This window comes from uncultured Slackia sp., assembly GCF_934630525.1.
Lineage (GTDB): Bacteria > Actinomycetota > Coriobacteriia > Coriobacteriales > Eggerthellaceae > Slackia.
In genome coordinates this window covers 1-115,343 of record NZ_CAKTVX010000004.1, presented here as the reverse complement: position 1 = coordinate 115,343, position 115,343 = coordinate 1, and the positions used below count along the sequence as shown (strand labels likewise).

Here is a 115,343-nt window from a genome sequence, read left to right as displayed (position 1 = left end):
TCAGGCGCGCTCTCGGCCAAAGAGGAATCGTCGCCCGCGAGCGAACGAGCCGACGAAGGCGCATCCATCGACGCGTCCGAAGAGCCGCTTTCGCCATTCGTGTTAAGAAGAGGTTCCGGCACCAGCTCTGCAACGGGCACGACAGGTACGCGCACATGCGCGCTTTCGGGACCCACGGCAACCGACGAAGCATAGCCGACGGCAGGCTCGCCGCCCTGAATGCAAGGATCATGCTCGAGGCTGTTGCGCGCAGCGAACAGCGTGCGCAGCTCTTCGTCGCTCATCGCGTTCAGCGCGATTTGGCGCTCAAGGCTGTCTTTCATATGCTCAACGATGATAAGGAACGCGACGACGGCAATGAGCCACAGCAGCCACACTGTGAGCACCACGACCTTCTTGCCCGGGCTCCACAAAGCCATCGAGGCCGTGAACAAAACGGGGACGACCACGCCCAGCGCATATGCGCCATGCTTCAATTTCGGGTAAAGCTTCATGAATCGCGTGGAATGCTCTAGCAGGTAGGCGCGGAATTCTTCGTGGTTGCTCATGGCGCGCACAATTTGAGCCGCCCTGTAACGGCGTTCGGGCAATTGCACTTCCTCGCAGTTCACGATGTCGCTTTCTGCGAGCTGCTTGGCGAACATGCGATTGAGGTTCGTGAGGAAGGGGCGCGCAAATGTGCCGATGAGCAGGAAAACTGCGAAGAACAGCGCAAGCACGCCCATGAAGCCAAGCCACATGTTTCCGTAGAAGCCGCAAATGCATTCGCGCATGGCGTTGATGCCATACGTGAACGGGAAGATCGGATACACCGCCTGGAAGAAGCTCGTGGTGAGTTCGACCGGATACAAGCCCGTAGCGCCCGGGATTTGCACAAACACCAAAATGACGCACAGGCCCTTGCCCACATGCTGCAGCGTGGTCGAAAGCGTGTATTGAATCGCCAGGTAGGTAAGCGAGCACGCGACCGCTGTTATATAGAGCGCGGCGACGTTTTCGGCCTGCACGCCAAGGAGCAGGCAGCCCGTCACGCACACGATGGCCTGCAGCGAAACCATGACGGCGAACAGAATGCCGCGACCCAAGAAACGCTGCGCGATGGTGAGATTGCGAATCTCCTCATCGTCGACCTCGATATGCATAATGACCATGAGCATGAACACACCGATCCACAGCGTGAGGTTGATAAACAGCGGGGACATGGCCGAGCCATATGCGTTAAGCGGATAGAGCTGCTCGGTTTCGAGCTGCGTGGGCGACTGCATGAAGTCGGCGATTTTGTTTACGTCAAGCGTGCCGTCTTCGCCGAACAGCTCCGCAAGGGCGCCCGACGTGCCGAGCGCCACCACGTCGGTTCGCACGGTGTCGATATCGCCTTGCACATCGGCAAGCAGCGCGTCGGTTTGGCCAAGCGCATCAACCGTTGTGTTAAGCGTTGAGATGAGCTGGTCGAGCACGAGCGACGTTTGGTCAATGAGCGACGTCTGACGGGCGACCGTGCCCGAAAGCGAACCCGCGGTGCTCGCAAGGCCCGAGAGACCCTGGCTTACAGCGGGAATAGTATTTTTCGACAGGTCGTCATTGTATGCGCGACCGTTGTCGACCGATTTCTGCACCGCATCATTCACCGTGCTCGACGCATTGGCAATGGACCCAGCCGTGCTCGAGGCGCTTGCGGAAAGCGCGTTCAGCGATTTGAGATTGGCTTCGGCGTTGGCATTGCCCTGCGACAGCGTGACGATGGCCGCGTTAACGGCATCGCGCTGGTCTTGAGTAAGATGGGCGTCGTCGGCCACAGTTTGCAAATAGGAAATGATTTCCTTGTTGCCGTCGACGACATTCTGGGCAACGCTCGTCGCATATTCCACGTCGCCCTGCGCCGACTGGATGCCCGTTGCGGCATCGCCCACCACGGCATTCGCCTGCGTAGAAGCGACCGAAACAAGGGAAAGGCCGCCGCTGATCGCGGTCGACATGCTGCCCGAGAAGCTCACGAGCTCGGTATTCAACGTGCCCGCAAGAGCCGAAGCTTGCGAGAGCGCCAGCGCCATATCGCCAATTTCGCGGCGGGCGTCGGAAAGCGAGGCCTTCGCGCTATTCGCCTGGGCAATGGCGTCGCTCGACGCGGTCGAAAGGCCGCTTACGCTCTCACGCGCATCGGATAGATTTGCGTCCACTTTGTCGATTTGAGCCGAGACCTTCGCCTTCGATGCGTCGAACGACTCCTGTGATTCGGCGATTTTATCGTTGAGCGTTCCGGCGACAACCGACGAAACAGTGGAAACAAACGTGTCGTTGATCGTGTTGTCGAGGGTCGAAGCGCCCGTGTCGGTGATTTTCGGCGCCACGGGATTGAGCTTTTCGTTCACGTAGTATTCCAGATGAGGCCGCTGGAACTCGCCCGTAAGCAGCGTGGTCATGTCTTCGCTGAAATCGCTGGGAATAACGAACGCCGCATACGCCTCGCCCGACGATATTTTCGCCATGGCGTCATCGTAATCGGTAAACTCCCAGCCCAGCTGCGTATTTTCGTGCAGCTGGTCCACGATTTGGTCGCCCAGCTGCAAGTCGCCGAGCAAATCGTTGTGCGCGCCCGCATCTTCGTTGACGACGCACACCTTCAGCGCGCCGGTGTTGTTGTACGGATTCCAGAAACCCACCACGTTGAACCACGTATACAACGACGGCAAGGTAATGAGCACGAGGATGACAACCCAGCTTGCCGGGGCTTTCGCGATTCGTTTCAAATCGCGCATAAGCACGCGGAATACGTTGTGCACGCGCATCTCCTTTAAGTCATTCAGTCGGTCTATGGCGATCGCGCGGCGCCTTTGCCGGCGGCGCTCGCCCACGTTCCGCGACAAGTCGCAGAACCCCAATTTTCAGTCTGTCGATTTTATCGAAGCACCATGTTAGGACCTCGCTCGACAGGCGTTGTTACACGTTTGTTGCTTAACTGAACTATTTTACGATGCACGGAAAAACAAAGCGAGGGAATCGTTCAAGATTCCCTCGATGATTCATGGAGATAGAAATGCTACGCGGCCGGCGCTATTCCGGCAGGCCTTCGATTGCGGCAACCACGGCATCGACTTCAGCGTCGGTCGTGCTCCAGCTCGTGCAGAAGCGAACCATGTTGCGATTGTCGGCCGCCTTGCCTTCGAATTCGACAATGCACGCCTCGCAAAGCGATGCGAGCTGAGCGTCGGAGACAAGGGCGAACTGCTGATTCGTGGGACTGTCAGGCTCGGCCAGCAAACCGCGCTTGGCAAGCGCCGCCTTAATGCGCATAGCTTGGGCCACCGCGACTTTGCCGATTTCAAAATAACGGCCGCCCTCGAAAAGCTTCGTGAACTGCAGGCCCAAAAGCCAGCCCTTAGCGAGCATCGTGCCCGCCTGCTTCATGGAATTGCGGAAATACGGCTGGAGCGCCGGGTTCACCACAACCATGGCCTCCCCAAACAGCGCGCCGCATTTCGTGCCACCAATATAGAAGGCGTCGGAAAGACGCGCGATATCAGGCAGCGTCACGTCGTTGCCCGACGCGGCGAGGCCATAGGCCAAACGCGCGCCGTCGACGAACAGGTACATGCCGAATTCGTCGCACACCGCCCGCAGCGCTTCGAGTTCTGCGAGCGAATAGACCGTGCCCGATTCAGAGGGGAACGAGATGTATGCCATGCGCGGTACCGTGACGTGCTCGGGCACGGGGCTTTCCGCATAGCCCTGGGCAACGGCGCGCAAATCGGCAGCGGCAAGCTTGCCGTCGCGCGCGGGAACCGTTTCGCATTTGTGGCCGATATGCTCGGTTGCGCCCGTCTCGTGAACATTGATATGCCCGCAATCGGCGCACACGACGCTCTCCCACGGGCGAAGCGCATGCGCGATGATCGCGACGTTGGCCTGCGTTCCGCCTACGATGTAGTGCACCGCGGCATCGGGGCACGCAGCCGCCTCCTTGATGAGCGCGCCAGCCCGCTCGCACCATTCGTCGAGCTCGTAGCCCGCATACGCTTCCGAATTCGTCGCCTGCAACGCCTCGAGAATTTCGGGGATCGCGCCATGGCAGTAGTCGTTATTCAGTCGAATCATGAGTGCTCGTCCTTTCTTCAAACGCCGCCATCATATAAGAAAGCGGCGCTGACGGGAAACCCCGCACGCCCTCTCGCGTCCACGGCGCCCTTATCAATCCCCGATTGGTCCCTTGCGTCCCGATTGCCTCTAGAACAGCGACCCGATAAAGTCAGTCGCTTTTTCCGCAGCGGTCTCGCCCGCCGATTTCACGGCCTCGCCCGCGGCGTCGAGCACGCCTCCGGCTGTTTCAGTCGCCCCGTTTTCCAAGGCGCCCGACACGGCGTCTGCCACAGCCGAACCCGAGTCATGCACTAAATGGGCCGTGAGCGCCCCATCTTCAACCGCAATAGACTCGACCGTCCAATTCGACGCATCCCACACATCTTTGCCATCGTCGGTCAGCACTACGATGGACGAAACATCGGCACCGCGCACTTCAAGAATCTTCTTCGCGTTCGACCACTTCTCGCCCGCCAAATCGGACGTATCAACCGTGAGCGTCGCAGCATTCTGCTGCACGCCTGGCGTTTTGAAGGACGACTCGCCCGATTCCGCCTCGCTGCGCTCCGTCTGGGCGACACCTCCGCCGGGCGTTACGGCCGAACCCGTCGAGTCGCTTGCATGGAAGAGCACAAACGCACAGCCGGCCAACGCCACCAAAGCGCCGGCGAAAATCACGGCAAGGGGCGGCTTTTTCTTTACGCGGGAACTTTCCGAATAGCGCGTCGCGACCGGGGCGGTCGAGCCCGGGGCGTACGACTGCTGCGGGAAGGTCGCAGAATCCGGCGTGCTTGGCTCGAAGGGATCGCGCACGTATTCGCCGCAAGTTACGGGCTGAGCGCTCATGCGCGCCGTTTTCTCGGACTGCACAACGGGACACGAGGCAACCGTTGGCTGCGAGGAAAACGACCGGTCGGAGGAATACGAAGCAGCCTGGCGCACGGGGATGGCGCGCGTCGCCTCAAGCGACGCATCGGCCGAGCGCGTCGAAGGCTGGGCACTTCCGCTCCCGTTTCCGCCACCGTTCGCCATGCGCTCCGTCGGCTGTTCATTCATTGAATTCATCTATCTCCCCAGAATGCGGTCAAACAGTTTGATTTTGCCCATCCTAGCAGCGCCCGTTCCGCCGCTGCTCCGTTGAAATCGACCCGTTATCCTCCCTTCACGCCTTCCCCACACCAAATTGCCACTCGCGCGGTAACATTCCAAGAAAAGCAATCGAAAGGGGTGCCCATGGGTCTTTTGGATGGAAAGGTCGCCATTGTCACTGGCGGCGGCAAGGGAATCGGTTTCGGCATTGCGAGCGCATTCGCCGAACAGGGCGCAAGCCTGTTCATTACCGGCCGCACCGAGGGGCGCCTGGCCGAAGCGGCTGAAAAGCTCAAGGGCGAATACGGCGTCGATGTCGCCTATACCGTCGCCGAGGGTTCCGACGAAGCCCAGGTCGAGGCTGCCATTGCGAAGTGCGTCGAACATTTTGGCAAGCTCGATGTCATGGTGAACAACGCTCAGGCTTCCAAGAGCGGCACCAACCTTATCGACCACACGAAAGAAGATTTCGACCTGGCCATCAATACGGGCCTGTACGGCGCCTTTTTCTATATGAAGCACGCCTTCCCCGAGCTTAAAAAGACCAAGGGTTGCGTCATCAACCTGGCAAGCGGCGCCGGCTTGTTCGGCAAGCCCGGCCAGTCGAGCTATGCGGCGGCCAAGGAAGGCATTCGCGGCATGACGCGCGTTGCGGCCACCGAGTGGGGCCCCGACGGCGTGCGCGCGAATTGCATTTGCCCGCTGGCGATGACCGAACAGCTCGCAGCGTGGAAGGAAGCCTACCCCGACACGTTTGCCGCCACAATCAAGGGCATTCCGCTGGGACGTTTCGGCGACCCGAAAACCGACATCGGCGGCGTGGCCGTATTCCTCGCGAGCGATTTGTCGGCCTACGTTTCCGGCGAAACCATCACCGTCCAGGGCGGCAGCGGCCTGCGCCCGTAGGTTTTGGCCGAAGGCACGGTGCGCAGCGGCAACCGCGCTTATGACGGCAGGGGCATGCAATCGACCCCGTCGCTCGCATGCACAACAGGCAACGTGCCCAAGCCCCGCCACTCAAGCAGACATACGCCCCGAATTTCAGAGAGGCAAGCGTCTCTCATTCATTAAGGCGAAGCATGCATGTGCTTCGCCTTTTTCTTTTTCGAAAATGTTCAAAACCGGCCTCGAATGTGGCTTTTTTCGAGCGCTTCAGCTGCCGGCGCGACATCGCCTTCATCGCAGCTCAGCATAACCCCAGGTAGATTCCTTGAAGAGATACGCGCGCTTTCTTCCCCGTCTAAAGGGCAGCACATTCGAGGCCCATTTTGAACAAACCGGGAAGACTGCGAGGAAAAGACCATGAAGAGAAGCGCCAACCCGAACAGCAGCAATGCGAGCAGCAAGACGCGCCACACAACAGTGGCTCGAATGGGCGCAGCACAAACGATCCCAACCCCAACGGCGGCAGCGCGCGTAGCATCGATGCAAACAGCAGAGACCAGCGGTGAGAACGACTGCAGCCACGCGATCAATACCCGAGCGAGCAGCCGCGGCATGATCAGCAAAACACAGTCGCGAACAAGAGGTTCGCTAGGATATCGCTACCGCAAGCACCAGCTGTGCAGCGAGAAACGCGCAGTTCAATCCCGTGAACAGGCGGAAGTAATAGCCCTTGAGCTCCGGGTACGCCACGGCGAGCTGCTTGTACGAAATGAGGCTTGCCATAGAAGCGATCAGCGTTCCCAAGCCGCCGATATTCACGCCCACGAGCAGCGCCGGCCAATCGGTCGTGAATCCTGAAATGAGAATTGCGGCCGGAACGTTCGAGATAGCCTGGCTTGCGACAGCGCCCACGAGCAGGGCGCGACCATCAACCAGCGCCGCCACCGCTTCACGCACCGCGTCAATGCGCGCGACGTTGCCCACGAATATAAAGAAAGCGACGAAGGTGAGCAGCAACGCATAGTCGACATGGCCAAGAGCGCGCATGTCGAAAACGAGCGCGAGGGCAATCGCCGCCGCAACGATCAACCACACCGGTGCGACACGAGCCACGCACAGCAGACATGCCGCGATGAGCGCAATCCACGGCAGCACATCGCGCAACGCGAACGATTCCTGTGGCACCTTCGGATTCACGCCCGCCATCTGCGACGGAACGTGTTTGAATCGCTTGCGATCGCACAACTCGGCAATACCGATAGCCGCCGCAAGCAGCGCGAACGCTGCAGCAGAATACGGAGTCATGATGCCCACGAGCTCCGCCGCGCTCATGCCGGATACGCTTAAGAGATAAATGTTCTGCGGATTGCCGATGGGCGTGAGCATGCTGCCTACGTTCGCCGCGACGGTCATACATGCAATAGCGAACGCGAGTCGGCGCACGAGACCCGCCTCGCGCAAGGCGGCAAGGGCGAGCGGCACGAACGCCACGAGGGCGACGTCGTTAGTAACCACCATGCTCACGAAAAACGTAAGCCCCACGAGCGCCGCGATAAGCACGCCGCCGCTTTTGCATGCGCGAACCAATGCGCGGCACACCCGCGCCAACACGCCAGCACGCGCCAAGCCCGACGTGGCGACCATGAGGGAAAACAGCAGGCCAATCGTGCGCCAATCAATATAGTCGGCATAACTCGCATCGGGCGGCACCGCAACGCACGACCCCACGGCGAGCACGCACGCAATCGCCAACACGGCATCGCGCCGAAAGAAGCCGCGCACGCGCCATGCCGCATTCCTAAGCCTTCCCATGCGCGCCTTCCCCTCTTTCCCTAATAATCAGTGCGCCCGAGCCTAGCAAAAACCAAGCATCAAGCCAAACGAGCAGGCTGCTTGTTATTCCTAGCTATCATGTTTATTATATTTTGCATGATGTTTTGGAATTCTGCAAAGGATACACCCCATGTACGACATCCAGCACCTTGAAGCATTTTGTCTCGTCGCAGACGAACGCAGCTTTACGAAAGCCGCTGCTCGAATGGGCTATTCCCAATCGGCGGTCAGCAGAATGATCATCGATTTAGAGCGCGAATGCGGCGCCACCTTGTTTGAACGGTCGCGTTCGGGAGTCCAAATTACCGCCGAAGGCCTCACCTTGCTTCCAGTGGCGCGCGAAATCATCGCTGCGCAGCAATCATTCGAGGCGCGCGTAGCCGAAATCCACAACCTCGATTCAGGCCTCATTCGAATAGGAACCATATCGAGCATCGCAACCCATTGGCTGCCGAAAATCATCGCGGCGTTTCAAGCCGACTACCCCGGCATTCGCTACGAACTGTTCTTGGGCGATTACGACGAGCTCGAAAGCGCGCTGGCAAGCGGGCGCATCGACTGCGCATTCTCCCGACTGCCGGCCCGCTACCCCTTACACGAAATGCCCCTTGAGCAAGACGAACTGCTCGCCGTGCTTCCCGCCAACCATGAGCTTGCAGGGCTGGAAGAAATACCCGTTGAAGCATTCGCCGACGAAGCATTCATCCAACTTAAGCGTGACGAAAACGATGAGGTCGCTGAGATTTTCGCAGGGCTCGAACGCATGCCGAACGCAAGCTTCACAACCTGGGACGACTACGCCGTGATGTCCATGGTCGAAAACGGCCTCGCCGTAAGCATTCTTCCGAGCCTCGTTTTGCGACGCGTGCCGTACCGTATCGCCACGCGGCCCCTCGCTCCTCGGGCGTTTCGAACGCTTGGTTTCCTGACGAGCAAAACGAGCTCGCCATCGCTTGCCGTAGAGCGCTTTCGGGAATACCTCGATTGCCGCAACGAAGCATAAGACAAAAGCGACCCCGCCGAAAAACGACGAGGCCGCATAAGAAAGAAGAAGAGCAAGAACGAGATATATGACGCGCCTTAAGCGGGGCCGCCTTGACCCTCGGGGCGGTTGCCCGTCGCAGGGCCACCGCCCATGCCGCCTGGGCCGCCCGCGCCGCCGCCCATGGCAATGCCGCTCGTACCCGTCGTGGATGCCGTAGCTGTAGTTGCAGCACCATCCACCGACACCGTTATCGTATCGCCATCGGAAACGCCCGCACCGCTCACGAGCACGCAACCGAAGGCCTTCGTCGCCGTAAGCGTCGCGATCACGTTGCCGTTTGCATCGGTCACTTCAATCACGCTGCCAGCCGTACCGCTCGCCTGTACGAGCGCAAACGCCTGCGTGCCGCTCGTGAAGCTTTGCGCCATGCCTACAGCGCCCGCCATGAGCACGGTACCGCCAGAGATCGTCGCTTCACCGTCGTAGTCGAATGCGCCATCGCCATCGCTCGAGGGACCGTTCACCAGAAGCGTTCCGCCGGTAATTTCAACATTGCCGTTGGAGTCGACGCCATCGCCCTGGGAGTCAAGCGCGACCGTGCCGCCATTGATTTGAATGAGGCAATTCGAATCGCTTGCACCAGGTGCCCCACCCTGTCCGTCGGGAGCTTGGCCACCGCGTTCCATGCCGCCTTGGGCATCGGGGGCTTGACCGAGGTCGCTGGGAGCTTCGCCCGCCTGGCCACCCTGGGTGCTATCGTCGCTCGGAGGCTCGGGCGGCGTCGCGCCATCTTGTTGGCTTGCGCCCTGCGGCGCCGCATTCTGCTGCTCGCTCGCATCGGGTGCGCCAATTGAGCCATCGGGCTGGGCGGCATTGGCGCCTGGCTCGCCCGACGGAGTACTCGCCGTCGCATCCGAATCGGACGATTCGGAATCGTCGCTCAAGTCGGCCGCAGAAGCATTCAAGGCATCGTCGAGTGCATAAATATCGGTATCGCCGCCATTGATGATAACCTGCTCAGCCTCATAGCCCTCGCTGCACGTTTCGGCAACAAACGACCCGTCGTTCACTTCAAGCTTCGTTTCGCAATGGAATGCGTCATCGCCGCTGCGTACCGTAGTCGATCCGCCGTTGAGCGCACCCTCCAAATCGGAGTGCAACGCGTCATCGGCAGCATCGATTTCAATCGACCCGCCAGCTATGCAGAGATACGTCCTCGCTTGAATGCCGTCGTCTTCGGCGTCAATCGAAAGAGACCCATCGCTCACGTACACGAAGCCTTTTTCTGGATTGGTCGATTTGCTCGATTTCACGCCATCGGCACCCGCGGCAATCGAAATATCCCCCGCACCGATTTTCACGGAATCTTTGCCGTTCAGACCATCCTCGACGGCGCTCACATTGATTGAACCACCATAGACAACCAAATCGTCTTTCGAGTAGACCCCATGGCGATAATTTCCCGAGATATCGAGCGAGCCCGAACCGTTAATCGTTAAATCACACGTCGAATACACGCACGCGTTTGCACCTTCATTCGCATAAGAGGTTCCGTCGGAAAGTACATTCTGCGTACCGTCGGCCAATGTGATAAAGCATTTATCTGCCGACTGAATATTAATGGCAGGCCCGCCGGAGCACACTATCTTTACACCGTTAAGAACAATCTGGACCTTATCGTTTTCGCTGGTCGCTACGATAATCGAACCATCGGTCAAATTTCCTGACACAATATAGGTTCCCGCAGTGGAAATCGTTACTGTGGAGCCCTCCGCCACAGCGCCCGACCCCGATACGCTCGCCGAATCCCCCGAGAGCGTTATCTTGGTTGCAGACGATTCGTCAAAGGAAGCATCCATGTCGCGCTTGGAATATTCAAGATTGAGAGCGGAGGCATCAAACGCAGCAGCAACTTCCTCGAAGCTCGCGTATTCAACGCTCTTCTCAGACGCGTTTTCCTCAAGAACTTCCGCAGTCGATGCGACCGAAGATTCATCGGCGCCGGTCGCCGAACATCCCGCCACAGAAAAAAGCAGAACCGCAGCGGCGCAACCCGCAAGCAGCAATCCCGCCCCGCGCAGCATGCCCACAAAATCGGTGCGGCCGGATTCTTCCGTGCATCGAGAATCAGTCGTTTTCCGCGTCATTACAAGACCTCCTTCGCCATAGGTGCGCGGCCAAGCGTGATTTTCAGATTGCCGTTCATGGTGCGCATTTCGTCGATCATGCGCTTCTCAAGGCCGGGCTCGCGCATACGAATTTCGTACTCGAGTTGATACAGGCTGCCCATATTCGTCGTGCGAATTTCCACGAGCTCATGGCTTGAGGTAAAGCGCCCGAGAATGCCATCGAACATGCCATCGAATTCGAGGTCTTCGGGCACCGATACGCACAGGCGCTTGCCCGGCTCGGCGGGCTTGCCAAACGGCGCGCACACATACACGATGTTCACGATGGCAACGATAATGGTGAAAAGCACCGCGAGCCCAATGAAGCCCATGCCCGTCGCCAAACCAATGGCCATAGCCAAGAACACGCTTCCAATATCTTTCGCCGAGCCGGGGATGCTGCGGAAGCGCACGAGGTTGAACACGCCCATAACCGCGATGCCGGCGCCCAGATTGCCGTTTACAAGGGTGATGACCATTTGCACGATGAGCGGCAAAAGCGCGAGCGTGACCACGAAGTTCTTCGAATAGTTGTGCCGGAACATATAAATGGCCGCACATGCCGCGCCGAGCACGATCGAAGCCGCACAGCACATCAAAAATTCGGGCGTCGAAACGCTCGCCATCGCCGAATCAGCCGTGCCGAACAGCGATGTGGATACCAGGTCGAACATGAGAAAGCTCCTCTAGAAAAAATTGAACGTACGGGGCTTATGCGCCTATAACGACATTGGGAAGCTGCAGCGAATTCGAATGCGCAGCGGCAGGTTCGGCCGCATACAGGCGCGAATCCGCATTAAGCGATTGGCCACCTTGGGAGCGGCCCCGCTCGCCGCGCATGGCCTCATCGAAAGCGACTTGTTCGCGATATGCCTTCGGGGCAGACTTGCCCTCGCATGACAAATACGCTTCACCGTATTTGGAAAACGACGTCGGGTAGGCCTTGCAATCATCGAGCATGCGCACGAGCCACAAGGGATAGGCGCCCGGAACCTTCACTTCCATAATCGCCTCGCCCGCAGCGAGCAACGGCACCGAAGCGCGCTTTCCTTCCGGCGTGAACAAATCTCGATAGCGAATGCGCTCGTCAAACGTGATGCGCACGCCTTCCGCCTGGGCCCCACGAGCATCGGGCAGCGGAGCCCACGCTACGCGTTCCACCAGAATTGCCATAGAGGGAAACACGGGGCCATTACGGCGGACGCACGCCGCAATCTCTTCTGCGATTTGCAGGCTTTTCGCAGAATGCGACTCGGCTTCAAGCGCCTCGTCGGCCAACGGATGACGGCCAATCGCCCTTCCATACGGCACGCCCACCATGAAAAGCTGGGCCGCCGATTCGCTTACCGCGATGCGCCGCTTATATACGATGCCCTTGTGCTTCTTTTTCAGCTCAACAAACACCGGCGCCTGCGCGCTTCGGGGGCCATAGGTGCGCAAACGGAGCTTTTCCTTATACGCGGGCTTTTCGAGCGACCGGGAAATCATGTCGCGGTTCCGCGTGTCGTAATACACGCTCGTGATGGACGTTTGCCCGTATTCGTCGGGCGCCATATACGCGCCAAGCGCCTGCTTTATCGTGCGAACCTGCACAGGATTCAGGCGGTACTTCACTTCCTTGCGCTCAAACGTCCCCGTATACTCAGCCATAGCTGCTCCAATCTCGTAAAATCGAGGTCAATTCGATGACGGCCATGCTAAAACGCACGCCTGAAAGGGCGCTGAAAAGCCACGGGAGCTTTCAGGTTTCTTTCAGTAGCGCAGGTAAAATAGGGATTGTTGAAAAGAGCACTTCGGTTTCGGAGGCTGGCGCGCTTTCCCGAAACCTTCTGCAAGCAATCTGACTTTATTTCAATGCATGCAGAGCAAGGCGCATAGCGAGCGGTAGCCGCAGCGCGGTTTTGGGAAAGCGCGCCAGCCTCCGAAACCCTCAGCGCGTCCATTGAAGAAAAATGCGTCGTGCCAAACGCGCCTGAAAGCGATCTCCCACAGGGCACGACGCCAAGATTAAGAAAAGGCACCGACCATGAACCTGCTTATCGTTGAAGACGACGTGCGACTGGCAAGCGCACTCGCCCACATCCTAGAAGAGGCCGGCCACGCGGTTGACACGGCGAATGACGGCGAAACTGGCTACGCCTACGCGTCTCAGGGAAAATACGACGTCGCGATTCTCGACGTGATGCTGCCCAAGAAAAACGGGTTCGACATCGTCTCCGACCTGCGCCGCGCGGGAATCGCCACCCCGGTGCTCATGCTCACCGCGCGCGATGCGGTGCCCGATAAAATCCGCGGGCTCGATTCGGGCGCCGACGACTACATGACCAAGCCGTTCTCGCCCGCAGAGCTCATGGCCCACCTGCGCGCGCTCACCCGCCGCCAAGGCGAAGTTGAATTCGAGACCCTTCGCGCATTCAACCTGACCCTCGATTTGACCGAACGCGAATTCGCGTCGGAATCATCCTCCATCCACCTTTCCGCAAAAGAATTCGCACTCGCCCGCGTGCTTATGTCGAACGCCGGCAAAACAGTGCCGAAAGCAACCATCATCGATCGCGTATGGGGCACCACGGGCGTAACCGAGGACAACAACGTCGAAGCATACGTCTCGTTCTTGCGCAAGAAACTGCGCTTCCTCGAAGCCAACGCGCACATAGAAACGATTCGCGGCGTGGGCTACCGCCTAGCGGAGGGCCGCGATGCGTAAAGGCACGAAAGGCAGCCCCGTGCTCTTCAAGCTGCGAAAGAAATTCATCGCGCTGAATATGGCGTGCGTTATGGCCGTAATCGCGGTCTCGTTCACCGCGATTTGCATTTTCGATTGGAAGCAGGACGTCGCAGAGGTTCAGCAAGCCATCGCCAATTCCCTCGACAACGCAATCGAACAGCACGAGCACAGGGAAATGCGCGACGATAGGCCGCCCAGGCATGAATTTGACAGAAACTGGGCAAGCGCGACCGACCCCAACGATCAGAACAACGAAAGCGAACCGCAGAATGGGTCAGATGCCGGCGATGACAACGATGCCTCATCGAGCGACGATGCCGGCAGCTATAACGCAACCCAAAGCGGAGCCCTCGCCCCCAAAATCGGCGGAGGCCAGGGCCAAACGATTCCCGTTGCGGTATACGCGCTGAACGCCGAAGGCAGCGCGATGAGCGCCTCGCCCGCCGGCACCGCCAACATCAACGACGAGGTACTCGAAACCGCGCTCTCGCGCCTTGCCCCCGCAGAAGACGGCACGGGTTCTTTCTCTGACTTGGGGCTCTTCTTCGAAAAGCGAACGATCGGCGACACCACGTATCTCGCGTTCGCCGACGCCAATTCCGCCGCCGGCTGGAAGTCGCTCGCACTCACCCTCGCTGGCGCGGCAATCGCTGCGCTCGCCGCGTTTTTCGTGATATCGCTGTTCTTCTCGCGCTGGGCACTGCGCCCCGTCGAGCAAACGTGGCGATCTCAGCGCCAATTCATCGCCGACGCCTCGCACGAGCTGAAAACCCCGCTTACCGTGATTCTGGCCGATGCTTCCATCGCGCTCGAACATCCCGAGCGCACCGTCGAAAGCCAGCGCCAGTGGATCGAAGGCATTCAGGTCGAAGGGCAGCGCATGCAGGGCCTCGTTGAAGACATGCTCGCCCTGGCCAAGCACGACACCGCCGAAGTCGACGCGCAGGCGACCATGGGCAAGCAGCAAGAGAAGCTCGATTTAGCCGACATGGCACAGCGCGCGGTACTTCAATTCGAGGCCGTCGCCTTCGAGCGTGGTGTGGAAATCGATGTGGCGGAAAGTTCCTCGGCCCCCGTGTTCATTGGCGGCGTGCGAGGCGACATCGAGCGCGTGCTTGGCATTCTCGTCGACAATGCATGCAAGTACGCCGAAGCAGGCGGACGCGTCGTCGTAGGTACGAAGCGCGAAGGCAAGCATGCCGTCATCCAGGTGAACAACACCGGCACGCCCATTCCATCTTCTGACCTGCCTCATATTTTCGACCGCTTCTGGCGCGCCGACGAAGCGCGCACAAGTGGAGCTGGCGGCTACGGTCTGGGCCTTTCCATTGCACGCAGCATCGTCGAAGAACACGGCGGCACGCTTTCCGCGCAAAGCTCCACCGAGCGCGGAACCACGTTCACCGCGAAATTCCCGATTAAGAAAGATTAGGGCCAGAGAAGCGATACGGCGGCAACCAGCCCAGCAAACCATTCAAAATGAAAAGAGGCCTGCCTCCCTGGTTTTCCAGAGAAGCAGGCCTCAACGCTTTCGAAATACAATCGAGCCGCTTTTTCAGACACGAGACGAGTCGCTTTTCCTCAGCACTCGCTAATGGCGAGACCGCTTCGGACCATTGTTGGCAGCCTCGGAGCGTTGCGTGCTGGCATGTTCTCCCCGGCCATTCGATAAGCCACCTTTGCCGCCGCGCTTCGTCGCGCCCGCATTAAAGCCGCGGCCCGACGGCGCACCCTTGCCGCCACCGAAGCCCCGGGCGCCATGCGTGCCCTTGGCTCCCTTGCCGCTTCGAGCGCTATTGCCGCCGCTGGCAGCGGCCCCCTTGCCGCCTTTTCCACCAGAGCCGCCGCTTCTGCCATCAGCCGGGCGCACCAAGCATTTCGGCCCAAAGCCAATCAAATCTTCGCGATGGGCTTTTCGCAGCGCCTCACGCACAAGGTCGCGATTGGCGGGGTTGCGGTATTGAATAAGCGCGCGTTGCAGCGCCTTCTCGTGCGAGCTTTTCGGCGTGTACACGGGCTCCATGGTGCGCGGGTCGACGCCTGTGTAATACATCGCGGTCGACATCGTGGATGGCGTCGGGTAGAAATCTTGCACCTGCTCGGGGTTGAATCCCATATCGCAACAGAATTCAGCCAGCTCAATGGCCTCCTTCAGCGTAGAACCCGGATGCGAGCTCATCAAATACGGCACCACGAACTGCTTCAAGCCGAGCTTGTCGTTTATGGCTTCGAACTTCTTGCAAAACGCCTGGTACACTTCGTTTTTCGGCTTGCCCATCACGGAAAGCACCGCATCGCTCACATGTTCGGGCGCCACGCGCAGCTGGCCGCTCACGTGGTATTGCGAAAGCTCGCGCAAAAACGTGTCGTCGGAATCGGCCATCACGTAATCGAAGCGCACACCGCTGCGCACGAAGACCTTTTTCACGCCGGGCAGCGCGCGCAGGGCGCGCAACACATCGAGATACGGCTTATGGTTCACCTCGAGCTTCTTGCAGGGCTCAGGGAACAGGCATGCCTTGTGCGCGCATGCGCCGCGACGCAGCTGCGCTTTACACGCCGGCGCCGTGAAATTCGCCGTAGGGCCGCCCACGTCGTGGATGTACCCTTTGAATTCAGGATCGCGCGTAAGCTGTTTCGCTTCTTCAACGAGCGACGCCTTGCTTCGCGCCGTCACGATGCGCCCCTGATGGAACGTGAGCGCGCAGAAGCTGCATTCGCCAAAGCATCCGCGATTGCTCGACAGGCTGAATTTCACTTCTTTAATTGCCGGCACACCACCCGCAGCTTCGTAATCGGGGTGATAGTCGCGCGCATACGGCAGGGCGTACACCGCATCGAGCTCCTCGGTGGAAAGCGGCTTTTGCGGCGGGTTCTGCACCACGAACACATTGTGAGGGTATTCCTCCACCAAACGCTTTCCGCGATAGGGGTCGGAGTTTTCCCACTGCACATTGAAGCTGCGCGCGTATTCGAGCTTGTCGGCCTGGAGTGCCTCGAACGTGGGCAATTCGATGGCGTCTTCCACGCAATCGAGCGATCGGGCTTTGTAGGCGGTTCCGTCGACGAACGTGATATCTTCCACGGCAATGCCCGCCGCGAGCGCATCGGCGATTTCGACAATAGCGCGCTCACCCATGCCATAAATAAGCAAGTCGGCGCCGGAATCGAGCAGAATGGAACGCTTAAGCGAATCGGACCAATAGTCGTAATGCGCCAAGCGACGCAGGCTCGCCTCAATGCCGCCCAAAATAATGGGCGTGTGCTTATGCGTGCGTCGTATGAGGTTGCCGTACACCGCCGTGGCGTGGTTCGGGCGCCTATTGGGCGCGCCGCCTGGCGAATAGGCGTCTTGGCTGCGTGGAACCTTGTTTACGGTGTAATGATTCACCATGGAGTCCATATTGCCCGACGAAACGAGGAAGCCCAAACGCGGCTCGCCAAACACATTCACGCTTTCGGGGTCGCGCCAGTCGGGCTGCGCGATAATGCCCACCTTGTAGCCATGTGACTCAAGCACGCGCGAAATAATCGCCATGCCGAACGACGACTGATCGACGTACGCATCGCCGCACACATAGGCGAAATCGACGCCATCCCAACCGCGAGCCCGCACATCGTCCATATTCACGGGAAGAAAGGCGCTGCGCGGCGCGTGGTGCACGGCAGCGTGCTTCTGGCGGCCGCTGCCAACGTTGCGAGAGGCGCCCTTTCCAGCATGCTTCGCTTGCGCCGCCGCATTCTTCGCATGCCCGCCGGCGCCCTTGCGAGCCAGCTTGCCCGCACCCTGCTTTTGGGGGCTCTGAGATTTCCGCGATTCCTGCGCGCCTGCGCGCCCGGTGCCTTCCTGCCGGTTTTGGGCAGCATACGACAAACGCGGGCCCTTGCTGGACCCGCGTTTTGCACTGCGATGGTTGTTCTGCCCCGCCATTACTTCGAAGCGTCGTCGGAAGTGGAGCTGTCAGCCATATCGGCGACCATCGAGTCGGCCTTGGAAAGGTGCTCGATGCCCGAATCGTAACGCGCCTTCACGTCGTCGATGCCCTTCGCGGCCTCGGCAGCGGCGTCGCGGTCTTCGCCGGCATTCTTGATTTGCGCGTAAATCTCAACGTAATCGGAAAGCGCCTGGCCCAAATCGTTCGCGCCAGCCTCGTATTCGCTCTTCACGTCTTTCAAGGCGTCGGGAGCTTCCAGGGCGGCGATTTTATCGAGCGCCTTGGTGGCGTTGCTCGCGGCAACGCGCATTGCGGCAACGTCTTGCTTCGCGGCGGCGTCGCTGAAGCTCGAAAGCGCACTCGCTGCTTCCTGGCTAATGGAATTCACCGAAGACATGTACTCGCGATTCACCTGGGCAGGCGTTTTCTCCTGCTGCGAATCGGAGCTCGAGCAGCCCGCAAGAGCCACCATGGCCAAGCACAGGGCACACGCAATCGCGGCGATTTTCATGAACTGCCCAGCGTGGGCGCGGAACGTATTGAGCATCAGGTCAAACCTTTCTTTTCGTGACCTTGAACTATAGCAAACTACTGAGTCGAAATATCCAAATCCGCAAGAGTTACGCGGCGTGCCACCAATTCGGCAAGGGGATCGAGGAAGCACCACTCGGCCGCAGGCAAGCCTCGGCGCGCGAGCGTAATAAGTTCGTCGCAAATCTCGGCCGCCGGGCGCTGATACACCTCGGCGTTGTAGCCCGATTCCATAAGGGCGTCTTTGGCCTTGGCGACATCGGACTCGGAAATACCCGCGCAGCTGCGCACGAGCGTCTCGAGCGAGCTTTTGCCGTAGAACAGGCCCTTGATGAGCGCCGCATACGCCAGCACATAGGGAATGGGCATGGAGTCGGCAGGGCGAATTTCCACATAGCTCTTCAGGCGCACATCGGGGAATACCATCGACATGGCGTGGAACACCTCATCGTCGGTCATGGCGCGGGTGGCGAAAATCTCGCCGAACGTGCGCGTGTCGTAACGCGCCTCGCCGTCTTCATCGAGCGCGACGATCGCGGGAACGTCGAGCAAGTATGCCGCATAGTCTTCAAAACCGAAGCCTTCATCGAAAACGCCAGGCACCGAATTGCAGCGATCGGGGTCGCAGTATTTCCAAATCTCGGTGCGCATAAGCGCATGCGGACGACGGCTGCCCTCAAACACGGGCGTGTTGTCGCACATGAGCGCAAAAAGCGGCGCAAGCACCTGCGCCACGCGCATTTTCGCAATGCAGTCGGCTTCATCGAGGTAATCGATGGAAACCTGCGTGGAAGCGCTCCCTCGCATCATACGCGGGCCCCACGGGCCAATAGATGAAAGGTATTCATTCATATAGTCGTAGCGCGCTTTGGGAATGAGCTCCTTATCGGCTGCGCGGTTCACTGGGTCGAAGCCAAGCGTCAGGGCTCGCCCGCCAATGGGAGAGAGCGCCTGATAGACGTCGTCTTCGAATTCGAGGAAAACGCGCTTGGCATCGATGATGTTCTCGAATGGGCCCGCCGAAAGCTCAAGCTGCGCCGCAGGCTCGATAGTTACCGCAGCTCCGGGGCGCGCCACACCGAGCAAGTCGCCGCCATGAACGGTAGCTTCGGGATATTTCTCCTGAAGCGCGGCGAGCACGTCACGCACGCCGTTGGGCTGGCTGTAGGTAATAGGATCGCCCGTGCCATCGACGCAAATGTGTTCAAGCTCAATGCCCACTCGACGGCATTCGGCCTTCGCGCCCGCGCGCAAATGCGCCACGATTGCCGCAATGTTTTCCTCGCGCGCCGGCTGACTTGAAGCGAGCTGCGCGTTGCGCGCAGCGGTTGCTTTCCTCATAAGGTCCTCATTTCCCTCCCGCGCAGCGCAACGCCCACGCATTGCCGCTCTTCATGCGGGCCTAAACCACGTATGGCGCCTATGGTAACGCGAACGTGCTTATTTCAACGCGAGCATAAAACGATTCCACGAAGGCGTTGCCAGCTTGTTGGGCAGCATGACGAAACCCCGCGCTCAACGACCGTCGAACGCGGGGTTTTGGGAGGGGTTTATGAAGCGGACACGCACAACGGCTATGCCCAGGAATGGGATGGGTTACGCGAGAACGGCTTGAGCAGCATTCGCGCCAGCAAATCGACCCGAAGTATATGCCCAGTTCAAACCACAACCGCCAGCGGGATACTCGTCATAGATGAATGTGCCCGAGCACACCTCGCCCGCTGAATACAAATTGGGAATGGGATTGCCGGCCGTATCGAGCACTTGGAACTCGGTATTCACGCGGTATCCGCCAAAACTGCCGTGGCTCGAAACGCTCATGGTGAGCACGTAATACGGGGGCTCAGTAAGCGCGATCATATTCGCCGCCTTTTTATGGAATGCGGTATCGGCACCCGCCTCGCACATGGCGTTGTACTCGTCGAGCGAGGCCTGCAGCGCGGCACCATCGATGCCAAACGGCTTGGCCGCCTCGGCAACCGTATCGCCCTTCGCAAACAGCCCCTTCTCAAGGCCGATCTTGAAATCGCTCGCCGGCACGCCCTTCAGCGCATCGACCATAGCCTGATCATAGACCGCATAGAACTTCGCTCCGTCGAATTGCGCCACCTGGTAGAAGATGTCATGCGTCTGGCCGGCCTCGTTGACGAAGCGCTTGCCCGAAGCGTCAACCCACATGGCTTTCTTGTCGATGAGTTTCGACTGGCCGGTAGACGCGGGGCACCACAAAATTCCGTTCACGCCACCATGGCCAATATAATCGGCGCCCAAATCGAGGCCCATTTGCAGACCCTCGCCCGTACAGCCCAAGCCAACCTCGGTCGGAACCTGCTTGAAATCGGGCATGTATTCCGCAATCATCTCGGCGTTGCGGCAAAAACCACCCGTCGCGATGACCACGCTCTTCGCGTTGAACTGGGAAAGGCGACCGTTGCTTTCGCGCGCGAGAACGCCGCAAACCGCACCGGAGTCATCTACGATGAGCTTCTCGGCGGCCATGTTGAACATGAATTCCGCCCCTTGATCCTGGGCGAATTGGTAGACGGCCGAAAGCGCATCCATACCGCTGTTCTTGCAACGAGACTGGCGCTTGACCGTGTCTTTGCCCTTCAGCAAAACCTCATCCTGGAACGGAACGCCCAATTCCTCGGAAAGCCAGTCGATGGTTTCACCGAAATGGTACGCACAGAACTCCTGCACATCGTAATCGAGCTTATCGCCATTGCTCGCGAGGAAATACTCGAGCAACGCTTCGGGCGTATCGTCCTCAATTCCAGCGCGCTTTTGCACGGTGTTGCCCGCGCCATAAAAACCACCCAAGCAAATCGAACTTGACCCCGCAAGCCAACCCATCTTTTCAAGAAGTACCGTTTTCGCGCCAGCCTCGGCGGCCTTGCCGGCCGCAGACGTTCCCGCGCCGCCGCCGCCAAGAACCACAACATCGTAGTCGTACGTCTTTTCAACCTTTGCCTCCGAAGCATCTTTCGGAGAGCAGCTCGGCAAACCAACCATAGCCGCAACCGCGCCTGCTGCCATAATTCCCGCGAACTGACGGCGCGACAGCGCATTCCCCCTTGACTCCATAGTTTGCATCCTCCCTTTCGCTTCGCAAACTTCGCATCTCAACGCAACGAACCCTACGCCGCGCCAAAGAAGCCCACAAAACACCAAAGGGGTGATGTTCTGCGAAAATGCAGCACTCACACCAAACGTGTGAGCTTTGCGCCTCCCAGAAAGGTTGTACAATCGTTCGACGTTCGCCACAATCGCCCAAAGGAGAACCTGTGTCCAACGACATCCCGAAAATGCAACGCGCCCTCGCGACAATGCAGCCATTTCTCGCATCGTTTCTTGGACTCGCTGCCGTACGCGTGTGGATGCAGTCAAACTTCTTCGGCTCGTACACCCAAAGTGATGCTGGGCTTTTGTCTATCGTGAACCAGCTGTTCTATGGCCTTACCATGCTCATTGCCGCATGCATCGCATTGCGCAAAACCCCGAGTTCCTCCGCGAACAATGCAATCGCCTGGACGGGCTGCATCCTTATGACCCTGTCCACCGTATTTCTCGTAGTTAATACCGAAATTCACGCCACGTGGGCGTTCGCGGCAACATGCATCCTTGGCGGCATTGGCGGCGCTTTTGGCGGCGGAACGTGGATTGCGGCCTATGTACGCCTTGGGGTTCGCCAGGCGATTCTCTACGGATTCCTCTCACTCGCCCTGGGCTCCCTCGGAGGCTTGGCCCTCAGCTTCATGGATGAATCGTCTGCATACGTCACAAGCATGTTCATGCCGGCAATCTCGCTTTTGTGCTACCAAAACGCGATGAAAGCGCCTCTTGCGCCCAATTCGGAAAAGCCTGTTTACGACGACGAACCACGCAAAACGATGGCGACTTTTCTTATTGGATTTGCAATTTTTGGCTTGGCGCTCGGCATTTCACGCGGATTTCCCATAGGAGAACCCGTGAGCATGGGCGTATCCGGCCGCGTCGTACACCAACTCGGCGTGGTTATCATTGCCCTTTTCATCATATGGTGGACGTGCATCGCGCAAAAACGCCTGAGTTTCATTTTCCTCTGGCGCATAGAAATAGCCTTGGTTGCCGGAGGGATGCTCCTGCTTTCCACGCTGCCCAACGAAGCCGCGTCATTCGCCATCGCTATCGTGAATATCGCCGACACGCTTATGCTTGCCGTTATTTGGGTGACCATGCAAGACATCTCGCGGCACAGCTCCGTCAATCCGCTTGCGATTTACGGCTTTGCGTGGGCCGCGCGCGTTTTGGCGCGAGATCTTGGACGCGTGGCAATTATTGCGCTCGGAGCCACGGGCATTGCAAGCACAGCGGCAAATGTGATTATCGGCATCATCGTATTCGCGCTCGCTATGAGCATGGCATTGCTTCTTTCAGGAGAGCTTCCCCAAACAAGGCCCCTATTCGATACGAACGGCAACGAAGCAAAACGCCGCCGAAGCGATGGGCACGAACAAGCACGTCCCGAACTTCACCTTGCTAACCAAAAGCTCCCCGATCAAGAAGCCGACAACGCGCTCGACAATGATGGGTCGCAAACCACGCCCCGCAGCGCGTCCACCGCCTCGGCTGTCCCCGGCGCCGCAGAACGCGACGATATCAACGACAGAGCAACAGCCCAAGAGCCCATCGAAGAATGGCTCAAACGCTCTTTCGGGTTTTCCAACCGCGAAGCCGAGGTCGCCGCGCTCATCGCCCAAGGGCGCAGCAAGAATTACATTGCCGAAACGCTGTTCGTCTCGCAAAACACCGTTCGCACCCATGCGAAAAACGCCTACGCAAAACTCGATGTCCACTCAAACCAAGAGCTCATCGACCTTGTACGCGACCACTACGGCGAAAGCCTCTAACGCAGCCCGACCGCCAAGACGCCCCTTCATTCCTTGCATTTTTATCCCTCCCCCTCGTATATTCAAAAATCCCCCAATGAACGGGGAAATAGGTGTATTTTTCCGCCGCAAGGAGTACAATTTATGCATCACGAAGGCTTTGCCACGTATTTTATGCATTCATAATTTCGGCTGAGGGGAACGAAATGACGAAACGCGCCGTACGTCACGATGTAATTCGCGACATTATCCGAAAAGGCAACATCAAAACCCAACGCGACCTGGTCGAGCAGCTTTCCGCTGAAGGCTACGACTGCACGCAGGCAACTGTCTCCCGCGACATCGCGGGCATGGGCTTGGCGAAATCGCGCGAGGGCTATTACGTGTTGCCCGAAGACCTTCGCCTGCAACGCATGGTGGGCGAGCTGGTCGATTCCATCGAGGTTGTGAACAACTTCATCGTGCTGCGCACGCCTTCTGGCATCGCGAGCGGCGTCACCGTGGCGCTCGACGCGGCCGAGCTCAAAGGCGTCGCGGGCTCGCTCGCGGGCGACGACACCGTATTTGTGATGTGCTATTCCAGCATCGATGCCGAAAACGTCGCCGCCGTCATTCGCAGGTTGCAAGATCAATAAGCCTGGCAATTGGCACGCACTCGCTTTACGAGCATTCATTTCTCTAAATCGTTCGAAACAAAAATGGGGGCCGATATGGCCCCCATTTCAATGAATGCGGAAGTGCTCTAGCCGCGCATCTCTGCGCCCGTGGCCTTCGACACCTTCGTCACGAGCTTCTCGTGCGCCTTGTCGACCTCTTCGCTCGTCAGCGTGCGGTCGGCAGCGCGATACGTCAGCGAGAACGCCATGGACTTCTTGCCCTCGCCCACGCGCTCGGCGTCGCGGTACACATCGAACAGATGCACGCTCTCGAGCAGCTTGCCGCCCGCGCTCTGCATGCACTGCATAATCTTCTCGCACGTCACGGCCTCGTCCACGACGAACGCGGCATCGCGCTCGACGCCCGGGAACTGCGGCACGTCGACATAGTCGCGAGCCGGACGGGCATTGCGCTCAAGCGCAGCCATATCAAGCTCGAACGCCACCACGGGGCCCTCGGCATCGTAGGCAGCAACCGCCAGCGGGTGCAGCTCGCCCACCCAGCCAATCACGTCACCACCGGAAAGCATCTCGGCCGCGCGGCCAGGCTGCAAATGCGGCGCATCTTCGGCGGAAAGCGCCTTGAAGCGAACCTTCGGCAACGCCAGCTCGCGAGCGATGGCCTCAAGCGCGCCCTTTCCATCGAAGAAATCGAACGCACGCGGGTCGGTGTTCCAACCTTTGTCGTCCATGGCGCCCGCCAAAACGCAGGCCAGCTTGCGGCGCTCCTTCGGCTTGCGATCGCCCTCATGGGCCGCAAACACGGTACCGATTTCGTACAGCTGAATATTCGACACGCCATGCGCCTGGTTGTGCGCGACGCTGCGCAGCAGGCCGGGAACCACAGTGCGGCGCATGAACGCCTGCTCCGAATTCATGGGGTTAATGAGCTCAACCGCCTCGCCCAGGCCGTCTTCCTTCATGCGCAGCTTGTCAAGATCGTCGCCCGCGGCGAACGAATAGGTCATGGTCTCGTTGATGCCGCACGCAGAAAGGGTGCGATGGATTTTCGCATCCACGAGCTGCGCGTTCGTGCGCACGCCAATGCGACCGCGACCAGCGGGAAGCGTGGTGGGAATATTGTCCATGCCATAGAGGCGCAGCACTTCTTCGTACAGGTCGATCTCGCGCGGCAGGTCGGGGCGGAACGTAGGCGAAACCACCGACAGCACGTCTTCGTCTTCGGTTTGGGCCACTTCACAGCCAAGGCACTTGAGCGTATCAACGATGAAATCGCGCAGGATGTCGGCGCCCATCATGGCCTGGAAGCGCTTCACGCGGAACTGCAGGTGCGGCTGCTCGCTGGGAGCGGGCCACGCGTCAACAATGCCGCAGCCGTCTTCACCAATGCGGGCAACGGTGCCGCCGGCGACTTCGACGATAAGCGCTGCAGCGGCGGCCGAGCGCACCTCGACGCCATGGTCGTCAACACCGCGCTCGTAGCGCATGGAGCTCTCGCTGAACAAGCCCAGGTTACGGCTCGTGCGGCTCGTGCGGCCAGGCTCGAACACAGCGGTTTCGAGAAGAATATCGGTCGTTTCCTCGGTGACCTCGGTATCAAGGCCGCCCATAACGCCCGCGAGAGCCACGGCACCCTGCTCGGGCGTGGAAATAACCGTCATGTCACTCGTGAGCTCGCGATGCTCGCCATCGAGTGTCGTAAGTTTCTCGCCATCTTCGGCAGCGCGAACCACAATATGGGCCACACCTTCGGCGTTCTTGATCTTATTCAGGTCAAACGCATGCAGCGGCTGGCCGAACAGGAACAGAATGTAGTTCGTCACGTCAACAACGTTGTTCACGGAGCGCTGACCAATGGCGGCAAGGCGCTCGACCATCCAGTCGGGGCTCGGGCCCACCTTCACGCCACGAATCACGCGAGCGGTATAGCGCGGGCAGCGCACAGCATCGGTAACGTCAATTTTCACGGCGCCGGGCTCAGGCTCACCCGCAAGCTCCAGCTTGGCAGCCATGTCCTGCAACGGATTCGTCCACGGCTTGGCGTACATGGCACCAACTTCGCGGGCGAAGCCCACAACGGAGAGGCTATCGGGGCGGTTCGGAGTAATCTCCAGGTCGAGCACCGTATCGGTAAGGCCCATGAAATCGGCGATGGGCTGACCGATCTGCGCATCTTCAGGAAGCACCCAAATGCCTTCATGGTCAGTGCCCATGCCCAATTCGCGCTTCGAGCAGCACATGCCCATAGAGGTCACGCCACGAAGCTTCGACTTCTTGATTTTGAAATCGCCGGGGAGCACCGCACCAATCGTGGCAACGGGCACCTTGATGCCGGCGGCGATGTTCGGGGCGCCGCACACGATCTGAATCGGTTCGTCGCCGCCCACATTCACCTTCACCACATGCATGTGGTCGGAATCGGGGTGGTCTTCGCACGTCTCAACATAGCCCACGACCACGCCGTCGAACGCGGCGCCAAGTTTGTCAACGCCCTCGACGCCCGTACCCGTAAGGTCGAGCTTGTCGCAGAACGCCTTAATATCAGAAGGCACCTCGACATAATCGGAAAGCCACTTCAAAGAAACTTTCATAATTCGTCCTATCTAAACAGCCATCACTGGTCCAACAAAGTCAGCGAGCGGGCCTTTTATTTAATCAATCGCTTCAGGTCAACCAAAAGTCAGCGAGGGCTTTTGTGGTGCGTCGAATTAAGGTGTCGGGCGGCCGAGCGTACTTCGCTACGCGAGGGCAAGCCCGAAAGCCTTAAGGCGACGTGCCACGGAAGACCGCAGCGTCGGCAGTCAATTCTAAAAAATAAATTTTTTAGAATTGACGCAAGAAACGCATGTCGCCTTCGAGCAACATACGCAAGTCGGGCACGTTGTACTTCAAGCATGCGATGCGCTCGACGCCCATGCCAAACGCGAAGCCCGAGTACTCTTCGGGGTCGATGTCCACGAAGCCGTAGACGTTCGGGTCGACCATGCCGCAACCCAGAATCTCAAGCCAACCGGTGCCTTTGCACATGCGGCACTTCTCGCCGTTGTGCAAATGACCCGAACCACCGCACACGCCGCAGCTCACGTCGGCTTCGGCGGAAGGCTCGGTAAACGGGAAGTAGTGCGCGCGGAAACGCGTCTTGCGATCGGGGCCGAACATCTGCTTGCAGAAATAGTCGAGCGTGCCCTTCAGGTCGCCAAACGAAATGCCCTTGTCAACGACAAGGCCTTCCACCTGGTGGAACTGAGGCAGGTGGCTCGGGTCGGCAACGTCGCGACGGTACACCTTGCCCGGCGCGATGATGTAGATAGGCGGCTTGTTTTCCTCCATGGTGTGCACCTGCACGCCCGAGGTTTGCGTGCGCAGAAGCGCCGCCGATTCACCCTTCACAGCAGCCTGCTCGCCCGTGCGGTCGACCAGGTAGAACGTATCCTGCATGCCGCGCGACGGGTGGTCGGCGGGAGCGTTCAGGGCCTCGAAGTTGTAATAGTCGGTCTCGGCCTCGGTGCCGGAAGCAACGGAATAGCCCATGCCAAGGAAGATGTCGGAAATCTCATCGATAATGCCGCTGATCAGGTGACGCGTGCCAACCTGCTGGCCGCGGCCGGGAAGCGTGATGTCCACGGCTTCCGCGTCCATCTTCGCAAGCAGTTCTGCCTTCGCGAGCGCTTCCTTGCGATTCGTGAGCGCCGACTCGACTGCATTGCGCACGATATTCGCGGTTTTGCCCACTTCGGCGCGTTCTTCCTTGGGAAGCTGACCCATGCCGCGCAGGTAGCCCGTAAGCGTGCCCTTCTTGCCAAGCACGGCTACGCGGACCTCTTCGAGCGCCGCCGTGTCGGCCGCCGACTCGATGTCGCGCAGGGCTTGGGCATTAAGCTCGTTGAGCTCGTCGACTATTGCCATAGCCTTCGCCTTTCGTTGTTGTGCCAAGCGGCCGTGCCGCCCAGCCGCCGCGCCCGAGGTTGCGCGACCTTCGCCAATAAAAAAGAGCCTTCTTTCACCCCTCGGCCGAATTTGATTGCTCGAACTCGCAGCCCAAGGACGAAAGAAGGCTCTCGCGGTACCACCTTGGTTGACGGCCTTCACGCGAAACCGCGCAAGCGTGCCGCCCGCTCGTATGCCCTGTAACGGGAGCGCCCGGCATGGCCTAGTTGCGAATCCGCGGGATATGCCCGCCAGCGTTCAACCATGCTGCTCGGAAGGGAATCGGCGTCGCTGCGCGCTTGAGGCCCTTCCAGCCAAGGGGCCCTTCTCTGAAAAGCACGCGTCTGCAAGCCGCTGTCTTCGTCTTAGCATTTGCGCTCGAAAGTATAACGCACTTTCAGCGAATGGCACACCACCCATCAAGACGTTACACGAATTTCAGCCAAACAAAGAAGCCCGCTCATTGAGCGGGCTTCTTCTTTATGCGATGTATTCGCGTTTGAAACTACTCAGCGGCAGCTTCGGTGGCCTCGGCGGCAGCTTCCTCAGCGGGAGCGGCTTCCTCGGCAGGAGCCTCAGCGGCAGCCTTAGCGGCTTCGGCCTCAGCCTTCTTGGCGTACTCAGCAGCACGCTTAGCCTTCTCGGCGGCCTTAGCTTCGCGCTCGGCCTTCTTAGCGGCCTCGAGCTCGGCAGCCTTCGCAGCCTTAGCAGCCTTCTTCTCGGCCTCAGCCTTGGCGACCATGTCGGCAGCAGAACCGAACTTGTCGGCGAAGCGCTGGACGCGTCCACCGGTGTCGATGAGCTTCTGGGTGCCGGTGAAGAACGGATGGCACTTGTTGCAGATGTCGATCTTCAGCTCGCTCTTGGTGGAGTGAGTGGTGAAGACGTTGCCGCAGGTGCACTTGACGGTGCACTCGACGTATTCGGGATGAATTCCCTGCTTCATTGGTATTCTCCTTTGACAGAGTGCCTTGGTTTCCGACCAAGGCAGGACACAGCCCTCGAATAATACCACAGTCCCTACCCTGCATTGCAAGGGAGAAGCTGTGAAGATTCGAGAGTTTCACGGAATCGAGACGCGCTTTCGCCAGTTCCGCATTCGAGCCGAACGCTACAGCGACAAAACCCATTCCGCATAGCCTTCGGCATTGCGGTCGAGCTCTTCGTCGCTCAAGTCGGCCTCGGCGCCAAAGAGGGTCCACGGCGCATCGACATACGTCGCGTCGAGGTAATTCGCCGTCGCATGGAACGGGGCGAGCACCTGCGCCATGCCGAAACCAACGGGGCCCGCCTCGTCATAATGCTCCTCGGCGTCGCCCGCACTCACGGCATAGGCGATTTTCTTGCCAGCCATCTTCCTGCCCGGCTCGCCCGGCTGCACACGCTCGCCGCCATGCGACCAACCGAACGTATACACCTCGTCTTCCCATGCGCGCAACACGGGAGGGCAGCTGTACCAGTACACCGGGAATTGGAACACGATCGTGTCATGGGCGTCGAGCACCGCGTGCCACGCATCGGCATCAATGGTTCCGCCGTTTGCGGCAATCTCAGCAGCCAAATCGCGCACTTCAATCGATTCCGGGTGCTTTCGAAGCTCGCGCGCCCAGCGCGCATTCACGCGCGATCCATCGGCAAGATGGGGATGAGCCACCAGTACAAGCGTTTTCGTCTTATCCATGAGAGTCCTTTCCCGCAACGCGCGTCTTATTTGAACTGCGATTCGTGCTTCGCGAAGAAGTCGGTGCGCGGCGGAAGCTCCACAATGGCGTGACGGCCCACCTCGACGTCGGCGGCATCGCACAGCTCAGCCATACCCTCGAACGGCGCGTTCCAGCTGAACACTCGCTCGGCGGGCAGGCCCAAATGCTCCACGATCTTCTCGCAGCCGTCGGGCGCCACAGGATGCATGAGCAGCGTGGCGACGCGCAGCGTGAAGAAGCTGTCAACCAGGATCTGACGACGCATGTCGGCATCGTCGGCGCCCTCGGCGGTCTTGATGCCGTCGGCCCAATGCTTCTGCGCCCAGCGGATGAAGTCGTCCATAAGCGTCATGACCGAATGCAGTTCGGCCTTGTGCATAATGGCCTCATATTCAGCCATGGCTTTGTGGCAGCGCGCCACCACGTCGGCCGCGGGAGCGCCAAGGGGCATGAAGCCCTCGAAGTTCTTCTGCGCCTCGTAGAAGCAGCTGCGCGCCAAGCGGTTGAACACGTTCGTGAGCAACGCGCCTTCCTTAAGCACGGGGTCGGCCACGCGGGGATCGTTGCGCTTCGCCTCGTCGACCTCGAACGGCTTGGGCTTGAAGCCCACCGATTTCACATCGAGGCCCAAGCCAAGCCAATGGGCGCGCAGCTGGTCGACCGTATAGTGCTCGAGCAGCTGATCGGCCGAAGGAGGCTTCACCGCGCCCGAAGACGACGCCTTCACCTTGCCGAACAGAATGTGATGGTTCGCGATGAGCGTCGTTTGCTGCAAGTCGCCCGGCTGCGGGTACGCAACCTCGGCATTGCCATTCTCGAGCGCCATCCACAGCGCGGGCTGGGCAACGCCGTAGAAATACAGGTTGTCTTGGCCGATGAACTGGTACACGCGCGCATCGGGGCTGCACCACCAGTCGCGCACCGCGCTCAGCTCTTCGCCGCGAGCCTCGAGCGCCGTGGCCGAGAAGCTCACGGGAGCCCACAGGCTTTCGGGCCAGCACCACACCGTAAGGTCGTCAACGCCTTCCATCTCGGGCACCTTCACGCCCCACTCCACATTGCCGGAAATGCGGAACGGCACGAGCGCCTTGCCCGTACGGAAGCGAATTCCGGCGGCGGTGAGCTCGTCGCGGGCGGCGTCGCGCGATTCGATGTTGGCGAACTCGAGTTCAAAGCTCTGTTTGTTGCCTTCGGCGGCATGGAACTCATGCGCAGGCAATTTCGACTCGATAGCGCGATAGTCGGCCTCGAGCTCGTTTTTGATATAGATGACGGGCGGCACGAGGAATTCCTTGGCCGTCTGCGACACCACGGGACGCACCTCGGGGTCGGCCTCGAGGTTTTCGGCAATCTCGCCAAGCTGTTCGCGGAAATTCGGCAAGTCGAAATACCAATTGCGCACGGGACGAAGCTCAGGCACGCAACCCGTGAGCGACGACGTGGGCTTGATAAGGTCGGCGGGATCGAACTGGTGGCCCAGGTCGCATTCGTCGGCATAGGCCTTTTCCGACTTGCAGCCCTGCACGGGGCAATAGCCATGCACCTGGCGGCCGTTGAGGAACTGGCCCGCCTCAGGGTCGTAGAACTGCAGCGTTTCCATAAGGCGCAAGTGGCCGTTTTCATGCAGCTTTTCAAGCAGGTCGTTCGTCACGCGCTGATGCACTTCGCCCGCGCGGCCAATGCCCGAACCCTCGTAAATGGAAAGCGAGATGTCGTAAGCATCGAGCGTCGCCTTCTGCGCATCGTGGTTGCGCTGCACATAGTCGACGATGGTACCCTCGAAGCCCTCGTTTTCGCAGGCCTTGCGGTAGCCCTCCTGGATAGGCGAGCCGAAGCAGTCGGTGCCAGAAACGAAGAGCACATTCTGTTCGCCAATGCGGTCGCGAAGGAAGCGCGCATAGGCGTCGGCGGGCACGAACACGCCCGCAACGTGGCCGAAGTGCAGCTTCTTATTGCCATAGGGCATGCCCGCGGTAACAACCGCACGCGCAGGCCAAGTCAGTTCGCTGGTATAGCTCACGAAAGAACCCCCTCGTTCTTCAACAGTTCAATCAATTTCGCGGCGGCGGCCGAAGTGGCCGAGTCGCTGTCGCTTTCAGAAAGCAAATCCATCAGCGAGCTCAAGTCGCTCGACTGGGTAAGCGTAATCACATTGTAGTCGGAACCGAGACCCGCGAGTTGCGCGGCGGCTTCAATTGCGTCATCGAAAACGCCCACTTCATCGGCGAGGCCGTTCTCGACAGCCTGCTCGCCGGTGAACGGAAGGCCCGTCGCAAGCGCGCGAGCCTCATCAAGGCTCATTGAGCGCCCCTCTGCCACGTTCTCGACGAAGACTTCGTTCGTCACATCGATGAGCTCCTGGTAGTAGGCGCGCTCTTCGTCAGTAAGGGGACGCGTGCCGTAGCTCGAATCCTTCGATTCCGCCGACGCGATATTGTCGACCTTGATGCCCAACTTGTCGAGCAGCTCCGAAAGATCGGTCACCTGCATCACCGTGCCAATGGCTCCGATGTCGGTGGTCTTGTTCACGTAAATCAAGTCGGCCTGACTCGAAATCTCGTATGCCGCGCTGCAATTCATCGACGCGCTCGAGACCACCACGGGCTTGCTGAAGCGTTTCACGTATTCAGCCATTTCCTCGCCCGCCGTTGCCGTGCCGCCGCCCGAATCGACGCGCAAAACCACAGCTTCGATATCGTCGTTTTCCTCCGCCTGGTTGAGCAGCGACGAAAGGCCTTCGGGAGAGCAGGCCGTGCCGTCATATTGAATGGTTCCCGAAATATCGATGACCGCCACGGTGGGCCCATCGGTGAACTCTTCCTCGACAGAACCCATGCCGAAATTCGAGAGGGAATGCACCGCGCTCGAGCACGACATAGCCCCAACGGTGAAGCAGAATACGACGGCGAACAGAATCACGCCGAGTGCAATCCAGGGCGCCATGCTCTTTTTCTTCGGCGCGGGCGCGACATACGCGGGCTGCGCCGCGGGAGCATAGTACTGCTGGGCGTAGCCTTGCTGGCCGCACCCGGGCTGAGCGTATTGCTGAGCGCCGGGTTGCCCGTACGGCTGCTGCGCTTGAGGCTGTCCATACGGCTGGGACTGGGCAAACGGCTGCGCCTGGCCCTGAGCGTACGCTTGGCTTTGCTGCGCGTCAAAACCCTGCGGCGCCGCAGGTTGCGGCGGTTGCTGAGGTTGCTGGTTCGTGTGGTCTTCGGCCATGGATGCGCCTTTCCGAATGTGAATGTATCGCCCGCGTGGATATAACTTATTAATGGTAACGAAAACCTTGGCCGTTGCGGCCGTAACCCATCGATTTGATAGAATCACAAACCATGAAAACGCAATCTCGCATCACAAACAAAAGCGCGGACACACCCATGCGCGAAAGTTCGCACGTCATCGACGAATCAAAGGCCACAACCAGCGAAGAGCTCGAAGGCTCGAATCGCCCCCGCCTCCCACGCCGCGCATGCGCGTTTCTTTCATGGGCGGCCGTCGCGATTATGCTCGCCTTCATTTTCTGCATGAGCGCGAAAACGGGCAACGACCTCGATAACCACTCGGGCATCGTCTCAATCGTCAAAAATCTCTTGGTTGCGGGCGCCACGGCGCTCTTCGGCCACGAGGTCGACGTATCGCCCGTGGGACATTTCACGGAATACCTGCTGCTTGGCGCCGCGCTCGCAAACGCGCTGCGCTTCACGCCGTGGACCGCATTCGAGAGCAACGCAGGCGCACGCCCCGCAGGCATGCTCGGCGACTTCCCCGCCCCGCTCATCGCGCTCATCTTTTCGAGCCTTTATGGCGTAAGCGACGAGTTCCACCAGATCTTTACGCCCAGCCGAAGCTGCGACCCCATGGATTGGCTCGTCGACACCTGCGCTGCAGCCATCGGGGCCGCCATCGTGTGGGCGATTCTGAAAAAGCGCAATTCACGCCCTCAATAACACGCCCAGAAACCAAAACCTGCTAAACGCCCGGAGCATTTAGCAGGTTTCAACGTCCGGCGGTTGACGCTTTCAATTTTAGATTCGAAGGAGCGTTGAAGAAGTATTGAAGGAGAGCTCCGATGGATATTTTACCCTTGCCGCAGGAGCTGGTTCCATCCCATCACTCTTCGCAGGAATCATTCAGCTTGCTGTATTAGGAGCGTAAAAGACCTCAGGAAACGAAGAAGAGCGGCCAGAATGAACCCGAGCCGCTCTTCTCCATTACCGACGCCGCCCGCCGCTTCTTATTGGGCTTAGGGCCTCTTAAGTGCGGGCACCGCTGAAAGTTGCAATACGCCGATTTACACCAATACTTTGAAGACGCATTTCTTGTTATGGGAAGCGCCATCAACCGCAATGCCCGGCTTATGGGCATCGTCGGGGAAGTATGCCGCGAAGCTGCCCGGCTCAAGAATCACCTGGGTAGCGGCCTCACCCTCGAGCAGCATGAAGTCGCCCTCTTCGTCGAATTCGCCGGCATCGCACTTGGCGATCACCTGGGAATCGATGCGCTCGATGCCCGAAGCCACAACCTGCACATCGATGTAGCGCTTGTGCGCTTCGAACTTGCAATCTTCGAATGCCTTCGAATCGTATTCAGCGACGTTTACATACAGCGCATCGCCATCGATATCGTTGCGGCCGCACGGCAGCGCGGACAGGTCGTGCTCGCGCGCCCATTCAATTGCGCGGCGCACGCCTTCATGGCCGATAGTCGATAAATCGGTGCTTTCGATATTTCCGAAAATCATGGGATGTCCTTCCTTGTTGTGAATCCCAAAACCACGCATCACCGCGCGGCACACCCATTATAACGAGCCCCGCAACGGAGCTCGGAACAACACGGCTCCGCACGAAGCCCGCACACGTTCCGTACAAAACGGGCGGCCCGAAAGCCGCCCGCCATGCAACCTTTATTTCAGCAATTCGCGGCCCGCTGCCTCAAGGGCGTCGAGCAGTGCGTCGGCCGCAGCGCGGTCGGCATCTTTCGCGAACACATAGAGCTTGATTTTGGGTTCGGTGCCACTCGGGCGCACGATAACCTTGTTGCCGCCTTCAACGTCGAACTCGACGACGTTTGCCGAAGGCAAGCCGTTCACGCCACCCTCGTAGTCGACCACGGCTTCAACGGCGCGACCGGCGAGCTCGCTCGGAGCTTGCTCGCGCAGCTTCGCCATAATGCCGCGCATGGTTTCGGCACCTGCAGCGCCCGGGAACGAAACCGATACGGTGCGGTTGAGCCACCAGCCATGCTTTTCGTACAGCGCGCGCATGGCCTGAGCCAAGTTCATGCCGCGCAGCTTATAGTCTTGCGCCATTTGGCAAATGAGCAAGCTTGCGTTCACAGCATCTTTGTCGCGCACATGATTGCCCGACAAGTAGCCATAGCTTTCCTCGAAGCCGAAAATGAATCGGTCGACTTGGCCGGCATCGGAAAGCTCGGTAATGATGTCGCCGATGTATTTGAAGCCCGTAAGGCAACGACGCAGCTCGAAGCCATATTCCGCAGCAAGCGCGTCGACCATGGCGGAAGACACGATCGTCGTAACCGCGACCTTGTCGGACAGCTTCTCGCCACGCTCGCTGCGCATGCGAGCGATGTAATCGAGCAGGAGCACACCCATCTCGTTGCCCGTGAGCAGCGTGTAGTCGTCGCCGTCTTTGCATGCCACGCCTACGCGGTCGGCATCGGGGTCGGTGGCAAGCAGCAAGTCGGGATGCACTTCCTCGCACAGGTCAATGCCCTTCTGCATGGCCTCGCGAATTTCAGGGTTGGGATACGGGCACGTGGGGAAATCGCCATCGGGCTCGCGCTGCTCAGGAACCACCGTGATATCGGTGATGCCCGCGCGCTCGAGCACGGTGGTCACAGGAACAAGGCCCGTGCCATTGAGCGGCGTGTACACGAGCTTCAAGGGAGCCTCGGCGACCTGCTCGGCGGAAAGGATGCTCACCGACTTGGACAAAACCGCATCGTAATAGCGCTCGAGCACTGCGTCGTCGATCCATTTCACCATGCCCGAAGCCACGGCCTCAGCGAAATCCATCGTCTTCACGCCCGAGAACGCGTCGGTGTTCGCGATGGCGGCAGAAATGGCCTTCGCGGCCTCACTCGTGATTTGGCAGCCATCGGGGCCATAGGCCTTATAGCCGTTGTAGGCAGCCGGATTATGGCTCGCCGTCATGCAAATGCCGCCCGAGCAACCAAGATCGCGCACGGCGAACGAAAGCGTAGGCACGGGGGAAATCTTCGGATACACGTGCGCCACGATGCCGTTAGCGGCCAAGATAGCAGCCGTCACCTGCACGAACAGCTCGCCCTTGTTACGCGAGTCACGCGCAATCGCAACGCTCGGGTTCTCGAAATTCGCATTCAAGTAATCGGCGAAGCCTTGCGTGGCGCGACCGACGGTATAGATATTCATGCGATTCGTGCCAGCGCCAAGCGTGCCGCGCAGGCCAGCCGTGCCGAAAGCCAAATCTTGGAAGAATGCATCCACCGCCGCAGAATCGTCGCCCGCGTCAGCCGCCTTCTTCATTTCGGCCAGCTCAGCCGCTAGTTCCTCATCGGACACGTTGGCAATCCAACGCTCCAATTCAGCACGCACATCGCGATTTTCCATTTTGTATCTCCTAACCCATTGCTCGAGGCCACGGGACATGCGCTTCCGCTTCGGTCAGTCCTGACTCGCACGGAAGCCACATCAAGTGGCTTCCGGCTCGTGCGGAATCTATCGGAAACACACGCCCCGCGCTCTCGAGCCATAATCAATTTGAATACGACCCAAGCCGCGTAATTACCTATCTTCGTCCCCCGCATCAAGAAACTTCTTACGCGTCACAAAGTTCCACACCATGACGATTGCCGTGGCGCCGATTTTCGTAATGAGGTAATGAATGTGCAGCAGCTCGACGCCCGTCCACATGCACGCGTTGTTGATGATAAGGCCAATTACCGAAAGCACCACGAAAATGATGAACTCGCGGCGGCGGCTCATGCCTTCTTTATGCGTGAACACATAGCGCATCGACGCCACGTAGTTGAACACGACCGACACGGTGAACGAGATGGTGGCCGACACCAAGTAGTTCACGCCGAACGCTTCGGTGAGCAACGCGAGCAAGCCGTAGTCAATAACGAAGGCGATAACGCCCACGACACCGAATTTTGCAATTTGAGCTAAAAGTTTCTGCATATATCTCCTTCCGCCTGCCCGGCGGCCGTCGGCGGTTGCCGAAGAGGCTCCTTACGTCCAGAATTGGAACGTTTCGAGCAGGCCTTGGTATGCCCATGGGTAGGCATCCGAAACCCATCCGGTTTCTGCCGTAATGCACAAAAGCACCGTGTACGCCACGCCAATCGCAACCGCCACGGGCAACACGCGCACGAACACCGCATGCACCTTCGAGCCGTTTTCAATGTTCTCGTTCACGATGAACAGCAGCAGCACCGCCGCCATAAGGAACATGATGCTGAAGTCGGCGAAATAGCGCTGCAGAATGCCCGCCATTTCCGCATCAGCCACAGCGATAAGCACGCCGATGCCAATGAGCACGCCAATGACGCCTGCCACGGTGCGCGTCTTGCGCTGGTTGATGCGCATTTGCAGAATGCGACGGGCGAACGGAAGCACCCACAAAATAGGGAGCACGGCGAAAATGCCGCCGAACGTGACTTCCTTTACCGTTTGCCCCAAATACGTGGTGTCGAACGAGACAGCCTGCAAATAAGGGAACACGCCCGTGGTCGCGGGAGTTTGGAATAAATACGCGAACAGCGCAGGAGCGATGCGGCCCACCGCCATGCCGCGCTTCGTCATGTCGTTTACCGTGAGGTTGTAGTTCGCGCCGAAATCGAATAGGCTGCCAAAGCGCGCCTTGTTGTACCACATGATGCCCGCGCACACCACAATATAGGGCGCGATGAGGCACGCAAACTGACGAGCGCCCGCCGCCGTGCGAATGCGGCCTTCGGTAATGTACATGCGCCAGAACAACGGGAACGCCAAGAAGCTCAACAGCACGAGCTGCGGGCGGCACCCTACCACGAGCGCCATGCACAGCGAGCCCGCCAAATAGAAGCCCTCGGGACGTGAATGGCTACGACCCACCATCCAGAAATACAAGCCCCATACCGAAAACGCGAGCGCCAGCATAATGGGCAGCGAATAGAACGTGGGGAACTTCAGCAAATACGGCATGCCGCAACACGTCACAATCGCGATTTGCAGCAGCAGGAACACGCCAGTCGTCATGCGCTTGAAGTGGTAGCGGGCAAAGCGGTCAAGCAGTGCCGAAAGGCCCGCGATGAAAAACGCCATGCCAATGAGCACGCCGATCGCCGTGGGGAAATTCGCTCCCGTGACAAGGTAGAACGGCAGGTAGAACAGCAATACCGGCACTACACCGAAGTACACGTAATAATGGCCTTCGTAATATGCGGTATCCCATAAGTAGTTCTCGCCGGTTTCCTTCACCAACTGGTCGCGGGCACCGCGGTCATACGGGTCATCCATATTCTGCAACCAGTTAGGCGGCTCTTCTTCCAAATAGAGCTTGCCCTGCGTCATGGATTTCGCGAGTTCAGCGTATTGCTGCGCATTTTCGCCGCCGCATTCGAACACGTTGATAACGCTTACGCCATCCCACGAGCCCGAGTTGTAATGCTGCGTGGCAACGCCCACGAGGTTCGTGCCGAACAGCAGAAACGCCGCGCCAACCCAAATTTCCACCGCAGCCACGCCAATAACGGCGATTTTGGTGCGACGCGGGTGCTCGCGCAGCTGCGTGCGATACAGGCTCGACTTGGGGCGGAACGCATATATGAGCGCCATAATGCACGCCGCGAACAAGAAGCGCTCGCCGCTGAAGCTAAACGGTTCGGGCGCGTTGAGCACGACCTTCGATATATACAGAGGATAGGTGACCTTCGTTTCCCCATCGTCGACGCCCACCTGAATGCGCAGCTTGTACACCGAGCCCGAAGCGTTGATGTTGAGGTATTTGCTCTCTTCGTTGTTCGTGGAGACATACGTGACCGGAACGCCAGCCGTGTATTCATCGTCGTCGAAATACGTCGAGTGCGCGTCGTCGGTAAACCAGATTTTCACGGGCACGTTTTGCGCCGACTGGTTCCCCGAAAAATCAAGCTTGATGTTATGCACGGGAACGCCGACGTAATCGAACTCGATCGTGTTGTCGATGGCCGAGATGCGCAGGCGCTCGTCGGCGGTTTCCTGCAAGTTTGATTGTTCGTTGACCGTGATGGGCTGCCAGGCGAGGCTGCGCCAATGGTTGAAGTTGAACACCACGACTTCGAGCGCCGCGGCGCACAGCAAAATAACGCAGGCGACCTTCGCGAAGTGCCGCAACCGCGCATGATGTGTGGCGATGAACTCGCCAAGTAATGTCAAGAAAGCATGCATGGAGCGCATTATACCCAAGGTCACGCGCCGAATGAACGCTCGAGCCCGCGCCCCCATGCGCACCACAAAAAAGCGCCTCCCGAAGGAGGCGCAGTGGGACAGTTACTTACGGGGAAACTGTCCCTGTTTTGTTTCGAAACTGAATTACAGGCCGAGCAGAGCTTTCACGTCGACATAGACGGTGTCGACCGGACGATCGCCATCGACGCTCTTCAGCAGGCCCTTGCCCTTGTAGTAGTCGATAAGGGGGCTCGTGCTCTTGGCGTACACGTCGAGGCGGTTGCGAACCGTGGCCTCGTTGTCGTCGTCGCGCTGATACATCTCGCCGTCGCACTTCGGGCAGGTGGCGTCGGCAGCGGTGCCGATGTAGCCGCATTCCTTGCAGCAGCGACGCTCGGTGAGACGCTTGATGATGACTTCGGGGTCAACGTCGACGAGCAGGGCGGCGTCGAGGGGACGCTCGAGACGGGCCAGCATGTCGTCGAGGGCAACAGCCTGGGCCGTGGTGCGCGGGAAGCCATCGAGAATGAAGCCCTTCTCGCAGTCGGGCTCGCGCAGGCGCTCGTCCATGAGGTCGATGATCAGGCTATCGGGAACCAGGTCGCCCGCATCCATGTAGCCCTTGGCCTTCTTGCCGAGCTCGGTCTGGTTCTTCACCGCAGCACGCAGGATGTCGCCCGTGGAAATGTGGGGCGTGGCGAATTCCTCGACCAGCTTGGCGGCCTGCGTACCCTTGCCGGCGCCCGGGGCGCCCAACAAAACGATATTCATTCGTAAGTCCTTTCAACTTATGCAGTGGCCCCATTGTATCAGCTTGCACGCATACATGAAGAAAACCCAGACAATGCGCGGAATCTTACCGCCAACGACCAACGGGCGCTGATCACTCCGAGATTCAAAACGCGCCGGGGCGGCTTTGGAAAATCCGCTAGGCATTCAGCTTATAGAGATCCCAAAGCCCCTTCAGCAGCAAATTCGGGTCATGCACGATTTCTCGGCGGCACGCGGGGACGATCATGCGGCTCACGCCGCCCGTCGCAATAGCGGTCACAGGTTCGCCCAATTCATCGGCGATGCGGTCAATCAAGCCGTCGATAGTGGCTGCGTTGGAATACAGCACACCCGAATACATGCATTCGACGGTGTTCTTGCCAATAAGGCCCTTCGGCTTTTCAAACTTGATGAACGGCAGCTGCGAGCACTGCGCAGTAAGCGCGTCCTGCGAGATAACCACGCCGGGGTAAATAATGGAGCCGATATACGTGCGATCGCTCGTCACGACCGAGCACGTGTTCGCCGTGCCCATATCGAAAATCGCGAGCGCGCCGTCGTAATCGTTCACGGCGCCCGCCGCATCGGCAATCATGTCGACGCCCAAACGCTCAGGCGTGTCCATATCGATAGAGAATCCCAAATTCATTTGATAGTTCACCACAAGCGGCTCAAGATTCGTTTTCGCACGAACCGAGGCCACAACCGATTCGGTAAGCTCAGGAACGACAGAAGAAACAACCGCGCCCGTCACATCGGAGAAATCGAAGCCGTGCATGGCGACGAGCGCCTCGAAACCATCCATGAATTCGCGCACCGTGCGACGCTTGTCGGTGGGAAAACGCAGCTGGCTCGCGAGCTCGCCGCGCGTGGGCATAAGGCCCATTACCACATTGGTGTTGCCAATATCAACCGTAAGCAGCATGGCTACTCCCCTTCCGTCGACGCAGGGAGCGGGGCGAGCGAGAACAGCTCCGTCAAAAGCGCGTCGGCCGCATCGGCCTTCGAGAGCATGGGCAGGTCGACCTCATGCTCGCGAGAGATGAGCGTAAGGTGGTTCGTCGCCGTGCCGAAGCCCGCGCCCTCCTCGCGCAGGCTGTTCGCGCAAATCATATCGACGTTTTTGCGCGTGAGCTTGCCGCGGGAATTCTCAAGCACATTGCACGTTTCCATCGAGAAGCCGCACAAGCGCTGGCCGGCAACACGATGCGCGCCAAGCCAGGAAAGCGTATCGGGCGTGCGCTCGAGCTCGATGGACAAATCGCCATCTTTCTTCTTCATCTTGTTGTCGGCCACCGTTTTCGGACGATAATCGGCAACAGCAGCGGCGGCGACAATCGCGTCGCACTCGGCGTAACGGGCGCTCACGGCATCGAAAAGGTCTTGCGCGCTCACGATGTTCACGAGCTCGACGCCTTCAGGCGCCTCAAGCGAAACGGGACCGCTCACGAGCACCACCTGCGCGCCGCGGTCGCGCGCCACCTCGGCGATGGCATAGCCCATGCGGCCCGTAGAGTGGTTGGAAATAAAACGCACCGGGTCGATGGCTTCCTGCGTGGGCCCCGCAGTCACCAAAACCCGCTTGCCTTCCAAATCGCGCTGGCGATCTACCATATCGAACTCCCCCATTCGACTCTTTCAAACCACTGCATTATAAACAACGAAGGCCGCATGCGCGGCCCGTGCTGCTATTCCATGTCTTTCAGAAGACCATGTTTTTCGTAACGCGTCACACGCGCGATTTTGTTGTCGTCGTCGACGAACACGACGCGCGGCGGATTGGCAGGCACTTCCTCGGGGGACATCTGGCAATAGCACATGATGATGACCTTGTCGCCCACCGAAACGTTGCGTGCAGCAGCGCCGTTCAGGCAAATCATGCCAGAGCCAGCTTCGCCGGCAATGACATACGTCTCAAAGCGCTGGCCGTTGTTCACATCGACAATCTGGACCTTCTCATATTCCAGAATGCCCGAAGCCTCCATGAGGTCTTCGTCGATGGTGATGCTGCCCACGTAGTCAAGCTCAGCCTGAACAACGGTAGCGCGGTGAATTTTGCCTTTGAGCATATTAAGTTGCATTATCATCCTTTCGTTTGCCTTTCGGCAAACGATACGGCTCGACGCTGCGCGGAATTGTGGCGGTCGCTTCGACGTTCAGCCTTCGCCTTGCGTATTTTCAATACGCGGCGGCTTGGCTTCACGCCGATTCGACACGCCACGATTCCGCTCGCTGACAGCTATTCGAGCCGAATCGTTTTTTACAAGTTCGGGAATGCCTCGCTCGGAACGCGCCGGGTGGCTCTGATTGGGGCCGTCTGCGTTCAAATTGGTTTTAGTCCAAAGCTAAACGCAGCCAGGCGAGCGCATAGCAAGCGAAGCGAACGGTAGCGAGCCGTGGCCCCAAGCGGAGCCACCCGGCGCGTTCCGAGCGAAGTCTGAAGATTATCCTTCGTAAATGAAGTTGTCAATCAAGCGGGTTTTGCCAATGTAGACCGCCATGGCAACGAGCACGGGGCCTTCAATGGTCTCGACGGGCTCGATGGAATCCCACGATACCATCGAAACATAGTCGATCTTCGCCAGAGGCTCGGCGGAGATGAGTTCGCTCATGGCGCCCGTAACCGCTGCCGCAGACTTCTCGCCCTCGGCGACAAGCTTCTGTCCCAACTTCACAGCCTGAGAGAGCACGAGGCCAGCCTTGCGCTCCTCTTCAGAGAGGTACGTGTTGCGCGAGCTTTTCGCCAAGCCGTCAGCCTCGCGAATGATGGGGCAGCCCACAACTTCAACGTTCATGTTCAAATCGCGCACCATGCGGCGAATGACGGCGAGCTGCTGCGCGTCCTTCTGGCCGAAATATGCACGGTCAGCCATAGAGACGTTCATGAGCTTGTTCACAACGGTGCACACGCCGCGGAAGTGAATCGGACGGCTCTTTCCGCACAGCTCCTTGGTGACAGCGGTCATGTCAACGAACGTGCACGCGTCTTCGGCGTACATCTCGGACGGCTCCGGGTGGAAGACGAGCGCTGCACCGGCGCCTTCGCACAGTTTCGTATCGGCCTCGAAATCGCGGGGATAGCTCGCGAGGTCTTCGTTGGGGGCAAACTGCGTGGGGTTCAAAAACACGCTCACCACAACGCGGTCGTTTTCGGCAACTGCGCGCTTGATGAGGCTCTCGTGACCCTCATGCAAATAGCCCATCGTAGGCACCAGGCCAACCGTAAGGCCTTCCTTTTTCCATTCGCGAACCTGTGACTTCACGTCTTCCACGGTATAAGCGATCTTCATCGTTCTTCTTTCTTCAAAGTTTGAGCGCGCCGGCGCTCCTTGCAATCTATCGATTCGCGGCGGCCCGCTTTCCTTCAAGCCGCCGCGCCGTTTTCTTTAGCAGAGCTTCTCGAGCACGTCATCTTTGATTTTGTAAGTGTGCTCTTCAGTGGGGAACGCGCCCGACGCGACCTCAGCCGCGTAATTCGCAAACGCTTCACGCATGACTTCGCCCACATTGGCGTAGCGCTTCACGAACTTCGGCGTGAAGTCGCTGAACATGCCGAGCATGTCTTGGTATACGAGAATCTGACCGTCGCAACCAGCGCCTGCGCCAATACCGATGGTCGGAATCGAAACGGAGTCGGTGATCATTTGGGCAAGCGCCGCAGGAACGGCTTCAATCACAACGGCGAACGCGCCGGCCTCTTCAACAGCCTTGGCGTCGGCGAGCAGAGCGCGGGCAGCCTCCTCGCTCTTGCCTTGTACCTTGAAACCGCCGAACACGTTGATCGACTGAGGGGTAAGGCCAATATGTCCCATAACGGGAATGCCGGCCTTCACGATGGCGCGAATCTGCTCAGCAACACGCACGCCGCCCTCGAGCTTCACGGCGCCCGCGCGGCCTTCCTTCATAAGACGGCCCGCATTGCACACGGCCTCCTCGACGGTCACTTCATAGCTCATGAACGGCATATCAACAACCACAAGCGCGTTTTTCGCGCCACGAGCAACGGCAGCGCCGTGATGAATCATGTCTTCCATGGTCACCGAAACGGTGTCCTCGTAGCCAAGCACAACATTGCCCAGCGAGTCGCCAACCAAAATGCCGTTGATGCCCGACTCGTCTTCGAGCTTCGCCGTCGAATAATCGTATGCGGTGAGCATCGAGAGCTTTTCGCCTTTCGCCTTGGCGGCGGCAAACGTTGCAGCAGTATTCTTCATGGTATTCGCCTTTCTTTAAGAGCCGAGGCACCCGCCTCAAACCCTTCCTTCCCTCTTGTCGTTTTTCAGGACCTATCGTGCGGCCCTGAGTATTTCCGCGATATGCGAATAATCCCTCTCGGGATGCTTCGCGGCGGCGACCTCGACCACCACGCGCGAAAGCGCCGTATACGCGTCGCGCTCCTTCAACAGCGTTGGATCCTCCCGAAACGCCATTAAGTGTCCCACGACCGTTTCGGCGTCGTTGCGCTCGATGGGCCCCGTAAGGGCGTCGATGGGGCCGCGCTCGGCGATCGACTCGCAGTTGCCCACGAACAATGGCCGCAGCGCGCCACGAGCCTCGTCGGCGCCGAAGCCGCATCGCTCGAGCATCGTTTGAGCGCTGGCGAAAAGGCCCACGGCCAAATTGCTCGCGCACACGGCAGCCGCGTGGTAAAGCGGCTTGTCGCTCGAAGCGATTTCTCTATGACGAACCCCGCATGCGCCAAGCAGGCCCGACACCGTAGCAAGGGCCGAAGCGTCGCCCTCAAGCGTGAAGAGTGCCGAGGCGATTTTCGCCTGGGCGCTTCCCCCGCCCGAGATTGCGAAAAGCGGATGCACCGAAGCGGCCTTCGCGCCGTATTCAGCTGCATCGACAAGCGCGGCAGCGGGCAGTGCGCCCGAGCAATGGCATACGATTTTTCCGAACAGCGCATCGCATGCCGCATCGCCATACGACGCCACGAGATTCTTCCAGGCATTGGAAATCTCGCCGTCGGGTACCGTGAAAAAAATCACGTCGGACGCTTCGACCACTTCTGCCGCATTCGCATAAGCAACGGACGCCGTTTTCTCGGCCGACGTTTGCGCGTTTTCTGGCAACAGCGAACTGTATCCCGAAACCGCGATACCGCAATTCCGGAAAAGCTCGCCGAGGGCCGTGCCCACTTTGCCCGCGCCGACGAAACCAACACGAGCATTCGATTCGATCACGCCGCGCTCCTTTCCCTGCATAGCCCAACAAGCCCAGCATTATGAAAGGGAACGCCTCCGCATGCTATTCGAGAATTGGTATTTCCTTACGTTTCCCCGCACTAAGTCTACGTGATTTTCGAACAAAAAGAGCCCCACGGAGGGGCTCATAGTTTCGCAATAAAAATGCGGGCCGCCTGGCCCGCATTTTCGATTACTTGAAGAAGCCGTCGTAGTTGTACATCTTCAGCTGACTCTCAAGCTTGCTCATGGTGTCAAGCGCAACGCCGATCATGATGAGGATCGAAGTGCCGCCAAACGCCTGAATAAGCTGGTTGCCGGTGAAGTAGAACAAAATCGACGGAACAACCGCGATAAGCGCGATGAACAGGCCACCAGGCAACGTCACGCGATTGATGACGTTCTTGATGTACTGCGTGGTAGCGCTACCCGGACGAACACCCGGGATGAAGCCGCCCTGCTTGCGCAGGTTGTCGCTCGTCTCTTCGGGATTGAACACCATGGAGGTGTAGAAATACGCGAAGAACACGATGAGCGCCAGCGTAAGCAGCCAGTTGATCCAACCCGTCGACATGGCGTCGGCCGCTGCGGTGAGCCAACCAATGTTGAACAGGGCAGCGATCTGAGCCGGGAAGTAAATCAAGCAGCTCGCGAAGATAATCGGGATAACGCCCGCCGCATTCACCTTCAAGGGAATGTAGGTGGACTGGCCACCCATCATCTTGCGACCCTGCACGCGCTTGGCGTAGTTCACCGGGATGCGGCGCTGAGCGCGTTCCACGAAGATAATCGCGGGGATGCACAGCAGCACCACGAGCACGATGAGCAGCGTGACCGCAATGCCCATGCCCGTGTCGCCCGTAAGGTTCACGCTGCTGAAGATAGCCGCGGGAACGCGAGAGACGATGGACACAAAGATGATGAGCGACATGCCGTTGCCAATGCCGCGCTGCGTGATGAGCTCGCCCATCCACATGATGAACGCGGTACCCGCAACGAGCGTGAAGACGACGATGATGTCGGTGAGGATCTCGGGGACCTCGCTCGTGAACACCACACCGTAGGCGGAGCTCTTGAACAGGAAGAGGTAGCCGACAGCGTTAATCAGGCCAAGGCCCAGCGTCAGGAAACGCGTGACCTGGGTGATCTTGCGGCGACCGGTTTCTCCCTCTTTCGCCCAGCGACCCACAGCGGGAATAACGCCCTGCATCAGCTGCATGATGATGGATGCCGTGATGTAAGGCATGATGCCCAGCGAGAACACCGAGAAGTTCGACAGCGCGCCGCCCGTGAACAGGTCGAGCATGGTCATGCTCACGCCGCTCGCAGCAAAAGCGTCTGAGAACTCTTTAAAGGGGATGCCAGGCACCGGCACGTACGCGCCGAAGCGGTACAGCGCCAAGATGCCCAAGGTGAACAGGATCTTCTTGCGAAGCTCCGGCACCTTGAATGCATCAATGATGGACGTTAGCAAGACTGCTCGACCTTTCCTCCGGCCGCCTCGATCTTGGCGACAGCAGCAGCAGAAATTTTGTCAACCTTGATGGTGAGCGGCTTGGTGATTTCGCCACCAGCAAGAACCTTGACGGGGGTGTCGAGCTTCTTGATGATGCCCTTAGCCTTCAGAGACTCGGCGTCGACGACGTCGCCAGCCTCAAACTTGCGCTCGAGACGAGAAACGTTGACGGCAGCGTACTCAACGCGGTTGAAGTTGCGGAAGCCAGGGAGCTTCGGGAGGCGCATAGCCAGCGGAGTCTGGCCACCCTCGAAGCCGGGGCGCTTGCCGCCGCCGGAGCGGGACAGCTGACCATTCATACCACGGCCAGCAGTTTTGCCATGGCCGGAAGCAGGACCGCGGCCAACGCGCTTACGGTTTTTGGTAGAGCCCTCTGCGGGCACCAGGTCTTTAATCTCCATGATGAATCCTTTCGCTTTTCGGGCGGGATACTTCCCCGCCTTCGCCGGCAGCTCGCTCGCCGGCAAACTACATTACCGCTTGCGGGCACACTACGCCTAAAACGCAAGCTTTCAAAGGATACAAGAAAAGAGCCGCCTGTACAAGCCAGACGACTCTTCAATTCATAGGTTCTGCACCCGCGAGATTGTCGCATAGAACACGCCAGCCGGAGCCGTTTGGAACAGGGGCCGTCTTTGACCGCGTTCGGCTACCGCTCGCCTTCGGCTCGCTATGCGCCTCACTCCTTCGCTTCATCTAACAAAGAAGTGCATATTTGAAGCTCAGAGGGTCATAGACGGCCCCTGCCCCAAACGGCTCCTTCTCGGCCATCAGAAGCAACGAAGGAGTGCCTACGCTGCCTTCGCGGCCTTGCGCTCAGCCTTGCGACGCTCCATGGCGTCAACGCACACGGCGCAGCTCTGGTCGCCCGTGATATTGACGGTCGTGCGCATCATGTCGAGGATGCGGTCGACGCCTGCGACGAGCGCAATGCCCTCGACCGGCAAACCGACCGACTGCAGCACCATGGCGAGCATGATCATGCCAGAACCAGGAACACCAGCGGTGCCGATAGAGGCGAGCACGGCGGTAAGCACGATGGTGAACTGCTGGCTGAGAGTCAAATCGATGCCGAACACCTGCGCGATGAAGATGGAGCACACGCCCATGTAAATCGAGGTGCCGTCCATATTGATGGTGGCGCCCAGCGGCAAAACGAAGCTCGAGACCTCGTTGGAAACGCCGAGCTTCTTGGAACATTCCATGTTCACGGGCAGCGTGCCAACCGAGGAGGCGGAAGCGAATGCGAACACCATAGCCGACATCTGCTCTTTGAAGAAACGGATGGGGCTCACGTTGGCGAGAACCTTCACCAAGCCGGAGTACACGACCGCCATATGAAGAATCATAGCGAGATATGCAACCACGATCAGCTTCAGCAGCGGCAGCAAAATATCGGGGCCGTTGCTCGCAATAACGGGCGTGATAAGGCCAAAAACGCCGAAGGGGGCAAAGCAGATGATGCCATGCATAATCTTGATGCACACTTCGCTCATGCTGTTCACGAGGTCGGCAACGGGCTGGGCCTTCTTGCCCGCAGCCATAATGCCGAAGCCGAAGACAAGGGCAATCACGATAACCTGCAGCATTGTGGCGTCAGCCATAGGCTGGATGACGTTTGCGGGGAAAATGTTCACGATTGTGTCGATGAACGAGGGGGCTTCCTTCGCTTCATACGAAAGTTCCTCGGCAGGCAGGCTATATCCGCCGCCAACGTTGAGGATGTTCGCCATAACCAAGCCGATGATAATGGCGAATGCCGTCGTGGCGAGGTAATAGACGATTGTTTTGCCGCCGATAGCACCAACGCGCTTAATATCGGACAGCGAAATGACGCCAGCGGTCATCGTGAAAATAACGAGCGGGACGACGATCATCTTAATAAGGTTCAAGAAAATCGTGCCGAGCGGCTTGATGTACGTGGTGGCAAATTCAGCATTGCCTTGAAGCGCAATACCGGCCACAACGCCCAACGCCAACGCAATAAAGATCCACGTGGTGAGCGAGAGTCGCTTATACCAGGGCAAATCCTTCTTCGATTCGGACACTTCGTCGAAGTCATGCTTGGCTTCTTTGCCAAGATCGCTCAATTGCGACACTGGTCTCCCCTTTCGATGCAGGAATAGATCCGATTGATGTGCCCTCGCTGCATTTTCTATGAAGCGAGGGCACATCAATGCCGAAAGAATTGTAGTCGATGCGACACCTACCGCGTATTCACAACCGTTCACCGTCGGCAAGCGAAACATTTTCGAAACATATACACAAAAAGCCCGCTGCGAGCAGCGGGCTTTCGGTTCGAAAATCGAAGAGGATTTAGTCCTCAACAACCTCGACGAGGTGCTTGACCTTGAAGATCATGCCACGGATGGACGGCGTATCAGCCTGCTCAACCGTACGACCGATTTTGCCAAGGCCCAGAGCCTTCAGGGTTTTGCCCTGGTCGGCCGGACGGCCGATCTGGGAGCGAACCTGGGTGATGTGAAGAGTCTTCGCTTCAGCCATGATTACGCCTCCTTCTTCTCGGACCAGCCATAGATCTGGCCAACAGTCATGTTGCGGCGCTCAGCAACCTCGGTAGGAGCAGAGAGCTCCTTGAGGCCCTCGGCAGCAGCCTTCACGATGTTCATCGCGTTGGAGGAGCCCAGGGACTTGCCGAACACGTTCTTGAAGCCAGCGAGCTCGAGCAGAGCACGAACCGGGCCACCGGCGATGATACCGGTACCAGGGGCAGCAGGCTTGAGGTAAACGCGGCCCGCGCCAAACTCGCCCATGATGTCATGCGGAAGAGTACGGTCTTCGTTCATAGGAACTTCGAACATATTCTTCTTGGCATCTTCGATGCCCTTCTTGATAGCGATAGGCACTTCCTGAGACTTGCCCATGCCAACGCCGACATGGCCTTCGCCGTCGCCGACGACAACGAGAGCCGTCAGACCGAAGCGGCGGCCGCCCTTGACGACCTTGGAAACGCGGTTGATGTAGACCACGCGTTCCTGAAGCTCAGGAACGGCGGACTGCTTCTTTTCTTCTTTGCGAGGAGTCATATCCAAACCCTTTCCTAGAACTTCAGGCCAGCGGCGCGAGCGCCATCGGCCAGAGCCTTGATGCGGCCGTGGTACAGGTTACCGCCGCGGTCGAAAACGACCTCGGTGATGCCAGCTTCGATGGCCTTCTTGCCAGCGATTTCGCCCATGGCAGCAGCGCCTTCAACGTTGGCACCGGACTTGCCGGTAGCCTTGAAAGCCTCGCCCAGGGTGCTCTCGCCGCAGATGGTCACATGAGCGACATCGTCGATGAACTGCACGTACAGGTTCGAGTTGGAACGGGTAACGCAAAGGCGCGGACGAGCGGCGGTGCCAGAAATCTTGCCGCGGACGCGACGGTGGCGACGAGCCAGCCCGGCCTGCTTCTTCTGGAGTTTCTTCATCTTATATCCCTTCAGACCTTAAGCTACTTGTCGCCCTTGGCAGCCTTGCCAAGCTTGCGACGAACTTGCTCGCCCTCGTAACGAATGCCCTTGCCCTTGTAAGGCTCGGGAGCACGCCATTTACGGATGACGGCAGCAGTCTGGCCAACAGCCTGCTTGTCGGCACCGGAAACGGTGATGTGCGTCTGATCGGGCACGGTGAAGGTGATGCCTTCGGGGGCCTCAACGACAACCGGATGAGAGTAGCCGAGAGAAAGCTCCAGGCTGTTGCCCTTCAGAGCAGCACGGTAGCCAACGCCAACGAGCTCGAGCTTCTTCTCGTAGCCCTCGTGGACGCCAATAACCATGTTGTTGACGAGCGAACGGGTAAGGCCGTGGAATGCCCTGGCCTCACGGGAGTCGTCAGGACGGGAAACGATGAGTTCCTCGCCTTCCTGAGCGATGGACATCATGGGGTTGAACTCGTAGGAGAGTTCGCCCTTGGCGCCCTTCGTGGTGATTTTGTTACCTTCGATGGTAACGGTAACTCCGGCAGGAACCGGAATGGGCTGTTTGCCGATACGAGACATAGTAAGCTCCTATCCTTTCCTTACCAGATGTATGCGATAACTTCGCCGCCGACGCCAGCCTTGCGAGCGTCGCGGTCAGCCATGACGCCCTTGGAGGTGGACACGATAGCAGTGCCCAGGCCGCCGAGAACGCGGGGCAGTTCGTCCTTGCCAGCGTAAATACGCAGGCCGGGCTTGGAAATACGCTTGATGCCGCGAATGGTCTTCGCCTTCTTCTCGCCGTACTTCATCGTGATCTCGAGAATGTCGCGAGGCGAGTTCTCAATGATCTCGTAGCCCTGGACATAGCCCTCTTCGGTCATGATGCGAGCGATTTCGACGAGCTTCTTCGAAGACGGCATCGAGACCGTCGCCTTGCCCGCAGAGTTGGCGTTACGCACGCGCGTAAGCATATCTGCGATGGGGTCGTTAATGGTCATTTGATTCTCCTTTGGTTCGTGATGAGCTCAGCCGGAGGTACGCAATGACGCCCGTGGCGTGTGCGCCTTACCGGCAAGCACCTAGCGTGGGCCTACCAGGAAGCCTTGGTCACGCCGGGGAGTTCGCCCTTGCTAGCCAACTCGCGCAGGCACACGCGGCACAGACCGAACTTGCGATACACAGAACGCGGACGGCCGCAGCGGGTGCAGCGGGTGTAGGCACGAGTCGAGAACTTCGGCTCGCGATTAGCCTTGGCGATCATCGATTTTTTTGCCATGCTTTCCTTCTTTCCTCTATCTCCACTCGGATTTTGCCGAATGAATTACTATTTCTTGAACGGGAAGCCCAAAGCGTCGAGAAGAGCCTTGGCCTGTTCGTTGTTTTCGGCAGTGGTGACAAAGGTGATGTCCATGCCGCGGGTACGATCGATCTTGTCGTATTCAATCTCGGGGAAGATGAGCTGCTCGGTAATGCCGAGGGTGTAGTTGCCACGGCCGTCGAAGCTCTTCGGGGAGATGCCACGGAAGTCGCGAACGCGGGGCAGAGCCATGGACAGCAGGCGGTCCAGGAACTCCCACATGCGGTCGCCACGCAGGGTAACCTTGCAGCCGATAGCCTGACCCTCGCGGATGTGGAAGCCTGCGATGGACTTCTTAGCGCGGGTGACGCAGGGCTGCTGGCCCGTGATGATGCGCATATCGTTCATAGCTGCGTCGAGCTGCTTGGAGTCAGACGCGGCTTCGCCGACGCCCATGTTCACGACGATCTTCTCAAGGCGAGGAACCTTGTTGATGTTGTCAATAGCGAGCTCGCTCTCCAGCTTGGAGACGATTTCAGATTTGTACAGTTCTTTCAGGCGAGGAGTAGCCATTGGTAAGTTTCTCCTTTGTCGATGAATTAAACGCAGGATTACCGACCCTGCGTCCCTGCCCGCCTAAGGCAGCCAGGGCCATATTCTACACGGCATAAGGCGCATCCCACAGAAAATCCGCAGGATGCGCCTTAAAATTCACTGGTTATTCAACCGGTGGACTATTTCTAGTCGATGTCTTTGCCGCACTTCTTGCAGACGCGGACCTTTTTGCCCTCGTCGTTGATGCGCTTGCCAGTGCGAACCGGCTTGCCGCAAGAGGGGCAGACCAGCATCACGTTGGAAACGTGAATGGGGGCTTCCATGGAGATGATGCCGCCCTGGGGGTTCTGCTGGGTGGGGCGAACGGCCTTCTTCACGATGCCGCAGCCTTCGACGACAACGCGGTTGCGGGTAGGAACGGAGCGCAGAATGGTGCCCTGCTTGCCCTTGTCCTTACCAGCGATGACCTGAACCTTGTCGCCCTTTTTGACCTTCATGCTGTTCATGTTTCGTGCACCTCCCTTAGAGCGTCTCAGGTGCCAGAGACACGATCTTCATGTACTTCTTGTCACGCAGCTCGCGAGCCACGGGGCCGAAGATGCGGGTGCCCTTGGGAGCACCGGAGTTGTCGATCAGCACGGCGGCGTTCTGGTCGAAGCGGATGTAAGAACCGTCCTTGCGACGGACTTCCTTCTTCACGCGAACGATGACGCAACGGACAACGTCGCCCTTCTTGACGCTGCCGTTGGGAGCTGCCTCCTTGACGCTGCAGATGATGACGTCGCCAAGGCCTGCATAGCGGCGCTTGGAGCCGCCGAGGACCTTGATGCACTGCACCTTGCGCGCGCCGGAGTTGTCGGCAACGTTCAGCATGGTTTGCATCTGAATCATTGTGCAATCCTTCCGATAGTTTAGTTACGCAACGCTTGGGCTATTTGGCCTTTTCCACGATCTCGAGGAGGCGCCAACGCTTCATCTTGGACATGGGGCGGGTCTCCATAATGGTGACGGTGTCACCGAGGCCAGCCTCGTTGTTCTCGTCGTGAGCGTGGAACTTCTTGGTGCTCGTCATCATCTTGCCATAGACAGGATGAGGCTTGCGCTCCTTGATCTCAACCACAATGGTCTTGTCGTTCGCCGCGGAAACAACGACGCCCTGACGGACCTTGCGGGAGCTACGGGTTTCTTCACTCATGTTTATCCCACCAAATCCTTATTTCAATGCGCCGGCAGCGGCGATCTCGCGGGCGCGCATTTCGGTCTGAATACGCGCGATGTCCTTCTTGACCTGCTTCACACGAGCGGTGTTGTCCAGCTGGCTGGTGGCCATCTGGAAGCGCAGGTTGAACAGCTCAGCACGAGCTTCCTTCAGCTTGACGGTAAGATCGTCAGAAGAGAGCTCGCGAATCTCGACGGCCTTCATTATTCAGCCACCTCCGATTCCTTGGTAACGATCTTGCACTTGATAGGAAGCTTCTGAATGGCGAGACGCAGGGCCTCTTTAGCGGTAGCCTCGTCGACGCCGCCGATCTCGAACATGATACGGCCGGGCTTGACGACAGCAACCCAAGCTTCCGGGTTACCCTTACCAGAACCCATGCGGGTTTCAGCCGGCTTCTGGGTGATGGGCTTGTCGGGGAAGATGGTGATCCAAACTTTACCGCCACGCTTCATGTAACGAGTCATGGCGATACGAGCGGCCTCGATCTGGCGGTTGGTGATCCAGTGAGCCTCGAGAGCCTGGATGCCGTACTCGCCGTGATGCAGCTGGGTGTAGCCCTTGGCCTTGCCCTTCATAGAGCCGCGTTGCACCTTGCGGTGGCGAATGCGCTTAGGAGCTAGCATTATTTAGCACCCCTTTCGTTGCGATCATTGCGGTCGCGACGGCCGCGCGACGGACGAGAGTTGCCCTCGAGAGCAGGCTGCGGAGTCTTGCCACCGGGGAGTTTTTCGCCGTGGTAGATCCACACTTTGATGCCGATGGAACCCATCGTGGTAGCAGCGGTGCAGAAGCCGTAGTCGATCTTCGCACGCAGGGTGTGCAGAGGCACACGACCTTCGCGGTACCACTCGCGGCGGCTCATCTCAGCGCCACCAAGACGGCCGGAGCACTGGATACGAATGCCCAGAGCGCCAGACTTGCGAGCGGACTGAACAGCCTTGCGCATGGCGCGACGGAACGCGACACGGCCTTCGAGCTGCTCAGCGATGGACTGGGCAACCAGGTTGGCGTCGAGCTCGGGGCGCTTGACCTCGATGACCTCGATGTTCACCGGGCCGCCAACGATCTTGGCGAGTTCCTTGCGGAGCTGCTCGATCTCGGAGCCCTTCTTGCCAATGACAACGCCCGGGCGAGCGGTGGTGATGATGACCTTCACCTTGTCGCCAGCGCGCTCGATCTCGACCTTGGCGACAGCGGCCTTGGCGAGATACTTGTCCAGGAACTTGCGAATCTCCATGTCGTTAGCGAGGTTCTTCGCGTAGTCCTTGTCGGAATACCAACGGCTACGCCAATCCTCGGTGATGCCGAGACGGAAGCCGGTGGGCATAACTTTCTGACCCATGCTTTATGCCTCCTTCGGCGCAACGATGATCGTGATGTGGCTGGTGCGCTTGCGGATGCGAGCGGCAGAGCCCTTTGCACGAGGACGAATGCGCTTAAACGTGGGGCCTTCGTCGACGAACGCGGCCTTCACGACCAGGTTGTCGGTGGACATGCCATGGTTGTTCTCGGCATTTGCCACGGCCGAGTTGAGAACCTTCTCAATGGTCTCGGCGATAGCGCGCTCCGAGAAGCGCAGGATTTCGCGGGCGCGGACAACGTCCTTGCCGCGGACTTGGTCGATGACGACGCGAGCCTTGCGGGGGCTCACGCGCACATACTTGGCGACTGCCTTAGCTTCCATGTGCGGTCTGCCTCCTTACTTATTTCTTGCTCTTGTCGGCGTGGCCCTTGAACGTGCGCGTAGGCGCAAATTCGCCGAGCTTGTGACCGACCATGGATTCGGTAACGTATACGGGCACGTGCTTGCGACCATCGTGCACGGCAATGGTGTGACCCACCATGTCGGGGAAGATGGTCGAGGAGCGCGACCACGTCTTGATGACGTGCTTTTCGCCAGCTTCGTTCATCGCGGCAATGCGGCCGAGAAGACGCGGCTCGACGAAAGGACCCTTCTTCAAACTTCTGCTCACGGTTTCTCCTTAGCGTTCTAGCTCGCGCTACTTCTTGCGACGACGGATGATCAGGCGGCTCGAAGCCTTCTTCGGGTTGCGGGTGCGATGGCCCTTGGTGGGCTTGCCCCACGGAGACACAGGATGACGTCCCGAAGACTTGTTCTTGCCTTCGCCACCACCGTGCGGGTGGTCGACCGGGTTCATAACCGTACCACGAACGGTCGGGCGGATGCCCTTCCAGCGGTTACGGCCAGCCTTGCCGATCTTGATGTTGGCATGCTCGGCGTTGCCGACTTCGCCAACAGTCGCGCGGCAGGTGAGCAGCACGCGGCGCATCTCAGAAGAGGGCATGCGCAGAATGGCGTACTTGCCTTCCTTACCCATGAGCTGGATAGAAGTACCAGCGGAGCGAGCCAGCGCAGCACCCTTGCCGGGCTGCAGCTCAACTGCATGGATGAGGGTACCAACAGGGATGTCAGCCAGAGCAAGCGAGTTGCCGGGCTTGATGTCGGCCTCAGAGCCAGACATAACCATGTCGCCAACCTTCAGGCCCTTCGGGTGAAGGATGTAGCGCTTCTCGCCATCAACGTAATGGAGAAGAGCGATACGGGCGGAACGGTTCGGGTCGTACTCGATGGTAGCGACCTTGGCGGGGATGCCGTCCTTGTTGCGCTTGAAGTCGATGATACGGTAACGACGCTTCACGCCGCCGCCCTGATGACGGGTGGTGATGCGACCCTTGTTGTTGCGGCCGGCCTTCTTAGGCAGCGGCGCAAGCAGCGACTTCTCGGGCTTCGTGCAGGTGATTTCGGCGAAATCCGAAACCGTCTGGAAGCGGCGACCAGCGCTGGTCGGCTTGTATTGCTTGATTCCCATCAAACAACCTTTCTTCCTTGGAAGCCTGCTCGCGTGCCACTCCATGCACGTACCAGGCGTTCCACTTACATATCGGGAACGATTGCCGAATGAGGCGCATATTGGAGTGCACGCCCTCGACTCCGTTCCCACGCGCCCGGGTGTATCCATACACATCGGGACGCAACTGCAGAATTATAAGGAGTTGGAAGTGAAATGGGGATATGAAAGCGAAGTTCACAAAATTCGCACGTTAGCCGACCTGCGGAATCGCGCAGAACGGCAGCGACTGGGCGCATGCCCTTCGGCCACGGTTCGCTACCGCTCGGCTTCGCCTCGCTATGCGCTCACCTCGCTGCGTTTCATTTAAGAATAAAAGCAAACTTGAACGCAGAGGGCCGAGAAGCATACGCCCAGTCGCTGCCGTTCTGCGTGATTCCAAGCCATTGTCGCATCGGTCTCGCGCGTGTCGGGGGCATGTCTGAGACCGTCGGTGTTCACGCTTGTCCTTCTTCAAAAAACGAAACACCGCCAAGCGGGCGCATAGTGAGCCGAAGGCGAACGATAGCCCGCTGTGGTCTCGAGCATGCCCCCGACACGCGCGAGACCGACTGGAATGCGTTATTCCTTCGCAGCGGCCTTTTTCGCCGTCGTTTTCTTTGCAGCCGTCTTTTTGGCGGGAGCCTTCTTCGCGGCAGGCTTTGCAGCCTTTTCGGCCTTCTTCACCTCGGCCTTCGCGGCCTTCTCGGCGGCTTCGCGCTCTTTGCCCAGACAGTTGAAGTTCGGACACAGCTTCCACGGGCCGCGGGCGGTGGTCACAATTACCATGGGAGCGCCGCAATCGGGGCAGGTTTCCTCGGTGGCGGTGAGCTTGCCGTATTGCGGAAGCGGGTAGCTCGTCTCGCATTCCTCGTAGTTCTCGCAACGAATGAATCGCTTGAGCGTGCGCGGGTTTTTCGACGCGATGAGCTGCTTGTCGAGACCCTTCGCGGCGCACGTCGGGCACTTCCCCACCACGATGTCGGGCTCGTGATTCGTGGGGCAATTCGGATCGATGCACTGGATGCGCGGCTTGCTGCGGAAGGCGGTCACCTTGATTTGGGGCATGCCGCACTCGGGACACTTCTCTTCGATCGCTTCAATCTTGCCCTTCGGCAGCGGATACGTCACATCGCACTCCGGCCAACCGGAGCAGCCAATGAACATCGAACGCGTTTTTTGGCTTGCGCGCAGTTGCAGGTCTTTGCCGCACTTTGGGCACGGTCCCACATATGCGTCGGCAGCCACGGCATCGGCCAGGGCATCTTTGATTTGCTCCTGGTGGGGCAAAAGCTCATTGAGCACATCGTTCAAAATGTCGCGCGACAAATCGACCACGTCTTTTTGGGTCTTGTTGCCGGCGGCAATCTGGTTCATATCTTCTTCGAGCGTCGCCGTCATGTCGGGGCTCGTGATTTGCGGCGCGAACTGACCGAGCGCGTCGCATACGGCAATGCCGAGCTGACTTGGCTCGATAGGGTCGTTCTGCACGTATTTCACCGTGTAAAGGCGCTCGATGATCGCATGGCGCGTGGCCTTGGTGCCCAAGCCTAAGCGCTCCATTTCCTGAATGAGCTTGCCCTGGCTGTAGCGCGCCGGCGGCTCGGTCTGTTTCTTTGTGCACACAGCGCCCTTGAAATCGACCGTTTGGCCTTCGACAAGAGCGGGCAGCTGCTCTTCTTTCTTCATGCCGTACGGGTAAATGGCGCGGAAGCCCGGCTTCACAACGACGTCGCCGCGCACCGCGAACGGCTCGGCGTTCACTTCGATGGTCACCTTCGTGCCTTCGATGACGGCAGCGTCGGAAAGGGTTGCCAAGAAGCGGCGCGCGATGAGGTTATAGAGCTTCCACTCAGGCGCGCCGAGCTTATCGGGGTCGGCGGCAGCCGTGGGGTGGATAGGCGGATGGTCGGTCGTTTCCTTCTTGCCACGCGTGGCAACAAGCTTGCCGCGCTTCAACAGCTCCTGGCAATACGGACGATAGGCCGCAACGTCGGAGAGCTTTTTCACCGTGCCTTCGAGGTCGAGCGATTCGGGATACACCGTGTTGTCGACACGCGGATAGGAAATATAGCCGTCCATGTACAGGCTTTCAGCCAGGCGCATGGTGCGTGCGGGAGAAAGGCCCTCGCTCGCGGCGGCGGCCATAAGCGACGTGGTATTGAACGGTACCGGAGCAGCCTGCGTGCGCTTTTTCTTCTCGATGGCGGAAACCACGCCGGAAGTTTGGCCCTCAACGTGGGACATAACAGCATTCGCGGCATCTTCGCTCTTGAAGCGAGCCGTCGCATGCGGTGCGCTGAACTCATCGGCAGCATGCTGGAAGTCGCCCTTGATCACCCAATAGTCCTCGGGAACAAACGCCATGCGCTCGCGTTCGCGAGCGACGATAAGCGCGAGCGTCGGGGTTTGCACGCGGCCCGAGCTGCGCACGTTGCCGTAACCGGCGAATTTCACGATGGTGAGATAGCGCGTGAGCACCGCACCCCAAATGAGGTCGATTTCCTGGCGGCTCTCGCCCGCCGCGGCCAGATCTTCATCAAGCTTCACGAGGTTCGTGAAGGCGTGCGTGATTTCTTCTTTCGTGATGGCCGAATAGCGCGCACGGAATACCGGCGCGGTATCGTTCACCTGTTTGATTTGGCCGAGCGCGTCAGAACCGATGAGCTCGCCTTCGCGGTCGAAGTCGGTCGCGATAATGATTTCGTCGGCCTTCTTGGCCAAGTTCTTCAAGCTGCGAATGATGTCTTTTTCCTTCGGCAGCTTCTCGATGGGCGCATATGCCAAATACGGCAACGCGTCCATCTTCCACGCGCCCATGGCGACGCCATCGGCCAAAAACGGCTTGCGCTTGGTTTTGTACGGCGGTTTCGCGAGAAAATCGGGAATGTCGGCAGGCACGACTTCGCCATCGGCGGTCACGCCCTGCCAGCCCTTCGTTTTCTTGTAGACGATTTGCGGAACGAAATCGGGCTCGAGAATGTGGCCGCGCAAGCCGATGGTTACCCATTCTTCGCCATCGAGTTCGAAACGATAGACGGGCGTGTTGTAAACCTTGTCGGCCTTCGGCTTTTTAATGCCCAGCAAATCGGCGATTTTCTGGGCGGCGATATTCTTCTCAGTAACGACGAGCTTCAAAGCGAGTCCTCCCGATTTCTTACCTATATATAGGGCATGCAACGCCGCGCCGTCTCACCCGATGCGCGCAGCGACGCTCGGCGTTCGCCGCCAAATCGCGCGATATGTGACAAACATGCCGGCATGCGAATGCTAAACGCCCGATAGCATACACGAAATTGCAACAATCGGGCGAATTTTTGCAAAGAGCGTTGAGTAGATACAGCGAGCGAAAAGGAGATCTAGTCGCGATTATCGAGCGGAACGCTCATTTCATACAGCTCATGCGGCGCAACATCCTGTTCATGCGGCCACACGACCGTATCGCGAAACATCGGTTCTATGGAGACCTGGGCAAAATATGCCGGATCTGCAAGCTCGCCCATCCATGAGCCTCGGATATGCGGCGTCATGTCGAAAAGTCGACGCTCGCCCGTTTCGTACGTGAATTCGATACGATTGTTTTCTTTGGCCGAAACGTCCACCAGACAAGGGAACGGACCGCTATCGTCCATCATGGCCTCCCCTTTCGAATTCATCTCAAAGGTTCAATCTTATAGGGGGTTTCACCACATAGTAACATATCCCAATTCGCGCAAAGTTCATCATGGTGCAGCGCCGCCCAGGCAACAACGAGCTTGGCTGGTTTATTCGGCCGGCTTGGTGCGACGCATGGCGGGAATAAGGAACACGCACGCGATTGCGACCGCCGCAGCGCCAATGAGCGCGCCTGCGAAGCATACCGACCCCATGCCGAAAGCGGTGCTCACCGCGCCGCCCACCGCCGAGCCGCCGCCGATTCCCAGGTTAAAAATGCCCGAGTAAATTGCCGTGGCGACCGCCGCCGCCTGCGGAGGCGCAAAGCGCAATATCTCTGACTGGTAGGCCACGTTGAACGACACACCGCAAATGCCCCACAGCACGAGCACCACAAGCACCGAGCCCATGCCGCCGAGCGCAGCTGGCATCATAAGCGCGAGCGCGAGCGCCACGCCGGCGAGCGAAACGCGAATGTACCAATAGCGGCGACGCCGGCCCACGTAGAAGCGCGCAAACAAAAAGCTGCCAATGACGCCCGCCACGCCGAACATCATGAGCGAAGTGGTGATGGCTTCATCGGAAAGCCCGCCGATCTGCTGCAGATAGGGCTCCACGTAGCTGTAGCCCGTGTAATAGGCCGTGGCGATGACGGCCGTGCCCACGAACAGCGACAGCAGCACCGGGTTTTTCACCAGGCTGGGAAGCTGGCTCACCTTAAACGGTTCGCCCGCGCTCATTTTCGGCACGGCGAAGAAGAGTACCACGAGCAGCACGACCGTGAACGCCGCGATGCACGCGAACGTCATGCGCCAGCCGAGCGCCAGGCCGACGACGCGTCCCAAGGGCAGACCGAGAATCTGGGCGATTGAAGAGCCCGTAACGATGGCGGAAAGCGCGATTGAGCGATGCTCGAGCGAGACGGCGCGCGCCGCGATGGAAGGCGCAATGGACCAGAAGATCGCGTGCGCGCACGCGACGATGAGGCGGGCACCCATGAGCGGGAAATAGCCGGGGGCAAGCGCCGAACAGAGCTGTCCTACGCCGAACACCCCGACCACCACCAAAAGCAGCGGGCGGAAGCTGAACCGCGACGTCGCCACCATGAGCGGCACCGACGACAGGCACACCGCCCACGCATACGCCGTGATAAGAATGCCGCCCGTCGCTTCATTCACGCCAAAATCGGCCGAGATGTCAACAAGCAGGCCAATGGGCATGAATTCCGACGTGTTGAATATGAACGCCGTTGCCGCAACCGAGATAATCGCCGCCCATTCGCGAGCCGTTATTTTCCCAGCATTCGATGCCACGCCTTTGCATCCCTTCTTCTCTACGCAGGGCCACCGAGCACGTTCGGGAATCGCCTTCAGCATTCCACCGCGCGAACCGCTGCCTTGCATTCTGCTTTCTGAAGGAGTGGATTATAGAACAAGCCGCCGAGGGCAATAATCCCCCGGCGGCTTTCTTGCAAAAGGTTTACACGTGTAACGTCGCGGCTTCAAATTCCCACGGCAGGAGCAGGGTGGCGGACGGGAATCGACCTGAGGCGCGTGCGAATTGCTACGCGCCCAGCACCTCGCCACAGACCTTCGCGCTTTCGGCGGCGTCTTTGCAGTAGTAGTCGGCGCCGACCATTTCGGCGTATTCGGCGGTAATAACCGCGCCACCCACAAACACTTTCACCTCGGGCGCCTGCTCACGCAGAAGCGCGATGGTGTCTTCCATGCCGCGCACGGTCGTGGTCATGAGCGCGGAAAGGCCCACGAGCTTGATATCGTGTTCGCGCACGCAATTGAGCACCGCCTGCGGCTCCACGTCGCGGCCTAGGTCATATACCGTGTAGCCGTAGTTTTCAAGCAGCATGCGCACGATGTTCTTGCCGATATCGTGAATGTCGCCCTTCACCGTGGCAATGGCGACCGAGCCCTTGTCGGCAACGGCTCCGCTGCCGCCCTGTTCTTTGATGACGTCGAAGCCGGCTTTCGCCGCTTCTGCCGACGCCATGAGCTGGGGCAGGAAGAACGTGCCTTTCTCGAAACGCTCGCCCACGTCATCGAGCGCGGGAATCAAGTGGCCGTTGATAACCTCCATGGCATCGCACGTTTCAAGCAATTTCGAAACCGCCTCGGGCATGTTGGCCTTGCGGCCCGTGACCACGAAGCGGCGCAATCCGAAATCGGCCGCATCGTCGAAGCCGTCGCTCGCGGCGGGCGCGGGCGCCGAGGCGCTTCCCTGCCCCGTCGCGGCTCCAGGGGCGCCAGCCACGGCCGACATGCTCTTGTTCGCGTATTCGGAAATGTAGGCCTGCGCCGAGACGTCTTGCCCGCACAACACGCGCCACGTATCGACGATTTCGCGATAGCGCGCGGAAAGCGGGTTCAGAATGGGCATGTCGAGGCCCGCCGAAAACGCCGCCGCCAAGAAGGTGGCGTTCACGATTTCACGCAAAGGCAAGCCGAAGCTCACGTTCGACACGCCGAGCACCGTACGCACGCCCAGGCGCTCTTTCACCATCGTGATGGCACGCAAGATCTCAACGACTTCAGCCTGATTGGTCGACGCGGCCATAACCAGGCAATCGATGAAGATATCGCTGCGCGGAATGCCGTATTTGTCAGCTTCTTCCACAATGCGCTGCGCCACGGCGAAACGGCCCTCGGCCGTAGGCGGAATGCCCTGCTCGTCAAGCGCGAGGCCCACAACCGCGCAGCCGTAGTGCTTGGCGATAGGCAGCACGGCATCAAGGCTTTCTTGCTTGCCGTTCACGGAGTTGATAATCGGCTTGCCCGAATACACGCGCACGGCGGCTTCTACGGCAATCGGATCCGAAGAGTCGATTTGCAAGGGCAAAGGCGACACGCCCTGGATTTTGCCCACGAGCGACACGAGCGTCGCCGCCTCGTCGATTTCGGGCAGGCCGGCATTCACGTCAAGCGCGTCGGCGCCCGCTTCCGTCTGGGAAATGGCTTCGCCCAGCACATAGTCGAGATTGCCCTCGCGAAGCGCGGCCTTGAGCTTCTTCTTGCCCGTAGGGTTGATGCGCTCGCCAATGGTGGCAACGTCGCGACCAGTCAGAAGCGTGGCATGGCTCGCCGACGTAATGCCGCACGCAGGAACCACGTCGCGCTCGACAGGCGCGCGGCCCGCCACGAGCGCCGCCTCTTTCGCGATATAGTCGGGATTCGTGCCGCAGCAACCGCCCACAACCGACACGCCTTCGTCGACCATCGCCGCCACGGCTTCGATGTATTCATCGGGAGTCACCGAGAACACAGTTTCGCCATCGACGATGCTCGGCAAGCCGGCATTGGCCTGCACCATGACGGGAACCGTGGACGCTTTGAGCATTTCGCTCACCATAGGGCGCAGGTCGTTGGGGCCAAGCGAGCAATTCACGCCCAGCACATCGACGCCGAGCGACGAAAGCACGATGGCCGCGATTTGGGGGCTCGTGCCCAAGAACGTGCGGCCATCTTCGCCGAAGGTCATCGTGGCGAAGATGGGCAGATTGGAGTTTTCCTTCGCGGCGAGAATGGCAGCCTTCATCTCAAGAAGGTCGGCCATGGTTTCAATGATGAACAAATCGGCCCCAGCCGCATCGGCCGCACGCACCTGTTCGGCGAACAGCTCATACGCTTCATCGAAGGGCATAGTGCCGAGCGGCTCGAGCAGCGCGCCCGTAGGGCCAATATCGGCTGCCACGTATTTCGCGCCCGACGCCTTGCCGCATGCAATGGCCGCCGCGAACACATCGGCCACGCTGGCGGCATCGCCAAGCTTGCGGCGATTCGCGCCGAAGGTGTTGGCACTCACAACCTCGCTTCCCGCCTCCACATATTGGGCATGGATGCCCGTGATTTCCTCGGGGTTCGTAAGACATAAAAGCTCCGGAAGCTCGCCTGCCTCAAGCCCCGCCTGCTGCAGCATGGTTCCCATCGCGCCGTCGAATACCAAAAAACGCCCGCCGCGCAGCACGGCTGCCATGGTTTCGTCGCAGCGAACAACACGCATCGCGCGCGTAGGATTATCGTTGATAGGCGTCATAACACGTCCCCCTTCGAAATGAATGCGGCCATTATCGCGCAGAAACGAACGAAGGGCCGTCACAATGACGGCCCTTCACGCGACTTTCTATCAATTGGCGCAAAACTATTCGGCAAGGCTGCGCAACAAAGCGATTTCCTCGGCATAGTCAGGCAGTTCATTGGGAGTTTCCAGAATGAACGGCAACTCACGCAGCGCGGGGTGGTTCACGATACGCTCGAATGCCTCAACGCCGATGAAGCCTTGGCCGATTTTCTCGTGGCGGTCTTTGTGCGCGCCGCAAGGGTTTTTCGAATCGTTGATATGCACTGCGCGCAAGCGAGGCAGCCCCACCACGCGATCGAATTCCTCCAGCACGCCATCGAGGTCGCCAACAATATCGTAGCCGCCGTCCCATACATGGCACGTATCGAGGCACACACCCACATGGTCGGCAAGCTCCACGCGCTCGATAATCGCCGCAAGCTCCTCAAACGTTCGGCCCACTTCGGTGCCCTTGCCCGCCATGGTTTCGAGCAGCACCGTTGTGGTTTGTTCAGGTGCGAGCACCTCGTTGAGCAGGCTCGCAATGAGCTCGATGCCGTATTCGGCGCCCTGCTTCACGTGGCTGCCCGGGTGGAAGTTGTAGTAGCTGTACGGAACGGCTTCCATACGCACCAAATCGTCGGCCATGCACATGCGGGCGAATTCGCGCGCCTCGGGCTTGGCCGAGCAAGGGTTGAGCGTATAAGGCGCATGCGCCACCAATAGGCCAAAATCGTGTTCAGCCATGAGCTCTCGCAATGCCGCGGCATCGGCCGCATCAATTGCCTTGGCCGAACCGCCGCGCGGGTTGCGCGTGAAAAACGCGAACGTATTCGCGCCAAGGGAAAGCGCCGTGCGCCCCATGGCGGCAAAACCTTTCGAGGTAGACAGATGGCATCCAATAGTGAGCATATTGTAACCTCCTTTACGCCTCGCGCACGAGCCGCTGATATCCTGTCCCCCATTCAACCATGGAATCTATCAGGGGCAGAAGGCTCTTACCAACGTCAGAAAGCGCATATTCCGTACGAATGGGCGTTTCAGGAATCACCGTACGAGTGACAAGGCCCGCCGACTCCATTTCTTTGAGATTCGACGAGAGTACCTTTTGGCTGATGCCGGGAATGGCTCGCTGCAAGGCATTGAAACCATACGGCTGGTCGATGAGCTGCTGAATGATATAGATCTTCCATTTGTTGCCGAACAGCTGAAAGCACGTGGCAACAGGGCACGGGGGCAGTTCTTCCTTGGTAAGCATGCCAATCCTTTCTCGCATATTCGCGGTACCACGATATTGGGCGAGGCTTTTCGCGCGGCCAAATCGCACCTGTCCACGATGCGATTCCATTATCGCAGCCGCTAACGAAATTGCACCTACTTACCTTTTGGTAAGCGGGTAATAGTTTAGTGCCTTCTTTTGCATGAATTCACTTTTTCGGATGATAGTCATGCGCGAAAACGCGCTTCATCACGACGCTTCCACCGATGCGTCACGTCGAAAGGAATCACCATGTCCGAGAACCTCTCCAACGTCGCCGCCTTCGCCGCTTGCGGCACCGCCGACCCCAAAGCGGCTCCTGCTTGCGGCACCGCATGTGGCACCGCCGAGCCTGCGCCCGCCTGCGGCACCGCCGACCCGAAGGCTGCACCCGCCTGCGGCTCCGCCGACGCTCAGTAATCAATCCTCGTAGAAAGGCTCGTAATGGACGCGCAAACCTGTCTCGCAAAAATGAAACTCGCTGGAACGCTTTCGCTCGCAACGACCGACGCAACCGGCGCCCCTCATATTCGTTGCGTGAGCGCCGTTCATTACGAGCCCGATGCCATTTATTTCTTTACTGCTCGTGGCAAAGAAATGACTCAGCAGCTTTTGGCGGACGGCAGAATCCAAACGCTCGTGCACACGCGCTTCAACGAAATGATTCGCATGAGCGGCGCAGCCAAACCCGCGCCGCAAAATGAGCAGAAAAAGTGGATTGACGTTATTTTTTCCGAACAGCCCTACCTCTCCAACGTATATCCAGGTGACACGCGCGATATCGGCATCATCTTCAAAGTGAGCAACATCGCAATCGATTACTTCAACCTCGGAACCCATCCCATCGAGCGTGCGGTGTATACGCTTGACGGCACGTCCCCTTCCGCCAAAGGCTACCGAATAACCGATGACTGCATTGGCTGCGGCACATGCTTGAAGCACTGTCCTCAAAAGTGCATCACGCCTGGAGATATGTACCGCATCCAACAGAATCATTGCTTGCACTGCGGCTCGTGCGCCGAAAACTGCCCCGTCGACGCCATCGAGCGCCTCTAACAACGCCCGCTCAACACCCGCGCCCCAAACTCATAAAACCCTCCTTTATAGAAAGGATTACCCATGGCCCCCAAGCCCGCATTTGCATTTCAATGGCACATCACCGATGAATGCGACCAGCGCTGCAAGCATTGCTACATTTTCGCCAACGGCGACTGCGCTGGATTCACGCGCATGCCGTGGAGCCAAATGGAGGAAGTCGTCGATCAAGCCGAGGAGCTTTGCGAAAAGCTCAATCGACAGCCCTATTTCTACGTGACTGGTGGCGACCCCATCTTGCACCCAGACTTCTGGCGGCTAGCGGAGCTTTTGCATGAACGTGGTTTCATGTGGTGTGTCATGGGCAATCCCTTCCATTTGGACGACGAAACCTGCCGTCGCATGAAAGAACTCGGCTGCCGCAAATACCAGCTCTCACTCGACGGGCTCGAAGCTACGCACGATTATTTCCGTAAACCCGGCTCGTTCGCCGATACGCTGCGCGCCATTGAATGCCTTAAGCGCGCAGGCATTTGGGTCGCCATCATGAATACCGTTTCGAGCACGAACGCGCACGAGCTGCCGAAACTCATCGATTTAGTGGCAAGCCTCGAGGTCGATGTGTTCGCCTTCGGGCGCTACTGCCCCACCTCGGGCCAGGCGCGCGACGAATTCCATATGGAACCCCTGGAATATCGCAACGTGCTCCTCGCGGCGCAAGAGCGCATCGATTATCACCAATCATGTGGTTGCAAAACGTTCTTCCAGCTCAAAGACCATCTATGGACGTTGCTTTTATGGGAACAGGGACGCTTCACCATCCCCAAAGACGCCAAACCGGGCATGATATACGATGGATGCCACTGCGGAACGGGCCACATGACCGTGCTGCCCACGGGAGACGTGTACGCGTGCCGCCGCATGGAGAGCAAAATCGGAAATGTAGCAGAGAACACGCTCGAAAGCCTGTTCTTCTCGCCCGCCATGGAAGCCAAGCGCGAATTCAAGAAATTCAAAAAATGCTCTACATGCGAGCTGTTCGGCTGGTGTCGCGGATGTCCCGCCGTCACGTTTGGCTACACGGGCGACATGTACGATGCCGACCCGCAATGCTGGAAGGACCTAAACTGATGAATCAGGCGCACCGCAGGCTCTTTCTTATCAGAGCCCTTCTTGAGGAGCGCGGAGAATCCTCCTTGACGAAAATCCCCGAGGAAGAAACAAAACAGAGAGAGCTGCTGCGGGCACTCATGAATACGCGCATGCCAGAAGCCCTAACGCCCGATATACTCGCCATCCAAGATGCATATCTGCAACAACGCCTTATTGAGCGCGGAGGCGCGACAAGCGCACGAACGCTCAATTATCGCAACCGCATAGCCCTCTGGCGCGGAGATATCACGCTTCTTGCCGCCGATGCCATCGTCAACGCCGCGAACGACCAGATGCTCGGGTGCTTCGTGCCCGGGCACCACTGCATCGACAACGCCATTCACACTTTCGCGGGTATGCAACTGCGCGCCGCGTGCGCCAAGCTCATGCGCACCCAAGGGCGCCCCGAGCCAACAGGCCACGTGAAAGTCACGCCCGCATTCAACTTGCCGAGCCGCTTCGTGTTCCACACCGTGGGGCCCATCGTCGCCAACGCCCGTCCAAGCAATACCGATGAGCTGCTGCTTCGCCAGTGCTATGAGCGCTGCCTTACCGCGGCAACCGAGCGCCATTTGGACACCATCGCATTCTGTTGCATATCAACAGGCGTGTTCGGCTACCCCCAACGCGATGCAGCGCGCATCGCCCTCGATACCGTCACTGGCTACCTACAGGAAAACGACCCCCATCTCAAGGTGATATTCGATGTATTTCTCCCGTCTGACGAAGCAATCTACCGAGAGCTTCTCGGAACAAATCGATAAACTGCAAAACGCGATTGAGTCGGCCGATGCCGTTGTAATAGGCGCGGGCGCAGGACTTTCCGCCGCAGCAGGCTACACATATACAGGCGAGCGTTTCGAGCGCCTTTTTGGCGATTTCGCCGCGAAATATGGTTTTACCGATATGTATGCGGGCGGATTCTATCCCTACAAAACTTTTGAGGAGTATTGGGCGTTTTGGAGCCGATACATCGCGTGCAACCGCTTCGATCCAATTCCAAAGCCCGTCTATGAGCAGCTGCTCGAGCTCATGCGCGGCCGCGATTACTTCGTGCTCACCACCAACGTTGATCACTGCTTCCAACGCGCGGGATTCGACAAGCATCGCCTGTTCTATACGCAAGGCGATTACGGCCTCTTCCAATGCAGCCGCCCATGCTGCCAAAAAACCTGGGACAATAAAGAGAGCGTTCTTGCCATGGTGAATCAACAAGACAACATGCGCATACCAAGCGAACTTGTGCCCCACTGCCCCCATTGCGGATCGCACGCAACGATGAACCTGCGCTCTGATGACACCTTCGTCGAAGACGAAGGCTGGCACGTCGCCGCCAATCGATACCGCGATTTCCTTCATCGCCACAAAGGCATGCGAACGCTGTTTTTGGAATTCGGCGTCGGCGGCAACACGCCCGGCATTATCAAGTATCCGTTTTGGCAAATGACCGCCGAAAACCACTATGCCACGTACGCCTGCGTAAATCTCGGTGAAGCGGTGGCTCCTATCGAAATCGAACGTCAATCGATTCTCATCGACGCAAGTGCCGATGAGGTCATCGGCGCGCTTCGCGCGAAGCGAGCAAATCGATAGCCTTTCGCACGCGCCGCGCCATCCCGATGCACTGCAGAGCAGGTTGAAAAATCGATTCGAAGCCGCATTATAGCCCCAACATACGAAAAGCGGACCGCACCATGTGCGGTCCGCTTTCAAGCTTCGGCTAGCGCAAGGGAGGGAGGACGCTCAGCCGACAGAGGTATCGGAAATGCGGGCGGTGCGCCCTTCTCGCCTAAAGGCTCGCGACGTATTTACCCGTGACGTAACCCTGGGTATGCGCACGACCGAGAGACAAACCGGGCATCCACATCGTGTAGTCAATGCCGCAATAGAAATCACCTGCGGTGTTGCCAATGGCGTAGAGGCCCTTGATCGGCTCGGTGGAATCGGCCTTGAGCACTTCCATGTGTTCGCCGACGTGCACGCCAGAAACAACGGCCGACACACGAACCTTGCGATGGATGCCATAGAACGGCGGGGTGTCGATCGTAGTAAGCCATTTGCCGTCTTTGCCAAAGTCTTCGTCTTTGCCTTCAGCCGCAAGAGCGTTATAGCGCTCAACGCTCTTCTTGAACGCCGCGGCGTCGGTAATGCCCAGCTTCGTGGCAAGCTCATCAAGGGTGTCGGCCTTGAAAGTTGCGACCTGGTCTTCGTACACGCCCTTCTTTTCGCCGCTTTCCTCAGGCATATACGCCTTCAGAGCATCGGGATCGAACAGCTTGCCAGGCCATGCCTCAGCCTGCGTCATGTAATTCGAATCGAAAATCTGGCAGTAATTGCCCGCATCCTCCTCGCTGCGCAGGAAGCAATTCATGCGGGACATACCAGCGGTTTCGTCGGCAAAACGCTCGCCGTTCATTTTCACGGCCAAAAATGGCATATCGCACATGGAACCCGGGCCAGCATCGAAATCGTGCAGCATCTTGGTGTGGGCAATCGGCTCAATTTGGCCGCCAGCCCACACGGCCATCTTGATGCCGTCGCCAGTTTTGTTGTTCTGCTTGCGACCCAGATAATGCAAATCGGGCAGATAGTAATCCATCATCTCATCGTCGTTCTGGTAATCGCCCGCGGCAAGGATAACGCCCTTCTTGGCATTGAACTGAACATTGCCATCGGCGCCCTTGGCGATAACGCCCGTGATGCCGCTTTCCGCATCGCCAACGAGCTGCTTCGCCTCGGTGCTATAGAAAACCTCGACGCCCTGCTCTTCGGCATAGTCGGCCAAGGCACGCATACCGTCGCCCGTGTTATAGGGCTTCGGGCCGAAATCGATGGACAGATAGCTCAACGGGTACCCATTCACGGTTTGCACCGTAGAGGTCCACTTCTTGGTCGTGTCGGAAACCTGGGCGCCAACCTTCTGGGCCAGATCGAAAATCCACGTAATCGCCTCGCCGGAATTCTTGGCCCACAGTTCAACTTGGGCACGGTTGCCGCGGAATTGGTGCTCCTTGAGCAGCGTCGATACAACAGCGGAAACGCCCGCGGGGTCGGAACCGTCAAGAAGAATGCCCGTGGCGGTATTGCCCTGAGAAATCGCAGTCGCTTCTTTCTGGATAAGGGCAACGGTCGCGCCAGCCTCTTTGGCGGAAATCGCGGCAGGAACGCCCGCGGCGCCTGCGCCAACAATCACGATGTCGTATTCCTTTGTTTCTTTGATATCAGTAATGGGCTCGGGCGCAGACAGGAACGACGGCGTGCCGGCACGATAATGGCCCGCAATATCGTTGACCTTCTTGTCGTCGGCGGCGGCGTTTCCGCCTTCCGTTTTCTTCTCGCCAGAAGGCGAGCAGCCCGCGAGCATCGAAGCACCCATGGCGCCAGCAGCTGCCACGCCGCCGATTTTGAACAAATCCCTACGGCTCATTTCCTTCATGATGAAACCCTCCTCGTTCATCCTCGTTTCGACGGCGCCCCGCACATTGTGCGGTCCCTTTTGCCCCGTCGGCATGGCTGCACCATATGCCCGAAAAAAGGCTGCGTAATCGACCGCGCGGGGCGGATTCTGGGTTTAAATATGTAACACACCCCTATAACACCCCAATTGGCCAGGCGTTTCTTTTTTTCCTTCAACAGCCGCTTCATCCAGCTTGCAGCCATGACGCAGCAAAGAGGGCCTTATAATGGTGGACAAGGTTACGTGCCGGGAGGGGTTTAGGCACCATGGAAAATCAAAAAGACCGCGTTATACGCAATGCAAACGTACCTTTTAGCTCGGCGGGGTTTTTGCCACTCGCTTTTTTGGGACTCGGCATCTATCGCGCATGGATTGAAATCGTCTTCGTCGGATCATTCGTCGACTTTCCATCGGCGCATTTCGCAACGCGAGACCTCTTCGATATTGTTATGAGCATCGTTCTTTTGGGCTGCGCATTGGGGGCGCGCAGGGTTTCCCCGTTCTATTCGAAACACGCCGCATGGGTGCTTTGCGGCACGCTGCTCACCGTCGCAACTGTATGCACGTTCTCATCGCTGTTCTATCCAGGAATCGCCGAATGTCTTGCCATCGTGGCGTCGATTGCGGGCGGCATAGGCATTGCGCTCATGATCCTTATTTGGAGCGAGCTCTATGGATGCATGAACCCCATGCGTGTGGCCTTCTATTATTCGGGGTCAATTATCGTAGGCGCCCTCACGGTATATATCTACCGCGGTTTCGCCATTCCATGGCTCTTCGTCATGACCTCGATTTTGCCGATATTCTCGCTCCTGTGCGCCGCTCGAAGCTTCAATGTGCTTCCGGGCGACAATCTGCCAAGCACCACATGGGCCAAGTTCTCCGTGCCTTGGAAAATCATCATCCTTATGGCGATTTACGCTTTCGCCTACGGGCTGCTCGAGAAATACCTCTATGCGGGCACGTTCGGCCCCCATTCGGCACTGGGCACCGTCGCGGCCGCACTCGTGGTTATGGTGGGCGTTGTTCTGCAGGGCAAGAACTTCGACTTCGGCACCATATACCGCACGGCCCTGCCGCTTATGGCGGGCGCACTCATCATTCCTTCGGCATTGGGCCTGTTCGACTCGTTCTGGGGCAACTTCTGCGCCACCGGAGGCTACACGGCATTCTCGATTCTCATCATGCTCATTCTGGCCAATATCTGCTACCGCTACGGCGTTTCGGCGATATGGCTCTTCGGCATTGAGCGCGGCGTACGCGCACTGTTCATGATGCTCGGACGCTACGTCGATGCGGGTATCGACGCCATCGCGCCCTCATCCCTCAATGGCGACCTTGTGTCTTCGAGCGTAGCCCTTCTCGCCATTATCGGCGGCACGGTCATCCTGTTCTCGGAACGCGAGCTGGCAAGCCGCTGGGGCGCGAAGTTCCTCTATGCCGAAAACGGCAGCGACCCCATTGAAAAAAGGCATGCGCTCGTCGACCGATGCGATGCCATTTCAAAAGAAAAGGGCTTGTCGGCGCGCGAGCAGGAAGTCTTGCTGCTGCTCGCCCAACACAAAACGATTTCCGATATCGAAAACGAGCTCATCGTAGCCAATGGCACCGTTAAAGCTCATATACGCCATATTTATCAAAAGCTCGATATTCACTCGCGCGAAGAGCTGTTCGAAACTTTAGGCACGCAGCTGTGCGAAGAAGGACACAAGGCCGATGACGAGGATCGTTTCTAAGCGCGAACAAAGCGGGTCCCTTCGGTAGTGAAGCCAATCAATAATCCAATTGAATATATCGCCTGGTGAATCGTTCAATTCGATTTTCTACGAGATTTGACTTGCGCAACTGTGCATAGTGTATATATACTGTGCTTACCGGTTATATACACGTAAAGGAACCATCGTGGACATCATCCTATCCAACTCGAGCGACAAACCCATCTACGAGCAAATCGCCTCGCAGATTCGAGCGCACATCCTGGCGGGTACGTTGGCGAGTGGCGAGAAGCTGCCATCGATCCGAGCGCTCGCAAACGGGCTCGGCGTGAGCGTCATTACCACCAAGCGCGCCTACTCCGATCTGGAGGAAGCGGGCTTCATCGAAACCGTCCAAGGCAAAGGCTGCTTCGTCGCAGAAGGCAATCAGGGACTTCTGCGCGAAGAAGAGCTGCGACGCATGGAGGCGCTGCTCGCGCAAGCGGCGATGCTCGCCGAAACGCTCGGCGTCACCCGCGCCGATTTGCATAAGGCGCTTGACCTCGTAGCCCCCGAAACACTCGAATAGAAAGGCGGCATCATGGCGAACCTTTTGGAAATCAAAGATGCACAACGCCAGATTGGCGACAGCTTCGCGCTGCGCAATGTGGACCTTGCTGTGGCGCCCGGCGAGATCGTCGGTTTCGTCGGCGCAAACGGCGCAGGCAAAACCACGACCATACGAGCCGCGTTGGGGCTCATGAAGCTCGACGCCGGCGAGCTGCGCCTGTTCGGCGAGCCGTTCGGCCCGAATGCGCCCGACAGCATACAGCGCCGCGTGCGCCCACGCATCGGAGTGGTGTTCGACACGTGCCCCTATCCGGCAGAATTCACCATAGCCCAAGTGGAACGCTGCGTCGCACCCGCCTTCCCCGACTGGGACAAAGCGCAGTTCTGGCGCCTCGCCGAGCAATTTTCGCTTTCTCGCAAGGCGAAAGTGAAGGATCTCTCCCGCGGCATGGGCATGAAGCTGCAGCTCGCCGTGGCGCTTTTGCATAAGGCCGATTTGCTCGTGCTCGACGAAGCCACCGCAGGACTCGACCCCATCGCTCGCGACGGCGTGCTCACCGCATTGCGCGAATTCGCCGCACAAGAAGGCCATGGTGCGTTGCTTTCGAGCCATATCACGAGCGACCTTGATCGCGTCGCCGATCGCGTCGTGGGCATTCATGACGGCCGCATCATTTTCGATATGCCTCGTGAGGAAATTACCGATATGGCGGGCATCGCCCATTGCACCGCAGAGCAGGCTCGTTCGATTCTCGAATGCGTCGAAGGGGCACGCATTGAGCGGCACGAATTCAGTTGCGATGCGCTCGTGCCCAACCGCTTCGAGTTCGCCGAAGCATTTCCTGAAATCCCCTGCGACCACGCCTCCATAGAAGACTACCTGCGCTTCACGTTGAAAGGAATCGCACAATGAAAGCGGCCTTGAAATCGGAACTTGCCATTGTGGGCACCTTCATGCCGGCGTTCGCCGTGATACTCGTGCCCGTTTGCGTCATTATGGCATTTGCCATAGGCAATTGCATTTCGGCAGTTGCCTGTGTGAGCGCCATGGTTCCCATGATCCTTATGTTTTCGCTCACCTCATATGACGACCAAAACGGATGGAAGCGCTACCGCGCATCGCTGCCCTTCTCGCGCCGCGATGTTGTTGCCGCGCGATATGGATCGATTCTTCTTACGTCCCTCGCCACTGCGGCATGCGCCGCGGTGCTTGGCGTCGCGATTAACGCCATCCTACCTTCGCTCATCCATGATTTCGAAACGATGCCGGCGATCGAGATAGCGGCAGGGTCATTTACCGCGACCTTCTCGGTGATTGTCATGGTCGCCATAGGCGAGCCGTTCCTCGTCAAATTTGGGGCCACAAAGGGCGTTCGCTATCTCATGTGCTTCATCGTTCTTGCGGGCTGCGTCTGTTTCGCGATTGCGGGGCAGGCACTCGACCCCGTGCTGCTTGAAAGCTTCGGCACCTGGGCCGATGCCCACCTAAGCCTTCTGTTCGTTTCGCTGGCCGTCGTATCGCTTGCGCTCTTCGCTGCGAGTTGTGCCATAAGCACGGCGATTTACCAGCGAAAAGACCTCTAGCGATTTGCGGCGAAGCAAACCAACCCCAACCCGACAACCCCATTCGACCCCTCACGCAAAAAGGCGAGCCGTTCGAAACGACTCGCCTTTCCTTATGGGCGTCGCATTGTCGCGATTTTGCCCGCCGCCGCGCACAAAGCGCGAAGCGGCAGGGCACCGGGACACGCTTACTTTCGCATGTTCCGCTTTGCCTTCATCGCCAAGAGCGCCGATGCGGCCACGAGCATCACAACCGTCGCAACGAGCCCCACCGTCGGGGCTTTATAGCCCACGAACATCACACCAATGCCAAACACCGCCATGCCCGCGCAAAGCACCGAGAGCCACCTTTCGTAGAGACGCGTCTCCGAGGTGCTCCATTGCCCATTGATGGAACTCCCCCGCTCCTCAACAACGCTCCCACGCCTTTGGGCGACACCCCTCTTGCTCGCCGTGCCGTCCATTTAAGCCACATCCTCTTCAGCAAGGCGCCCGCTGAACACGCGATAGGCAATCACGTGGTACACCAGCACCAACGGAACGCCGATGCAGGCAATGCCCGTCATCCATGCGAGCGACGTGTCAGACGAGGCGGCGTTCATGAGCGTGATGGACTCGCCCACGCTGCCGGGCGTCGCGACGACCAGATTCGGAAACATCGACACCGCAGCCAATGCCACCAAACATACCGCCGCGACCGATTGCAGAACAAAGGCGGCCAAATCGTTGCGCTTCTTCGCCTGTGCGATTGACGCCGCAATGCACGCGACGAACGCAATGGCGAAAACCACACCCGCGCCCAGCATGCCCGAGGCGAACTGCGGTTTCACCACGGCAAACGCAAGCACGGTCGCCACCGCGAACAGCGCGAGGGCCACAACGTGCCACACGCGGCGCTGCGTTACCGCACGCTCATGCACCGCGCTCGCGCGTTCGGTCTTCAGCGCCACCCACGCAGCGCCCGCCGCCATGCACATCGCAAAACCCAGCGCGCCAACGACGAGCGTAAACGGCGAAAGCAAGCCAAGCAGCGGCACGCCCGCATAGTCGCCGTTCGCCGCAAGCGGCACGCCGGCGATCACGTTGCCGAGCGCCACGCCCAGCAGCAGAGCCGGCAAAAACGAGCCGACCGTGAAGCATGCATCCCACACGCGGCCCCATTTCGGGTCGTGCGCGCCAAACTCAAGCGACACCGCGCGCACGATCAGGCCAAAGAGCACGAGCATGACCGCCAGGTAAAACCCCGAAAACGTCGTGGCGTACGCCGCGGGAAACGCGGCAAACAGCGCGCCGCCCGCCGTGAGCAACCACACCTCGTTACCATCCCACACAGGCCCGATGCTGCGACGCACAAGGGCGCGCTCGGCATCGGTTTTCGCAAGTGCGCGATAGAGCACGCCCACGCCCAAATCGAACCCATCGAGTACGAAATAGCCCGCGATAAGAACGAATATCAGGAAGAACCACAGTACAGCGAGAGTGCTCATCGCTATTCACCATCCTTTGCGTCAAGGGCCTTCGCAGCAGACGCTGCCTGCGCAGCGTCTTCAGCAGCCGCAACGGTATCGACGGGGCCGCGCTTAATGAAGTGCGAAATCACACGCACCCAGCCAATGAACAGGAACACATACACCACCGCGAACAGAGCAAGCGTAAGCAGCAGCTCAGGCGCCGATACCGCCTGCGAAATGGCGTTGTTAGTAAGAAGGCTCACGCCATCGGGGCCCGACGTCGACGGATACACGACCCAGGGCTGGCGACCGACTTCGGCGGTAATCCAGCCAACTTGAATGGCGATAAACGGGAACAAGGGAGATGCGACAAGGAACTTCTGCAGCCAGCGCATGTTCGCGATGCGCCCGCCGCGCAGCGAGAACGCAATCGCGAGAATCGCGGTGACCATAATGAGGCCATACATCGCAACCATCAGGTGATACGACTGGAATACCAGATTGACCGGCATGTCGGCGACGTTCATTTCGCCATACTTTTCGGTCTCGGCGAGCGAATTGAGGCCGGCATATTCGGTATCCCACGTGCCCGTCGCCAAGAAGCTCGTGCCGCCAGGAATCGCGAGCGGAGTAATGACCTGCTGGTTTTCTTCGTCAACCCAGCCGAAAGCGTACAGCGGCGGCACCTCGTCGTTATACATGCCTTCCATCATGGCCAGCTTCGTGGGCTGCTCTTCCGAAACCTCCACCGCCGAAGCGTGGGCCGTTACGATCATCGCGCACGATGCCACGATGCCCACCACGGCGCCAATACGCACGGTTTTCATCGCGAAATCGGAGTGCTTGCCTTTCAGCAAATACCACGCCCCAACCGCCATGGACACGAATGCGCCCAAAATGAGCAGCGCCACGATCACGTGCGTATAACGCGGCAGAGTCGAGGGATTGAAGGCCGCCGCAAGGAAATCGGTGATAACGGCCTTCGATCCATCGCTCGCGAGCTCGGCGCCAGCCGGCGTTTGCATCCACGAATTGGCAATCAGAATCCACAGTGCGCTCAGGCACGAGCCAGCCCACACGAGCCATGCCGACACGGTGTAGAACTTAGGCGACACCTTCTTTTCGCCAAAGAGAAGAACGCCGAGGAAGACCGATTCCAAGAAGAAGGCGAACAGGGCTTCGGCGGCGAGCGGCGCACCGAAAATATCGCCCACGAAGCGCGAGTAATCGGCCCAGTTGGTTCCGAAGGAGAACTCCATGGTGATACCCGTCGCAACCCCAATGGCGAACGTCGCCGTGAAGATGCGCACCCAGAAATGCATGGCCGCGCCATCTTTTTCGTCGCGGCTTCGATAATACTTCGTCGCGAAAATCGCCGTGATAAGGCCCAAGCCTATCGAAAGCGGAACGAATATGAAATGATAGGCCACCGTTACCGCGAACTGAATTCGCGAGAGCAGCGCCACGTCAAACAACGCGTCCATTTCCTTACCCCCTTGTGTCGTTGCTTATATGTTACCAACTAGATATCATATTAGACCGAACGAAAGGAAAATGGAATACTAATTAGGAATTTATATCGTTAATTTTAGCGCGGACGAAGCGGCACAAGAAAACCGCCCTTTATGGCGGTCCTCTTCTGTATGGATTGCGTTAAAAGACGAGTTCGGGGAAAGCGCTCTAAGCCCCGATTGCGCGCTGCCGGCGACTCACTTAAGGAGCGCAGCCGCGCGCGTATGCAGCGGCGGCTCCAAATGACAGCAAAGGTGCCTAAGCGACAGCAACGGCGCACCACGAGTTCGCGGCACGCAAATCAACATTCGAATGCCGCGAATGACACCTCAACGGCACATGCGATGTTCACTTCGACGCACGCGCCGTGCCTCAGGTTCGCGGCATACAGCCTAAGCCTGATAGACGGCCTTCACCAGATATTCCACGTTGCCCTCGGCGCCCTTGATGGGGCTTTCTACCGCACCCTCAATAGAGAAGCCGACAGCAGCGAAAGCGTCGGAAACTTCTTTCACAACGCGCAGTCGAACCGATTCGTCGCGCACGATTCCGCGGTCGGTTTCGTCATGGGCGCTTTCGAACTGGGGTTTCACGAGCAGCAAGCACACCGTGCCAGGCGCACACAGTGCAGCGAATACGTCGGCCAATCCGGCCAGGCCAATGAACGACAAATCGGCCACGACGATATCGAACGGCGCGCCAAGCTCGGCAGGAACGGCCGTTTTGATATTCGTGCGCTCGAACACGCGCACTCGTTCATCCTCGCGAAGCTTCCACGCGAGTTGTCCGTAGTTCACGTCGACACACGCGACTTCAGCGGCGCCCGCCTGAAGCAGACAGTCGGTAAAGCCGCCCGTCGACGAGCCAACATCGATGCAGCGCGCCCCGCGCACATCTTGGGCAAACGCATCGAGCGCCCCTTGGAGCTTATGTCCGCCACGGCTCACATAGGCGCGACGATTGCGCACGAACACATCGGCATCGGGGTTCACCAATACCGCGGCGCTTGTAGGATACACGTCATTCGCGCGCACCTCATGTGCGAGAACTGCGCGCAACGCTTCGCCCCTATCGGCGAAATAGCCGCGCTCAACGAGCAAATCGTCCAAACGAATTTTCTTCTGTTTCGGTTTCTTGGATTGCGGCGCGCCTGGCTGCGCAGTTTTCTTCGCCACGCCTACAGCTCCGCATATTTCTCGCGAATGCGAGCGGCCATGCCTTCGGCATCGATGCCGAGCATATGGTGCAGCTGCGACACCTTGCCCTGCTCAACGAACTCGTCAGGAATGCCAAACGTGAGCACGGGCGGCACCTGCGCCGGCGGGTTTGCGGCAAGAGCCTCCAAAATGCCCTCGCCAATGCCGCCTTCAATGGCACCTTCTTCGGCCGTGCACACGAGCTTGCATTCGATCGCTGCCTTGCGAACCGCTTCTTCGTCAAAAGGCTTAATCCAACGCATATCGACGACGCGCACGGAAACGCCTTCCTTGGCAAGGATATCGGCGGCGCCTTCCGCCTCTTGAACCATGCGGCCGAACGCGAGAATGGCCACATCGGAACCTTCACGCGTCGTGCGAGATTTGCCCTCTTCGAGCACCTGGGGCGCAGCGGGAAGCTCAACGCCCCGCGCTTCGCCGCGCGGCCAACGAAGAATAACCGGACCCTCGAGCGCCAAAGCCGTATGGAGCATATGCACAAGCTCGGCCTCGTCGGAAGGGGCCATCATGCGAACGCCAGGGACCATGCGGCCATATGCAATATCGAACACGCCATGGTGCGTGGGACCGTCGTCGCCCACGAGCCCTGCGCGATCGAGGCAAAACACCACATTGGTATCCGCAAGGGCATTATTGATTACGAGCTGATCAAACGCGCGCTGCATGAACGTCGAGTAAATGCACACGACGGGCTTTTTCCCACCAAGTGCCAAGCCGCTCGCAAGCGCCACCGCGTGTTCTTCAGCGATACCCGTATCGATGAAGCGCTTCGGGAACTTCTCGGCGAACTCGGCAAGACCCGTGCCGTCTTTCATGGCGGCGGTAATGGCGACAATATCGTGATTCGCCTCAGCTTCGGCAACGATGGCCTTCGAGAACACGCTCGTATATTTCGGCGCCGTACTTGAGCCCTTCTTCACTTCACCCGTCGCGATGTCATATGGCCCAATGCCATGGAACTTGCTGGGGTTCTCTTCGGCGGGACCGTAACCCTTGCCCTTCTTGGTAACCACATGCAGAAGCGTGGGGCCGTCGGCTTCGAGGCACACGCGCAGCGCACGCTTGAGCGCCGCAATATCATGGCCGGGAATGGGAGCCGTGCACGTGATGCCGAGCTTTTCGAAGAGCATTTCACCCGGAATGACCATTTGCTTGAAAGAATCTTTCGCGTTGCGGCCCAAATCGACCAGGCCGCGGCCAAGCGGACCGCTTGCCTCGAGCGCACTTTGCACCGAATCGCGCGTACGCGTGTATTCGCGACTCGCGCGCTTTTCGCCCAAATAACGAGCGAACGCGCCCACGTTGCGCGAGATTGACATCTCGTTGTCGTTCAGAATAATGACCATGGGCGTTTGCAACTGGCCCAGCTGATTGAGGGCCTCAAACGCCATGCCGCCCGAAAGCGATGCATCGCCGATGATGGTAACGATTTTTTCATCGCCGCCATTCAGATCGCGTGCCATAGCCAGGCCCAGCGCCACCGAAACCGAATCGGACGCATGGCCGGAAGGGTGCACGTCATATTCGCTTTCGCTCGCCTTTGGGAAGCCAGACATGCCCCCGAATTGGCGCAAAGTGTCGAACTCGCCCAAGCGGCCCGTAACGAGCTTATGAGCATACGACTGGTGGCCCACATCGAAAAGCAGCTTGTCATGAGGGCAATCGAGCACGCTGTGGCATGCCAGAATAAGTTCGACTACGCCAAGGCTCGGCGCCACATGGCCGCCCGTTTTCGACGTGGTCGTAATAATTTGCTCGCGAATTTCAGATGCAAGTATGGAAAGCTCCTCGTTGGTGAGGAGCTTCAAGTCCGCGGGGGACGAAATCATATCGAGAATGCGATGGCTCTCCATTAAGGAACTCCCAATCTCCGTATTTAAATTCGGCACCTCGCGGATGCCTTGCGCGACTAGCGTTGCATCGCGCCTTCCGAAGAAGGCGCATCGCTATCGGAGGCGTCAAGCGTTTCGAGCAGTTCGGTCGCCTTCATGCCCAGCTTCACGGCCTCATCATACAAATCGAGCGCCGCATCGAGCGGCATATCGTCGCCGCGCACCTGCGTCGCGATTTCATCGAGACGATCGCGAATCTGCGTGAACGCCTCGCGATCGAGCGATTCCAAGCCCATAGCGAGCCTTACTCGACGTTTTCGGCCGAATCGGCTTCAGCGGGCTTAAAGTCGGAAAGAATGCCCATCGTGGGAATCTCGGCGGGCGCAGCTTCGGCGGCGCCTTCAGAGGCCTCCTCGGTCGGAGCCTCCGCGGCAACACCCTGCTCGCTTTCAGACAAACGAGCCAGGCGACCCAGAATGCCGTTCACGAAGCGATGGGAATCGTCTTCGCCGCCGAACGCCTTGGCGAGCTCAACGGCCTCGTTGATGGCGACAGACTGCGGAACGTCGTCGACGTAGCGCATCTCGTAAACAGCGAGGCGCAGAACGGAGCGGTCAACCACGGGCATGCGGTCGATGGCCCAGTTTTGCGAGCTTTCGCCAATCGCGCGGTCGAGCTCGGCGCGATGCGCGGAAACACCGCACACCAATTCGCGCGCATATTCATTCGCCTTGGCCTCTTCGGGGACCAAGCCTTCGTCGACCAGCTTGTCGGCGGGCACGCCAGTGATTTCACTTTGATACAGAATCTGCACCGCAGCGCGACGTGCGAGAATTCGTTTAGATACGTTGCTCATGCGAATTGGAACCTTGCTAACTAGTTATTGAAACGGATGCCGTCGACATACACATCGACCGACGACACAGTGAAACCGACCTGTGTTGCCACAGCATCGGCGACGGTTTGGCGAACGGCTTCGGCAACCTGCGGAATGGGCTTGCCGTAGAAGACGTCGATATGCACAGCCACGTCGACGCCCTGCTCTTCGTTCATGCTCACATCGATACCCTGGCCAGCCGGCTTTGCGGCGAAGCGGGAACGCAAGCCCGTGAACGTAGACGAGCCAACGCTGGCAACGCCCTCAACTTCTTTGGCCGCGATCGCGACGATGGTTTCCATGACTCCGGGGGCCAGCCCCAGTCCGTCGACATACAGCTCTTCGCTCATGGCGCAATCCTTTCGGCCGATTGATTCATATAGGCAACCTAGAATTGTACTCCAATTCGCGCGCATTCACGGTAAGACCGTAAGAACGCAGGCAGAGACACATTCGCACCAAAATCAGTGAAAGCGGCCGGCGAATACGGCTCGGGCGAAGCCAAGGCAACACGCACTTTTAGTGCGCGAGTCGAAGGCCGAATCCAAAATGCGCTGCCATGGCCGCTTGCAGCGCCGGCAACGTACGTTGTTCGTCAGAACGGCGAAACCTTAGAACATCGCCTTGATGCCGATAAGAACGAGCACCACGCCGCCGACAATCTGCGCGCGATCGCCCAGCAAATGCCCGAAGCGCTTGCCGATGGCCAACGCCACAATGCAGCAGAGGAGCGTCGTAACACCGATAATGCTTACCGCGGGCGCTACGGCAACGCTCACTGCACGCAGGCTCACGCCCACGGCGAACGCATCGATGCTCGTAGCTACGGCCTGCACCAAAATCACTTTGAGCGTCAGCGCGTTGCCATTTTCTGAAACTTCCTTTTCCCCGTCACCGCCGCCGCGCAGGGCGCACGCGCCTTCTTTAATCATATTTCCGCCGATAAAGCCAAGAATCACCAGCGTAATGATGCCCGAGTACGTTTCGATGAAGTCACCCACGACGCCGCCCAGGAAATAGCCAAGCAGCGGCATTCCCGCCTGGAAGACGCCGAACGCGACCGGCAGCGCAAGCAAGCGTGCGCGCGAGGCGTTCGGATAGCAGAAGACGTTCGAGATGGTTACGGCGAAGGCGTCCATGGACAGCGCAACGCCCAGAAGAACAATCTCTACGATGCTCATGTTCAGTTGTTCTTTCGAATAGGCTCCCGGGTTCGCGATAAGAGCTCGCGGAAACTGCCCGATTGCAGCGTACAGGCCACCCCGCCTGCCGCCCGCAGCAAATGATTGCCGCGATTTTACCACCCAGTGCCCCGAAATGCGAAAACTCCACCCGTTGCCCGAAAGCAACAGATGGAGCAAAAAAATGGGACACTTGCTCCTAGAGCAAGTGTCCCAATGTGTTAAATACTCCGAGCGTTTAACAGGTTTACACCAACGCCACCGGCAACGCCGCAACCACGATAAGGAAGCGGAGCAGGAAGCCGCCGATAAGCACGCCCGCATCGGCAGCAGCGCCAATGTAGTGTGCCTTGGGGGTTTCCTCAAAGCCGGGCTTTGAGATGAACAAAAGCCACGTCTCAACCGCGGTAGGCGCAACCAGGCCAACCACGATGAAGCCAAGCCAGAACAAAACCGCCCAGTTGCCACACACGAGACTCATCACCGACTCGAAACCGGCAACGGAGTTGTAGCTCGTGATGAAGCACAGCGAAGCCACCAACACAAGCTCGATAATCGGGAAGCAGTAGTGGAACTTCTTCAGCACTCCCACGCTATCGAATTCCTTGGGGAACTTCAGGCCACCCACAAGCAGCACCGAAGACATGCCCGTGGAAACCGCCGAAACCAAGAACAGAATCGGCAGCAAAGCGTTGTTCCACAGCGGGAACGTCTGGCACACGCCGAGCAAAGCGCCCGTGTATGCGCCAACGCATACCGCGAACACCGAGCCCGCGATCTCAAGCCACGCAGGCACCTGCTTCTTCAGGCAGTCGAGCAGAAGCGTGACAAGCGCGATAATCACGAATGCCGCCAGGAACACAACGCCCCAGGTCATAACCGAGCACGGGTTATGCAGAAGCAGCGCGAAACGCAGCGGGTTGTGCAAACCGGCCTCAGCGTCGAACATCAGCAAGAACAAGCCGATGATAACGACCACCGGAGCAATGATGTGGCCGGCGAAGCGCATGCCATGCGCCTCGGGATGCTTCCAGCGCAAAAACGCCGAAGTAATGAAGGCGCCGCCGCCCAAGCCTGCAAGGAAGAGGTACCACGCAATAGGTGCGCCCCAAACTGGTTCAAATGACATGTTCGCCCACCTACCTTACGTAGAAAATCTTGGACTTGGTCGCATCGCCCAAAAGCGGGGTCGCATGCGTCGCGGCAAGAACCTTGGACACTTCCGAATCGGGGTCATCCAAATCGCCGAACACACGCACGCCTGCCGGGCACGCGGTCACGCACGTCGACATCTCGGTGCCATTGAGCGCGCTCACGGTGCAGAAACGGCATTTGTCGACTGCGCCCGTGCGCTCGTCAACCACACGCGCCTGGTAAGGGCACGCGGCCATGCAGTATTTGCAACCAATGCAGCGACCGTGATCGATGCACACGATGCCGTCTTCGTTGGTATACGTCGCGCCGGTGGGGCAAACCGCCTGGCACGGCGCGTCTTCGCAATGCATGCACTGCGAAGGAACCACCTGCAAAGAAGCCGTCGGGTATACACCCGTCTCGACTTCAGAAAACTTCACGAACGGCATGCTCGAAAGCAAATCGTTCTGATTCTGACACGCCAAGCGACAGGCGCCGCAGCCGATGCACTTGGTCGTGTCGATCACCATTCCGTATCGGGCCATAGCTTATGCACCGACCTTCCTGATCTCGACGGGCACCTCGCATACCATGCCCGCGCCGGTCGCAGCGTCGCTTGCGCGCGGCACGATGTCCCACACGCTTACGCCATAGCCGGCTGCCTGCGCCATTTCCTTCGATTCAATGCCATAGTGAGGCGGCACGTACACCGCTTCGGGATTGATGAGGCTCGTCACGCGGACCTTCACGCGAATCTTGCCCGTGGAGGTGGAAAGCTCAGCCTCGTCGCCATCGGCGATGCCGAAGTTGGCCGCCGTCTGCGGGTTGAGCCATGCGCGCTCCGCACCGGAATCTTTCGCGAGCGCTGCAATTTTGTCGGCGTCGGCGGTGTAGGTGCGCGTCTGCATGCTCTGGGCGCCCGTAATAAGACGCGGCATATGGTCGTTCGGCGCAACCGTAGGATCGGCGTACTGAGGAGTGCGAGCCAAACCGGCCTTCTCGAACGCATCGCTTGCGAACGGAATCTTGCCCGATTCGGTGCCAATGGCAGGCGCGTCGTCCGCAAGCACCGAGGCGCCCGCAATAGAGCAGCACGCGGTGTCGTTCAGGCCGCCGAGCGTAATGCCATAGGCCTTGCAGAAGGCATTGTTGACATCATCGAGCTCAAAGGCGAAATCGTCGCCCTTGCCGCACGCCTTCGCCAAATCAGTGAAAATCTGGTAGATGGCGCGAGCCTCGCCCGCGGGAGCCACGACCTGGTTGCGCTTTTCGGCAACCGACCACTCGGCAGCAACGGGGGCAACGACGCTTTCGACCTCGAGGTAAGTCGCGGCGGGAAGCACGTAATCGGCCTTCTGAGCGGTTTCGGTCAGCACCGAATCGATGACGACCTTGAAGCCAATGCCGGAAAGGTCTTCTGCAACCTTGGCGGAATCGGCCCAGTCGGCAGCGGGGTCGCACTCGACGAACAACGCCACATCGGCACCGCCCTTGGCAGCAGCGCCCAAAGCCTCCTGGCAGCTCGCAACGCCAAGCTCACCAGCCTGAGCAATGCCGTCGCCGGAAGCGGAAACCTTCGTGAACGGAGCGCTCTCGAAAACGCTTTCGTCCACAGCGGGAACCTTCGCCAGGAACATGCCGCCCGTCTGGTTCACAGCGCCGAGCATAGCGTTGAGCAGAACCGCGCAGCGAACCGTCTCGAGACTCGTCGCGTAGCCGCAGCCAAGCAGCGCGCCCGGGCGAACATCGACATGGCAATGCGGGGCGGCCTTCACGAGGCCACGCGCCGCGGAATAAATCGTGTCAATCGGCACGCCGCACTTCTCGGAAGCCCATTCCGGCGTGTACTGGAGCATCGCGGTGCGGAATTCCTCGAAGCCCTCGCCGTATTGCTCGACGAAGCTCGCGTCGAAGTCGAGCTTCTTGGCGATATCGCCCATAATGCCCAGCAAAAACGCCAGCTCATAACCGGGACGCACAGCGACCCATTCGTCGGCGAGCATATCGGCGCCAGCGTTGCGCGGGTCGACGGCCATCACATAGCCACCGTTTTCGCGAACTTTCTGGAACTCCTTGACCTCGACCGGGCGCACCGTTTCATCGCCGCTCGCGTCGAGCAGCACGATGTATTCGGCGTTGGCCGTGTCGAACACCGGAGTCGTGCCCAAAAGGGCCTCGTACGCAGCATCGATATTGGCATTGGTAAGCGCGGAATCGTCATAGTAGTTCGGCGAACCGACAGAAGCCATGAAGCGCTTCGCATACCACGCATCAGTTGCGCGGCCATCTTGGAACAGCGCTACCTTGCTGCCCGCGCCCGTAATGTGGCTGGCGATGTCAGAAAGAGCATCGTCCCAGCTCACCTTGGTAAAGCCACCTTTGCCGTCGGCCTTCATGGGCTCGGTCACGCGATCTTCGGAAGTCGTGAGCGAAGGCAGGCCCTGGCCACGGCCGCACATATATCCGCCAGAATGCGGATGGCCCTCGGCGCCCATAAAGCGCCACAGTTTTCCACCGCGCACCCAAGCTTCGATGCCGCACTTATTCGCACAGCCAGCGCACAACGTCGCTTTGGTGTACGTAACCGAGGCATCTGAGCTTAGGGGCTCAGTTTGCGAGGAAGAACAACCCGTCGAGGTGCCGATTGCGGCCAATGCCGCGCAGCTGGCACCCGCGGCGAGGAATCCTCGCCTCGTCATCATGCTATCCATGATGTGTCCTTTCTCAAGCAAGTCAAATTGGTCGCGAGGTTAAGCCTCGGGGAACAAGGTCGACGTACGAACGATGCCCTTGTCGATCGCCTCTTGGGCGATATCTTGCCAATCGACAAACTTGATGGCCCCGTTGGGGCACTGCACGGCGCAACGGCCGCACGCGATGCACTTCGTGGATTTGCCAATAACCGGGTCGATTTGCGGCATGTTCCACGGGCAAGCCTCGTGGCACAATCCGCAGCCGATGCATTTATCGGTATCGACCACGCGCGCGCCGGTCTCGGAATCGGCGTAGATGGCATGCACCGGACAGTTCTTCATGCAAGCCGCATCTTTGCACTGCTTGCAATGCTCAACGGTGAACTGGCAGTTGCGATAGATTCCGTCGGGGCCGTTTGAGCCCTCGCCGAAGTTATAGTTCGGCCACACGCGCACACGCGCGGTGGTCTGGCATACGCGACCGTCGTTGCGCAGCGAGCACATCATTTCGCAACGCTGGCAGCCCGAGCAACGGGCACGGTCGGTAACAATAAGCTTAGTAGGTGTGACGTTCACAGCCACGCGGCCGCTCGCAATAGTGTCTTCGATGACGCCCCATTTCGCCAATGCGCCACCGGCGATAAGGCCAACAAGACCAACGCCAATGCCTCCGGCGACTACCTGGCGGCGAGTGAAGCCCTTGGGCGATTCCTCAGCTGCAGTTTCGGTCTGCGGCTCTTCAGGCAGGATCGCTTCCCCCTTCTTCTCGTCCATCGAGAGTTCCTCCTTTTTGCACTTCTCTTCGATTGACGCACGATTCCTTGCACGCTTCGCACGAATTGCATATTGGATGACGCCGCATGTGCCCTGTCCCCTGAAGGGGGATAAAAAGCCAGGTAAGGGAACAATACCCTGCAACAGGGTACAAACAGGGCATGGCTTGGGGCACACTGCATTCGACCACTAAAAGGGGGTCAATCGCACACATGTCCTCGCACGCACGCTTCAATGTCAAAGCAAAGACTTGGAGAAAGACATGGCAACTGAAAATGTCTCCTATGGTTGGCAGGGCAAGATTGCCCGAGTGAATCTGACCACGGGAGAAATCACCACCCAGTCCACCGACCCATACAAGTATTTCCTGGGCGGCATGGGCCTTGCTAACAAAATTATGTATGACGAAGTTCCCGAGGGCACCGATCCGTTCAGCCCCGAGAGCAAGGTCGTCATGGCCGTGGGCCCGCTCACCGCATCGGGCACTCCCTTGGCAGGCCGCACCACGTTCTCACACCTGTCCACCTTCACCACCGACCACTTGGTCGTCGATTCCCACTGCGGCGGCATGATTGGCGCGAAGCTTAAGCTGGCCGGCTGGGACGCCCTTATTATTGAAGGCGCATCCGACAAGCCCGTCTACATCAAGATCCTCAACGACAAGATCACCATCGAAGATGCATCGTTCGTTTGGGGCATGGGCACCCGCGCCACCACCGAAGGCATTTGCCGCAAAGATGGCAACAAGTTCGCCGTTGCCGCCATTGGCCCCGCAGGCGAGAATCTGGTGCCGTATGCATGCGTCATCAACTCGCGCAACCACTCGGCAGGCGCTGGCCTGGGCTCCATCTTGGGCTCTAAAAAATGCAAGGCAATCGCCATCGAAGGCGACGGCAGCGTGAATGTCGCCGACCCGAAGGCCATCGCCGAGCTTTCCGACTACATGATTTCCGACATCGTGGGTTCCAACAACAACCACGTCGTGCCTTCCACCCAGCAGGAATGGGCTGAATACTACGACAAGGGCAGCCGTTGGACCGCTCGCAAGGGCCTGTACTGGGCTCAGGCAGAAGGCGGCGCCATTGAGACGGGCGAGCCGAAGCCCGGCGAGCTCAACACCGTTGGCTACCGCTGCATGAAGTCCACCAAGGACGACGGTCCCGACGCCGAGAAGTACACCATTAAGATGAACGGCTGTCACAGCTGCCCGCTTCACTGCTATTCCGACATGCGCATTCCCGGCTCTGCCGAGCATGGCGGCTTCGAAATCACGGGCAACACCTGCGTGCCGAACTTCCCGTACCTGTATATGATTCCTATTCTGAAGGATCAGGCAGGCGGCGTGGTGAATAACTCCGAGGACGGCGTTATTTGGAACCAGGTCATCGGTTCTACGGTGGACGATTTGGGCTTGTGGTGCAACTACGCGCAGCTCTACCGCGACCTCGCGCATTGCATCTCTGCCGGCATCTTCAAGCGCGTACTTCCCGAAGACGAGTACAACATGTTCGATTGGGACGCGTTCAAGAACAACGACCCGTCCATCATGCCGAAAATCCTGCGTCACATCGCGCAGAACGACAACGAGATGAGCTACATCGCGCACGGCCCCATCGTGTGGTGCAAGCGCTGGGACGACATGGAATGGTTCGACACCACCGCGAGCCAGTTGATCAACTACCGCGGCTGGCCTGTGCACCACTCGATCGAGTGCTTCGGCCAGGTTGGCGGCGTGTACAACATGATGTTCAACCGCGACGACATGATTCACTCCGCTGTTAACTTCCAGGGCTGCGGCTTGCCTATCGAAAAGAAGCGCGAGATCGCCAAGGAAGTTTGGGGCGGCGAAGACGCCATCGACGAGGACAAGAACTATACCCCGATGAACGAGCACAAGGCGAAGTTCTGCTGGTGGTCCATCGTCACCGACGTGCTGCATGACTCCCTCACCCTGTGCAACTGGGTGTGGCCTATGACCATGAGCCCGTCGAAGTCCCGCGATTACCGCGGCGACCTTGACCTTGAAGCGAAGTTCTACAAGGCCGTCACCGGCGAAGACATCACCACCGAAGAGCTCTACAAGCGCGGCGCGGCCATCATGACCCTGCAGCGCGCGAACACCATGCGCGGCATGAAGACCAACGATTTCCGCGGCGTGCATGACACCATCACCGAATGGCCGTTCACCAAGGACCCCGACATCCAGCCCTTCACCGCTGGCACCGATAAGATGGAAAAGGAAGACTTCCAGACCGCTCTTACCATGGTGTACAAAGAGTTCGGTTGGGACGAAAAGACCGGCGCACCGACTGCCGAGTGCCTCGACAATTACAACCTGACCGACGTGAAGGAAGACCTTCAGTCCAAGGGCCTGCTCTAGGCATAACCCTGCGGGCGGCCCACCTCCCCTCACCGTCCGCTCCTTCTTTTGGAAGCCCGCCATTGCGCGGGCTTCCTTTTTTATGCAGACAGCCATGCAGGCAGGGACGTCAGGCGCCTTACTTATAGGCATGGGTTTATAGGCATGGAACCCTGCCAGCATCGAGGGAAAGGAACCGAGGGCAGAATTCTCGCCTATAAGGCATGTTCATGGGGCTTGCCTATGCTATGGGCGCAGAATCTTGCCTGTATTGAAAAAGAGCCGAAAACGGAATCTCTCCCACAGACAACATGAATTCGCAAGCTTTGTCGGCATGAGTGCGCGGGTCTTTATCCGACGAGCGCAGAACCCCGGCCGATCTAGACGGCTCGCACGTCTACCGACAAGCAAATTCAACAAACTAAAAGCTCGATAGATCGAGCAGCGCGAAGGGTTGCAGCTGATCGCTACAGGCCTTCAATGCGCTCATCGTATAGTCGATATCGTCTTCAGTCGTTTCATTCGAAAGCGAGAAACGCAAGGCACTCTGGGTACGTTCGGACGGAAGCTCCATCGCAACAAGCACGTGCGAAGGCTCGCCTTCATGGCTCGAACAGGCGCTTCCGCCCGCAGCGCACACGCCCCGTTCGTCAAGCAACTCGACAAGGGAAGCCGAATCGATGCCCATAAACGACACGTTCAACGTGCCAGGCACGCGCGGAGCAGTACCGTTTACGCAGGTTTCGGCGATTTCGGCAAGAATGCGCTGCTCCAACTCATCGCGCAGCGCCGCAATGCGCGCGGCGTCGCTTGCCATATTCTCGCAGGCTTCACGCGCTGCAGCCGCCATGGCAACGATGCCGGCAACGTTTTCAGTGCCGCCGCGCATCGCGTCTTCTTGATGGCCGCCATCCATGAAGGGCTCCAGAGGCGCGCCTTCGCGAACATACAAGAAACCAACGCCTTTAGGGGCATGGAATTTATGGCCTGAAACACTCAGGTAATCCACGCCCAAATCGTTCACGTTCACAGGAATATGGGCAAACGCCTGCACGGCGTCACAATGGAAACGAGCGCCCACGCCATGCGCGAGCTCGCTTAAGCGCGCGATGGGCTGAATCGTGCCCACTTCGTTGTTGGCAAGCATGATCGAAGCCAAATCGGCTTCGTTGCCAAGCGCCCGAGCGAACGACGCCTCATCGACCCTGCCGCCATCGGTCACGCTTGCATATGCGACATCGAACCCTTCGTCCGCAAGCGCACGCGCGCTGTTCAAAACGGCGGGATGCTCGAACGTCGAAGTCACGAAGCGGCCTTTGCGACCCTTCGCCTTCGCCTGCGCGCGCATGCCTCCCTTAATGGCCCAGTTGTCCGATTCGGTGCCGCACGATGTGAAATAGACCTCATGCGGAGCTGCACCAATAAGCGACGCGATTTCTTCGCGCGCCTGCTCAACCGCAACGCGAGCCGCGCGAGCCTCCGCGTAAAGCGCAGAGGGGTTGCCGAATGCGCCGTGCAGAAACGGCTCCATGGCTTCAAACGCCGTATTCGAAACGCACGTGGTGGCGGCGTTGTCCAAATACACGCGCCGCCCCTCGGCCCGCATCTTCCCCATCTGCGCGCTCATGGTCATGGCGCTTACGCCTCCTCTGCCGCGCGAAGGCGCGACGCGATTTCCAAATCGACCATAGAATTTCTCAGCGAGCAATTCTCACACATAACGCAATCAAGCGAAGTCTCATCACAAGCATAAGGACGAACACACATGTCCCCGAACGTAGCGCCTTGACGAATATGGAAATCGCCGCATACGCCGCGAACGGCGCACGCCGCATAGCGGGCCGTGTACGATTTATCGCGAGGCACGACGCCACGCGCTTCAGCCAAAAAGTCGGCAGAAACAGCAGCGACCTCTTCGATTGTCTTGCCTTCCATCCAATACACTGCCGCGCACGCCGAAGCGATCATGGCCAAACAGCCGTGGGCGCGGTAGCCGGCCTGCTCAATGACGTGCGTCTCGGGATTCACGCGCGCGAATATCTGCACGGCGATGGTGCCGTGCTTGGCAGAACCCGCCATGCCAACGGCATTCACCCCCTCAGGCACACCGGTTTTCGCCGTATCGGCCACAAGCGCCAAAGCTTCGTCGGAATAGCCCTCAACGCCCCTATCGTTGTCGGTTTGGTACACATCTCTCGTGCGAATATAAGGCCTGCCAACAGGCGCCCCACCAAGCATGTCTTCCGGTTTCATATGCTCCCCCTTCACGGCGCCAATCCCGGTGCCGTTCATTTCTCACCTTTTGCGCGCCTTTTGCGCGTCATGAACCAATCATTAGACGCTGCCGAATAACAAGCCTGGCTACACGCTCATGTATCGCTCGACCGAATACCACTCCGCCAAGGCCTTCGCCTGGGCATCGGACAAATAATCGGTCGAATAGAAGTATTGGTCGCCGTTGCTCGCGCCGCAGGTTTTTATATCGGGATACGCGCCCGACTCCTGCACGGCCTGCCACGCCTGCTCGATTTGTTCAGAGCTCCAGTGGTAGGGCTTGCTCGAAAGCGATGTCGAGAGCATGGGGCGCGGATACAGGCGCGATTCTTCACGCGCGTTTTCGACAAGCGTCAAAACGTCATCGCCCTCTTCGGCAAGAAACGCCCAGTGCGCATACGTGTCGGTCATGTAGTCGCTCGAGTACAGATACGTCTGCTTTCCCTCGAGCACTTTGATGTCGTCGAGCTCCCATTCCGGGATCTCGATTTCAGAATCGAAAGAATCAGGCTCGGCACCAGACGAGGCATGCTCACCAGCGGCCTCATCCGCGTCAGGGGCGTGTGTCGCAGCATCTTCGACGCCGGAATCGGCACTCGTTGCGTCAGCCTTTTCAGCAGCCGCTTGAGCAGCCTCCTCGGCAGCCTTCCTGGCTTCGGCCGACACGGCCTGCGCGGCGATAATCTCGTCGAATGCCAAATCGGAGAAATCAACGGGAATCAAATGGTCGGGCACAATGCCAGCAGCCGCCCACGTGCCGGGCGTCGTGAGCTTGCCTTCGTTTGAACGCTCGCGAATCATGTCGAACGCAGCCGCAAGGGCATCATGCTCCGCTTTGGCCTGGCGCTCTTCGGGAGACATCTCCTCCTCGATGCGCTCCTCTTCCGCAGCGACCTCGGCAGGGTCATAAAGCCCCGCTTCTTTCAAGTTTGTCGCCCCCGTAGCGGCAAGCATCTGGGCCAGGAATTCTTCTTCGGGCGTGCGATCTGCCGGCAAAGCCTCCCGAACCTCGCCCGCTTCTTCGGCGACCCCATCGCTTGGCTGCGAGCCTATACCCTCGCCGTTCTCGTTGGCAGCATTCGGCGTAACTTTCTCCCCTTCAGCCGTCCAGGCCGCCTCGTTTGCATCACTCATGAGTGGTCCCCCTCACGTACGTGTTTCGCTTCATCAAAACGAAGCTCAATTCAACAAAATCAATATTGCCTAGACGTAAAATGCCCCTATACCCTCTTTGAGGGCATTTATAGGGTACAAGGCTCGGGCTATAATTGCCTCGTTTGAGTCCCCATTATGCGCAAGAGGGAACCGCGCATGATGCACAGGGGATAGAAGGGGATATCGTGAATCAAGGCGAAGAGACAAACGCAGCCGAGCAGCAGAGGGGAATTGCCGGCACGGAAATTACGAAAGAGCTGCTTTTGACCCTCCTGCCAACCTCGATGGGGCTCATGCTGGCGCGTACCGGCATGATTGTGGGCGCATACGGCAGCTACATGGGAACCGATGCGGGCATTTATACCGACGGGGCATCGTTCATATCGCTTGTTCCGTTGCTCATACTTATGGTCGCGCTTGGCCTTACCGATAAAATCATCCCCAAGCGCGCCATCTTCCACAGCACAAACCTCTGCATCGCGCTTGAGGCAATAGGAATCGTTGCAGTCGCACTTATCGAAGCGAACGCACCCGGCTTCACCGTGGCGCGCATGGCCGCGTCGACCCTCGTAACCGCATCGGCGTGGATTTGCATGTTCTATTGGCTGCGTCGCTGCCGCGGCGCATCATGCACCACGGCCATCATCATCGTGCTTGGCGCCATGACCGCCAGCGAGACGATCCTGTACGTGCTCTCGTTCATTCCACGCATGGTTCACTGCCTCCTTTTTGCGATAGCGGTACTCGTGCAATACGTCGCCATCGCCGCCGCAAGACGCAAGCCGTTGCCCGCAGAAGTTGCCATCAAGTCAACCTCGCGCGGCTATTTCCATTTCGCTCAAAAGAACGCCGACAGCGTACGGTTCCTCGGCATTATTGCCATAGGATCGTTCCTCATGTCTATCGCCATCGGCTTTTTGAAAGGCTTCCCCGACGGAGCCGCCATTCCGTTCACGCACGTCACGCGACTGCTGTACGCCCTGCTCATCGACGGCGTATTCATCGGCTTGCTCTGGGGTACCATCAAAGGCAAGAAGAACACCATGACTATTGGCACCTGGGTCATTATGCAAGGCTTGGGATCCATCGCCCTTTTGCTGTTCGCGATTTTCCCCGACCGCCTCGATATCGGGGCCGTATTCGGCAATGCCATGAACGTCACCATGACGGGCTTCATCCTCTATCTGATTATCGCATTTTCCAGTTATGGCCATCGCGACACGTACTACTATGCAATCGCCGGCTGGGCGGTGTTCATTCTGCCGCGCTCGATTGTGCGCGTATCGAGCATCGGGCTTTACATGCAGTTCCCCTCAACCTCTCTGCCAACGGCGCTGTGCGGCGGGTTGCTGCTCATTTCCGCCCAGTTCATCTTCCTTCAATTCCTTATGCTCGAACGAGACGAAACCGCTGCAACCAAAGCGACCGCGGTAAGCGTGCAGCGATTGCTTGGCATTAAGGACGAAGCCGCGCCTGGCACCGAAATGCGCAAGGCGATCGTGCGTGCGAGCGCCCAGGAAATGCAGAAGCAGTTCCTGCTTTCCGACCGCGAGACCGAGGTGCTCACGCTCTATGCCATGGGCCTTACACAGGCAAAAATCGCCGAGGAGCTCTGCATCGCGCCCGGCACGGCGCACACGCACGTGAAGCGCATTTACTCGAAAACCGACCTGCATTCCCGCCAGGCGCTTTTGGACTATATCGAGCAGTACACCAATTAGCCTCCGCCGAAGAAAAATCTACGCGCGAAAGCCCGGCCGCAGACCACATCAAGCCACGAATCGCACAAAAGCCGAGCAGGCGCTCGCCGGAAGCTACGATTTTTACTCGGTTAGCATCTCTGTTTCGCTGTTGCGATTTCGATATGATAGGTTCAACGAAGATTGCACCGAGAGACGAGGGGTACCGATGTTCTGTACGAAATGCGGCGCGCAACTGCAAGATGACGCGAAATTCTGCACTGCATGCGGAACGCGCGTTGCCCAGCCGAACGCCGCCGATGCGCAAGCCGCCGCATGCGAGGCCAACTTTGAGGAAATGACCTCCGTGCCGACAAATACAGACGCGGGCATGGCGACCGACACCCGCGCGCCCGAAACGACTTCGAACGCGAATTCGGCCGACAACACCTCGCCCGCCGACGCAGCAACGAACCCCAGCGCGCCAAGCGACGCCCCCGCTGGCGAAGCATCGAACCAGACACTCAAGAGCGCCGTCAAGCAAACCAATCAGCGCAGCCGTCGGCGCGTTCCCCTCGTGGTGCTCGTGGCCCTGGCGCTGGCGCTTGCCGCCGGAACCGCATACGCCGCCTACCGCGTGTACGTCGACGTTATCGCTCCCTCTCAGCAGCCGACCCAAACCGAACAGGCCGTTCAAGGCGGCAGCGAGCAAGCCACGCCTGCCCAACCCGAAGAAAGCGACGCGAACGCAGAGGCGCCCGAGGTAACGGAAGCGCCCGATAACATTCTGCAAGTCTCGCGCGTGCTTGCCCTGGGCAGCGAAGGCGAGCAGTTCATCACAACCCATGGAGCAAGCTCCAAAACAGCCGCTACCGAAACGTTTTGGGGCTATGCCGCTCCGTTGTATTCCACCAACGGCGACAGCGTGAGCTGGAAAGACACGGCGAGGAACATGCCCTACGTCGACAGCTCCGCTGGTTCTGCAAACGATTATTCCTCAGTTTCGGTCGAATATGGCAATGGAGCGATGTTCCTGGTGCACGGGCTCGACAAGAACGCCGGCACCTACCAACCCACTTCCGCCACGCCCGATAGCATCGTTGTTTCCAGCGTGCCCCTTATTGGCCCGATCACGTCGAGCAACATCGACGATTTCGCCCAGCAATGCGGTCTAAGCGCATCGTCCGGGTCGTTCGAGCACACAACGGAAAATACCATCTACGAATACGGTGAAACGACGAACGAAACGAGCACCATCGTATACACGACGAACGCCTTCGCTGGATACCAAACCGTCAATGGCGAAAAGATGGTGTGGTATGTGATTTACACAGGCTTCGACGACGCATCCGAGGGAGGATATTCGCCCTATACGGCAACCATCGGCTGCGCTCCTATCGATTTGGCAGAGCAGCTCGTGGCGTTCTCGGGCCTCTACACCACCGAGAAGTGGGAAGACGCCGACGACCTCACGAAAGCCGGCATGCTTTGCGCAAGCATTGTGCAGGAGCTCAACTCGGGCAACGGAGTAATGAGCGTCAATATACTCACGGGCGAATTCCGCATGTTCATGAACGATTCCACGGGTCAAGGGCTTGGCTATTACGACGAATGCACCGAAAGCTACGACGCGAATGGACTGCTCGTGCTCACAGGCAAAAAGAGTGGCGAAGTATTCGAAACGGGCATGACGAAAGCGCAAGCCGACGAAATGAAGCAAAGCAGCGGCTTCTAAAGAAAAAACGCCGAGCCGCCTTCAGATGGCTCGGCGTCAAATGCCTCGGCTCCGCAAGGGAGCCAATAGCAAATCGTATTCAAAAGCGTTCACGCATCTCAAAGGGTGCGAGCAACTTCGGCTACATCAAGCCGGGAATCGCACACAATGCAATGGGAAGAAACGCAGCGGGCAGGAAATTCGCCACCTTGATATCGGTGATTTTCAGCATATTCATGCCAATGGCCAAAAGCAGCAAGCTGCCCGCGCATACCATTTCGGCAATCACGGCATCGGTAAGAAGCGGCGCAAGCGCGCTGGCAGCCAAGCTCAACACGGCCTCGTACACGAACACGCACACGCCCGAAAACGGCACGCCAACGCCCAACGTCGTGGCCATCACCATAACCACGACCATGTCGATAAGGGCCTTGGCATACAGCGTGGAGTGGTCGAGCTGCAGGCCGCTTTGCAGCGAACCAAGAATCGCCATGGCGCCAATGCAGATGAACAGCGTGGCAGCGACAAAGCCGTCGGAAAAGTTGCCGAGCGCCGTCGATCCCTTGAATGCGGCGTCGAGCTTGCGCTGAATCCAATCGCCAAAACGGTGGATCGCCGCGTCGATGTCAATCCAATAGCCCAGAATGCCGCCAACGACGATTGAGAGCACGGTGATGGTGACGCTTTGGCCCTTCACCATGCCCTGCACGCCCACGAGCATCACGCACAGGCCCAAGCCCTGCATAAGGAAATCGCCCAGCTTCTGCGATACACGACGCTTGAACACCAAGCCCAGCACGCCACCGATTACCGTGGCAATGCCGTTCACCAACGCACCCAGAATGACCACAGACGCCCCTTTTCACACAACGATGCGGCGCGCCCGCGAAGGCACGCCGCATCGATTAATTCGTCAGAAGGATTTTCGCCTATTCGGCGGCGTTTTCAACCATCGAGTTCGTTTTTCTCACATCCACCTCATCAAAAGTGGCAGCGACTTCGCGATCGAGCTTGCGAAGCGACGGCAAAAGGCCAATTGCCAAACCGCCCGCCGTAACCACCACGCCCGAAATCACGAACCACATGGCGACGCCGGTAAATTCTGCGCAGGTGCCCGCGAGGCCCAGGCCGATGGGCGAAGAAAGCGCCGTCACCGTGCTGAACAGGCCCATGACGCGACCGAGCTTTTCAGGCGGAACGCGCTTTTGCACCACGGCGAGAAGCGGGCCGTTGTACATCGATTCAACAACGCCCGAGATTGCCGTGAGCACCGCGAACCAGAAGAACATGCTCGGCGAAAGGAGGCCCGTAGCAATAAGTATGATGCCCGAGAGCGTGCCCGAAAGCGCCACCACGCGCAACAGGCGTTTGCCGCCGCCCCATATAAACAGAATGGCGATGCCGACAAGCGAGAACGCGCCGTATACGCCCTCGATGAGCGAAGCCGCATAGCCGTCGCCGCGGAAATGGTCGTACGTCATAAGCGGGAAGAGCGAGTTGATGCCCGTGTACATGGCCATAATCGCCATGACGATGCCGCACAAAATGAGCAGGCCCCTATCGGCGCTCAGCGTCGCAAAGCCCGCCTTCAAGCTTGCGATAGGATGGCGCGCCTCGTCGGAATCGTCGTGGAAATCGGGAATCTTCGCGAACGTGAGCGCCAAACACGCAACGGCGCAGCCGGCGGCATTCAAGAACAGAACCATCTGGAAGCCCACCACGGTGTACAGGAAAATGCCGAGAACCGGGCCAACCACGAGCGCCATAGACCACAGGCTCTGATTCATGGTATTCACGCGCACCACGTGCTTCTTCGGCACGAGCAGCGGCATCGTGGATTCCATAGCGGGCATATGGAACGCCTGGCCCACGCTGCGCAGCGCGCCCATGATAAGCACGAGCGGCACCGACACATGGCCCATGGCGATAATCATGCCCATGATCAACGCCATGGTTCCCACAAAGGCATCGGCGGCGATGAGCACGTACTTGCGGTTGAAGCGGTCGGCCACGACGCCGCCAAGCGGGGCGAGCAAGCCCTGCGGCAGCATGGAGCACAACGAAGCGAGCGCCAGCATGAGCGCCGAATCGGTGGTTTCGGTCACAAACCACACGCCTGCATAAATAGACGAATATGCGGTAAGAATGCTCGCCGCCTGGCCGAGCCAAATAATGACAACCGTCCTGAGCCAGTTTTTCGGCAAGGGCGGACGATCGAATTCCTTCACTTCGAGCTGCTGTTCAGACATGTTCGTTACTCCCTTTTCGGCGCACCCCGCGCGCCTTTATCTTTGTGCAGGAGATACCCTAAACTATCCCATAATGGGAGAGTCAACGTCTTTCGCGGATTCTTCGCACCGTTGCCCATGCGTTTACAAAAGTCCCACGAAGGAGATTCCCTACTTCGACGCAGGAATATCGACCACAAAGCGAGTCACGCCATTTTCGCTCGTCGCATCAATGGTGCCGTTATGGGCCGCGACGATCTCTCGCGCAATCGCCAAACCGAGGCCCGCCCCACCCTGGCGCGTGGCGCGCGCGTCGTCTTCGCGATAAAACTTCTCGAAAATACGCTTGAGGTGTTCAGGGCTGATTTCACGCCCCCGGTTCGAGACTTCGATCTTAAACGCGCCGTCGGGCTTGGCATGGGCGTCAATCGAAATAGTCGAATCGGGGTCGGCGTACGCCACCGCATTCTTGATCACATTCGAAAGCACGCGTGCCATTTTCGTGGCGTCGGCGAATACCGTATCGCCTTCGGTGGCGTTCACCTTCAAATCGATTCCGCGCGATTCCGCTTCGGGGTAGAAATCTTCCGCAACCTGATAGCAGAACAACGCCAAGTCGAAGCGCTCGCGCTCGATGGAAATGGCGCCCAAGTTGTAGCGGGTTATCTCGAAAAACTCGTCGAGCATGGCATCGAGCCTATACGCCTTCGACAGCGCCACGTGCGCATATCGCTGGCGCTGCTCGACGGGCATATCGGGCGCCTCCTCGAGCAGCGTGAGATACCCCGTGATGGAAGTGAGCGGCGTTTTGGTATCGTGCGCCAAATAGGCAACGAGCTCATTCTTGCGGCGCTCAGCGGCAACGGCGGCGCGCTGTTCGGCGTCGTTTTTCCGCTTGATGTCGTTAATCGATTCCTCGGCAAGCGAAAGCTCGCTCGGAAGCTTCAGCGAGGCGCCTTTGTCAACGAGCACCGCGCGCAACGAAACGAACAGGTCGTCGAAATAGCGCAGGCTCTTGCGAATGGCAAACGCCATAATCACGAGAATGCCCGACAAGAACAGCGTGATCGCCACAGGGTATTTCAGGGCGCGAATGTTGTTGTACGACGACAAATCGCGCTGCATTTGCTGGCCGCCCGCATATGTCACCGTTTCGATGCCCGAGCCCGCATCGTAGTCATAACGCACGACCACCTGGGAAAAGTCGGAATCGAGCGCAGCTGCGGCCTCGTCGTAGAGCGAATCGACCTGCTCGGGCTTATTGTCCCAATCTTTCGTGGCCGACCACAATGCGTCATACACGTTGGCAGCCTGGCCCAAATTGCGTGAATCGACGGCGGAAATGACGACCTGCTTGGCCGCCTGAGAGGCATAAGGCGCGCCCACGAACGACAGGCTATCGCCCTGAACCAAGCCTTGAGAGACAGATGCCGCGTATTCTCCGGCATCGGCCGGCTGCGACGAAATGGCATACACGGCTTCGGGATTGGCGCCTTCCGTTTGCACGTTCTTGGCGTTCGCCGCGCTCTGCGCCAAACCCCAACCCGCATCGGGAACTGCGGTGTCGATGAGCTCGTGCAAGTATTTGCGCACCACGTCGGCTTTAAGCTCATTTTCTTTTTGTATGAACCACTCATCATCTTGCACGCCCGCCACATCGGACGACACGTACTGCCACGGAGAAGTCACCTTGGCTACCGCCTCGCCCACTTGGGGCAAAACGATGATATTAACCGCCATAGCGATTGAGAAGAAAACGACCGCATACACCACCGTGGCCGCGAAAGTATTGCGAACGATGCGCTTCACGAGGATGCGCGTTTGTTCGGTCACATGCGTTTTGGGCGACTCGCGCCTTTCGCGTGCGACGCGCGAATGCTCGGCCTTGTCGGCATGGGTCTCGTTTTCTGAATCGCGCTTCATAGGCTAACCACGGCGCTTTTCGGGAATGCGATAGCCAACGCCCCATACGGTCTCGATGAGCTCTTCAGAAGAGTCGACCTCGGCGAGCTTTTTACGCAGGCGGCGAATATAGACCATGACCGCATTGTGGGACGAAGACGTGTACTCCTCGTCCCAAACGTTTTCGAACAGCGCCTTTGACGAAACGGGAGCCCCGCCCGCACGCAAAAGCTCGGCCAGGCAATCGAATTCCTTCGGCGTAAGAGAAAGCTCGCAGCCATGCAGGGCCGCCGTATGGTTTGTTTCGTCGAGCTCGATGCCGCTCGCCGAGAGCACATCGCTTGGAGCGGGAGCCGCGCTGCGGCCACGAAGGCGCGCTTTAAGGCGGGCCACGAGTTCGCGAGCCTTGAAGGGTTTTGTCACGTAATCATCGGCGCCCAAGGTGAAACCAAGCACCTTATCGAATTCCTCGGTTTTGGCAGAAAGAAACACGATAGGCATGTCGGTATTTGAGCCGGCCGCGCCGCCGCGAATCTGGCGGCAGACTTCAAAACCATCGGTTCCGGGCATCATAATATCGAGTATGGCCAGATCGAATGCCTGAGCATTGAGCAACGCAAGAGCCGCATCGCCCGAATGACAGCACGTGACGGCAAAGCCCTCGCGCTCAAGCATATGCTTGAGCAGGTCGGCGACCTCGACCTCGTCGTCGCATACTAATATGTTCGCTTGGTTCGTATCCATGGGCGAAATCCTATCATGAGGGTGCAGAGCGCCCGGGCGCTCCTCTCCATTTTAAGGTTTTGTTCAGAATTATTCAGCCTTTTATCAGGTGCCCTTATGGGATTTTCAACGCGCCGCACCCTTATTATGAAAACCGTCGAAGCGGCAAGCATTCACCCTTCCATCGCGCAAGAGCCGCTCGACTCGTGCAGAGCACGATTGATAAACGGCCGGCACTCCCGTTCCCTTCCCTTTGAAGCCGGCCGTGAGCTTGAAAACTCGGCGCTCGGGCATTTCACCCTTCCAGCCACGAGCGCGTCCTTCGGGGCTTTCCTCCCTCCCGGCCCCGAAGTCCCTTCCCGAAAGGTCGCCGCTGGCGGCCTTTCGGCATTGAGGGGCAATTACGCTTGGAAGCAACCACATTCAAGAACAGCAGTGTAGCGTGGGCCCGCCGGCGCACGAGCCCGACCAACGGGTTCCATCCTCCCCTAAAGCACATTCCCGCAATAAGAAGCGAAGCGAGCACGACCCGCCGGCAAAACCACTCAAGAGCCCCTCGAAGAACGGCCATGCCATCGTTCGCTCGCCACTCACCAAATTCCGTGTATCTACGTTGGTCGTGTTAACTTTTCAACAACAATTCGGTTTACGGTTGCTTTTGCCTCCCTAAGCGGTAGTATGCTCAAATGCAAAACAGCGCGTTGCCTTGGGGTAGCCTGGGGAGGCTTGACAACGTGGTGTTCGTCGCGTATAGATTCGCGCATGTGCGCACCTATACGCCAACAAGACCGAACCGCCTTACGGCAACACGATCAAACGCAAGGAGCGCTTTCATGCTGAGCGAACGCATGCTCACGGGGATCGTCAAAAACATCACGAAGAGCCATCTCGTTATCGACCCCACGACCGAGAAATTCCTGCCCGGCCCCGAACCGGGACGCAAATACATGCTGTACCTGCACGTGCCTTTCTGCGAGGTGCTGTGCCCCTACTGCAGCTTCAACCGCTACCCCTTCCGCGAGGCAACCGCGCGACCGTACTTCAAGAATCTTCGTCGCGAAATGATGATGCTCAAAGATATGGGCTACGACTTCGAAAGCCTGTACTTCGGCGGCGGCACGCCTACCATTTTGCTCGACGAGCTCTGCCGCACCATCGATATGGCCGGCGAAAATTTCAACATCAAAGAAGTTGCCTGCGAAACCAACCCGAACCACCTCGTGGACCCCTGGCTCTCGGCGCTGAGCGGGCGCGTGAATCGCCTTTCAGTAGGCGTGCAAAGCTTCAACAATGAGCTGCTCACGCAAATGGACCGCTGCAAGAAATACGGTTCGGGCGAAGAGATTCTCGAACGCATCGGCAATGCGGCATCGCGCTTCGATTCCCTCAACGTCGACATGATTTTCAATTTCCCTTCTCAAACCGAAGAGGTTTTGCTCGACGATATCGAGAAAATCAAGCAATGCGGCTGCCGTCAGACCACGTTCAGCCCGCTCTATGTCTCAAGCGCCACAACGCGCAAGATGGAGCAGTCGCTCGGCACCATGGACTACAATCGCGAGTTCGAGTTCTACAAGATGCTCGACGAGGGCCTTTGCGGCGGCGATACCCCCGCATTCAAGCGCGAAACCGTATGGACGTTCAACCGCTTGAACGAAAAGGGTGAGCAAGACCACGAGCTGCCCGTAGAAGAGCTGCAGGTGAGCTACGACGAATACCCCGCCATTGGCTCGGGATCGATTTCATATCTGAACGGAAAGCTCTACGTAAACACCTTCAGCCTGCGTGAGTACAACGAGGCGATTGAACACGGCCACATGTCAATCATGGGCCAAATGCCCGTGCGCGAGCACGACCACATGCGCTACTGCTTCTTGCTCGGGCTCTACCAGCTGCGTTTCGACAAGCGAGCCTTCAAGGAGATGTTCGGCAAAAGCGTCGACGCGGCGATGCCCGTTGAAATGGGCTTCATGCGCGCGAATGGCGCATTCGATGTCGACGACGATGAATGCCTCGTGCCTTCAACCATGGGCCGCTACCTTACGCTCGTGATGTATCGCCAGTTCCTCAGCGGCATGAACAACCTGCGCGACCAGGCCCGAGCGGCCCTTACCGGCCCTGAGCACGAGCTGCTTTTCGGCGAAGGCGTGCCTGTGACCGCATAAGTTTCGCGCAAAGGGCCGCGAACGAGAGGACTTTGCAAAGACGGCGTTTGCAAATGGCGGCGATTCTGACCATGATTTGCGAAAGAGTGGTCAAAACCGGCACCATTCGCAATTTTGGCGCGCCCCAACGCGCGCCCCGCCTCCACTTGGCTCGCCCGATTCGCGGCTCTTGCTTTCGGAATCTTGCTCACCTGGGGTTTTGCGAGAGCTGATCATCCCCAGAAGAGCTTTGAGGAAATCTCGCGGGAATGCAGTTTGCGAATGGCGCCAGTTTTGACCACCCCCACGCGGATCGTGGTCAAAACTGGCGCCATTTGCAATTTAGGACCTGGCGCCCATGCCTGCCAGGCGAAATAGCGCACGAAAAAGGCGCCCTCTCAATGAGGACGCCTTTTCGGGTATGACAGTCAAACAAACTGGCCAGCCGCTATTCGAGCGTAGCGCCCTTCTTCTCGGGAATGAAGAACATCGCGATGAAAGCGACCACGTAAATGCACGAGACGCAGCCGATGGCGAAGCCGAAGCCGTGGCCCGCGGCGATCATCGGGATAACCACCGGAGCGGAAGCGCCGCCGATGAAGCGGCCAGCGTTGTACAGGGCGGTTTGCGCGGTGCCACGCATCTCGGTCGGGAACAGCTCGGCGATAAGCGTGCCGTAGCCGCCGATCATGCCGTTAGCGAACATGCCCATAAAGAAGCCGCCGATGAGCAGCGCCGTGGGATCGGTGAGCTGGCTGTAGATGATGATCATCGCTGCAGCGCCAACCTGGAACGTCCAGAACGCAGGACGACGGCCAGCCTTGTCGGCCAAGAAGCCGAAGGCAGAAATGCCGATCATCATGCCCAGAACCGTCACGGCGGTCCACAGGCCCGTAGACGTGAGGCTCAGGCCGAGCTCAGAGTTCAGGTATTTGGGAAGCCACGTCATAATTCCGAAATAGCCGGCGTTCTGAACGGTGCACAGAATAATGATGATGATCGAGAACTTAGCGCGCTCAGGCGTGGCGAACAGGTCGCTCAGCTTGCCGTGGGCCTTGCCGGAAGCCTTGTGCTCCTCATAAATCGGCGGCTCGGGAACGAACGCACGAATGATAATCGCGATAATGGCGGGAATGAAGCCGACCACGAACAGGCCGCGCCAGCCAAACGCCGCAATGATGGGCGCAGAAGAGAGCGAAGCGCACAGCACGCCAACCTGGAAGCCCAGGCCAACGGCACTCGTGCTTTTCGCGCGATTCTCGGGGCTCGAGACCTCGGCTGCAATTGCCATGCCCAAGCCGAACTCGGCGCCAATGCCCAAACCGGCGAGGAAGCGGCAAAGGGCCATTACCTCGAAGTTAGGCGCGAAGGCCGAACCCAGGGTAAACACGCCAAAAAAAATGACCGAATACGTAAGAACTTTAATTCGGCCATATTTGTCAGCAAGTTTTCCAAAAATCAAACCACCAATGAAGGCGCCAGCCAACGTGATGGAAGTAAGCATGCCTGCAGTGGTATTGTCGACGGCAAACGTCGCCATAATGCCGGAAAGCGCGAAGCTCAGAATCATAAGATCCAAGCCGTCAAGCGCATGGCCCACAGCAGCCGAGAAAACGGCCTTGCCTGCATAGTGCTTCATTTCAGAAGCCTTGCCTTTAGAATGAGTGCTCATTGCTCCCTTTCTGCCGATTATTGATAAACCTTCAGTATATTAAGGGAGCATGACGCAGAAATAAAGCCTAAATTCATACATTTTTATGCAATTTGATGAATTAACGAACAGGAAACAATCGGCCACCCGTGCCGCAAACACCATCCAGCCACTCCTCCGAAGACGCCCGCGCCGCCCCATAAGCTTCGGGCATTCCGACGCGCATACGTTCCACGCCAAAGCACTCCGCAAAATATGTAGCAGCCCGTATCTGCCGTGGCGGGTTCTGCAGAAGCGCTCGGTTTCTCATCTTCATCTAAAACTGGAAACCGCAGCGCGGCGCATAGTAAGCGAAGCGAACGGTAGCCGCGCGTGCGCCTTCGGAAGAGCCCGCCACGGCAGATACGGGCTGCGGCGAAACGAGCTAACTCCTTCGAGAACTTCCGTAGGCGGAATTCTTGCGATTGCCAAACGCGCTCCCCTTGCGAGCCGTCTTCTTCAAATCGGCGAGCACATCTTTTTCCGATTCGCCTTGCATCTGAGCCTTCAAGCGCACCACCTCATCGCGAAGCTGCGCGGCGCGCTCGAAATCCATCGCCTGGGCGGCGGCGGCCATATCGTCTTCCATGCTTGAAATCACGCGCATAACCTCACTGCGCGAAAGCTCGGCAAGCTGCCGGTTCACCTCTTCGGCGCTGCCCACCTGGTTGCCGTCGCCATCGTTCATGAAGCCCATAACGTCGTTGATGGCCTTCTTGATGGTTTTCGGCGTTATGCCGTGCTCTTCGTTATAGGCCATCTGAATCTCGCGGCGGCGGCGCGTTTCAGAAATCGCCTTGTCCATGGAATCGGTGATTTTATCGGCATACATAATCACATGGCCATGGTCGTTTCGCGCGGCGCGGCCAATTGTCTGAATAAGGCTGCGGTAGTTGCGCAGAAAGCCCTCTTTATCGGCGTCAAGAATGGCTACGAGCGATACTTCGGGCAAGTCGAGGCCCTCGCGCAGCAGGTTGATGCCCACAAGCACGTCGAATTCGCCACGGCGCAAATCGCGCAGAATCTCGACGCGCTCAAGCGTTGCGATGTCGGAATGCATATAGCGAGCACGAATCCCCTGATCAAGCAGGTGATCGGTAAGATCTTCCGCCATTTTCTTCGTGAGCGTGGTAATAAGCACGCGCTCGTTGGCGCCAGCGCACTCGCGCGCTTCGTCGATAATGTCGTCGATTTGGCTCGCAATAGGCCGCACGTCGATATCGGGATCGAGCAACCCCGTAGGACGAATAATTTGCTCGACCTGCTGTTGGCTGACCTTCTCCTCGTAATCGCCCGGCGTGGCCGACACGTAAATGAACTGGGGCACGCGCTGCTCGAATTCGTCGAAGCGCAAAGGGCGGTTGTCGAGGCAGCTCGGCAAACGGAAACCATGCTCGGCGAGCGTGACTTTTCGACTGCGGTCGCCTTCGTGCATGCCACGAATTTGCGGCACCGTAACGTGGCTCTCGTCGATGATGCAGAGGAAATCTTTCGGGAAATAGTCGAGGAGCGTATATGCGGGCTCGCCTGGCGCACGGCCGTCAAGGTGCCGCGAGTAATTCTCGATGCCGCTGCAAAAACTCATGGTTTCGAGCATTTCCAAATCGTAATTCACGCGCATTTCCAAACGTTGAGCCTCGAGCAGCTTGCCTTCGGCTTTGAACTGCGCCAATCGATCGCGCAACTCGTCTTGAATGGTTTGAATGGCTCGGTCCATTTTCGGACGCGCGGTAACGTAATGCGACGCAGGCCAAATGGGCAACGCCTCGAATTCGTTGAGCTTCTCGCCTGTCACGTTGTCGATTTCCTGGATGCTCTCGATTTCATCGCCCCAGAATTCCACGCGCACCGGATTGTCAGCATACGGCGGAAACACATCGAGCGCGTCGCCGCGCACGCGGAAGGTTCCACGCTTGAGTTCATAATCGTTGCGATCGTATTGGATATCGATAAGCTCATGAATCACATCGTCGCGCTCGGCGGGCTTTTCCTTATCGAGAAATACCGCCATGCCCGCATAGTCCATCGGCGAGCCGATGCCGTAAATGCAGCTGACCGACGCCACCACGATTACATCGCGGCGCGAAAGCAGGCTCGATGTCGCGGCATGGCGCAGCTTCTCGACCTCTTCGTTGATCGATGCGTCTTTCTCAATGAAGGTGTCGGTAGAAGGCACGTACGCCTCAGGCTGGTAGTAGTCGTAATACGAAACGAAATAGACCACCGCATTATCGGGGAAGAATTCCTTGAGCTCGGCCGCAAGCTGGGCCGCGAGCGTTTTATTCGGCGCCATGACGAGCGTGGGCTTCTGAGTTGCCTCGATGACTTTCGCCATGGTGAATGTTTTGCCCGAGCCCGTGACGCCCAAAAGGTTTTGGTAGCGCAGGCCGCGCTCTACCCCATCGGCAAGCTTTTGAATGGCCTGGGGCTGATCGCCTGAAGGATCATAGGGACTCACAACGCGAAACGGCGCATTCGCAAGGCGTACTTCGGGCAATTTGCCCTCCATGGCGGCGCCTTCGATATTGCTCAAGTGGCTGCTCATGCGAACTCCCTTTCACGCGATGCGGCCTTGCATCAATCTATGCTACCACAAAACGAACAGCTGTTCGTAAACGCACAACAAATAAAAAGGCGCCGCATGCATCGACGCCTCCCCCATGATGATTCGAATTTACTGCGCCATAACGGCGTCGTACACGCGCTTGACCTCTGCCTGGGCAGACTCAAGGTCGCTGCCGTTGTTGATGGTGAAATCGGCGATCGCCGCGAGCTGCGCGTCGGTTTTCTGCAAAGCGATACGACGGCTCACGTCGACGGTCGATTGATTGCCACGCGCGCAGGCGCGCTCCATGCGAACGCACGCAGGCGCCACCACGGCAACCAGCGCATCGGCCCAGCGCACATCGCGCTTGCTCTCGACGCCCGTGGTAACTTCCACAACTACCATGTCATGCAGTTGGCCCAGCTCGCCAATGCGGCGGCGGCATTCCTGCATAATGACGGGATGCGTAATGGCGTTAAGCCATTCCGTATGCTCGGGCGTATCGAATGCGGCGGCGGCAAGACGGCTGCGCACCACCTCGCCACGCTCGTCGAACACATTCGCGCCGAATGTGCGCGCGATATCGTACTTCACGCCAGGAGTCGTGAGCACGAAATGGCCCACATCATCCAGATTGATGACGCCCGCGCCCAGCTCGGCAAACATATGGGCAATGGTCGACTTCCCCGACCCAATGCCGCCAACAAGCGCGATGGTCTTCATCGCTACCTCCAATAATCAAATCCTAAGCCAAGCAAGCGTCAGCGATTCACCGCTCGGCAGAACGGCGAAATCAGCACTTCTCGGCGATGTGGTAAATCAAGCTCACCGTATCGTACCATCCCAAGCACGGATCGGTGATCGATTTGCCGTATTCCATGTGCTCGGTGATATCTTGGCGACCCTCCACCAGGTAGCTTTCGACCATCACGCCCTTGATGAGCGTGCGCAAATCTTCGTTATAGTTGCGATTGTGCAGCACCTCGCCCACGATGCGAATTTGTTCTTTGTGCTGCTTGCCCGAATTCGAATGGTTCGCATCGACCACCACGGCGGGATTGGCAAGCCCCTTCTCGCCGTACATCTTCCACAAGCGAATGCAGTCTTCGTAGTGATAATTCGGATGCGTCGTGCCGTATTTGTCAACGCCGCCGCGAAGAATCGCATGCGCCAGAGGGTTTCCATCGGTGGTCACATCGTGCGTGCGATAGATGAAATTATGTCCATGCTGCGCCGCAACAATGGAGTTCAGCATCACCGAGAGGTCGCCCGACGTGGGATTTTTCATACCGACGGGAATATCCATGCCGCTTGCGGTGAGGCGATGCTGCTGGTTTTCAACCGAACGCGCGCCTACGGCCTCATAGCTCAAAATGTCATCGAGGTAGCTGCGATTTTCCGGATACAGCATCTCATCGGCCGCCGTAAGTCCGCTTTCGGCCATGGCGCGAATATGCATGTGGCGAATCGCCTGAATGCCAGCAGACAAATCGGGCGCGGCCTCGGGGTTTGGCTGGTGCAGCATGCCCTTGTAGCCCTCTCCCGTCGTGCGTGGCTTATTGGTGTAAATGCGCGGAATAATCAACAGCTTGTCGGAGACCTCGCGCGCAAGCTCGCCCAAGCGGCTCGTGTATTCGCACACGGCATCTTCGTTGTCGGCAGAGCAAGGGCCGACAATCACGAGAAACTTATTCGACGCGCCCGTGAACACGTCGCGAATCTCTGCATCGCGCTTGGCCTTCAAAGCCTTCAGTTCTGGCGTGAGCGGCAGCTCTTCTTTAATCTGTGCCGGATCGGGCAGCGCCGAGTTCACGTGCATTCCCATGAGGAATTCCTTTCCATATGAAAAAGGCCGCAGAAAGCGACCACGAGTAATGCGCAAACGAGTTTCCCCATGGTAACGCAAAACCGCGGAAATTGAGCGAGCCGCTGAATCAAGGTCGAATCCCATAGCGAAATACCAAAGATGCGTTCCCGCGTTTTATCGCAAGAGAACGCGCCATGCGTCCATGCGCCCATGCGCTCATGCGCCCATGCGCCCATGCGCCCGTGCATCCGACTGCCCGTTCGCCCGGTCGGCCCCTAGGCTGATTTGCCTCATACGCCGTTTGCCTCATGCTCCTATTTGATGAGCAATAAGCCTGTTTGCCCCATGCGCCCGTTTGACCTCATAGGCCCGGTTGCCCCAATGTGCCTAAAACAGCGGAAGCCCCCATATGGGGGCTTCGCGATATTGGACTGATGTCCGTTCTAGAGAATGGCGCGACTCATTACAGCCCCGTGACCTCGATGAAGTCGGTATGGGCTTCGCCACGCTGGAAAATCTCGTTCTCCAGCACCGCCTGATGGAACGGAATCGTGGTCGCAATGCCTTCGATGTTGAACTCGGAAAGCGCGCGACGGCCGCGAGCCAGCGCTTCATCACGATCGCGGCCCCACACGATGAGCTTCGCGACCATGGAATCGTAGAACGGCGAAATAACCGAACCCGCCTGAACATACGCTTCGACGCGCACGCCCGGACCGCCCGGAACATCGAAACGCGTAATGGTGCCCGGGCACGGACGGAAGCCGTTTTCCGGGTCCTCCGCGTTGATGCGGAATTCAATCGCGTGGCCATTCGGCACAAACGGAGCCTCATCGGCGCAGCTCATGGGCTCGCCCGACGCGATGCGCAGCTGTTCCTTGATAATGTCGACGCCCGTGATTTGCTCGGTCACAGGATGCTCGACCTGCACGCGCGTGTTCATTTCCATGAAGTAGAACTTGCCGTCGTTGTCGAGCAAGAACTCGATGGTGCCCGCATTGCGGTAATCGACCGCGCGTACAGCCTTAACGGCAGCCACTGCCATATTGCGACGCAAGGTCTCGTCAAGCGCGGGCGACGGAGCCTCTTCGAGCAGCTTTTGGTGACGACGCTGAATGGAGCAGTCGCGCTCGCACAGGGCGATTTGGTGGCCGAAGTCGTCGGCAAGCACCTGAATCTCAACATGGCGAGGACGCAACACGAGCTTCTCGATATACACGTCATCGTTGGCGAACGCGGCCTTCGCTTCAGCCTTCGCCGCCATGAACGCATCGGCGAGCTCTTCGGGAGCGTGCACTTCGCGCATGCCCTTGCCACCGCCGCCAGCAGAAGCTTTGATAAGCACCGGATAGCCGACGCGCTCAGCGAACTCGCGCGCGTCATCGACGCTCTCGACCACGCCGTCGGAACCAGGAACCGTGGGCACGCCGCACATCATCATGGTCTCACGCGCAGCCGCTTTGTCGCCCATGCGGTCGATGCACTCGGGAGCGGGGCCGATGAATACCAGATCGTTGTCGGCGCAGGCGCGTGCGAAATCGGAATTCTCGGCCAAGAAGCCATAGCCCGGATGCACAGCCTGGCAACCCGTAGTAGTTGCCGCGGCAATGATGTTCGCCATATTCAAATACGACTTGCCTGCAGGAGCTGGGCCAATGCATACGGCTTCGTCAGCATAGCGAACAGGCAGCGTGTCTTTGTCGGCCGTGGAATACACCGCAACCGTTTTCACGCCCAGCTCGCGAGCGGCGCGCATGATGCGCAACGCCACTTCGCCGCGGTTGGCGACAAGAATTTTGTCGAACATGCCTTACGCCCCTTCGCCCGCGACGGCCTGGCCGTGCGGCTCAATCCAGAACAGCGGGGTGCCGAACTCGACAGGCTCGGAATCTTCCACGCAAATCTCGCGCACGGTGCCCATCTCGGGGGCGGAAATCTCGTTCATGAGCTTCATGGCCTCGACGATGCACAGCGTCTCGCCCGCAGCGACCTCGTCGCCCACCTTTACAAAGGCAGGAGCGCCAGGCTGGGGAGCGGCATAGAACGTGCCAACCATGGGAGCGTTCACGCATACCCAATTGGCCGGATGCGCGGCGGCAGCGGGCGCGGCGGCAGGAGCCGCAGCAGGCGCAGCAGCCGGAGCAGCGGCAGCAACGGGGGCCGCAGCGACAGGAGCGGCGGCAGCGGGCACGGAACCAGGCATGCGGACATTGATGCGCATGCCGTCTTCCTCGACGGAAATCTCGCCGACGCCCGACTCTTCAACGACTTTCAGCAGTTCGCGAATCTGGTTGATATCCACGTAATCGTCCTCCTTGGTAAGGCTGGATTCGTTCTCCAGCAAGAATTCAACTTTCTCGGTTGCGCGGTGCTTCGAGAGGAACGTGCGCGCCTCGTTCGGGAACAGGGCATACATAAGCACGTCTTCTTCGCTCTTCGCCAAATCGCCGATTTCCTCGGCGAGCTCATCGAACGTCGTGGTGTTCAGCGAAGCGGGCGAAACATCGGGCGGCAGCACTTCGGAATTGCCGACAACCTTCTGATAGATCGCGGGATCGATGGGGCCCGGCGCCTTGCCGTAGTAGCCGCACAGATAGTCTTTCATTTCCTTGGAAACAACGCTCCAACGCGAGCCGGTGAGCACGTTGAACACGGCCTGCGTGCCAACAATCTGGCTCATGGGCGTTACGAGCGGCGGGAAGCCGACCTCGGCACGCACGCGCGGAATCTCGCGAATAACCTCGTCGAGGCGATCGGTCGCCTTCTGAATCTCGAGCTGGCCCATGAGGTTGGACATCATGCCGCCAGGAATCTGGTGGGAGTACACCTTCATATGAGTGAGCGAAGAAACGCCGCGGTTATAGTGGCCGCGCTTGCGCACTTCTTCCCAATACTCGGCAATCTCGAACAGCAGCTCCAAATCATAGCCCGTGTCGTAACGGCTTTCCTGCAGGGCAGCAACGATCGTCTCGACTGCGGGGTGAGAGTTGCCGAATGCAAGCGGCGCGCTCGCGGTGTCGCAAATGGCCGCGCCCGCTTCTGCCGCCTTAATGATATTCATGGGGGCCATGCCGCCAACATAGTGCGTATGCACATGCACGGGCAGGCCGATTTCGGCATTGAACGCCTTCACCAGGCGCTCGGTGCGATACGGAGTAAGCAGGCCCGCCATGTCTTTGATGGCGATGGAGTCGGCGCCCAAATCCTTCAGCTTCTGGGCGTACTCCAAAAAGCCATCGAGCGTATGCACGGGCGATACGGTGTAAGAGATAGCGCCCTCGAACCAGCCGCCACACGCTTTAATAGCTTCGGCGTTGTCGACGACGTTGCGAATGTCGTTCAGAGCGTCGAACACGCGGAACACCTGAATGCCGTCTTTCTTCGCGCACGCGATGAAACGGTTCACGATGTCCTTGGAATAATGCTTGTAACCAACCAGGTTCTGACCGCGCGACAGCATGGCCAAATCGGTGTTGGGCATATGCGCCTTGATGGAACGCAAACGCTCCCACGGGTTCTCGTCGAGAAAACGCAGACACGTGTCGAACGTCGCACCGCCCCACGCCTCAACGGCCCAATACCCTACTTTGTCCATCTTCGGCAAGATGGGCAGCATGTCGCCGAGCGACATACGGGTAGCCCACAAGCTCTGCTGGCCGTCGCGAATGGTGGTATCCATCAATTGCAAACCAGGCATGCTTCACCTCTCACTTTCCCTATAAGGCCGCGCATATGCACGGCAGCATGAAAGCGGCCGTCGGATGCGCGCTGCTTCACGCGGACCCGACGCCCGCTTGCAAACATATTTACATTCCGAAACCCCCAGAATGACGCCTCTAGTATACCGAGCCTGACGAACGAATTCTCTAGACAAACGGGTATACGGTCGAACTAAGGCGCTCAAGCACTATATCGCGCGATAGTGCCTTTTGTCGAGACGGTAGCAGCCACGTTACACTTTAGAAAAGAAAGAAACATAAAGAGCTGCCCAAACAAGCAGCAACGCTTATCAATTCCCCGTAATTCGATAACGGTTCAGCGCGAACGCAACTAAGGCAAGCCGACCACCCCGAACGAGAAGCGCGCGCCCGAAGCTTGCGAACACGAAACGCCTCACGGCTGCGCGGAGTTGCATGCGCCAAAGCTCGCCAGCGTAAAACAATTCGCCTGAAAGTGACAAAAGTTGCGAATTCGGGGGCATAAAACCGAAGAGGCATTTCTACGCAGACGCATAACCCCAGGTCACGATTAGTCGATACAGGCTCCACAACAAGCGATTAAACCCGCAACGCCCTATTTCGCCCGAAAAAGGGCGTTTAAAGCCCCCGAATTCGCAACTTTTGTCACTTTTTGCACTTTTCTTTTACGCTGGATGGCAATATGCCGCTAATCAACGTCACGACTCTGCTTGGCGAGATGCGAACACGGATCGACTGAGCCCAATTGCCAAGCCAACTGCGGCACCAACTGCCGCGCCGAGCCAATTGCGGCAACGGCCAATCGCGACACCAGGCAAGTTGCCGTGCCAGGTCGGCTGGTAAGCTGCAGCGCCAAGTCGGCCATAGCGCCATGCCAGCCGCAATAGCGAGCCTACCGCGGCGCCAAACCAGTTGCAGCGCCAAATCAGTTGCAAAGCAAAATCAACCACAACATCAAGCCAGATGAGGCTCCGTACCGGATGCAACTCCGAACCAAATGCCCATCATGGCTCCGAGTCGGTCGCCGCACCAAGCCAGCCCACTTGAGCTCAGCCACAATCCGCGCCGCACAAACCCCAAATGACCAGGAATGCGCTGCAAAGGACCCCAAACATGCCATATGTCGCGGTGGCTGGAAGCCGCCGCGACATATGTTCAACTTGAAACCTTGGGTCTCGCTCATTGTTGGGCTTGGCTAGTCGTCGTTCTTCTCGATGCGACGGCGCGTCTCGTATTCGCGCACGAAATGCTCGCTTTCGTCGGTAAGATTCAACCCCTCAAACGATCGATAGGCTTGCGCATCGCTCGCCACTTCGGCAGTTTTCATTTGATTGTAGAAAACGATGCACACAAACGCCGCAACCACCGCGGGAATCACGCCGTCCACAAATACGCTCGTCAGAGTGTCGTCAAATTGGAACACGCCCATATCGAGGCCGAACAGCACAGCGGCAAGCGCGGCGAAAATGCCGAAGAACCACATCGCCACCTTGAGCTTTGCCACGGGCAAATCGCCCACGAATCGGCCCGTTTGCCCATTCATGGCGAACAGATAGTCGTTGCCCTCCCACGTGGTATGCAGCATCCACACCGGCAAAAGCGCCTGCATACAACCCGTCATCTGCGTCGTAGAGTGCACGATTCCCGTATCGACGTAATCGTAGCCCGTAATCGTTGCGCGCAAATCATGCTCGAAGGAATGGCGCATGCGCTCTTCAGCGCGGCTAGAGCACACTTTTGAATCTTCGTCATAGCGCTCGGCAACATAGCCCGGCAAATATGCGACCGAGAAAGGTTTCATCTCATCGAAATCGTACGGCTCGATCGCATCCATGTGCCCGTCGGGCATTTTCGCCGAACCGTCAACGGGAACCCGCTCGAAATCCAAATCGCCCGCGCGATAGGCCTCATAGACCGTCGTACGCGTTACTTCCTCATCGCCCGAGCGATAGGTGCACTCGTTGCGGCACTCAAACGTGCCGCTTCCTTCAACCGAACCGTCGTAAAGCCAGAACGGCACATATACGCCCTGGATATGCTCGACTTTGTTCGCTGCGATGAATTTCTTCGGCAGGAACTTCTTTCCCTTGTAATAGTCGTTCAGAGCCGTGACCGCAGCTTGTTTATCGAGCTTGAACGGCACCACGCCGTCGGGGCGCGCCATGTCGACGAACGCGCCAGGAGTCACTGCCGGGTTGCCGCAATATGGGCATTCCGAGACTGCAGTCGTTGCATCGCACGTAATTTCCGCGCCGCACGACGAGCATGTCATCGATCGCAGGCCGTCGCGCTCGCCTTCGTTCCACGAGGCGCGCGAGAGAAACGACGCGATAGCCTCGTCGCCCTCGCTTGCGTGGCCGCTTGTCGCGGCGGCGGCATTCAGCACATCCTCGGTCAAGGCCACCGCAACGCCATCGGTTGCACCCATGGCCTCAAACGCGCTCATCTCGCCGGAAGCCGCGCGCTCGGCCGCAGCCACCGCGGACGCGTCGGCCTCGGACTGCTTGGCGGCATAGTGCGCCTCGATTTGCGCAACCTCGAAAGAGCTTTCGCAATAGTCGCAGACCATAAGGCCTTTTGACTCGGAAAAGTGCAAGGGTCCACCACATGCGGGGCATTGGTAGTTCACCGATTCAACAGCCATGAGAACTCCTATCTTTTAGTTGTTGCATTTGGGAGCCGAATATCGAATGCTTTCAGATGCAATGCAGACTCTGGCGGGC

General features: G+C 58.6%; 101 protein-coding genes (1 of these 101 running past the window's edge). 20 read left to right on the top strand and 81 right to left on the bottom strand.

Translation table 11 applies throughout. The features are described 5' to 3' along the window. The 3 genes from Q0D41_RS05055 to Q0D41_RS05045 all read right to left on the bottom strand — a co-directional run. Window positions 1-2,780, bottom strand: the 5' portion of a protein-coding gene (locus tag Q0D41_RS05055) for a YhgE/Pip domain-containing protein (RefSeq protein WP_294376140.1). It extends 238 nt beyond the left edge of the window; only the first 2,780 of its 3,018 coding nucleotides appear in the window; its start codon is at window positions 2,778-2,780; its stop codon lies beyond the left edge, outside the window. A gap of 271 nt (window positions 2,781-3,051) precedes the next feature. Beyond that, window positions 3,052-4,092, bottom strand: coding sequence for a low specificity L-threonine aldolase (locus tag Q0D41_RS05050; protein ID WP_294376134.1), 1,041 nt, complete (start codon window positions 4,090-4,092; stop codon window positions 3,052-3,054). A gap of 129 nt (window positions 4,093-4,221) precedes the next feature. Next, window positions 4,222-5,130: a hypothetical protein gene (locus Q0D41_RS05045; RefSeq protein WP_294376131.1), complete on the bottom strand. Its 909-nt coding sequence runs from the start codon at window positions 5,128-5,130 to the stop codon at window positions 4,222-4,224. Window positions 5,131-5,307: 177 nt separating this feature from the next. Here Q0D41_RS05045 and Q0D41_RS05040 point away from each other — a divergent pair, with 177 nt between their 5' ends. Beyond that, window positions 5,308-6,069, top strand: coding sequence for an SDR family NAD(P)-dependent oxidoreductase (locus Q0D41_RS05040; protein ID WP_294376129.1), 762 nt, complete (start codon window positions 5,308-5,310; stop codon window positions 6,067-6,069). A gap of 627 nt (window positions 6,070-6,696) precedes the next feature. Here the strand turns inward: Q0D41_RS05040 and Q0D41_RS05035 are convergent. Further along, window positions 6,697-7,860 (bottom strand): SLC13 family permease, encoded by a 1,164-nt coding sequence (locus tag Q0D41_RS05035; protein WP_294376127.1) that lies wholly within the window; start codon window positions 7,858-7,860, stop codon window positions 6,697-6,699. A 151-nt stretch (window positions 7,861-8,011) separates the two neighbouring features. Between Q0D41_RS05035 and Q0D41_RS05030 the strand changes: the two genes are divergently transcribed. Further along, a complete protein-coding gene (locus Q0D41_RS05030; RefSeq protein WP_294376124.1) occupies window positions 8,012-8,884 on the top strand; it encodes a LysR family transcriptional regulator in 873 nt (290 codons plus the stop codon). A 77-nt stretch (window positions 8,885-8,961) separates the two neighbouring features. On the opposite strand, the gene Q0D41_RS05025 is transcribed toward Q0D41_RS05030, so the two are convergent. The 3 genes from Q0D41_RS05025 to Q0D41_RS05015 are packed head-to-tail and all read right to left on the bottom strand — an operon-like array spanning window position 8,962 to window position 12,684. Beyond that, a complete protein-coding gene (locus Q0D41_RS05025) occupies window positions 8,962-11,013 on the bottom strand; it encodes a carbohydrate-binding domain-containing protein (RefSeq protein ID WP_294376121.1) in 2,052 nt (683 codons plus the stop codon). Beyond that, the gene (locus Q0D41_RS05020) at window positions 11,013-11,708 is read right to left on the bottom strand and encodes a DUF4956 domain-containing protein (RefSeq protein ID WP_294376118.1); all 696 of its coding nucleotides are present in this window, start codon (window positions 11,706-11,708) and stop codon (window positions 11,013-11,015) included. Before Q0D41_RS05020 ends, Q0D41_RS05025 begins: the two co-directional genes overlap by 1 nt. A 37-nt stretch (window positions 11,709-11,745) precedes the next feature. Beyond that, entirely contained in the window at window positions 11,746-12,684 is a 939-nt protein-coding gene (locus Q0D41_RS05015) for a polyphosphate polymerase domain-containing protein (protein ID WP_294376110.1), read from the bottom strand. 376 nt (window positions 12,685-13,060) lie between these two features. Between Q0D41_RS05015 and Q0D41_RS05010 the strand changes: the two genes are divergently transcribed. Both Q0D41_RS05010 and Q0D41_RS05005 read left to right on the top strand, forming a co-directional pair. Then, window positions 13,061-13,741: a response regulator transcription factor gene (locus Q0D41_RS05010; protein WP_114614878.1), complete on the top strand. Its 681-nt coding sequence runs from the start codon at window positions 13,061-13,063 to the stop codon at window positions 13,739-13,741. Between the two features lie 19 nt (window positions 13,742-13,760). After that, the gene (locus tag Q0D41_RS05005; RefSeq protein WP_294376104.1) at window positions 13,761-15,194 is read left to right on the top strand and encodes a cell wall metabolism sensor histidine kinase WalK; all 1,434 of its coding nucleotides are present in this window, start codon (window positions 13,761-13,763) and stop codon (window positions 15,192-15,194) included. A 159-nt stretch (window positions 15,195-15,353) separates the two neighbouring features. Here Q0D41_RS05005 and Q0D41_RS05000 read toward each other — a convergent pair whose 3' ends face one another. From Q0D41_RS05000 to Q0D41_RS04985, 4 genes are all read right to left on the bottom strand, one after another. Further along, on the bottom strand, window positions 15,354-17,636 hold the full coding sequence (locus Q0D41_RS05000) for a YgiQ family radical SAM protein (protein ID WP_294376101.1): 2,283 nt from the start codon (window positions 17,634-17,636) through the stop codon (window positions 15,354-15,356). Window positions 17,637-17,692: 56 nt separating this feature from the next. Further along, a complete protein-coding gene (locus Q0D41_RS04995; protein ID WP_294376098.1) occupies window positions 17,693-18,244 on the bottom strand; it encodes a hypothetical protein in 552 nt (183 codons plus the stop codon). 41 nt (window positions 18,245-18,285) lie between these two features. Beyond that, window positions 18,286-19,569, bottom strand: a complete 1,284-nt coding sequence (locus Q0D41_RS04990; protein ID WP_294376095.1) for a glutamate-cysteine ligase family protein — start codon at window positions 19,567-19,569, stop codon at window positions 18,286-18,288. A 255-nt stretch (window positions 19,570-19,824) separates the two neighbouring features. Then, window positions 19,825-21,312: an FAD-dependent oxidoreductase gene (locus Q0D41_RS04985; RefSeq protein WP_294376092.1), complete on the bottom strand. Its 1,488-nt coding sequence runs from the start codon at window positions 21,310-21,312 to the stop codon at window positions 19,825-19,827. 200 nt (window positions 21,313-21,512) lie between these two features. On the opposite strand from Q0D41_RS04985, the gene Q0D41_RS04980 reads away from it, so the two are divergent. Continuing rightward, complete coding sequence (locus Q0D41_RS04980; protein ID WP_294376087.1) at window positions 21,513-23,117, top strand: LuxR C-terminal-related transcriptional regulator; 1,605 nt, start codon at window positions 21,513-21,515, stop codon at window positions 23,115-23,117. A gap of 185 nt (window positions 23,118-23,302) precedes the next feature. Then, the gene (locus tag Q0D41_RS04975) at window positions 23,303-23,731 is read left to right on the top strand and encodes an arginine repressor (RefSeq protein WP_114614874.1); all 429 of its coding nucleotides are present in this window, start codon (window positions 23,303-23,305) and stop codon (window positions 23,729-23,731) included. 107 nt (window positions 23,732-23,838) lie between these two features. Here Q0D41_RS04975 and pheT read toward each other — a convergent pair whose 3' ends face one another. From pheT to sppA, 6 genes are all read right to left on the bottom strand, one after another. Then, on the bottom strand, window positions 23,839-26,304 hold the full coding sequence (pheT, locus tag Q0D41_RS04970; RefSeq protein WP_294376080.1) for a phenylalanine--tRNA ligase subunit beta: 2,466 nt from the start codon (window positions 26,302-26,304) through the stop codon (window positions 23,839-23,841). Window positions 26,305-26,536: 232 nt separating this feature from the next. Then, complete coding sequence (gene pheS / locus Q0D41_RS04965; RefSeq protein ID WP_294376077.1) at window positions 26,537-27,619, bottom strand: phenylalanine--tRNA ligase subunit alpha; 1,083 nt, start codon at window positions 27,617-27,619, stop codon at window positions 26,537-26,539. 526 nt (window positions 27,620-28,145) lie between these two features. Continuing rightward, the gene (gene rpmE / locus Q0D41_RS04960) at window positions 28,146-28,586 is read right to left on the bottom strand and encodes a 50S ribosomal protein L31 (protein ID WP_114614871.1); all 441 of its coding nucleotides are present in this window, start codon (window positions 28,584-28,586) and stop codon (window positions 28,146-28,148) included. 165 nt (window positions 28,587-28,751) lie between these two features. Next, on the bottom strand, window positions 28,752-29,321 hold the full coding sequence (locus Q0D41_RS04955) for an NAD(P)H-dependent oxidoreductase (RefSeq protein ID WP_294376070.1): 570 nt from the start codon (window positions 29,319-29,321) through the stop codon (window positions 28,752-28,754). A gap of 26 nt (window positions 29,322-29,347) precedes the next feature. Then, on the bottom strand, window positions 29,348-31,363 hold the full coding sequence (locus tag Q0D41_RS04950; RefSeq protein WP_294376068.1) for a class I tRNA ligase family protein: 2,016 nt from the start codon (window positions 31,361-31,363) through the stop codon (window positions 29,348-29,350). Continuing rightward, complete coding sequence (gene sppA, locus Q0D41_RS04945; protein WP_294376065.1) at window positions 31,360-32,565, bottom strand: signal peptide peptidase SppA; 1,206 nt, start codon at window positions 32,563-32,565, stop codon at window positions 31,360-31,362. The genes Q0D41_RS04950 and sppA overlap by 4 nt, the downstream gene beginning before the upstream one ends. A 158-nt stretch (window positions 32,566-32,723) precedes the next feature. Here sppA and Q0D41_RS04940 point away from each other — a divergent pair, with 158 nt between their 5' ends. After that, window positions 32,724-33,293: a VanZ family protein gene (locus tag Q0D41_RS04940; RefSeq protein WP_294376061.1), complete on the top strand. Its 570-nt coding sequence runs from the start codon at window positions 32,724-32,726 to the stop codon at window positions 33,291-33,293. A gap of 344 nt (window positions 33,294-33,637) precedes the next feature. On the opposite strand, the gene Q0D41_RS04935 is transcribed toward Q0D41_RS04940, so the two are convergent. From Q0D41_RS04935 to Q0D41_RS04760, 36 genes are all read right to left on the bottom strand, one after another. Next, window positions 33,638-34,087, bottom strand: coding sequence for a YhcH/YjgK/YiaL family protein (locus Q0D41_RS04935; protein ID WP_294376059.1), 450 nt, complete (start codon window positions 34,085-34,087; stop codon window positions 33,638-33,640). A gap of 162 nt (window positions 34,088-34,249) precedes the next feature. Next, complete coding sequence (locus Q0D41_RS04930; protein ID WP_294376056.1) at window positions 34,250-35,959, bottom strand: phospho-sugar mutase; 1,710 nt, start codon at window positions 35,957-35,959, stop codon at window positions 34,250-34,252. Window positions 35,960-36,133: 174 nt separating this feature from the next. Next, window positions 36,134-36,532, bottom strand: coding sequence for a GtrA family protein (locus Q0D41_RS04925; protein ID WP_294376054.1), 399 nt, complete (start codon window positions 36,530-36,532; stop codon window positions 36,134-36,136). 51 nt (window positions 36,533-36,583) lie between these two features. Then, on the bottom strand, window positions 36,584-38,749 hold the full coding sequence (locus tag Q0D41_RS04920) for a cytochrome C oxidase Cbb3 (RefSeq protein WP_294376051.1): 2,166 nt from the start codon (window positions 38,747-38,749) through the stop codon (window positions 36,584-36,586). A 156-nt stretch (window positions 38,750-38,905) separates the two neighbouring features. Then, complete coding sequence (locus Q0D41_RS04915) at window positions 38,906-39,532, bottom strand: adenylate kinase (RefSeq protein WP_288483194.1); 627 nt, start codon at window positions 39,530-39,532, stop codon at window positions 38,906-38,908. Between the two features lie 157 nt (window positions 39,533-39,689). Beyond that, the gene (locus Q0D41_RS04910) at window positions 39,690-40,457 is read right to left on the bottom strand and encodes a type III pantothenate kinase (RefSeq protein WP_294376041.1); all 768 of its coding nucleotides are present in this window, start codon (window positions 40,455-40,457) and stop codon (window positions 39,690-39,692) included. Between the two features lie 2 nt (window positions 40,458-40,459). After that, complete coding sequence (coaBC, locus tag Q0D41_RS04905) at window positions 40,460-41,161, bottom strand: bifunctional phosphopantothenoylcysteine decarboxylase/phosphopantothenate--cysteine ligase CoaBC (RefSeq protein WP_294376040.1); 702 nt, start codon at window positions 41,159-41,161, stop codon at window positions 40,460-40,462. A gap of 59 nt (window positions 41,162-41,220) precedes the next feature. Beyond that, a complete protein-coding gene (gene panD, locus Q0D41_RS04900) occupies window positions 41,221-41,613 on the bottom strand; it encodes an aspartate 1-decarboxylase (RefSeq protein ID WP_288169301.1) in 393 nt (130 codons plus the stop codon). A gap of 363 nt (window positions 41,614-41,976) precedes the next feature. After that, window positions 41,977-42,822 (bottom strand): pantoate--beta-alanine ligase, encoded by an 846-nt coding sequence (gene panC, locus Q0D41_RS04895; protein ID WP_294376029.1) that lies wholly within the window; start codon window positions 42,820-42,822, stop codon window positions 41,977-41,979. 96 nt (window positions 42,823-42,918) lie between these two features. Then, a complete protein-coding gene (panB, locus tag Q0D41_RS04890; RefSeq protein ID WP_294376025.1) occupies window positions 42,919-43,746 on the bottom strand; it encodes a 3-methyl-2-oxobutanoate hydroxymethyltransferase in 828 nt (275 codons plus the stop codon). Window positions 43,747-43,818: 72 nt separating this feature from the next. After that, window positions 43,819-44,739 (bottom strand): Rossmann-like and DUF2520 domain-containing protein, encoded by a 921-nt coding sequence (locus tag Q0D41_RS04885; protein WP_367113810.1) that lies wholly within the window; start codon window positions 44,737-44,739, stop codon window positions 43,819-43,821. Window positions 44,740-44,911: 172 nt separating this feature from the next. Next, window positions 44,912-46,192: a preprotein translocase subunit SecY gene (gene secY, locus Q0D41_RS04880; protein ID WP_114614856.1), complete on the bottom strand. Its 1,281-nt coding sequence runs from the start codon at window positions 46,190-46,192 to the stop codon at window positions 44,912-44,914. Then, window positions 46,186-46,635, bottom strand: a complete 450-nt coding sequence (gene rplO / locus Q0D41_RS04875) for a 50S ribosomal protein L15 (RefSeq protein WP_114614855.1) — start codon at window positions 46,633-46,635, stop codon at window positions 46,186-46,188. Before rplO ends, secY begins: the two co-directional genes overlap by 7 nt. 390 nt (window positions 46,636-47,025) lie before the next feature. Further along, window positions 47,026-48,333: a dicarboxylate/amino acid:cation symporter gene (locus tag Q0D41_RS04870; RefSeq protein WP_294376019.1), complete on the bottom strand. Its 1,308-nt coding sequence runs from the start codon at window positions 48,331-48,333 to the stop codon at window positions 47,026-47,028. Window positions 48,334-48,550: 217 nt separating this feature from the next. Next, a complete protein-coding gene (rpmD, locus tag Q0D41_RS04865; protein WP_123218660.1) occupies window positions 48,551-48,739 on the bottom strand; it encodes a 50S ribosomal protein L30 in 189 nt (62 codons plus the stop codon). A 2-nt stretch (window positions 48,740-48,741) separates the two neighbouring features. Beyond that, window positions 48,742-49,281 carry a 30S ribosomal protein S5 gene (rpsE, locus tag Q0D41_RS04860; protein ID WP_114614853.1) on the bottom strand — a complete coding sequence of 180 codons (540 nt, stop codon included), beginning with the start codon at window positions 49,279-49,281 and terminating at the stop codon, window positions 48,742-48,744. 14 nt (window positions 49,282-49,295) lie between these two features. Next, complete coding sequence (gene rplR, locus Q0D41_RS04855) at window positions 49,296-49,664, bottom strand: 50S ribosomal protein L18 (protein WP_123218659.1); 369 nt, start codon at window positions 49,662-49,664, stop codon at window positions 49,296-49,298. Window positions 49,665-49,687: 23 nt separating this feature from the next. Then, entirely contained in the window at window positions 49,688-50,233 is a 546-nt protein-coding gene (rplF, locus tag Q0D41_RS04850) for a 50S ribosomal protein L6 (protein ID WP_294376015.1), read from the bottom strand. Between the two features lie 20 nt (window positions 50,234-50,253). Continuing rightward, window positions 50,254-50,652, bottom strand: coding sequence for a 30S ribosomal protein S8 (gene rpsH, locus Q0D41_RS04845; protein ID WP_114614850.1), 399 nt, complete (start codon window positions 50,650-50,652; stop codon window positions 50,254-50,256). Between the two features lie 92 nt (window positions 50,653-50,744). Next, window positions 50,745-50,930 (bottom strand): type Z 30S ribosomal protein S14, encoded by a 186-nt coding sequence (locus Q0D41_RS04840; RefSeq protein WP_114614849.1) that lies wholly within the window; start codon window positions 50,928-50,930, stop codon window positions 50,745-50,747. A gap of 48 nt (window positions 50,931-50,978) precedes the next feature. After that, window positions 50,979-51,524 carry a 50S ribosomal protein L5 gene (rplE, locus tag Q0D41_RS04835; protein ID WP_114614848.1) on the bottom strand — a complete coding sequence of 182 codons (546 nt, stop codon included), beginning with the start codon at window positions 51,522-51,524 and terminating at the stop codon, window positions 50,979-50,981. A gap of 167 nt (window positions 51,525-51,691) precedes the next feature. After that, window positions 51,692-52,003, bottom strand: coding sequence for a 50S ribosomal protein L24 (rplX, locus tag Q0D41_RS04830; protein ID WP_170151663.1), 312 nt, complete (start codon window positions 52,001-52,003; stop codon window positions 51,692-51,694). A 25-nt stretch (window positions 52,004-52,028) separates the two neighbouring features. Beyond that, complete coding sequence (gene rplN, locus Q0D41_RS04825) at window positions 52,029-52,397, bottom strand: 50S ribosomal protein L14 (RefSeq protein WP_294376009.1); 369 nt, start codon at window positions 52,395-52,397, stop codon at window positions 52,029-52,031. A gap of 40 nt (window positions 52,398-52,437) precedes the next feature. Next, a complete protein-coding gene (rpsQ, locus tag Q0D41_RS04820) occupies window positions 52,438-52,701 on the bottom strand; it encodes a 30S ribosomal protein S17 (protein ID WP_123218657.1) in 264 nt (87 codons plus the stop codon). Window positions 52,702-52,719: 18 nt separating this feature from the next. Continuing rightward, window positions 52,720-52,929 (bottom strand): 50S ribosomal protein L29, encoded by a 210-nt coding sequence (gene rpmC, locus Q0D41_RS04815; RefSeq protein ID WP_114614844.1) that lies wholly within the window; start codon window positions 52,927-52,929, stop codon window positions 52,720-52,722. Next, a complete protein-coding gene (gene rplP, locus Q0D41_RS04810) occupies window positions 52,929-53,351 on the bottom strand; it encodes a 50S ribosomal protein L16 (RefSeq protein WP_114614843.1) in 423 nt (140 codons plus the stop codon). The genes rpmC and rplP overlap by 1 nt, the downstream gene beginning before the upstream one ends. Beyond that, window positions 53,351-54,070, bottom strand: a complete 720-nt coding sequence (gene rpsC / locus Q0D41_RS04805; RefSeq protein WP_114614842.1) for a 30S ribosomal protein S3 — start codon at window positions 54,068-54,070, stop codon at window positions 53,351-53,353. The genes rplP and rpsC overlap by 1 nt, the downstream gene beginning before the upstream one ends. A 3-nt stretch (window positions 54,071-54,073) precedes the next feature. Continuing rightward, entirely contained in the window at window positions 54,074-54,412 is a 339-nt protein-coding gene (gene rplV, locus Q0D41_RS04800) for a 50S ribosomal protein L22 (protein ID WP_114614841.1), read from the bottom strand. 19 nt (window positions 54,413-54,431) lie between these two features. Then, window positions 54,432-54,701, bottom strand: coding sequence for a 30S ribosomal protein S19 (gene rpsS, locus Q0D41_RS04795; protein ID WP_114614840.1), 270 nt, complete (start codon window positions 54,699-54,701; stop codon window positions 54,432-54,434). A 27-nt stretch (window positions 54,702-54,728) separates the two neighbouring features. After that, on the bottom strand, window positions 54,729-55,559 hold the full coding sequence (gene rplB / locus Q0D41_RS04790) for a 50S ribosomal protein L2 (protein ID WP_114614839.1): 831 nt from the start codon (window positions 55,557-55,559) through the stop codon (window positions 54,729-54,731). Between the two features lie 600 nt (window positions 55,560-56,159). After that, complete coding sequence (locus Q0D41_RS04785; protein ID WP_294375993.1) at window positions 56,160-58,715, bottom strand: DNA topoisomerase I; 2,556 nt, start codon at window positions 58,713-58,715, stop codon at window positions 56,160-56,162. Window positions 58,716-58,936: 221 nt separating this feature from the next. Then, window positions 58,937-59,212 carry a DUF2442 domain-containing protein gene (locus tag Q0D41_RS04780; protein WP_294375990.1) on the bottom strand — a complete coding sequence of 92 codons (276 nt, stop codon included), beginning with the start codon at window positions 59,210-59,212 and terminating at the stop codon, window positions 58,937-58,939. Between the two features lie 129 nt (window positions 59,213-59,341). Further along, on the bottom strand, window positions 59,342-60,544 hold the full coding sequence (locus Q0D41_RS04775) for an MFS transporter (RefSeq protein ID WP_294375985.1): 1,203 nt from the start codon (window positions 60,542-60,544) through the stop codon (window positions 59,342-59,344). Between the two features lie 250 nt (window positions 60,545-60,794). Next, window positions 60,795-63,278, bottom strand: a complete 2,484-nt coding sequence (locus tag Q0D41_RS04770; RefSeq protein ID WP_294375983.1) for a homocysteine S-methyltransferase family protein — start codon at window positions 63,276-63,278, stop codon at window positions 60,795-60,797. 105 nt (window positions 63,279-63,383) lie between these two features. Then, on the bottom strand, window positions 63,384-64,214 hold the full coding sequence (locus Q0D41_RS04765; protein WP_294375980.1) for a deoxyribonuclease IV: 831 nt from the start codon (window positions 64,212-64,214) through the stop codon (window positions 63,384-63,386). A gap of 13 nt (window positions 64,215-64,227) precedes the next feature. Beyond that, window positions 64,228-64,560, bottom strand: a complete 333-nt coding sequence (locus Q0D41_RS04760) for a helix-turn-helix domain-containing protein (RefSeq protein ID WP_294375977.1) — start codon at window positions 64,558-64,560, stop codon at window positions 64,228-64,230. Window positions 64,561-64,812: 252 nt separating this feature from the next. On the opposite strand from Q0D41_RS04760, the gene Q0D41_RS04755 reads away from it, so the two are divergent. From Q0D41_RS04755 to Q0D41_RS04735, 5 genes are all read left to right on the top strand, one after another. Next, the gene (locus Q0D41_RS04755; protein ID WP_294375974.1) at window positions 64,813-64,980 is read left to right on the top strand and encodes a hypothetical protein; all 168 of its coding nucleotides are present in this window, start codon (window positions 64,813-64,815) and stop codon (window positions 64,978-64,980) included. A 24-nt stretch (window positions 64,981-65,004) separates the two neighbouring features. After that, window positions 65,005-65,616 carry a 4Fe-4S binding protein gene (locus Q0D41_RS04750; protein ID WP_294375972.1) on the top strand — a complete coding sequence of 204 codons (612 nt, stop codon included), beginning with the start codon at window positions 65,005-65,007 and terminating at the stop codon, window positions 65,614-65,616. Between the two features lie 63 nt (window positions 65,617-65,679). Next, window positions 65,680-66,726 carry a radical SAM/SPASM domain protein, ACGX system gene (gene acgM / locus Q0D41_RS04745; protein WP_294375970.1) on the top strand — a complete coding sequence of 349 codons (1,047 nt, stop codon included), beginning with the start codon at window positions 65,680-65,682 and terminating at the stop codon, window positions 66,724-66,726. Continuing rightward, on the top strand, window positions 66,705-67,511 hold the full coding sequence (locus tag Q0D41_RS04740) for a protein-ADP-ribose hydrolase (RefSeq protein WP_367113809.1): 807 nt from the start codon (window positions 66,705-66,707) through the stop codon (window positions 67,509-67,511). Before acgM ends, Q0D41_RS04740 begins: the two co-directional genes overlap by 22 nt. After that, complete coding sequence (locus Q0D41_RS04735) at window positions 67,453-68,340, top strand: Sir2 silent information regulator family NAD-dependent deacetylase (protein ID WP_294375964.1); 888 nt, start codon at window positions 67,453-67,455, stop codon at window positions 68,338-68,340. The genes Q0D41_RS04740 and Q0D41_RS04735 overlap by 59 nt, the downstream gene beginning before the upstream one ends. A gap of 196 nt (window positions 68,341-68,536) precedes the next feature. Here Q0D41_RS04735 and Q0D41_RS04730 read toward each other — a convergent pair whose 3' ends face one another. Next, window positions 68,537-70,183, bottom strand: coding sequence for an FAD-binding protein (locus tag Q0D41_RS04730; RefSeq protein ID WP_294375963.1), 1,647 nt, complete (start codon window positions 70,181-70,183; stop codon window positions 68,537-68,539). Window positions 70,184-70,533: 350 nt separating this feature from the next. On the opposite strand from Q0D41_RS04730, the gene Q0D41_RS04725 reads away from it, so the two are divergent. The 4 genes from Q0D41_RS04725 to Q0D41_RS04710 all read left to right on the top strand — a co-directional run bounded on the left by Q0D41_RS04725 (window position 70,534) and on the right by Q0D41_RS04710 (window position 74,052). Beyond that, window positions 70,534-71,940 (top strand): LuxR C-terminal-related transcriptional regulator, encoded by a 1,407-nt coding sequence (locus Q0D41_RS04725; protein ID WP_294375960.1) that lies wholly within the window; start codon window positions 70,534-70,536, stop codon window positions 71,938-71,940. A 166-nt stretch (window positions 71,941-72,106) separates the two neighbouring features. Next, on the top strand, window positions 72,107-72,487 hold the full coding sequence (locus tag Q0D41_RS04720) for a GntR family transcriptional regulator (protein ID WP_294375959.1): 381 nt from the start codon (window positions 72,107-72,109) through the stop codon (window positions 72,485-72,487). A gap of 12 nt (window positions 72,488-72,499) precedes the next feature. Beyond that, window positions 72,500-73,381 carry an ABC transporter ATP-binding protein gene (locus tag Q0D41_RS04715; RefSeq protein ID WP_294375957.1) on the top strand — a complete coding sequence of 294 codons (882 nt, stop codon included), beginning with the start codon at window positions 72,500-72,502 and terminating at the stop codon, window positions 73,379-73,381. Then, the gene (locus Q0D41_RS04710; RefSeq protein ID WP_294375954.1) at window positions 73,378-74,052 is read left to right on the top strand and encodes an ABC-2 transporter permease; all 675 of its coding nucleotides are present in this window, start codon (window positions 73,378-73,380) and stop codon (window positions 74,050-74,052) included. The genes Q0D41_RS04715 and Q0D41_RS04710 overlap by 4 nt, the downstream gene beginning before the upstream one ends. Before the next feature lie 167 nt (window positions 74,053-74,219). Here Q0D41_RS04710 and Q0D41_RS04705 read toward each other — a convergent pair whose 3' ends face one another. From Q0D41_RS04705 to Q0D41_RS04645, 13 genes are all read right to left on the bottom strand, one after another. Then, the gene (locus tag Q0D41_RS04705) at window positions 74,220-74,495 is read right to left on the bottom strand and encodes a hypothetical protein (protein WP_294375950.1); all 276 of its coding nucleotides are present in this window, start codon (window positions 74,493-74,495) and stop codon (window positions 74,220-74,222) included. Then, window positions 74,496-75,518, bottom strand: coding sequence for a cytochrome d ubiquinol oxidase subunit II (cydB, locus tag Q0D41_RS04700; protein WP_294375947.1), 1,023 nt, complete (start codon window positions 75,516-75,518; stop codon window positions 74,496-74,498). A gap of 2 nt (window positions 75,519-75,520) precedes the next feature. Further along, window positions 75,521-76,966, bottom strand: coding sequence for a cytochrome ubiquinol oxidase subunit I (locus Q0D41_RS04695; RefSeq protein ID WP_294375944.1), 1,446 nt, complete (start codon window positions 76,964-76,966; stop codon window positions 75,521-75,523). A 420-nt stretch (window positions 76,967-77,386) separates the two neighbouring features. After that, window positions 77,387-78,103, bottom strand: a complete 717-nt coding sequence (locus Q0D41_RS04690) for a TlyA family RNA methyltransferase (protein WP_294375941.1) — start codon at window positions 78,101-78,103, stop codon at window positions 77,387-77,389. 68 nt (window positions 78,104-78,171) lie between these two features. Further along, window positions 78,172-80,064, bottom strand: a complete 1,893-nt coding sequence (gene dxs / locus Q0D41_RS04685; RefSeq protein ID WP_294375938.1) for a 1-deoxy-D-xylulose-5-phosphate synthase — start codon at window positions 80,062-80,064, stop codon at window positions 78,172-78,174. Between the two features lie 56 nt (window positions 80,065-80,120). Further along, a complete protein-coding gene (locus Q0D41_RS04680; protein ID WP_114614826.1) occupies window positions 80,121-80,339 on the bottom strand; it encodes an exodeoxyribonuclease VII small subunit in 219 nt (72 codons plus the stop codon). 8 nt (window positions 80,340-80,347) lie between these two features. Continuing rightward, the gene (gene nusB, locus Q0D41_RS04675) at window positions 80,348-80,899 is read right to left on the bottom strand and encodes a transcription antitermination factor NusB (RefSeq protein ID WP_294375936.1); all 552 of its coding nucleotides are present in this window, start codon (window positions 80,897-80,899) and stop codon (window positions 80,348-80,350) included. 20 nt (window positions 80,900-80,919) lie between these two features. Continuing rightward, entirely contained in the window at window positions 80,920-81,270 is a 351-nt protein-coding gene (locus tag Q0D41_RS04670; RefSeq protein WP_114614824.1) for an Asp23/Gls24 family envelope stress response protein, read from the bottom strand. A gap of 261 nt (window positions 81,271-81,531) precedes the next feature. Further along, complete coding sequence (locus Q0D41_RS04665; RefSeq protein WP_294375926.1) at window positions 81,532-82,101, bottom strand: manganese efflux pump MntP family protein; 570 nt, start codon at window positions 82,099-82,101, stop codon at window positions 81,532-81,534. A gap of 247 nt (window positions 82,102-82,348) precedes the next feature. Next, complete coding sequence (nrfD, locus tag Q0D41_RS04660) at window positions 82,349-83,230, bottom strand: NrfD/PsrC family molybdoenzyme membrane anchor subunit (protein WP_294375922.1); 882 nt, start codon at window positions 83,228-83,230, stop codon at window positions 82,349-82,351. Window positions 83,231-83,240: 10 nt separating this feature from the next. Continuing rightward, window positions 83,241-83,780: a 4Fe-4S dicluster domain-containing protein gene (locus Q0D41_RS04655; protein WP_123218641.1), complete on the bottom strand. Its 540-nt coding sequence runs from the start codon at window positions 83,778-83,780 to the stop codon at window positions 83,241-83,243. 3 nt (window positions 83,781-83,783) lie between these two features. Next, window positions 83,784-85,946 carry a molybdopterin-dependent oxidoreductase gene (locus Q0D41_RS04650; protein ID WP_294375916.1) on the bottom strand — a complete coding sequence of 721 codons (2,163 nt, stop codon included), beginning with the start codon at window positions 85,944-85,946 and terminating at the stop codon, window positions 83,784-83,786. Between the two features lie 39 nt (window positions 85,947-85,985). Continuing rightward, window positions 85,986-86,702, bottom strand: a complete 717-nt coding sequence (locus tag Q0D41_RS04645) for a 4Fe-4S binding protein (protein ID WP_294375914.1) — start codon at window positions 86,700-86,702, stop codon at window positions 85,986-85,988. A gap of 262 nt (window positions 86,703-86,964) precedes the next feature. Here Q0D41_RS04645 and Q0D41_RS04640 point away from each other — a divergent pair, with 262 nt between their 5' ends. Next, window positions 86,965-89,082 carry an aldehyde ferredoxin oxidoreductase gene (locus tag Q0D41_RS04640; RefSeq protein WP_294375912.1) on the top strand — a complete coding sequence of 706 codons (2,118 nt, stop codon included), beginning with the start codon at window positions 86,965-86,967 and terminating at the stop codon, window positions 89,080-89,082. 400 nt (window positions 89,083-89,482) lie between these two features. Here Q0D41_RS04640 and Q0D41_RS04635 read toward each other — a convergent pair whose 3' ends face one another. The 3 genes from Q0D41_RS04635 to Q0D41_RS04625 all read right to left on the bottom strand — a co-directional run bounded on the left by Q0D41_RS04635 (window position 89,483) and on the right by Q0D41_RS04625 (window position 92,469). Beyond that, entirely contained in the window at window positions 89,483-90,694 is a 1,212-nt protein-coding gene (locus Q0D41_RS04635; RefSeq protein ID WP_294375910.1) for a cysteine desulfurase family protein, read from the bottom strand. A 5-nt stretch (window positions 90,695-90,699) separates the two neighbouring features. Beyond that, window positions 90,700-91,353 (bottom strand): iron-sulfur cluster assembly scaffold protein, encoded by a 654-nt coding sequence (locus Q0D41_RS04630; RefSeq protein WP_294375908.1) that lies wholly within the window; start codon window positions 91,351-91,353, stop codon window positions 90,700-90,702. 69 nt (window positions 91,354-91,422) lie between these two features. Continuing rightward, a complete protein-coding gene (locus Q0D41_RS04625) occupies window positions 91,423-92,469 on the bottom strand; it encodes a hypothetical protein (RefSeq protein WP_294375906.1) in 1,047 nt (348 codons plus the stop codon). Window positions 92,470-92,675: 206 nt separating this feature from the next. Between Q0D41_RS04625 and Q0D41_RS04620 the strand changes: the two genes are divergently transcribed. After that, window positions 92,676-94,211 (top strand): response regulator transcription factor, encoded by a 1,536-nt coding sequence (locus tag Q0D41_RS04620; RefSeq protein ID WP_294375903.1) that lies wholly within the window; start codon window positions 92,676-92,678, stop codon window positions 94,209-94,211. Between the two features lie 187 nt (window positions 94,212-94,398). Beyond that, window positions 94,399-95,904 carry a zinc ribbon domain-containing protein gene (locus Q0D41_RS04615; RefSeq protein ID WP_294375901.1) on the top strand — a complete coding sequence of 502 codons (1,506 nt, stop codon included), beginning with the start codon at window positions 94,399-94,401 and terminating at the stop codon, window positions 95,902-95,904. A gap of 121 nt (window positions 95,905-96,025) precedes the next feature. Here the strand turns inward: Q0D41_RS04615 and Q0D41_RS04610 are convergent, their stop codons facing one another. The 4 genes from Q0D41_RS04610 to Q0D41_RS04595 all read right to left on the bottom strand — a co-directional run bounded on the left by Q0D41_RS04610 (window position 96,026) and on the right by Q0D41_RS04595 (window position 100,757). Continuing rightward, window positions 96,026-96,733: a DUF554 domain-containing protein gene (locus Q0D41_RS04610; RefSeq protein WP_294375898.1), complete on the bottom strand. Its 708-nt coding sequence runs from the start codon at window positions 96,731-96,733 to the stop codon at window positions 96,026-96,028. Window positions 96,734-96,812: 79 nt separating this feature from the next. Continuing rightward, window positions 96,813-98,132 carry an MFS transporter gene (locus tag Q0D41_RS04605; RefSeq protein WP_294375895.1) on the bottom strand — a complete coding sequence of 440 codons (1,320 nt, stop codon included), beginning with the start codon at window positions 98,130-98,132 and terminating at the stop codon, window positions 96,813-96,815. 150 nt (window positions 98,133-98,282) lie between these two features. Beyond that, the gene (locus tag Q0D41_RS04600; RefSeq protein ID WP_294375891.1) at window positions 98,283-100,034 is read right to left on the bottom strand and encodes a cell wall metabolism sensor histidine kinase WalK; all 1,752 of its coding nucleotides are present in this window, start codon (window positions 100,032-100,034) and stop codon (window positions 98,283-98,285) included. A gap of 3 nt (window positions 100,035-100,037) precedes the next feature. Beyond that, window positions 100,038-100,757, bottom strand: coding sequence for a response regulator transcription factor (locus tag Q0D41_RS04595; RefSeq protein WP_294375888.1), 720 nt, complete (start codon window positions 100,755-100,757; stop codon window positions 100,038-100,040). An 812-nt stretch (window positions 100,758-101,569) separates the two neighbouring features. On the opposite strand from Q0D41_RS04595, the gene Q0D41_RS04590 reads away from it, so the two are divergent. After that, window positions 101,570-102,901 carry a coproporphyrinogen III oxidase family protein gene (locus Q0D41_RS04590; RefSeq protein WP_294375886.1) on the top strand — a complete coding sequence of 444 codons (1,332 nt, stop codon included), beginning with the start codon at window positions 101,570-101,572 and terminating at the stop codon, window positions 102,899-102,901. Between the two features lie 427 nt (window positions 102,902-103,328). On the opposite strand, the gene Q0D41_RS04585 is transcribed toward Q0D41_RS04590, so the two are convergent. The 7 genes from Q0D41_RS04585 to Q0D41_RS04555 form a co-directional block, all read right to left on the bottom strand. Beyond that, a complete protein-coding gene (locus tag Q0D41_RS04585) occupies window positions 103,329-104,552 on the bottom strand; it encodes an MFS transporter (RefSeq protein WP_294375883.1) in 1,224 nt (407 codons plus the stop codon). A gap of 403 nt (window positions 104,553-104,955) precedes the next feature. Beyond that, on the bottom strand, window positions 104,956-107,115 hold the full coding sequence (gene uvrB / locus Q0D41_RS04580) for an excinuclease ABC subunit UvrB (RefSeq protein WP_294375881.1): 2,160 nt from the start codon (window positions 107,113-107,115) through the stop codon (window positions 104,956-104,958). Window positions 107,116-107,244: 129 nt separating this feature from the next. Next, window positions 107,245-107,838, bottom strand: coding sequence for a dephospho-CoA kinase (coaE, locus tag Q0D41_RS04575; RefSeq protein ID WP_294375879.1), 594 nt, complete (start codon window positions 107,836-107,838; stop codon window positions 107,245-107,247). A 70-nt stretch (window positions 107,839-107,908) separates the two neighbouring features. Further along, window positions 107,909-108,940, bottom strand: a complete 1,032-nt coding sequence (locus Q0D41_RS04570; protein ID WP_294375877.1) for a 3-deoxy-7-phosphoheptulonate synthase — start codon at window positions 108,938-108,940, stop codon at window positions 107,909-107,911. A gap of 445 nt (window positions 108,941-109,385) precedes the next feature. Next, the gene (accC, locus tag Q0D41_RS04565; RefSeq protein WP_294375873.1) at window positions 109,386-110,729 is read right to left on the bottom strand and encodes an acetyl-CoA carboxylase biotin carboxylase subunit; all 1,344 of its coding nucleotides are present in this window, start codon (window positions 110,727-110,729) and stop codon (window positions 109,386-109,388) included. 3 nt (window positions 110,730-110,732) lie between these two features. Then, window positions 110,733-112,619 (bottom strand): acetyl-CoA carboxylase biotin carboxyl carrier protein, encoded by a 1,887-nt coding sequence (accB, locus tag Q0D41_RS04560; RefSeq protein WP_294375870.1) that lies wholly within the window; start codon window positions 112,617-112,619, stop codon window positions 110,733-110,735. Between the two features lie 1,196 nt (window positions 112,620-113,815). Then, on the bottom strand, window positions 113,816-115,264 hold the full coding sequence (locus Q0D41_RS04555) for a hypothetical protein (protein ID WP_294375869.1): 1,449 nt from the start codon (window positions 115,262-115,264) through the stop codon (window positions 113,816-113,818). Window positions 115,265-115,343: the final 79 nt, after the last annotated feature.

Bases quoted from the DNA above. Each gene is read 5' to 3' on its own strand.
- Q0D41_RS04910 (WP_294376041.1), bottom strand. From the start codon at position 40,457: ATGCTGCTTACGGTTGATATTGGCAACACCAATGTGGTAATGGGCCTT.
- Q0D41_RS04625 (WP_294375906.1), bottom strand. From the start codon at position 92,469: ATGAGTGATGCAAACGAGGCGGCCTGGACGGCTGAAGGGGAGAAAGTT.
- rplX (WP_170151663.1), bottom strand. From the start codon at position 52,003: ATGAAGGTCAAAAAGGGCGACAAGGTTCAGGTCATCGCTGGTAAGGAC.
- Q0D41_RS04630 (WP_294375908.1), bottom strand. From the start codon at position 91,353: ATGAACGGCACCGGGATTGGCGCCGTGAAGGGGGAGCATATGAAACCG.
- uvrB (WP_294375881.1), bottom strand. From the start codon at position 107,115: ATGAGCAGCCACTTGAGCAATATCGAAGGCGCCGCCATGGAGGGCAAA.
- Q0D41_RS04760 (WP_294375977.1), bottom strand. From the start codon at position 64,560: ATGCTTACCAAGGAAGAACTGCCCCCGTGCCCTGTTGCCACGTGCTTT.
- Q0D41_RS05010 (WP_114614878.1), top strand. From the start codon at position 13,061: ATGAACCTGCTTATCGTTGAAGACGACGTGCGACTGGCAAGCGCACTC.
- Q0D41_RS05045 (WP_294376131.1), bottom strand. From the start codon at position 5,130: ATGAATGAACAGCCGACGGAGCGCATGGCGAACGGTGGCGGAAACGGG.
- rpsQ (WP_123218657.1), bottom strand. From the start codon at position 52,701: ATGAGTGAAGAAACCCGTAGCTCCCGCAAGGTCCGTCAGGGCGTCGTT.
- Q0D41_RS05040 (WP_294376129.1), top strand. From the start codon at position 5,308: ATGGGTCTTTTGGATGGAAAGGTCGCCATTGTCACTGGCGGCGGCAAG.
- Q0D41_RS04935 (WP_294376059.1), bottom strand. From the start codon at position 34,087: ATGATTTTCGGAAATATCGAAAGCACCGATTTATCGACTATCGGCCAT.
- Q0D41_RS04985 (WP_294376092.1), bottom strand. From the start codon at position 21,312: ATGGAGTCAAGGGGGAATGCGCTGTCGCGCCGTCAGTTCGCGGGAATT.
- Q0D41_RS05015 (WP_294376110.1), bottom strand. From the start codon at position 12,684: ATGGCTGAGTATACGGGGACGTTTGAGCGCAAGGAAGTGAAGTACCGC.
- Q0D41_RS04780 (WP_294375990.1), bottom strand. From the start codon at position 59,212: ATGATGGACGATAGCGGTCCGTTCCCTTGTCTGGTGGACGTTTCGGCC.
- Q0D41_RS04640 (WP_294375912.1), top strand. From the start codon at position 86,965: ATGGCAACTGAAAATGTCTCCTATGGTTGGCAGGGCAAGATTGCCCGA.
- Q0D41_RS04990 (WP_294376095.1), bottom strand. From the start codon at position 19,569: ATGAGGAAAGCAACCGCTGCGCGCAACGCGCAGCTCGCTTCAAGTCAG.
- Q0D41_RS04570 (WP_294375877.1), bottom strand. From the start codon at position 108,940: ATGGGAATGCACGTGAACTCGGCGCTGCCCGATCCGGCACAGATTAAA.
- Q0D41_RS04885 (WP_367113810.1), bottom strand. From the start codon at position 44,739: ATGCAGGGAAAGGAGCGCGGCGTGATCGAATCGAATGCTCGTGTTGGT.
- rplO (WP_114614855.1), bottom strand. From the start codon at position 46,635: ATGGAGATTAAAGACCTGGTGCCCGCAGAGGGCTCTACCAAAAACCGT.
- accB (WP_294375870.1), bottom strand. From the start codon at position 112,619: ATGCCTGGTTTGCAATTGATGGATACCACCATTCGCGACGGCCAGCAG.
- Q0D41_RS04605 (WP_294375895.1), bottom strand. From the start codon at position 98,132: ATGTCTGAACAGCAGCTCGAAGTGAAGGAATTCGATCGTCCGCCCTTG.
- panB (WP_294376025.1), bottom strand. From the start codon at position 43,746: ATGAAGAATACTGCTGCAACGTTTGCCGCCGCCAAGGCGAAAGGCGAA.
- Q0D41_RS04840 (WP_114614849.1), bottom strand. From the start codon at position 50,930: ATGGCAAAAAAATCGATGATCGCCAAGGCTAATCGCGAGCCGAAGTTC.
- rplN (WP_294376009.1), bottom strand. From the start codon at position 52,397: ATGATTCAGATGCAAACCATGCTGAACGTTGCCGACAACTCCGGCGCG.
- accC (WP_294375873.1), bottom strand. From the start codon at position 110,729: ATGTTCGACAAAATTCTTGTCGCCAACCGCGGCGAAGTGGCGTTGCGC.
- rplF (WP_294376015.1), bottom strand. From the start codon at position 50,233: ATGTCTCGTATCGGCAAACAGCCCATTCCGGTTCCTGCCGGAGTTACC.
- acgM (WP_294375970.1), top strand. From the start codon at position 65,680: ATGGCCCCCAAGCCCGCATTTGCATTTCAATGGCACATCACCGATGAA.
- rpmC (WP_114614844.1), bottom strand. From the start codon at position 52,929: ATGAAGGCCGTCGAGATTCGCGAGCTCTCTTCTGACGATCTTACCGTC.
- dxs (WP_294375938.1), bottom strand. From the start codon at position 80,064: ATGGAGAGCCATCGCATTCTCGATATGATTTCGTCCCCCGCGGACTTG.
- rpsC (WP_114614842.1), bottom strand. From the start codon at position 54,070: ATGGGTCAGAAAGTTATGCCCACCGGCTTCCGTCTCGGCATCACCGAG.
- Q0D41_RS04730 (WP_294375963.1), bottom strand. From the start codon at position 70,183: ATGAAGGAAATGAGCCGTAGGGATTTGTTCAAAATCGGCGGCGTGGCA.
- rplV (WP_114614841.1), bottom strand. From the start codon at position 54,412: ATGGAAGCTAAGGCAGTCGCCAAGTATGTGCGCGTGAGCCCCCGCAAG.
- Q0D41_RS04925 (WP_294376054.1), bottom strand. From the start codon at position 36,532: ATGCAGAAACTTTTAGCTCAAATTGCAAAATTCGGTGTCGTGGGCGTT.
- Q0D41_RS04975 (WP_114614874.1), top strand. From the start codon at position 23,303: ATGACGAAACGCGCCGTACGTCACGATGTAATTCGCGACATTATCCGA.
- pheT (WP_294376080.1), bottom strand. From the start codon at position 26,304: ATGAAAGTTTCTTTGAAGTGGCTTTCCGATTATGTCGAGGTGCCTTCT.
- Q0D41_RS05030 (WP_294376124.1), top strand. From the start codon at position 8,012: ATGTACGACATCCAGCACCTTGAAGCATTTTGTCTCGTCGCAGACGAA.
- Q0D41_RS04915 (WP_288483194.1), bottom strand. From the start codon at position 39,532: ATGAATATCGTTTTGTTGGGCGCCCCGGGCGCCGGCAAGGGTACGCAG.
- Q0D41_RS04755 (WP_294375974.1), top strand. From the start codon at position 64,813: ATGTCCGAGAACCTCTCCAACGTCGCCGCCTTCGCCGCTTGCGGCACC.
- Q0D41_RS04930 (WP_294376056.1), bottom strand. From the start codon at position 35,959: ATGGAAAATCGCGATGTGCGTGCTGAATTGGAGCGTTGGATTGCCAAC.
- Q0D41_RS04750 (WP_294375972.1), top strand. From the start codon at position 65,005: ATGGACGCGCAAACCTGTCTCGCAAAAATGAAACTCGCTGGAACGCTT.
- Q0D41_RS04585 (WP_294375883.1), bottom strand. From the start codon at position 104,552: ATGAGCACTCATTCTAAAGGCAAGGCTTCTGAAATGAAGCACTATGCA.
- Q0D41_RS04940 (WP_294376061.1), top strand. From the start codon at position 32,724: ATGCGCGAAAGTTCGCACGTCATCGACGAATCAAAGGCCACAACCAGC.
- rplE (WP_114614848.1), bottom strand. From the start codon at position 51,524: ATGGCTACTCCTCGCCTGAAAGAACTGTACAAATCTGAAATCGTCTCC.
- Q0D41_RS04590 (WP_294375886.1), top strand. From the start codon at position 101,570: ATGCTGAGCGAACGCATGCTCACGGGGATCGTCAAAAACATCACGAAG.
- Q0D41_RS04705 (WP_294375950.1), bottom strand. From the start codon at position 74,495: ATGGACGGCACGGCGAGCAAGAGGGGTGTCGCCCAAAGGCGTGGGAGC.
- pheS (WP_294376077.1), bottom strand. From the start codon at position 27,619: ATGGCAATAGTCGACGAGCTCAACGAGCTTAATGCCCAAGCCCTGCGC.
- Q0D41_RS04695 (WP_294375944.1), bottom strand. From the start codon at position 76,966: ATGGACGCGTTGTTTGACGTGGCGCTGCTCTCGCGAATTCAGTTCGCG.
- rplP (WP_114614843.1), bottom strand. From the start codon at position 53,351: ATGCTAGCTCCTAAGCGCATTCGCCACCGCAAGGTGCAACGCGGCTCT.
- Q0D41_RS04715 (WP_294375957.1), top strand. From the start codon at position 72,500: ATGGCGAACCTTTTGGAAATCAAAGATGCACAACGCCAGATTGGCGAC.
- rplR (WP_123218659.1), bottom strand. From the start codon at position 49,664: ATGAAGAAACTCCAGAAGAAGCAGGCCGGGCTGGCTCGTCGCCACCGT.
- Q0D41_RS04595 (WP_294375888.1), bottom strand. From the start codon at position 100,757: ATGGATACGAACCAAGCGAACATATTAGTATGCGACGACGAGGTCGAG.
- Q0D41_RS05020 (WP_294376118.1), bottom strand. From the start codon at position 11,708: ATGTTCGACCTGGTATCCACATCGCTGTTCGGCACGGCTGATTCGGCG.
- panD (WP_288169301.1), bottom strand. From the start codon at position 41,613: ATGCAACTTAATATGCTCAAAGGCAAAATTCACCGCGCTACCGTTGTT.
- Q0D41_RS04770 (WP_294375983.1), bottom strand. From the start codon at position 63,278: ATGACGCCTATCAACGATAATCCTACGCGCGCGATGCGTGTTGTTCGC.
- nrfD (WP_294375922.1), bottom strand. From the start codon at position 83,230: ATGTCATTTGAACCAGTTTGGGGCGCACCTATTGCGTGGTACCTCTTC.
- Q0D41_RS04615 (WP_294375901.1), top strand. From the start codon at position 94,399: ATGTTCTGTACGAAATGCGGCGCGCAACTGCAAGATGACGCGAAATTC.
- Q0D41_RS04600 (WP_294375891.1), bottom strand. From the start codon at position 100,034: ATGAAGCGCGATTCAGAAAACGAGACCCATGCCGACAAGGCCGAGCAT.
- rpsH (WP_114614850.1), bottom strand. From the start codon at position 50,652: ATGACCATTAACGACCCCATCGCAGATATGCTTACGCGCGTGCGTAAC.
- Q0D41_RS04645 (WP_294375914.1), bottom strand. From the start codon at position 86,702: ATGGACGAGAAGAAGGGGGAAGCGATCCTGCCTGAAGAGCCGCAGACC.
- Q0D41_RS04655 (WP_123218641.1), bottom strand. From the start codon at position 83,780: ATGGCCCGATACGGAATGGTGATCGACACGACCAAGTGCATCGGCTGC.
- Q0D41_RS04765 (WP_294375980.1), bottom strand. From the start codon at position 64,214: ATGCTCACTATTGGATGCCATCTGTCTACCTCGAAAGGTTTTGCCGCC.
- rpsE (WP_114614853.1), bottom strand. From the start codon at position 49,281: ATGACTCCTCGCAAAGAAGAAAAGAAGCAGTCCGCCGTTCCTGAGCTT.
- coaBC (WP_294376040.1), bottom strand. From the start codon at position 41,161: ATGGGGGAGTTCGATATGGTAGATCGCCAGCGCGATTTGGAAGGCAAG.
- Q0D41_RS05025 (WP_294376121.1), bottom strand. From the start codon at position 11,013: ATGACGCGGAAAACGACTGATTCTCGATGCACGGAAGAATCCGGCCGC.
- Q0D41_RS04665 (WP_294375926.1), bottom strand. From the start codon at position 82,101: ATGAGCATCGTAGAGATTGTTCTTCTGGGCGTTGCGCTGTCCATGGAC.
- Q0D41_RS04650 (WP_294375916.1), bottom strand. From the start codon at position 85,946: ATGGATAGCATGATGACGAGGCGAGGATTCCTCGCCGCGGGTGCCAGC.
- Q0D41_RS04555 (WP_294375869.1), bottom strand. From the start codon at position 115,264: ATGGCTGTTGAATCGGTGAACTACCAATGCCCCGCATGTGGTGGACCC.
- Q0D41_RS04735 (WP_294375964.1), top strand. From the start codon at position 67,453: ATGTATTTCTCCCGTCTGACGAAGCAATCTACCGAGAGCTTCTCGGAA.
- cydB (WP_294375947.1), bottom strand. From the start codon at position 75,518: ATGAGCACTCTCGCTGTACTGTGGTTCTTCCTGATATTCGTTCTTATC.
- Q0D41_RS04670 (WP_114614824.1), bottom strand. From the start codon at position 81,270: ATGAGCGAAGAGCTGTATGTCGACGGACTGGGGCTGGCCCCCGGAGTC.
- Q0D41_RS04680 (WP_114614826.1), bottom strand. From the start codon at position 80,339: ATGGGCTTGGAATCGCTCGATCGCGAGGCGTTCACGCAGATTCGCGAT.
- panC (WP_294376029.1), bottom strand. From the start codon at position 42,822: ATGAAGATCGCTTATACCGTGGAAGACGTGAAGTCACAGGTTCGCGAA.
- Q0D41_RS05035 (WP_294376127.1), bottom strand. From the start codon at position 7,860: ATGGGAAGGCTTAGGAATGCGGCATGGCGCGTGCGCGGCTTCTTTCGG.
- rplB (WP_114614839.1), bottom strand. From the start codon at position 55,559: ATGGGAATCAAGCAATACAAGCCGACCAGCGCTGGTCGCCGCTTCCAG.
- Q0D41_RS04995 (WP_294376098.1), bottom strand. From the start codon at position 18,244: ATGCTCAATACGTTCCGCGCCCACGCTGGGCAGTTCATGAAAATCGCC.
- Q0D41_RS05050 (WP_294376134.1), bottom strand. From the start codon at position 4,092: ATGATTCGACTGAATAACGACTACTGCCATGGCGCGATCCCCGAAATT.
- nusB (WP_294375936.1), bottom strand. From the start codon at position 80,899: ATGAGCAACGTATCTAAACGAATTCTCGCACGTCGCGCTGCGGTGCAG.
- sppA (WP_294376065.1), bottom strand. From the start codon at position 32,565: ATGGCCGAAGACCACACGAACCAGCAACCTCAGCAACCGCCGCAACCT.
- coaE (WP_294375879.1), bottom strand. From the start codon at position 107,838: ATGAAGACCATCGCGCTTGTTGGCGGCATTGGGTCGGGGAAGTCGACC.
- Q0D41_RS04955 (WP_294376070.1), bottom strand. From the start codon at position 29,321: ATGGATAAGACGAAAACGCTTGTACTGGTGGCTCATCCCCATCTTGCC.
- rpmD (WP_123218660.1), bottom strand. From the start codon at position 48,739: ATGGCTGAAGCGAAGACTCTTCACATCACCCAGGTTCGCTCCCAGATC.
- Q0D41_RS04740 (WP_367113809.1), top strand. From the start codon at position 66,705: ATGCTGGAAGGACCTAAACTGATGAATCAGGCGCACCGCAGGCTCTTT.
- Q0D41_RS04635 (WP_294375910.1), bottom strand. From the start codon at position 90,694: ATGACCATGAGCGCGCAGATGGGGAAGATGCGGGCCGAGGGGCGGCGC.
- Q0D41_RS04710 (WP_294375954.1), top strand. From the start codon at position 73,378: ATGAAAGCGGCCTTGAAATCGGAACTTGCCATTGTGGGCACCTTCATG.
- rpmE (WP_114614871.1), bottom strand. From the start codon at position 28,586: ATGAAGCAGGGAATTCATCCCGAATACGTCGAGTGCACCGTCAAGTGC.